This window comes from Demequina aurantiaca, assembly GCF_000975135.1.
Classification (GTDB): Bacteria; Actinomycetota; Actinomycetes; order Actinomycetales; family Demequinaceae; genus Demequina; species Demequina aurantiaca.
In genome coordinates this window covers 1,152,457-1,266,205 of sequence record NZ_BBRF01000001.1, presented here as the reverse complement: position 1 = coordinate 1,266,205, position 113,749 = coordinate 1,152,457, and the positions used below count along the sequence as shown (strand labels likewise).

Sequence of the window (113,749 nt, the reverse complement as noted above, 5' to 3'; positions counted from 1 at the left end):
TGCGCAGCGCCTCGCGGAACGTCGATGCGCCCACGGGGGCGATCATGAATTCCTGGATGTCAACGTTGGAGTCGGCGTGCGAGCCACCGTTGAGGATGTTCATCATGGGAACGGGCAGCACGTGCGCGTTCGGTCCGCCAACGTAGCGGAACAGCGGGAGGTCGGCGCTCTCAGCGGCGGCCTTCGCGACAGCGAGCGAGACACCCAGGATCGCGTTGGCGCCCAGCTTGCCCTTGTTGTCCGTGCCGTCCAGGTCGATCATGGTCTTGTCGACCAGGCGCTGCTCCGACGCATCGAGACCGATGACCTCGGGGGCGATGAGGTCGATGACTGCGTCAACGGCCTGCTCGACGCCCTTGCCCTGGTAACGAGCGTCGTCGCCATCGCGACGCTCCACTGCTTCGAACGCTCCGGTCGATGCGCCGGAGGGAACAGCCGCACGTGCGAACGTGCCATCCTCAAGTGCTACCTCGACCTCAACGGTGGGGTTTCCGCGCGAGTCAAGAATCTCGCGGGCTCCAACGGCCTCAATGCTGGCCATGATGCTCCTTATATAGTGCTGGTTGATTTCTCTTGTGAGTCTATCGGCGCAGACTGCTCCCCGCGCAACGACCTAGGTCCCGGTTAAGGGCTCCTCAGGTGAATCTTGAGTGACGGCCGCCTCAGCCTCGCGGGCCGCTGCCTCGAAGGCGCGGGTCGCGTCGCGTAGTTCGGTCTCCGCGTCCACGCCTTCGGCCTGGGCACGTGCCACGAGCGCGAACAGTTGTTGCCCGATGCCGACTCCCGCCGGGTCGCGCACGTCCAGTTTGGCCCGGGTAGCGCGGCCGAGCACCTTTTGCGCACGGGCGAGAGCGGGCAACGCCGCAGGAACGCCGTCCATGACGGAATCGCGACCCTGAGTACGGGCCTTGATGTCGTCCCAGCGCTCGCGCACCGCCGATGCAGTGGTGGGCTGCGCGACACCGTCACCGGATGCCTGCCCCACCGTGACATCGTCCGCCTCGAAGACGTGCGGGTGTCGCTGGATCAACTTGTCGGCGCAGGTGTTGGCCACGTCGTCCAGGTCGAACGGTTCGTCGGAGTGCTCCTGCGCGATGCGAGCGTGGAAGACCACCTGCAGTAGGACGTCGCCCAGTTCCTCGCGCATCTCGTCGCGCGAGCCAGACTCCACCGCATCGGCGAATTCGTAGGTCTCTTCTAAGGCGTACCGCACGAGCGACTCGTGAGTCTGCTCGGCGTCCCATGGGCATCCGCCCGGTGAACGCAGGCGGTCCATGACCTCTGTCAGTCGGTCGACTCCGTTAGCCACGTGCTACCCAGGACGAGTCCGCGTCGACGAACGCGTTCACGTGCTGGAAAGGGATGTAGGACTGGGCGCCGAGTTGTTGCTGCTCTGCGGTGCCCTTGGCGTCCGCGACCGAGGCCAGGAAGGCATCTACGCTGATCTCGCCGTTGCGCGGGCTGACCTTAGCGTTGGCGGCCGCGTTCTCGATAATGGTTTTCAGTTCCGCATCCCCACCGTCGATGGCGAGCACCGCGATGGCGAACTGCGACTCAAACGCGTAAACAAAGTCGTCACTCGGCTCTGCAGCGATACCGAGTCCCTCGAACCACTGCTGCGCGAGTCGCTTGGAGTCCGCGGAGTGGATGGGGGTGCCCCGCTCGGCGCACGCCGCCAGGAGATCGTCGTGAAGCAGTTCCATAGTCAACACCTCGTCGCGCGACGAGATCAGCGCACCCTGCGTCTCCTGCGCCCACGCGGTAAACGTGGCGTCCACGTCAGCATTGGTGATGGTGGCGCCTTGGTACTCGGTCGCCGTACCGGCGGGGGCGCCCTGTCCGGGGACCGCGCACCCAGCGAGCGCGAGGGCCGCAATGGCCGCGACAACAAGGCGTGAACGAACGTGACTCATGGCTCTCATCCTAGCGCCGCTCCCGAAGTAGTCTTGATAACTTCCCGTACCCAGTCCAGTACGGCGGGCCCCTCCACTGGCTTGCCGCCGATGCGCGCCGTCGTGGGGGCGGGAACGAGGACCTGGCGCACGGCCGGCTTGATCATCGTCCCTGGGTAGAGGCGGTTGATGCGCATGGCCGCGGAGTCGGGCAACTCGAGTGGCGCGAAGCGCACCATCTTGCCCTGCGCCACCACATCCGTGATGCCGGCTTCTCGAAGCTCCAAACGCAGGCGCGCAATCGCAAACAGGTGCTGCACCGGTTCCGGCATCGTGCCGTACCGGTCGTCCAGCTCCTCCTCGACGGCGACCAGCGTGGCCTCGTCTGCAGCATCGGCGATCTTTCTGTACGCCTCCAGGCGCAGCCGCTCGTGCTCGATGTACGTGGTGGGCAGGTGCGCGTCGATCGGAAGGTCCACCGTCATTGGGGTGCGTTCTTCCTCACCCTCGCCGCGGAATCCCGCGACCGCCTCGCCCACCATGCGGATGTAGAGGTCGAAGCCCACGCCCTCGATGTGACCCGACTGCTCGCCACCCAACAAGTTGCCGGCACCGCGAATCTCGAGGTCTTTCATGGCTACCGCCATGCCGGCGCCGAGGTCCGTGTGCGCAGCGATGGTCTGCAGGCGATCGTGCGCGGTCTCGGTCAGCGTCCTATCCGGCGGGTAGAGGAAATAGGCGTACGCGCGTTCACGTGCCCGGCCCACCCGCCCACGCAACTGGTGAAGCTGACTCAGGCCAAACGTGTCCGCGCGTTCCACGATCAGGGTGTTGGCGTTGGAGATGTCCAGGCCCGTCTCGACGATCGTCGTGCAGACCAGCACGTCGTAGCGCTTCTCGTAGTAGTCCACGATCACCTGCTCGAGCGCCTTCTCCCCCATCTGTCCGTGGGCCACGGCGACGCGTGCCTCGGGTACCAGTTCGGAGATCTTGGCCGCGGCACGGTCGATGCTCTTGACCGAGTTGTGAATGTAGAAGACCTGCCCGTCGCGCAGCAGTTCGCGGCGCAGGGCGGCGATCACCTGCGCGTCCTCCTGCGGGCCCACGTAGGTGAGGATCGGGTGGCGTTCCTCGGGCGGCGTGGCCAGTGTGGACATCTCGCGGATGCCGGTAACCGCCATCTCGAGCGTGCGGGGGATGGGCGTCGCGGACATCGCAAGCACGTCGACATTGGTGCGCAGGGCCTTCAGCGTCTCCTTGTGCTCGACGCCGAACCGCTGCTCCTCGTCGATGATGATGAGTCCAAGATCCTTGAATCGCACCGAGCCAGTGATGAGGCGGTGGGTGCCGATGACCAGGTCAACCGTGCCGTCGGCCAGGCCCTGGATGACCTCCTTGGCCTCCTTGTCCGTCTGAAAGCGCGACAGCGATGCCACCTTGACGGGGAACTGCCCAAAGCGCTCGGTGAAGGTGTCGACGTGCTGCTTGACCAGCAATGTGGTGGGGCACAGCACCGCGACCTGAGCGCCGTTTTGAATCGCCTTGAAGGCGGCGCGGACGGCGATCTCGGTCTTGCCGAAGCCCACGTCTCCGCAGATCAGACGGTCCATGGGGACGGCCTTCTCCATGTCGTCCTTCACCTCGTCGATCACGCTGAGCTGGTCGGGGGTCTCGACGAACTCGAACGCCTCCTCGAGCTCGCGCTGCCACGGGGTGTCCGCGCCGAACTCGCGCCCCTTGGTCGCCATGCGGGCGCTGTAGAGACGGATCAGTTCTGCCGCGATCTCCTTGACGGCCTTGCGCGCTTTGCCCTTGGTCTTGGCCCAGTCCGCGCCGCCCATCTTGGACACCGCGGGAGCCTCGCCACCCACGTACTTGGTGATCTGGTCCAACTGGTCGGTAGGAACCGAGAGCCGGTCGCCAGGGTGCCCCCGCTTGGAGGGCGCGTACTCGATGACCAGGTACTCGCGCTCGGTGCCGCGCACCGTGCGCTTGGTCAACTCGACGAACTTGCCCACGCCATGCTGCTCGTGGACCACAAAGTCGCCGGTGCGCAACTGCAGCGGATCCACGGCGTTGCGCCGGCGCGACGGCACCTTGACCTTGGGTCCGGCGGTGGTGGTGCGCCGGCCGGTCAGGTCCGATTCGTGCAGGACCAGCAGCTTCGCCTCGGCCACCTGGAATCCCGCGCCGGTGATCTGCGGGATCACGGAGACCACGCCGTCGACGGGCTCGAACTCGCCCTGATAGCGCGCGGGAATCTCCGCGTCGGCGCACTGTTCGACTATGCGGTGCGCACTGCCGGTACCCGCCGCGGTAATCACGACTCGCCATCCGTCCGCGAGGCGGGCACGGACGGCGTCGAGCACCACGGACAGGCGACCGCGGTAATCCTCGATCTCAGAGATGCCGGTAGCCACGGCATCGGCTGCTCCGAACGGGCCGATGCCCCACCAGCTGATACCGCGCTCGGATGCTCCCTCGCGGACCTCGTCGAGCGAGAGGAACGAACCCTCACTGGCCTCGATCGGGGCGTCTGCGCCGGCGGTGGCCGCGACCCAGGCGGCGGACAGAAATTCCTCGGCGGTGCGGTGCAGGTCCTCGGCGCGGCGGGCGATGCGCTCGGGCTCGATCACCACCATTTTCGCGTTGACGGGCAGCACATCGGTGAGGGGCACCAGGCGGTCCACGAGCGCGGGGATCAGCGACTCCATACCCTCAGCGGGGACGCCGGACGCGATGCGGCCAAGCATGTCCGCGGCGGCCGGAATGCGGTCGCGCAACTCGGAGGCGCGGCTACGGATCGCGTCGGTCAGCAGGAGCTCGCGGCACGGAGGCGCCCACAGCCGGTCCACGTCCGCGAGGGAGCGCTGGTCGGCCACGGAGAACGAGCGGATTGAGTCCACCTCATCACCAAAAAACTCGATTCGCACCGGGTGCGGGTCGGTGGGTGCGAATACATCCACGATTCCGCCGCGCACCGCAAATTCGCCACGCCGCTCCACCATGTCGACGCGCGTGTAGGCGGCGTCGCCCAGCGCGGTGGTGAATTCGGTCAGGTCGATGACCTGGCCTTTGGCCGCCTGAACTGGAGCCAAGTCGGCAAGCCCGGGGACCATCGGCTGCAAGAGGGCACGTACGGGGGCGACCACCACGCGCACGGGCGGCAGACCAGTCTCGGCGTGCACTTCAACGGGGTGAACCACACGACGCAGTGTCGCGAGGCGGCGCGCCACCGTGTCCGAGCGTGGGCTGAGGCGCTCGTGCGGGAGGGTCTCCCAACTAGGGAAGATCGCGATCGTGTCCGGGTCGAGATAGGAGTTGAGCGCGTGCTGGAACGTCTCGGCGTCGCCCCCCGTCGCGGTGACCACCACGAGCGGGGAGGAATCCCCCGCGCGGTCGCGGTCGCGAACGGCCAGCGCGACCACGGCGGGTGCCGCGGAAGTGGCCGCCTGAATCAGCGCCTCGGGCGGCACCGACTCCAGCGCGGGCAACACGGCGGCATCGGTCAGCGAATCGAGCAACTGCTCAAGCACGGGGGTGGTCACGAAGGTCCTCCAGGGCACGCCGAAAAACCGGCGAATGCCGGCACCCACCATCGTAAGTCCCCTGCAGGGACTGTCCTACCTGCGTCCTGGCAGTCACTGAGTGCGGGTTTCACGCCCGTGTCGGCACTGAGCGACTGCCGGGAAGCACCAATTCTCGGAGCATATGAGCCACCAGCACGGAGGATTCCACCCAACTGCGCGACCGTAGACTTGAGCCATGACCGATCCCGCGCACGCTTCCGCCTTCGACGAGGCCTCGCGCATCATCCGTCGGTTCGCGCACGAGACAAACCTGCTGGTGGCGGGCCGTCCCGTCCGCATCATCGGCGCCGATGCCGTGGCCGAGTCCCTGCGTACCATCGCCTCGGCATTGGGCGCCCAGGCAGTGCCCGATGGCGACGAATCCGTGAGCGCAGACGTCGTCGAGATCGATACTCACTACGCCCCCGCACTGATATCGCTGGGAGGCGAGCCCCTCACCTCGCGCGGCACCGCCGCGGGCCGCGTGGATTTTGCCGGCGCCCACATGCCCGTCACTCGCGCTCTCGCCGCGGAACTGGCAGCCGCGGAAATCGTGTCCGGCCTCAGCGTCGGCGTGTGCCTGACGCTGGAACCCAAGACCGCCCAACTCGCCCTGCACCTGGCCGCGGCTGGTGCCGAGGTCGCCGTCTACGCTCACCCCGATGAGATCGACCCCGAGGTCGCCAGCGTCCTGCGCGAACGCGGCATCCCCGTGGACGGCGATGTGTCGCTCAGCGGTGAGGAGGAACGGGAAGCGGCACTGGGCTTCCTCAGGCGTGGCTTCGATGTGCTGGTGGATGACGGCTCGCACCTGGTACGCCTCGCACACCAGGACGCGCCGGACGAGGTCGCGCGATGGATCGGCGTCAGTGAGGAGACCACGAGCGGCCTGACTCCGCTGCGGGAGATGTCCGCGGCCGGCATCCTCCAGACTCCTGTGATCGCGGTCAACGACGCCGCCACCAAGACCGGCTTCGACAACCGCTACGGCACCGGGCAGTCCTGCGTGTTCGCGATCGCGGACCTCCTCGATGCGGCTCAGGTCAACATCCGCGAGCGGCCGGCACTGGTGATCGGCTACGGCCCCGTGGGCGTGGGTGTCGCAGCTCACCTGCGGGCACTCGGCGTCGACGTCCGTGTCGCGGAGGCGGACCCCGTGCGCGCCCTGCTCGCCCAGCACGACGGCTATCGCGTGGGCCGCGCCGCAGATCTGGGCGCGGGAGCGCTGGTCGTGTCCGCAACCGGAGTTGCCGGAACCATTCCCGCCCCGCTGCTGCGGGACGCGTTCGCCGTCGCGGTCGCCGGCGGTGTGCCGGGCGAGATCGCACTAGACGAGACCCTTCACACTGACCAGCTGGAGCCGGTGTCGCGCGACATCGAGCGGCTCACTACCGCCACCACGTTGGTGCTCGATCGCGGCGGCTGTATCAATGTCACCGCCGCCGAGGGCAATCCCATCGAGATCATGGACCTGTCCTTCGCCACCCAGCTCGCAGCGATTTCCGAACTCGTCAGCACCCGCCCAGAAACGGGCGTCCACGCACTGTCCGATGCCGCCGTTGCCCACGTCGGTGCGGTAGCCGCCCGCGAGCGCGGGCTTGAACTCGACACCCCACAGGCCACCGACGTCACCACCGGTGACCTCACTCCCGGCAGCGCCGATGCTGCGGCGGCGCCATCCCTTGGCGACGCCTGGCACTCTCGCCGCTTCAGCATCGGCCGGTCGGCCGTGCCGCCCTCGTCTCAGGAGACCCCATGACTGCTTTCCCCGTCACGCTGTATTCGGCGGACATGGTGCTGCCCGTCACAGCACCCCCCATTCTTGACGGCGCCATCGCTGTGCGGGGCGAACGCATCCTGCATGTGGGCGAACGGGTGTGGGTCGAACGCGCGCTTGCCGAGCGCGGGATCGAGGTCACGCACGTGCGTTGGCCCGGCGTGCTCATGCCCGGACTCGTCAACGCCCACACCCACCTGCAGTACACCGGCATGGGGGTCGTGGGCCAGGGTCGGTACGACGGCTTCGAGGACTGGGTCAAGGGCTTCAATCCGGTGTACGCGCTCGGTCACGACTGGTCGGCGGACTCCGCCCGCGGTGCACGCCTGATGATCGAGGCTGGCACCACTGCCGCCGCCGACGTGGTTACTGACCCCTCGGCCGCGCATGCACTGCACGACGCGGGCATGCACGGCATCGCGTATTGGGAGGTCCTGGACTGGACCAACGAGCAGTGGCTTGACGGCGGCCGCACCGCTGTCGAGGCTGCGCTCGACTCGCTGCCGTCGCGGCCGGGCACTGGCCTGTCGCCGCACGCCCCCTACTCCCTCGAAATCGTTCCTCTGCTGGAGATCCCGGATATCGTCCGCGAGCGCGGCAGTCGCATTCACATTCACTTGGGCGAGTCCGGCATCGAGCGCGAGTTTGCGCACGAGCACGCCGAGCCGTGGCACACCGCCGGGCTGGGCAGCCTGCGAGAGCTGCGCCAGGCGGGCTTCGGCACTTCCGCCACCGACTACGTCGACCACCTGGGTGTGCTCGGGCCGGACTGCCATGTGGCACACGGGGTCTACATGTCGGACCGCGACCGCGCAATCTTGCGGGCGCGCGGCACCACGGTCGCACTGTGCCCTCGCTCCAACGCCGTGATCGGCCTCGACGCCCCGCCCGTGGCCGCCTACCTCCGCGAGGGCAGCCCCATCGCGGTAGGCACTGATTCGCTCTCCTCGTCCCCCTCGCTCGACCCAATGGCGGACGTGGCCGAACTGATGCGCATTGCGCGGTCGCAGGGATACAGCAACGACGACCTCGCCGAGCGCCTGCTGCGCGCGGCCACCCTGGGTGGCGCGCACGCCATGGGACTCGACGACGGCCCGGAGCGTTCCGGCTACCTCGCCGTAGGAGCGATCGCCAACCTCGCCTTTTTCGACACCCCCGTGACAGGCATCACCGAGACGCTCACCACGCTCGCCGAGTCGGGCGAGGGACGGGCGGCGGCGACTGTCATCGACGGCCGAGTCCGCGCAGCCACCGCAGGTTTCACGGCACAGACCGGGGTGGCGGCATCATGACATCCCGACCGCGTACCGCAGAGACCTTCGACCTCGCTCCCCACCCCGAGGGCGGCTGGTTCCGGCGCATGTGGACGTCCGATCGCCCCGTCGACACCGCCGGGGGCGTGCGCCCGGCCGCCACCTGCATCCACTACCTGCTGACGCCCGGCGAGCACAGTGCCTGGCACGTCGTCACCAGCGACGAGATCTGGCTATGGCACGGTCCCGGCCCGCTCACCCTTTCACTAGGCGGATCCGGCGATGCGCCGGGCGAGGCCACCGACTTTGTCCTGGGACCCCATCATCACGACGGAGACCTCGCGCAGCTCGTGGTCCCCGCCGGCGTGTGGCAGTCAGCACGACTCGCGTCCGATGTCGAGGCCCTCGTGAGTTGCGTCGTCTCCCCCGGTTTCGACTTCGCGGATTGGTCGCTGGCGAGCCCACCGGTAAACTAACTGACGCGTAGGCAATGGCGCCACAACGTTTTCACGCTTTTTCATCACATACACAGGAGAACCCATGCCAGTCACGCCTGCCTTCCGCAGCACCATTGTCGCTACCACCGCGATCGCCGCGATCGCCCTCGCCGGGTGCTCCTCGTCCTCCGACGACGACGCTTCGGCCACGCCGGCCGCATCGACCCCGGCCACCTCCGCCACCGCATCGGCTCCCGCCGCGGCGACCCTCGAGACGGTCACCGCCGACAAGCTGACCATCGCCACGGGGCAGCCGGCCTACGAGCCCTGGATGGTCGATGACGACCCCACCAACGGCAAGGGCTTCGAAGCCGCGATCGCCTACGCGGTCGCTGAGCAGCTCGGCTACGCCCACGACGACGTCGAGTGGGTTCGCGCCTCCTTCGAGTCCTCGATCGCTCCCGGCCCCAAGGACTGGGACCTCAACATCCAGCAGTTCTCCATCACGCCCGAGCGCGAAAACGCCGTCGACTTCTCGAGCCCGTACTACACGACCTCGCAGGCAATCCTCACGACCGAGGGCTCGCCCGCCGCGACCGTCACCACCCTCGACGACCTGTCACACGTCAAGGTGGGTGTCGCCAGTGGCACCACCAGCTACACCGTGGCTGCCGAGGCACTCGGTGCCGACAACCTTGCGGTATTCAACTCCACCGAGGACACGGCGCTCGCGCTCACCTCAGGCCAGATTGACGCGTTCGTGACGGACCTGCCCACCGCCTTCTACCTCGCCTCCGTCGAGCTCGACAACGGCGTCATCGTGGGCCAGTTCGACTCCACCGAGGGAGGCGACGAGTTCGGCTTCGTCCTTCCCAAGGGTTCGCCCAACACCACGACTGTCGCTGCGGCCGTCGACGCATTGCGTGAGGATGGAACCCTGGACGCCATCAAGACCGAATGGCTCAGCACCGCGGTCGACATCCCCGTCCTCAACTAACCCGCGCACCACACCAACAGAAGCGAGTCACACGTGACGGACGGAGTGCCCCGGGTTTCCTGGGCCCCCAGCGACCTCGAGATCGCCCGGCAGCACCATCGCCGCAAGGCATCCGGGCGCTCCGTCCTCATCGCGCTCGTCTCCACCCTGGTCTTCACCGCCGTCGTGGTGGTGGTGTTGATCAACTCGCCCGGCTGGGAGAGCGTGAAGACCACGTTCTTCGACTTCGAGGTCGCCAAGGACAGTTTCCCTGCGGTGCTCGAGGGCCTCTGGCTGAACATCCGGGTGCTCTTCTTTGCCACCATCGGCGTCGCCATTGTGGGCACCCTGCTCGCCGTGATGCGCTCGCTGCGCGGTCCCGTATTCTTCCCGCTACGCGCGCTCGCCACCATCTACACGGACCTCTTCCGCGGCGTGCCTGTGCTGATTGTGCTGTTCCTGGTGGGTTTCGGTGTCCCCGCGCTCGACATCGTTCCGCGCGTCCCCGCCGCCGTGTGGGGCACCGTGGCCATCACCCTGTGCTACTCGGCATACATCGCCGAGGTGCTGCGGGCCGGCATGGAGGCCGTTCACCCCTCGCAGCGCATTGCCGCGCGGTCACTGGGCCTGAGCCACGCCGAGACGCTGCGCGTCGTCGTCATCCCGCAGGGCCTGCGCAAGGTGATTCCGGCCCTCATGAACGACTTTGTCTCCATGCAGAAGGACGTGGGGCTCATTTCGGTGCTCGGCGCCGTGGACGCCGTCCGCGCCGCACAGATCGAGGTGGCCGTGTCCTACAACTTCACTCCCTACGTGGTTGCCGCCCTGCTGTTTGTCGCGATGTCCTTCCCTGTCATCAGACTCACGGACCACGTGTCCGCGCGTATGGCCCGCCGCGAGCAGTCCGGAGGCACCGTATGAGCGTGCTCACCCTTAGCAATGTCTGGAAGCGGTTTGGTGACGTCGAGGTGCTCAAGGGCGTCGACCTCACGCTCGAGGAGCACGACGTCGTGGTGCTGATTGGCGCGTCGGGCTCCGGCAAGTCCACCCTGCTGCGCACTATCAACCTCATCGAACAGGTCGACGATGGCCAGGTTATCCTCAGCGGGGACGACATCACGGATCCGCGCGTCAATGTGGACAAAGCCCGCGCGCGCATCGGCGTCGTATTTCAGCAGTTCAACCTGTTCCCCCACATGAAGGTCATCGACAACGTGACCCTCGCTGCCCGCCGGGTTCACAAGTGGCCCGCTGACAAGGCGCGAGACAAGGGCGTGGCGCTGCTCGAGAAGTTTGGGCTAGGGGACAAGGTCGACGAATACTCGGACCGTCTTTCCGGCGGTCAGCAACAGCGCGTCGCGATCGTGCGAGCCATCATGACGGACCCCGAACTGCTCCTGCTCGACGAGATTACGTCCGCGCTGGACCCGATGCTCGTGGGCGAAGTCCTCGACTTGGTCCGCGACCTCAAGGAGGGCGGCTCGACCATGCTGATCGCCACCCACGAGATGTCGTTTGCCAGCACCGTGGCCGACCGCATCGTCTTCATGCACGGCGGCCGGATCCTCGAGACGGGCACTCCTGAGAAGATCTTCAGCGCACCCGAGCGTCCGGAGACGCAGGAGTTCCTCGCGCGCATCATGCACCGCTAGGGCGCACGCCTTCAGAGTGCACGCGCGAGTGGATTTGCCCGCTGTTAGTCTGGCCGGATGGTGCACCTTCGTCTCTCCGCCGCGATCCTAGCGATCGCCTCCGTTGCCCTGGTCGGATGCTCGTCCAACGACTCGTCCACGCCGTCGCCGAGCGCTCCATCACCCGCCGCTCCGTCCTCCTCGGTCGCGGCGCCAAGTCCCGCTGCCAGTGCACCCACGTCACCCAGCACCACCACAGCATCTCCCACGCCCAGCCCGTCCGCCTCTGCCAGCGAGGACGGCGCAGAGACAGAACCCACCACTGTTGACTACGGCGACCCCGCGAGCTGGACCATCACCACCACCGGCGTCGGCCCGCTTACCATCGACATGACCGCCACGGAGATCAGCACCGTGACGGGCGTGGATTACTCGGCGGACATCGATGAGTCGCGACAAGCCTTCGGTGGATCCTGCGGGGTGTGGCTGCTCGGGCCACACCAGCCCCTGTCATCCATGTCGGTGCTGGTCGCGAGCGAAGGTCTCGATGGCCCGATGGATGTCTACATGGTCGACCCGTTCGAAAGGACTGACGCGGCGTTCCCCACCACGGCCGAGGGCCTGGGGGTGGGTTCGAGCAAGGCCGACGTCGAGTCGGTTTACGGGAGCGACCTACAGCGGGAGGACTCGCTCTATGTCCCCCGTGGCGAACGACTGTGGATTGAAGAGGCTGGCGCGGGGATCCTTTTTGAGACGGACGGCAATGGCGTCGTCACCTCGGTCAGGTCCGGGCGCCTGCCTCAATTGCGTCACGCCGAGGGCTGCGCCTAGGCCGCTGCCGCTACTTGGTGTGGAAGCGCATCTGCGCGGCCTCCAGGCCGTCGATCACCACAGCCTCCACGGCATCGGCGCCGTCACTGATCAGCATCGGCAATTCCTTGCGCTCGGCAGCCCCGAATGTTTTGAGGACGTAGGTCGCCGCGTCCATACGACCCGGCGGGCGGCCGATGCCGACACGCACGCGCACATAGTCGGGCGTGCCCAGCGCCTTGGTGATGTCCTTGAGCCCATTGTGGCCGCCGGACCCGCCGCCACGCTTGAGCTTGATGGTGCCAAAGGGGATGTCGAGTTCATCGTGAACGACCACCACCGCGGTGGGCTCCACGGATAGATACTTCGCGAGCGCACTCACCGGACCTCCAGAGACGTTCATGTAGGAGGAGGGCGTGGCCACCGTCGCCGAGACTCCCGCAGGGCCGATGCCGCCGATGCGCACCTGCGCGACGCGTGCGTTCACCTTGCGGTTAGCCGACAGCGACGCTCCGCCAGCACGGGCGAGTTCGGCGATGACCATCTGCCCGATGTTGTGACGGGTTTCCGCGTATTCGGGGCCGGGATTGCCCAGACCGATGACTAGCGCGCTCATGTGACACATCCTTGACCATTGCGACGGGAAAGCGCAACGCCCGCCACCTGGGGTGACGGGCGTTGCGGCACTCATGGATGAGCCTAGCGGCTCTGGCAGTGGCCCCGGTGAGCTAGAGGCCCAGGCCGTGCCCAAAGCGGAACAGTGGGTTCTCGGTGTCGAACGGTGCGTCCTCGCGGCTGGCTTCGATGGCCGCCATGGACCGCGGAAGGTCGAACGGCAGCTTGCCGATCGGCTGCTTCTTGCCGGTCAGGGCCTCGAGTAGCGAGGTATCCGAACAGCCGTAGTTAGCGACCACCGCAGCGGGTGCATCCACGATGGCAGTCAGCACTGCCGCGCGGTCAAGGTAGACATCCACGACGGTGGGAACCGCAGCCGACACCTCAGCAATGTGCGCGGCTTCCTCTGCGGAAAACTCGAGGTTGCCCTGGTGGAACATCTGCTCCATACCCTCTCCACGAATCTCGAACGGAGCCTTGACCCGCAGCAGCGCAACGTCGGCCTCCGCGGGAGATTCCACCACCGTGCCGTACTGGCCGGCGACCTCAGCGTCCACGCCCTCCACGTAGATCTTCTTCCCTGCCGCGAGCGGGAGGACGGACTCGTTCTTCAGCACCGTGACGGATGCGCTCTGCGCATCGAGTCCGGCCTGGACGAACTCGGCGTTGCCGACGATGCCGTCGCATGCATCGACGTCGGCGAACGGGTTCTCGAAGAGTCCCAGTTCGAACTTCTCGACGAGCAGGCGACGCACGGACTGGTCGATGCGCTCCTCACTGACCTTGCCATCGCGCACGAGCTCGACGAGCAACTCAGGGCGGTGTTCTCCGCCAAACTGGTCGACGCCTGCGTCGATGATCTTCTGCATGCGCTCAGCGTCGGACAGGTGCTCGGCACCCCACGCCCGCGCGGGCATGTCAGCCTCACCAAACTTCACGTCGGTGACCAGGCCCCAGTCAGTGCAGACGATGCCGTCAAAGCCCAGGCGCTCGCGCAGCAGACCCGTGATGACCTGCTTGTTAAACGAGAAACCGACTTCTTCGTACTCGGTACCCACAGGCATGCCGTAGTACGGCATCATCTGACGCGTACCAGCGGCGATCGCACGCTTGAACGGCGCCATGTGGTGCTCGAACATGCCGGCCGGGTATACCTGCTCGCGACCGGTCTGGAAGTGGGGGTCAGTGCCATCCTTCTGTGCGCCGCCTCCAGGGAAGTGCTTGGTCATGGTCGACACGGAGTCGGCGCCGAATTCAGTGCCCTGGAAGCCGTAAATATAGGCCTCGACCAGGTCCGACGTGAGTTCCGCATCCTCCCCAAACGTACCGGCGACTCGCGACCAGCGCGGCTCCGTCGCAAGGTCAATCTGTGGGTGAAGTGCGACGCGGATCCCCACGGCCAGGTATTCGCGACGGGCAATGTCTCCGAACCGCTGCATCGTCTCCGTGGAGGCGATGGCCGCTAGGCCGAGCGTCTCCGGCCACTGCGAGAACGGACCCGCCATGAGGCTCATCAGGGGGTTATCCGTGAAGTGGTGGCGAGGGTCGGTCGAGAACGTGATGGGGATGCCCCAGCGCTGTGACAACGCGATCTCCTGGCATGCGTTTTGCCACGCGGCCAGCTCGGCGCCACTCGGGGCGCCGCCCAGGATGTTGAAGTGCGTCATACGGCGCTCGACGATGTGCGACTGGATGGACGGCAGGGGGAACATCTGCATGGGCTTGGTGGGGTCGCCAGGGCCAGTCATGGTGTGGAACATGAGGCCGGCCTTGTCCTCGATGTCGAGGCGCGCGAGAAGATCCTCAACGCGCTCGCTCACGGGAAGGGTGGCGTCCTGGTATGGGTAGGTGGTGCTGTCAGTCATGCGCTCTGAGACTCCTTTGTCTGACGCCGGCCACCGTGGCCGGCGCTGAAGAACACTGCCTCCGGACGTGCCGGGGATCGCGATAAACCTGACGCTACCACAAAAACCTAGCGCTTCCTAGATTTTGGCACGTGAGCTGTGCTGAGGAGCAGATGCGCTTGCCCCACACGCAACGAAGCCCGCCACCAAGGTGACGGGCTTCGTAAAAAGCGGGAATCGCTAGCTGACGACTACGCGCCCTCTTCTTCGGACTCAAGGGCCTGAGCTGCGGCCTCTGCAGCCACTTCCTCTTCAACCTGCTCGTCCTCAGCGGACACGCGAGGAACGGTGATAGCGACAATGAGCTGCTCGGGGTCGCCGGCAAGTTCGCTTCCCTTGGGGAGCTCGACCTCGCCAGCGGTGACCTTGGCGCCCTCTTCGAGACCCTCAATCGACACGGTGACCGAGTCGGGGAGGTTCGTGGCCTCTGCGAGGATCGACAGCGAAGAGTTCTCGAGCACGTGAATGGTGCCCGGAGCCGACTCGCCCTCGAGGTGAACCTGCACGTCGACGGTGATCTTCTCACCCTTGCGGACCAGCAGCAGGTCAATGTGCTCGATGATCTGCAGAACTGGGTCGCGCTGGACGTCCTTGGCGATGGCCAGCTGCGGCTCTTCGCCCTCGATGGTGATGGTGAACAGTGCATTCTGGTGCTTGAGCGCCATCATGGTCTGGTGACCGGGGAGCAGGACGTGCGCGGGCTCTCCACCGTGACCGTAAAGGACTGCGGGGATCTTCCCGGCGGCGCGTGCGCGACGGGCGAAACCCTTACCGAACTGGGTGCGGACTTCCGCGGCAAGCTTCAGCTTGTCAGACATATTGATTCTCCTGGTGACGTCAGATGGTGGCCGGGGCGAGACAGGGGCCACTTAAGCATCTGCCGCGTCGATAACGCCAAGCCGCTTGGGCCCAGCCTCGCCGAGGAACTGAGCAAGTCTACCTGCTCTCCGGCGCGTAGTCGAACCTGGGAAGAAACTCGCGTTGCGGGATGTTTGCACATGCATGACAACCTCACATACGTCAGAAGCACGTTCCGGTTCGAGTGGTGACGCCTGGGAGATCGCAGCGCGCGGCGGCTACTTTGTCTCCGGCGTCCTGCACATCTTTCTCGGTTTCATTGTCGCGAAGATTGGGTTTGGCTCCGGTGGCGAGGCCGACCAGAGCACGGCGCTCAGCAGCATCGGCGACGCGCCTCTAGGCAACGTGATCCTATGGATCTCCGCCGTGGCGTTCATCGCACTCGGCGCGTGGCAGCTCGCGGACGTGTTCCACAGCGGTCAGGAAGCGAAAGACCGTGCCAAGGCGGCCGGGAAGGCGGTGCTGTACGGAGCGCTGGCCTACACGACGATCTCCATCGCGATGGGCTCCGGCGGTTCCGACGGGGACGAGCAGAGTGAAGGATTCGCCAGTAGCCTGATGTCTGCTCCGGCCGGACGCTTCCTCGTGGGTGCCGTGGGACTCGGCATCATTGGGGGCGCGGTGTATCACGTCTACAAGGGGTGGACAAAGAAATTCCTCGAGGACCTGAGGGGCACGGGCGGCCGCGAGTTGTCGAAAGCCGTCCGCACCCTCGGCACGATTGGATACATCGCCAAGGGCGCGGCGCTTGGCGTGGTGGGCGTCCTCTTCACCTATGCGGCCATCACCGCGGACCCCGACAAGGCCAAGGGCCTGGACGGCGCGGTGGAGACGCTACTGGGCGCTCCCGGCGGCCAGATCCTGGTGGTCTTGGTCGGAATCGGGTTCGCGGCGTACGGCCTGTACTCGTTTGCCCGCGCACGTTACGCAAGGATGTAGCCGATGCTAGGACCGGGACCGGGGACGATTGCGCCCTCTGGCGCCGAGGTAGGCCGAGGCCTGCTCAAGCGCGTACTTCTGCCCAGCATCGTGCTGTGGGTGACGGTTGCTGGAGTTGGCTTCCTCATCGTTGACGTCTTTCAGTTGGACGAGCATGCGCTCAGTGAGTCGTTCGTCGACGCAAGATCCGACCAGTGGGACACCATCACTCACTATGTCTCTTCGATGGGCAATACCCCCATTTTGATGGGGACCTGCGCCGTCATTGTGCTGTTCATCTGGTGGCAGTCCCGGATGTGGTGGTTCGCGATCGTGCCTGCTATCTCGCTGACGGTGCAGGTGAGCATCTTCCTCACGACCTCGCTGCTGATTGGGCGCGAGCGCCCGGACGTGGAGCAGTTGGACCAGGCGGCGCCGACGTCGAGTTTTCCGAGTGGTCACACGGGGGCGACGACCAGCGTGTATCTGGCCGTTGCCCTATGTGCGACGCGGATTCAGAACGTGTGGCTACGCGTCACCGTGCAGATCATCTGCGTGCTGGTGCCCGTCGGCGTCGCCCTGTCGCGCGTGTATCGCGGCATGCATCACCCCACCGATGTGGTCGTGGGGTTGGGCATCGGCGCGACGTGCGCGATCATCGCCTGGAACTGGCTCCCCGCACGGACCAAGGAGGAGACGCCGGCGGTGGGCGGGACGACGTTGCCCGCCACGGCATCGGCTCCCTAAGAGGTGCCGCGCGGACCCCACCGTGCCCGCGCCTCACACGAAGAAAGCCCCCAGTCGCCACATGGCAGCTGGGGGCTTTCTCGTGATGTTTTAGACGTTGCCCTGAAAGAGGCTGGTGACCGAGCCATCGTCGAAGACCTCGCGCACTGCGCGGGCAATGAGAGGGGCGATGGACAGCACAGTGAGCTTGTCGAATTGCTTGTCGTCACTGATGGGCAAGGTGTCGGTGACGACGACCTCGGAGATTCCCGAGTCGCGCAGGCGATCAACGGCGGGGCCAGACAGTAGGCCGTGCGTGGAGGTGACGATGACGTCTTTGGCGCCGTTCTCGAATAGTGCCTCTGCGGCCTGAACGATGGTCCCGCCGGTGTCGATCATGTCGTCGACCAGAACGCAGGTACGGCCCTTCACCTCACCCACCAGCTCGTGAACCTTGACCTGGTTGGGCACGGACGGGTCGCGGCGCTTGTGGATGATCGCGAGCGGGGCGCCCAGGTAGTCCGACCACTGGTCAGCCAGGCGCACGCGGCCAGCGTCGGGAGAGACGATCGTGAGGTTGTCCGAGGCGACGCGGGTACGCACATACTGCGCGAGCAGGGGCATGGCCCACAGGTGGTCCACGGGGCCGTCGAAGAATCCCTGAATCTGCGACGTGTGCAGGTCCACGGACATAATGCGGTCCGCACCAGCGGTCTTGAAGAGGTCGGCCATGAGGCGGGCCGAGATGGGCTCACGGCCCTTGTGCTTCTTGTCCTGACGCGCGTAGCCGTAGCAGGGCATGATCACGGTGATGGCCTTGGCGGAGGCTCGCTTCATGGCGTCAACCATGATGAGTTGCTCCATGATCGACTCGTTGATCGGAGCCGCGTGCGACTGCAGAACAAAGCAGTCAGCGCCACGGACACTCTCGCCAAAACGCACGTAGAGCTCGCCGTTGGCAAAGGTGTAGGCGGTGGTGGGAAGAAGCTCAATGTCCATCTGCTCGGCAACGGCGGTCGCGAGGTCCGGGTGAGCCCGACCCCCAGCCAGCACCAGGCGTCGCTCGCTCGAGTTCGAGATAACGGCGGTCATTCTTCTCCCTTAGTGTCGGCGGCCGCGGAGGCACGCTCCTCCTGTGCTCCCGACGATAACCCGTCGCGAGTGCCATTCGCCTCCGCAGCGCGTGCGGCGGCATCGGCCGATGGTGTGCCAGGCCTGCGTCGTTGGACCCAACCCTCCACGTTTTGCTGCGGTGAACTGTTGATCGCGAGTGCTCCGGCGGGGACGTCGTGACGAATGGTGGTGCCTGCGCCCGAGTACGCACCGTCACCGATAGTCAGCGGCGCGATGAGCGTGTTGTCGGAGCCGATGCGCACGTGGCTACCCACGTTAGTGTGGTGCTTATCGACGCCGTCGTAATTGACAAAGATGGTCGCGGCGCCGATGTTGGTGCCCTCGCCCACGGTCGCGTCGCCCACATAACTGAGGTGCGGAACCTTAGAACCGGGGCCGATCTTTGCGTTCTTCGTCTCAACGAAGGCGCCGATCTTGCCGTCCGCTCCCAGCTGCGTACCGGGACGCAGGAACGAGAATGGCCCCACCGTGGCACCCGCCTCGATCACGGCGAGCGTGCCGTGGCTGCGGACCACGGTCGCTCCCTCGCCCACCTCGACGTCAGTCAGCGTGGTGTCCGGGCCAATGACCGCGCCGGTCGCGATGGTCGTCGCGCCCTTGAGCTGCGTGCCCGGCAAAAGCGTGGAGTCGGGCGCGAGAGTGACGTCCGAGTCGATCCAGGTGGTCGCGGGGTCCTGGACTGTCACACCCTCGCGCATCCAACCCTCAACGATGCGACGATTCATGGCCGTGGCAGCCTGCGCCAGGTGAACCCGGTCGTTGACGCCTTCGACCGCGGCAGCATCGGGCGCAATCATGGCACCCACACGACCGCCCGCCTCGCGAGCCAGGGCAAGCACGTCGGTGAGGTAGACCTCGCCCTGGGCGTTGTCCTGACCCACCTTGGCGAGGCTGTCGCGCAGGGTTGCTGCGTCGAAGACATAGATGCCGGCGTTGATCTCAGCAATCGCGCGCTGGGCGTCGGAGGCGTCCTTCTCCTCCACGATTCCCAACACGGCGCCGTCGTCACCACGGACGATGCGGCCGTAGCCCTTGGGGACGGCAACCTCGGCGGTCAACACGGTCGCGGCATTACCGGCGGCCTGGTGGGCCTCCACGAGGGCCTGGAGGAGCGCTCCATCGACCAGCGGAACGTCGCCAGAGGTGACGACGATGGCGCCATCAGCCTGGGCGTCGAGCACGGCGTGGTCGCCGACTGCGCCGCCCGCGACTGCTGCCGCGATGGCGGTGGTGTCCAGGGCGCTGAGGCCACAGAAGACTGCCCTGCCAGTGCCCGGGACGTCATCCTGGTCGGCGATCAATGCATCGGGCGCGATGTCTTGGATGTGAGCAGCGACGCGGTCGCGGTCATGGCGAACCACCACGACCGTGCGCTGCGGCTCGAGTGCCGCGGACGCTACGAGCGCGTGATGCACGAGCGAACGGCCACCGATTTCGTGAAGAACCTTGGGTGTCGATGACTTCATGCGTGTGCCGGCACCGGCCGCAAGAATCATGACGGCTACGGGTCGGGTGTCGCTCACCGGCCCCCCTCGTCTCGCCCCCAGTGGGGCGGTTGCGATTGATGTTCCTAGCCTACCTGCCACACACGGTTGCTCGCGTCGCTCGGGACGTGAACCAAGCCATGCGGCGAGTGTTCCGCCCACAGGATTCGAACCTGTACCGCAAGGCTCCAAAGGCCTGCATGCTGCCGTTACACTAGGGCGGACCGAGGGACTCACGCCCCCACGGCGTACAGTCTGCCAGGATTCACGGCACACTATGTACGTGAGCACCGAACCCAAGAAGGCCCCCCGCGCCCGGATGACCGCGCGTGATCGCCGCGAGCAACTGGTGAACGTGGCCCGGTCGCTCTTCGCCGAAAAGGGCTTTGACGGCACGTCCGTCGAGGAGATCGCCCTCCGCGCCGATGTCTCAAAGCCAGTGGTGTACGAGCACTTTGGCGGCAAGGAGGGCATCTATGCCGTGATCGTGGACCGCGAAGTGGGGGACCTCACCGGCGCGCTCACCCAGGCACTCGCGCAGCGCGGGCACCCCAAGCAACACGTCGAGCGCGCGGCTATGGCGCTGCTGACGTACATCGAGGACAGCCCCGACGGATTCCGCATACTGGTGCGCGACTCCCCCGTCGCGCAAACCACCGGCACCTTCTCCTCACTGATCGGTGACGTGGCGACCCAAGTGGAGGGACTGCTCGCGGGCCAGTTCATCAAACGCGGCCTGGATCCAGCAGTCGCGCCAATCTACTCGCAGATGCTCGTGGGCATGGTCGCGCTTACCGGCCAGCACTGGGCCGAGGTGCGCGAGCCCTCCAAGCAGGTCGTGGCTGCGCACATTGTGAACTTGGCCTGGAATGGACTGTCTGACTTTGACCAGCAGCCGCAGTTGCCGTCGAGCCAGGGCGAATTTGACGACCGTGAGCCAAACCCCTCAACCGTCGCCCCCTAGGACGCGAAGTTACTCGCGGACCCTCGCCACAGTGCGCAGAATTCGCTAGCGTGTGAGGCAGGACCTTCTCACCTCACTACCCAAGGAGAACGACACCATGGTCAAGGGCTTCAAGGAATTTATCTCTCGCGGCAATGTGGTCGACCTCGCGGTCGCGGTCGTCATCGGCGGAGCGTTCGCCTTAGTCATCCAATCCATTGTCGAGGGTTTGATCAATCCGCTCATCGCCGCGATCTTCGGGCAACCAAATCTCGCCAGTGTCGGTAATTTCGTCATCAATGACGCCCAATTTAGCTTCGGCGTTGTCCTTCAAGCACTCTTCAACTTCCTTGCGGTGGCTGCCGCGATCTACTTCGTGGTGGTCGTGCCGCTGAACAAGCTTGCGGAACGCCGCGCAGCCAAGGAAGAGCCCGTCGTGGACGATGGGCCCACTGAGATCGAGCTTCTCATTGAGATCCGCGACGCCCTCAACAAGCAGTCCTAACCACCGGCCGCCCTCCCCGTATTGGTCCGATTTGGCACGAATCCTGGGACTGCTGCGCCCTGTTGGTCCCTTCTGACCCGGAACTCTGCATAGCGGCGTCAAGCACCCATGGTCGGTGGGCCCGAGTTCAGCAGGCCCAGAGTTGTCGTCGACTGCTTGCTTGCCAGGCGCCCTGAGCCAAAGAGGACCAACAGGGCGCCGAAGCACGCCAGAACGTGCGAAATCGGACCAATAGAGTGGCGGCCGGGATTTTCCCCTAGCGACACGCGCACGTGAGGGATCGCGCGCAGCCGGGCGACCGGGGTGCAGTTAGCTAATCACCATCGCGCCCGGGGCCGGGCCGCTCACCGTCAGCACCGCGTCAGAGTCCCCGACAGCGGAAATATGCGCGGCGATAGCCAAGGCATGCTGACGAGACCGGGCGAGGGCGGCCACCGTGGGTCCGGAACCGGAAATCATCACACCCAGCGCCTCGGCGTCACGCGCAAGCGCCATCGTCCTTTTCAGATGCGGCGCCAAGGCCAGTGCCGGGCCCTGGAGGTCATTCACCAACGCGGAGCCGAGGGCCCGCGGATCTCCGGCCATCAGTGCGCTCATCACGGCATCGGACAGACGTGGTGCGCGTGCCACACGCTCCCCCGCCGCTACCTGGCGGTCGAACTCCGCATAGACCGCCGGCGTGCTGAGCCCATGCCCCTGCGTGGCAAATACCCAGTGAAACTCGCCGTGAGTCATGGCGGGCGACAGCTCGTCCCCTCGTCCAAGCCCCACAGCGGTGTGGCCGTGCAGGGCGAAGGGCACATCCGCGCCCAACCCTGCAGCCAATTCGTCCAGCTCGTCGCGCGTGGCGCCCACGTCCCAGGCCTCTGCACAGGCCAGCAAAGCCGCGGCCGCATCGGCGCTCCCGCCGGCCATACCGCCTGCCACCGGCACTCCCTTGACAATGCGCAAGTTCACGCCGTCGGTGATGCCGTACTTCGTGGCTACTGCCCGCGCGGCCCTCATCACCAGATTGGTCTCGTCCAACGGCACCGCGCCGGGGTCCGCCTTCACCGTGGGTAGCATCGTCATCTCAAGAACGTATTGGTCGTCCTCGCGGGCAGACGCGGTGACGGTCTCAAAGAGATCCACTGCCTGGAACACCGTCGCGAGTGGGTGGTAGCCATCGGCCTGCTGAGGCCCCACGGACAGCTGCAAATTCAGCTTTCCGGGAGCGCGGACGGTCACCTCACGCGTCATGCTTCACCGGCGTTGTCGTACTGGAATGTCATTGCTCAAGAGTGGCAGAGCCTGCGGCCTCACGCCGGGCAAGCTCCTCGGCGATGCGCACAAAGTCTGCGATCCCCAGTGCCTCGCCGCGGGTGAGCGGCTCGATGCCGAGCGCGACCAGCGCTTCCTCGGCCTTGGCATTGGTACCAGCGAGCTCGGCCAGTGAGCCACGGAGCCCTTTGCGCCGATGCGCGAAGGAAGCGTCGATCACGGCCCACACCTGCTCGCGGCTCACGGTGGTCTCAGGAATGTCGCGGCGTTGCATGAGCACCAGCGCACTGTCGACGCGCGGCACGGGCCAGAACACGGCGCGGCCCACGTCTCCGGCCCGACGCACTGAGCAGTACCAGGCGGCCTTGGCGGAGGGAATGCCGTACGTGCGCGACCCGGGAGGCGCAGCGAGGCGATCGGCCACCTCGGACTGCACCATCACCAGAATGCGTTCGAGCGACTCGAAGGTCTCTAGGAAGTGCAGGATCACCGGCACGGACACGTTGTACGGCAGGTTCGCGACCAGTGCGGTGGGAGGCTCCGGCAACGAGTCGACCTTCATGGCGTCCGCACCAATCACCGTCAGGTTGCCAGCAAACTCCGGAGCTCGCTCGGCGACAGTCTGCGCCAGCGCGGCAGCCAGGATCGGGTCAATCTCCACCGCGGTCACCCGCGCACCCGTCTCAAGGAGCGCGAGCGTGAGCGACCCTAGCCCGGGGCCGACCTCGACGACGTGGTCGCCGGCAGTCACCCCAGCAATGCGGACGATGCGCCGGACGGTTCCGGCGTCAACCACGAAGTTTTGTCCCCACTTCTTGGTGGGGGCGGTGTTCAGTCCCTCAGCAAGGTTGCGGACATCGTTCGGGCCGAGTAATTCGGCCACCCGCTAGTACCAGCCGACGTTCACCGAGTGCGCCCAGCCACCACAGGGGGTGCCGTAGCGTCCCTTGATGTAGCCAAGACCCCACTTGATCTGCGTCGCGGGGTTGGTCCTCCAGTCGGAACCGGCGGACGACATCTTGGATCCAGGGAGTGCCTGCGGGATGCCATACGCGCTCGAGGAGGGGTTGGCCGCTCCGGTACGCCAGTTCGACTCCTTGGTGAAGAGAGCGTTGAGGCACTCCCACTGCTCACCCGTCCAGCCATACATACTGGCGGCCATCGACTTGCCGAGAGCACGGTTGGAGCCGGAGTTGGACGTCACGGGGACGTAAGCCACCTTGGGCTCGGTCTTGGTGCCGATCGCGATGACCTCGTCCGTGGGCTCGTCGACGAGGACGCGCAATGACTCCTCGCGCTCGACCTCGACGCCATCCACCTTCTTGACGGTGTAGCTGACGAGTTCGGAGCCATCCTTGCCCGGGGTCACGACCTTCTTGGTTCCCTTTTCGATGGAGGAGTCGTCCTTTTCCACCGAGTCAAACTCGAGTTCGTTCTCCACGGTCTCCGTGGTGACCTCGACGTCGGATTCATCGGCAGCCACGGGGTTGACCACGGCGGCCAGATCTTGGGCGGCGAGATTCTTGTCTGCCGACGAGTCGAGCGTGTTGGCGCCCGCGGAAGCGAAGGAACCGACGGCGAAAGCGACGATCGCGGTCGTCACTCCTACCTGGCGAAGGGTGCGAGTGCGCGAGGTGGTGCGCTGGCGGCGATCACGGCGACCCCCAGACACAGGGTGCGTACGGCGGTAGCTCAAGTGAGTCCTCTCGTCGCGTTCGGATGAACGCTTGGCCGGCAAGCGCGGCAACAAACCGCGCATACGTCAGCGTCTTTTATCTCATATTCATAACGGTCGGCGCCAGCCGAGATTCTTGGAGGTGACCAATCGCACACCGATTATCGGCGTATTACCAGGGCCCATAGAGCGTATTGGAGGTATCTGACACAGTTTCGCAGGCAGTCTCCAGCGTCACACCTGTCACATCAGCAATGGTGCGCATGGTGAGCGGCACCAAGTAGGGCGAGTTTGGTGCGCCCCGGTGCGGATGGGGTGTAAGGAACGGCGCATCGGTCTCGACCAGCACCTGGCTCAGGGGTGTGACCGACAGCGCCGCACGCAGTCCGTGCGAGTTCTTGAAGGTGACGGTGCCCGCGAAGCTGAGGAAGTAGCCACGGTCCACACACAGCCGCGCCATGCCCGCGTCACCACTGAAGCAGTGAAATACCGTTTGGTCCGGGGCACCGTCGCGCTCAAGCACGTCGATGACGTCCCCGTGCGCATCGCGGTCGTGAATTTGCAGCGGCTTGCCAAGCTCCTTGGCCAGCGCGATGTGGTCGCGGAACGAGCGAATTTGCGCGTCGCGCCCCTCGGGACCCGTGCGGAAGTAGTCGAGACCGGTCTCCCCGACCACACGGATCCGCTCCCCGCGCGCGAGCTCCGCGATCTCGGCGAAAGCCTCGTCGTAGCTCAGGCCGCTCTCATGCGTGCCCTCCGCGTGCTGTGGCGCGTCATTCGGGTGCAGAGCGACGCCGCCGAGCATTCCGGGATACTCCTGGACGGCCGATGCTGTCCACCGAGCCGATTCCACGTCGCACCCAATCTGTACGACGCGATCAACCCCCACGGCCGATGCATCGGCGAGTTGCCGCTCGACGGACCTGGGTTCGTCGCCGGCTGGCCACTCAAGGTGGCAGTGGTTGTCCGCCACCGGGAACGGCAACGCATCGGGAACCGGGGGCCACTGGCCCTGACGGCTCACGACGTCACCGCGTCATCGTCGCGAGGACCAAGCCACGCATAGCGATCAGTTGTCCCCGTTCATGCGCTCGAGCTCGGCCTCGACGATGTCGTCGTCGAGCTTGGTGAAGATGGGGCTCGGTGCAGGTACCGGGGTGCCGGCAATGATGGGGTTGCGCGACCAGAGTCCCGCCTGACCCGAATAGTCGCCCTGAATAACCGGGTAGTGACGGTCTGGCAGGTCGAGGTCCTGGACCTCGTTCATCTGCGGCATGGGTGAGAACACTCCCGTGCCGCCGAAGGCCTCGTGTACCTTCTGCGAGCTGTGAGGCATGAAGGGCGAGAGCATGGTGTTGGCATCGGCGATCAGCTGCGTGGCTACGCCGAGGACCGTCTTCATGCGCTCGGGGTCTTCGTTCTTGAGCTTCCAGGGGGCGGTGTCCGCGAGGTACTTGTTCGCGTCACCGACCACTCGCATGGCCTCGTTGATGCCGGCGCGCTGACGGTGAGTGCTCACCAGGTCGCCCACGGTGCCGAAAGCGGCCTGCGACGCGTCAAGCGCGGCACGGTCCACATCCTTCAGGTCGTTGAGCGCGGGAATCTCGCCTACGTTCTTGTTGACCAGCGACGCGGTGCGGTTGACCAGGTTGCCCCAGCCTGCCACGAGCTCGTCGTTGGTGCGTCGCTTAAATTCGGACCAGGTGAAGTCGGCGTCCGACGTCTCGGGGCCGGCCGTCGCGATGAAGTAGCGCAGTGCATCTGGCTGGTAGCGCGCCAGCATGTCGCGCACGTAGATGACGTGACCGCGCGAGGAAGAGAACTTGGCGGATTCCATGGTGAGGAACTCGCTCGACACCACCTCGGTGGGCAGCTGCAGGTCGCCAAATTCGCTGACCTTGCCGCCCTTGGTGCCACGACCGTTGGCCGCGATGAGCTCGCCGGGCCAAATCTGGGAGTGGAACGTGATGTTGTCCTTGCCCATGAAGTAGTAGGACAGGGTCTCGGGGTCGTTCCACCACTTGCGCCAGGCCTCGGGCTCGCCCTCGCGGCGTGCCCATTCGATGGATGCGGATAGGTAGCCGATCACGGCATCGAACCATACGTACAGACGCTTGTTGGGGTTGTCCTCCCAGCCGGCAAGCGGCACGGGGATTCCCCAGTCAATGTCGCGCGTCATGGCGCGGGGGCGCATGTCGGACAGCAGGTTGCGCGAGAAGTTCATGACGTTGGGGCGCCAGCCCTCGCGTGCGCCAAGCCATTCGGACAGGGGCTCTGCCAGCGCGGGTAGGTCCAGGAAGAAGTGCTCGGTCTCCACGAACTTGGGGGTCTCGCCATTGATCTTGCTGTGCGGGTTCTTGAGGTCGATCGCGTCGAGCTGGTTGCCGCAGTTGTCGCACTGGTCGCCGCGGGCACCATCGTCGCCACAAATGGGGCACGTGCCCTCGATGTATCGGTCGGGAAGTGTACGACCGGTCGACGGCGAGATCGCGCCGCGCGTCGTCTGCTCGATCATGTAGCCATTCGCGTTGACGGCCTTGAACAGCGCCTGCGCGACGGCGTAGTGATTACCGGTAGTGGTACGAGTGAAGAGGTCGTAGCTGAGCCCCAGCGACGTGAGGTCCTCGACGATGACACGGTTATAGCGGTCGGCGAGCTCCTGGGGAGACACCCCCTCCTGGTCGGCCTGCACCAGGATGGGTGTTCCGTGCTCGTCGGTGCCAGACACCATCAGTACATCGTTGCCCGCCATGCGCATGTAGCGGCTAAAGACGTCGGAGGGAACACCAAAACCGGCCACGTGGCCGATGTGTCGGGGCCCATTGGCATACGGCCAGGCAACAGCGGAGAGGATGTGTGACATGGCGTTTATCTTACTGACCCCGTAGGCAGAGGGTTAGCGCCGTGGGGCTCAGTCCCACGGCGCCGAGCGCCACTACAGCGCTTCCTCACCGGCGGAATTACTTATCAGAGCCCTTGGCTCAGGCGGTAGTACGCAGCATTCCACTTCATTTCACGCTCAAACTCAACGAGCGTGGTGCTTGAGTCTATCGTGAGCATCTCCACACCCGTCATGTGAGCGAAGTCCTGGAACACAGCGACATCGAGCTGGTTCGACATCACGGTGTGGTGCGCTGCCCCCGCCGCAAGCCACGCTGAGGTCGCGGTACGGAAGTCGGGGGAGGCCTTCCACACCGCGTGTCCCACAGGGAGGTTTGGCATGGGCGAGGGCAGCGGCACGTTCTCGACGACGTTGGCCACCAGGCGAAAGCGCTCGCGCATGTCGCTCAGGGCCACTACGACCGCCGGCCCGGGATCTGCAGTGAAGACCAGCCTGACTGGATCTTCCTTACCGCCAATGCCGAGCGGGTGCACCTCGAGTCGAGGCACGGACGAGGTGAGGCTAGGACTCACCTCGAGCATATGGGCGCCCAGGCTCAGTTCCTGGCCGGGCACCAAGTGGTAGGTGTAGTCCTCCATGAGGCTCGCGCCACCAGGAAGTCCTGCGCCCATAACGGCCGACAAGCGCACCAGGATCGCAGTCTTCCAGTCGCCCTCGGCACCAAAGCCGTAGCCATCAGCCATGAGGCGCTGAACCGCGAGGCCAGGCAGCTGGCGCAGCTCGCCAAGATCCTCGAAGCTCGTGGTAAACCCGTGGAAGCCACCCTCCTCAAGGAACGACCGCAGGCCGATCTCGACGGCCGCGCCGTAGCGGAGCGAGTCCGCGCGCTCGGCTCCGGGAAGCAGCTCCTCCGCCACGTCGTAGAGCTCGACGTACTCGGCAACCAGGGCGTCGATGTCGGCCTCGGATGCGGCGTGGACCGCCTCCGCGAGCTCGTTGACGCCCCACGTGTTGATCTGAGCGCCGAAGACGATCTCGGCTTCGGTCTTGTCGCCCTCGGTGACCGCGACGTAGCGCATGTTGTCGCCAAAGCGGGCGAGCTTGAGGTTTTTGGAGGCAGCCCGGCCCGACGCGGCGCGGGTCCAGGTGCCGATGCGCTTGGTGACCTCGGGATCGGACACGTGGCCCACCACAGTGGTGCGCGCGATTCCCATCCGCGCCTCGATGTAGCCAAACTCACGGTCGCCGTGCGCGGCCTGATTCAGGTTCATGAAGTCGAAGTCGATGCTGTCCCACGGGAGTTCGACGTTGGCCTGCGTGTGGAAGTGCAGTAGCGGCTTCTGGAGCGCGTTCAGGCCGGTGATCCACATCTTGGCGGGGCTGAAGGTGTGCATCCAGGTGATGACGCCAATGACGTTCTTGGCCGCGTTGGCCTCCAGCATGATGTCGTGAATCGCGTCGCGTCCGGTCAGGACGGGCTTCCACACCACGGTCACCGGAATGTCCGAGGACTCCTGGAGCTGACGCGCGACGTCCTGTGACTGCTCCGCCACCTGACGCAAGGTCTCCTCGCCGTAGAGGGTCTGGCTACCGGTCAGCAGCCACACTTCATACGTGGCGAGGTCGGGGACGATGCTGGTGCTCACTTGTTTTCTCCTTGCGGGGTTTGCCCGTAGACATTCTGATAGCGGTCGAAGAGGGAGTCGATCGCCTCTTGAGGAATGGGGATCAGGTCACCGGCCTGGCGCGCGATGTGGACGGTGCGCGCCACGTCCTCACACATGACGGCCGCCTTGACGGCGTCCTTCGCGTCCTTGCCGATGGTGAACGGGCCGTGGTTCTGCATGAGCACGGCGCGCGACCGATGTCCGTCCAGGGTTTCCACGATGCCACGACCAATCGAGTCGTCTCCGATGATGGCAAACGGGCCGAGCGGGATGGGCCCGCCGAACTCGTCGGCCATTGCGGTGATCACGCAGGGGATCTCTTCGCCACGGGCGGCCCAGGCGACCGCGTAGGTGGAGTGCGTGTGCACGACTCCGCCGACGTGAGCCATGTGGCGGTACACGTACGCGTGAGCCGCAGTATCACTCGACGGGCTACGTTCCGAGCCGTCGGAGCCCTCGATGACATTGCCGTCGAGGTCACACAGGATCATGTTCTCCGGGCTCAGCTGGTCGTAGACCACGCCGCTGGGCTTAATCACAAACAGGTCGTAACCGGGCACGCGGCCGCTGACGTTGCCGCCGGTCCAGACGATCAGCTGGTTCTTCACGAGCTCGTCGTGCAACTCGGCCACCTGGGTGCGCACGGTCGCAATGGCCTCGATGGCCTCCGCAGGCGCGGCACCATTGGTGGTGGTCGGGTTCGCGCTGGTCATGACAGGACTTCCCTTCGGCGCTGCTTGAGTCTGCGCATGACGTCGTTCGCGCCGCGCCCAAAGTAGTCATGCAACTGGCTATATTCGGCAAAGAGCGCGTCGTACGCATCGGCCGCCTCGTCGTTGGGCGTGTACGCCGCCTTGATGACCTTGCCCATGACATCGGCTGCGGCCCGAACGTCGGGGTACGCGCCGGCCGCGACGGCGGCGTGAATTGCCGAACCGAGCGCGGGGCCCTGATCCGAGTCGATGATCGAGATGGGCATGCGCAGCACATCGCAGTACGTCTGCATCAGCAGCGGGTTCTTGAGGAGGCCACCCGCGACCACGAACTCGGTGACCGGGACTCCGGCCGTATTGAACGTCTCGACGATGGTGCGGGCACCAAAGGCGGTCGCCTCCAGCAGCGCGCGGTACACCTGCTCGGGTCGCGTCGCGAGCGTGAGCCCCACGATGGTGCCGCTGAGCTCGGTGTTGACCAGCACGGAACGGTTGCCGTTGTGCCAGTCCAATGCAACTAGACCGTGGGCGCCAACGGGCTCCTCGTACGCAAGGTCAGTCAGGTATTGGTGAACCGACTTGCCCGCGGCCGCCGCGGCATCGTGCGATGCCTGGGGGACCTGGTTGTTGACGTACCAGGCGAAGATGTCGCCCACGCCAGACTGGCCCGCCTCGTAGCCAAAGAGGCCGTCGACAATTCCGCCATCAACGACGCCGCACATGCCGGGCACCTCCGCGAGGTGATCGCCATTCATCACGTGGCAGGTGCTGGTGCCCATGATCGCGAGCATCTGGCCTGGCTCGACGGCCTTGGCAGCGGGGGCCGTGACGTGAGCGTCCACGTTACCGACCGCTACTTGAATTCCCTCGGGCAGCCCGGTCCACAGCGCGGCCTGAGCGGTCAGGGTTCCGGCCGATGCGCCTAGGGCGCCGATGTTGTGGGCCACCTTGGTGGTGGCAAAGTCGGCAAATTCTGGATTGAGAGCCGCGAGGAACTCGCTGGAAGGCATCTCGCCGTCCTGCAGGATTCCCTTGTAGCCGGCGGTGCAGGCGTTGCGGACGTACTCGCCGCACAACTGCCACACGATCCAGTCGGCCGCCTCGACCCAGTGGTCCATGCGGTGGTAGATCTCGGGGTCTTCCTCGAGCAACTGCAGGCCCTTGGCGAACTCCCACTCGCTGGAGATGAATCCGCCGTAGCGCGCGAGCCACTTCTCGCCACGCTCGGCCGCGAGCTCGTTGATGCGATTGGCCTGGCCCTGCGCCGCGTGGTGCTTCCACAGCTTGATGTACGCGTGGGGACGGTCCGCGTACTCGGTGAGCTCGTTCAGCGGCGTACCGTCAGCGAGTACCGGCATGGGAGTGGAGGCAGTGAAGTCAGTAGCGATGCCGATCACATCTGCCGGGTCGATGCCCGCTGCTTTGACGGCCTCCGGCACTGCCTTCTGCAGCACCTCGCGGTAGTCCTGGGGCACCTGTAGCGCCCATTCGGGCGGTAGCGATGCGCCGGTCGCGGCGAGCGTCGTGTCCATCACCGCGTGGGGGTATTCATGAACCGCGCTGGCGAGCTCGGAGCCGTCGCTCACGCGGACGACTAGTGCACGCCCAGAGAGCGTCCCGTAGTCCACTCCGATGACGTACTTGTGGTCCTCGTGTGCCACTGAAGGCCTCCTTGCCTATTGGTCATTCACGCTTAGATTAACGTTAACATACCGCTCGCCACGCGGCATTGCAATGTTCGTATGGGGTATGGCCACCTCATGCGCGGCGACCGACGCACTTAGATTCGGGCGACCGACTGACGCTCGACCAGCCAAGGGGTGAGGGGGCCGCCCTCGGGCGCCGGCTCATCGTCCAACTGCGCGAGAATAAGCTCGACCGCGCGGTGGCCCACGCCCTCAAAGTCCTGGTGGATCGTTGTCAGCGGCGGCAGGCTGTGCGCGGACTCGGGGATGTCGTCAAAACCCACCACCGACACGTCGCCCGGCACGCTGCGGCCCGCATCGCTCAGCGCGTGAATCAACCCCAACGCCATCTGGTCGTTCGAACAGAACACCGCCGTCGCGTCGGGGTCAACACGGGTGCCACAGGCGTAGCCCGAATCGGCGCGCCAGTCCCCCTCGAGGGTCTCGAACTCCGCCAATCCGTGCGCCGTCACGGCCTCGTCGAACGCCGAGCGACGCAACTGCGCCTCAAAGTAGTCCGAGGGGCCTGAGAGGTGCTGGATACGGGTGTGACCCATGGACCTCAGGTAGTCGATGGCGACGCGAACGCCGTGGGCCTGGTCGATCGCCACCGCGTGGCCCGCGTCGTAGCCACCGGTCTGCAGGGTAATCACCGGAAGGTCAGCCTTCATGCCCTCCAACTGCGTCAGCACCATGTCGTGCGGCGCGACCACTACGAGCGCCTCGATCGAGCGGTTATTCAGGAACTCAAGCGCCTCGGCAATCGACTCGGACTCCGAGGCGGAACTCGTCACGAGCGGGAAGTAGCCCGCCTCGCGCATGGCGTGCTCAACAGCCTGAACGGAGGACATCTTGCCGAAGTTTGGCTCCCCGGGCGTGAGAACCCCGATCGAGTGCGTACGGCCGGTGACGAGCGCGCGGGCCGCCATGTTGCGGCGATATCCCAGCTCCTCGATAGCGGCGAGGACTCGCTCGCGGGTGGCTGGACGCAAGTTGGCGGAGCCGTTGATCACGCGGGAGACAGTCTGGTGAGAAACGCCCGCGAGCGCGGCGACGTCATGCATGCTCGGACCTCGACTAGTTCCGTTCACGATGCCTCCTTTGGCTTCCGGCTACCGGTGCGCGCCGCGATGGACACCCTATCGTCTATGTGAACGCTCACTCTGCAACATGCCGTCACACTGCACAACCCGTCGTGCGTCACCGCAACCGTCCCGTGGAGGTGTGGCGTTGCGTGACTGGAATGCCTGCCGGTGGGGCGGTGGATGCGCGCCGAATCAGCGCCGGCATGCGACGCGTAGGGTCGGCAGCGTCCTCATCTTGCAGCACCGACAGGAGCAGCGAGAACGCGTCCCGACCAAGCGTCGCGAAGTCGAGCCGCACCGTGCTGAGGGGAGGGGTGACGTACGCCGCCAACGGAATGTCGTCAAAGCCCATGACTGATACATCCTCAGGGACGCGCCGCCCTTGCGACTGCAGCCCGTGCATCACACCCAAGGCCATCTCATCGCTCGCCACAAACACCGCAGTCATGGTCGAGTCGCCGGCAAGTGACAGCCCATGCTCGTAGCCCGATGCTGGGGACCAGTCCCCCGCGAGCGCCGGGACGATGGGAAGCTTCGCATCGGCAAGGGCTGCCCGCCAGCCACGCTCGCGCTCGCCCGCGTTCATCGAGCCGACGGCGCCCGAGACGTGGCGGATCTCGCGGTGGCCCAATTCGATGAGGTGCTCGACCGCCAGCGACGCTCCCTGGAACTGGTCGAAGGCGACCTGATGAGTGTCCTCGCGAACCGCCGCCAACTCCGACGCGACGGCAACGAGCGGAACACCAAGCTCGATGTTCTGGATGACCTCGAGGGCCTCACGCTCGTCGGAGATGACCACGATCGCCTCGACCTTCTGGCCCAGCAGCAGCTCGATCGCTGCGCGCAAGGACGTCGCGTCACCGCTGACCATGCTGGACGCGCTCACGGCGTAGCGGGCCTCGCGGGCCGCCGTCGTGAAGTGGACCGCGGTGGTGGACACACTGAACGAGGGCACGCCAGTCGACACCAACCCCAGCACGCGCGAGCGCTTGGTGACGAGGGCACGTGCCGCGGGGGACGGCACATAGCGCAACTGTGCAATCGCCTTCACGACGCGGTCGCGAGTCGCCGGACGCACGTTGGGCAGGTCATTGATGACCCGCGACACCGTCTGATGGGACACGCCCGCGAGGCGGGCCACATCGAAGATGTTGGCCGCCTTTGCTTGCTTGTCGTGTTGCGTCACAGTTCCCTCGGTTTGTCAGGGCTTTGGCTGCCCCCACGCTGACTAAGTATGCCGTGTGGGGGCAAGGGACTGGGTCAATTTCGCCTTCGCGTCAGCACCTTCTGAAGCACGATGAACACCAGCAGCAGTCCGCCGATGAAGATCCTGGTCCACCACGAGCTGAGCGTGCCCTCGTAGCTGATCATGGTCTGGATCAGGCCCAGCACCAGGACACCGAGGGCGGAGCCCAGGACGAACCCGTAGCCGCCGGTCAGCAGCGTGCCGCCAATCACGACGGCCGCGATGGCATCGAGCTCGGTCCCCACCGCAGTCAGCGAGTAGCCCGACAGCGTATAGAAGGAGTAGAGCACCCCGGAGATTCCTGAGCACAGGCCGCTCACGACATACACGAGCACCTTAGTGCGGCCCACGGGAAGACCCATGAGTGTGCCGGACTGCTCCGACCCACCAAGTGCGTAAACCGTGCGGCCAAAGCGGCTGTAGTGAAGGACGTAGAACGCAATCGCCACCACGAGAAGCGCGATGATCACGCTGATGGTGATCGAGGCGCTGCCACCGAGTGGAATGCGCGTAGACGCCATGCTGACAAAAAACGGGTCGTTAATCGAGATCGACGCCTCGCTGATGACATAGCAGAGGCCGCGGGCAAGGAACATGCCCGCCAGCGTGGCGATGAACGGTTGGACCTTAAAGACATGGATCATCAGGCCCATCCCCAGCCCAAGCAATGACGTTGCCACCAGCGTGACCGCGATCACTCCCGCTGCGGGGACCCCTGCCTCAAGCAGCTTGGCGCAGATCATGGCGGAGAGCGCGATGACCGATCCTACGGACAGGTCAATGCCGCCCGTCAGGATGACGAACGTCATTCCCACGGCGAGCACTATCAGGTAGGCGTTGTCCACGAACAGGTTCAGCAGCACCTGCGGCGACCAGAAGTTGTCGTATCGCACGCCGCCGGAGACGAACATCGCGATGAACAGCCCGAGCGTCACGAGTACTGGTGCGTACTTGGGGCTCGTGATGATACGGCGTCCGGCGCTCAGGGTGCCGCGGGTCGCGGCATTTGCGGGCAGTCTTTCCATCACAGTGTTGCTCATGCGGAGACCTTCTCTCGCTTCGGTTCGATTGCCTTGGTGGGCGTGGGCCTTCTTCGGTCCTTACGCCAGTTCGCAAACTTCTCATTGGTGGTGGGCGACTGCAGCAGCGAGACCGCGATGACCACCACAGCCTTGAACACCATGGTCGCGACGGGTGGAATGCCCACGATGTACACGGTCGTCACCAGGGTCTGGATTACGAGGACTCCCACCAAGGTGCCGATGAGCGAGAAGCGGCCACCCATCAGTGAGGTGCCGCCGATGACTACGGCGAGGATCGCATCGAGCTCAATGAACAGCCCCGTGTTGTTCGCGTCCGCCGCGGTCTGGTCGGAGGTGATGATCAGACCCGCGAGGGCCGCGAGCAAAGCGCAGAAGGCATAGATGCCCAGCAACAGGCCCCGCGATCGGATACCCGCCTGGCGGCTGGCCTCGGGGTTGATGCCCACGGACTCGATGAACATGCCGAGCGCGGACCGGCGAACTACGAGCATCGTCAGGATGAGCACCACCGCTGCGATCACGACCGCGACGGGGAAGCCTACGATGAAGCCCGAACCGAACCACTCAAAGGGCTTTGAGTGAAGCGTCAGGATCTGCCCCTCGGTGATGAGCATCGCCACGCCACGACCGGCGGTCATGAGGATCAGCGTCGCGATAATCGGCTGGATCTTGAGGTATGCGACCAGCGTGCCATTCCAGACACCCAGGATGAAGCCCAGGATCAGCGCGATGCCAACGGCCTGAACAACGGTCCAGGGGTTGTCGGGTGTGGGCGAGTTTAGTAGTAGGGCGGAAACGACTGCGCCAGATATTGCCGCGATCGACCCGACGGACAGGTCGATGCCGCGGGTGGCGATGACGAGCGTCATTCCCACCCCGATCAGCAATGTGGGTGCACCGTTGCGCAGGATGTCGATGGGAGCACCGAAGAGGTGTCCCTCCTTGACTGTGATGTCGAGGAATCCGGGGAAGGCGATCACGTCAACGATGACGAGCCCTACGAGGATGACCACCGGCCAGAAGATGCGGCTGCCGGTGAAGTTTCTCAGTTGCGCGCTCATGCGACGACGTCCTTTTCATCCTCGTCTTCGGATCCCTCGGCGATGAGCGCGAGCAGATCCTCGACAGACAAGCTGTCATTTTCAACCATGGAAACCATGTGCCGGTCCCGCATGACGCCCACCCGGTGACTCAGGCGCAGCACCTCCTCGAGCTCGGCCGAGATGTAGAGCACGCTCATGCCGTTCTCCGCGAGGTTGAAGACCAACTTTTGAATCTCGGCCTTCGCGCCGATGTCGATACCGCGCGTGGGCTCATCCAGAATGAGTAGCCTGGGCGCCACCGCGAGCCAGCGGGCGAGCAGTACCTTCTGCTGATTTCCACCGGACAGGTTCCGCACCAGTGCGTGCGGGTCGGCGGGCCGAATGTTCAGCGCGTCGATGTAGTGCTGGGCAAGTTCCGTGACGCGCTTGGGTGCGATGGGACGGTACCAGCCTCGTTCGATCTGCAGCGCGAGCGCGATGTTGTCACGCACCGACAGGTCGCCGACGATGCCCTCGCCGCGGCGGTCCTCGCTCGCAAAGGCGATGCGCTTGGACAGTGCCTTGCGTGGCGAGGTGAGCTTGACCGCCTTGCCGTTGACCTCACTCGTGCCGGAGTCTGCGCGGTCGATGCCGCCCAGGAGGCGGGCAATCTCAGTACGTCCGGAACCGAGCAGGCCGGCTAGTCCCACGACCTCGCCTTCGTCGATGCTGAAGTCGACCGGGCGGATTGCACCACGACGGCCGAGCCCCTTGGCCTCGAGAAACGGGATCCCGGTACCGGCGATTTCCTCCTCGGATTCGCGGTGGCGCTGCTCGAGCTCCGAGAAGCTCGCCATCTCCTTGCCGATCATCTTCTGGACAAGGTCGATCTTGAGGATCTCCTCGGTGCGGTACTCACCCACAAGCCTTCCATTGCGGAGAATCGTGAGGCGGTCGGCGATCTCGTAGACCTGGTCGAGGAAGTGCGACACAAAGAGAATGGCGCAGCCCTGTTCCTTCAGTGTGCGGATGACGCGGAAGAGTTCCGCGACCTCATCGGTGTCGAGGGAAGACGTGGGCTCATCAAGGATCAGGACAGTCGCGTTGACGTCAACTGCGCGTGCGATCGCCACCAGCTGCTGGATGGCGATCGAGTGCGAGCCGAGCAGGCTCCCCGGGTCGATGTCCAGGTTCAGGCCCTCGAGGAGTTCGGCGGCACGTCGGCGCATTGCGCGCCAGTCCAGCGAGCCAAAGCGTCGGGGTTCGCGGCCAAGCATGATGTTCTCGGCCACGGAAAGATTGGGAAGGAGGTTAACCTCCTGGTAAACCGTGCTGATGCCGGCGTCCTGCGCCTGTGCGGGCGTGCTGAAGGAAACCTTGCTGCCAGCCAGGTGCATGTCACCTGCGGTCGCCGAGTAGACGCCCGTCAGGACCTTAATGAGCGTGGACTTGCCGGCACCGTTTTCTCCCATCAGCGAGTGGACCTCGCCTGGATACATCCGGAAGTCGACGCAGTCGAGGGCCATCACCCCGGGGAACTCCATCGTCACGCCCACAATGTCGACCACTGCGTCAACGGGGCTTAGAACCTGTGTCATGAGTTGCTCTCTCCTTTGAGGGCCAAGCTGAGACGCGGTGTGGGTGCGCGGCTGGAGCCACGCACCCACACCCTACTGAGAAGGGGTAAGTCTTCTTAGTAAGCGCGTTCGGGCAATGCTGCGATTGCCTCGTCCTGGGTGAACGTGGTTTCCTCGGTCACGATGCGCTTGTCAACCGTCTCGCCGTTGTAGACCGCGGTGGCGATCTCCACGAGCTGGTCACCGAGCAGCGGTGAGCACTCGACGATGAAGTTGATCTTGCCGTCAGCGAGGGCCTGCATGCCGTCGTGCACCGCATCAACGGTGACAATCTTGATGTCGACGCCAGGCTCGAGACCAGCGGCCTCGATTGCCTCGATGGCCCCCAGACCCATGTCGTCGTTGTGTGCGTAAATCAGGTCGACGTCGGGGTTGGACTTGAGCAGCGCCTCGGTCACTTCCTTGCCGCCTGCGCGAGTGAAGTCACCTGTTTGTGACGCCACGATCTCGAACTTGGGGTCCGCGCCGATGATGTCGATGAAGCCCTCGGCGCGGTCAATCGCGGGAGCGGCACCGGTGGTGCCCTCGAGCTGAATGATCTTGACGGAGTCTGCGTCGGCGTACTCGTTGACGACCCACTCGCCCGCCTTGTTTCCCTCGAGCACAAAGTCGGATCCAAGGAAGCTCTCGTACAGCGAGTCGTCCGTGGAGTCGACCGAGCGGTCGGTGAGGATGACCGGGATGCCCGCGGCCTTCGCCTCGTTGAGCACTGCGTCCCAACCTGTCTCAACGACCGGCGAGAAGGAAATGATGTCGACGCCCTGCTGGATGTAGGAGCGGATCGCCTTGATTTGGTTTTCCTGCTTCTGCTGTGCGTCCGAGAACTTCAGCTCAATGCCCGCGTCCGAGAATGCGCGCTGAATGTCGTTCGTGTTGGCGGTGCGCCATCCACTCTCCGCGCCAACCTGTGCAAAGCCCACCACCATGTCGCCGGCGTCACCCGCAGCGGCGGCCTCGGTCTCGCCGGCGGCTGCCGTCGCTCCCTCGGTGGCCTCATCCGTTCCACCATCGCTGGAGCAACCAGCGAGGGTGAGTGCTGCGGCGCCAAATGCCGCGATTGCTGCGTACTTCTTCATAGTCGAACCTCCTTGTTCGGTGCCGCCGCTTACTGCATCGTTGCCAGGCGTCGGCGACCCAGTGACTCTGGGCTTGGAAACGACACTAGGGCAAAATGTTAACCCTCACAACCGGAAATGTGAACCTTAACAATATCGTTACATTTCGTTCTTTTTGCCAGTATAGGCAAAATTACCAGGTCTTTTACCTCGCGCTGACGATATCGCGCTCCGGTTCTCCGAGAGTTTCAATGTGATGAAGGCGGATGTGACTACAACAGAACGTGGGTCAGGAGGCATACGACGGCGCATCGGAAAGCCCAAAGAACTCCTCGAGCGTGTCCACCCCACGGTCGCGCATCTCCATCGCAAGATCCACGCCCACGTAGCGCACGTGCCACGGCTCGTAGATGTACCCGGTGATGTCCTGATCGCCCTCGGGGTACCGGACGATGAAGCCGTACTCGGCGCCGTGGTCAGCGATGAAACGGCCTACCTCAGTGTCTCCAAAACATGCCAGGAGCCGGCACGCGGCGGTGTCGTAGAGGTCCGCGGACCAGCCCGTCTGATGCTCGGAGTAACCGGGTCGGGCGGAAAAGGTGTCCGCCTTGGCGGTACCAGACCGGTTCACATAGGTGCTGTAGAGGCCGGTCTGACGCGTAAAGCTTCGGTAGGCACTCGAGACTCGGAAACTGAGCCCCTCCGCCTGGGCGCCCTCTTGCATCTTGGCGAGGGCGTCCCCGGCCTCCGCGCGGATGCTTCCGCCGTCCGTGAAGCTCACTCCCTGGACGCCGCCCAGGTCGTTCGGCACGTACGTCTTGGGCTCGAGCGGTCGGAGCTTGTTCACCACCACCCATGGCGAGTCGGGCTCGTCGATCGAATACCTATCCATATCGAAGACGGTGGACGGTGCCACCACCGGCTCCGCGGTTCCAGAAGCCGATGCGGTCACGCGCGGGATAGCCGATTCGGAGGGAGCCGCCGTGTGAGCCGGCGCCGTCGACGCGTCCCCGCTGGCGGCAGTCGAGGGTCCCGCGGCGTTGCCGTGGCCCACGCCCCACGCGACCACCAAGCCGAGCGCAAACCCGGCCACGGCCGTCACTGCCGCCGGGAGAAACCGGGCGACGCCAGCATCGGCGTGCTTGGCGCGTCCCACTACTTCTCCTTGCGCGCGGAGAGCACCGCCGCGTACAGCTCGCGCCGCGGCACTCCCGCCACACCCGCGAGGTCGGCCACCGCGTCCTTTGCCCGCTCCCCCGACTCGACGCGTCGCAGCGCCTCGTCGACCAATTCGGACATCGACGGTTGCTCGGCAGGACGCCCGGCCACGGTAATGACGATTTCGCCGCGTGGCTCATCGTCGCTCGCCCACTGGGCCAACTCAGCGAGCCCGCCCCGCATAGTCTGCTCGTAGGTCTTGGTGAGTTCGCGCGACACGGATGCCCGACGCTCCGGCCCGAACGCCTCCGCCATCGCCGTCAACGTGGCCGACAGCCGGTGTGGCGCCTCGAAGAAGACCATCGTGCGCGCCTCCGCGGACAGCGCCGCGAGCGCGCCCGCACGTTCCCCCGCCTTCCGCGACGGGAAGCCCTCAAAGCAGAACCTGTCGGTGGGCAAGCCAGACAGCGCTAGGGCGGTCAGCACAGCGCTCGGCCCGGGGGCCACGGTGACCCCAACCCCGGCATCGGCCGCCGCCTCGACCACCCGGAACCCCGGGTCAGAGACCGTGGGCATGCCAGCGTCGGAAACCAACACCACCGTCTTGCCCGCAAGTGCCTCGGCCACCAGGGCAGCCGCCTTGTCGCGCTCGTTGTGATCATGCACGGCGATAACCGGCGCGGTGATCGTGAGTCCCATCCTCGTCGCGAGATCACGCAGTCGACGCGTATCTTCCGCGGCGATGACATCGGCCGTCTCAAGGAGCTCGCGCAGGTGAGCGGAGGCATCGGCGATATTGCCGATCGGCGTCGCTGCAAGCACGATGCGTCCGGTCATGGGTTAAGCGTGACACACCGCGAAGTGCCGTTGCGGCAACGCGCACCAACTAGGCTTCCATCTGTGCGCCTCTTGACCGACTCGCGGTATACCGCCCTCGTGACCTTCGCGTGGCGTTGGCGAGTAGCGATCATGGCGTCCGTCGTAGGAGTGCTGGCCGCGATGCTGCGCTTCGTCGAGCTGGGGTGGCCGCACTCGCTCGTGTTCGACGAGGTGTTCTACGTCCGCGGCGCCTACTCGCTCACCGCCATCGGCTATGAAGGCAACTGGACGGGCGACAACGACCTCTTCGCTCAGGGTGATCTCTCCGGCTTCGAGACCGAGGGTGACTTTGTCGTCCACCCCATGGTCGGCAAGCTGCTGATCGCGGCGGGCATCGAGATCTTTGGCAACAACCCGTACGGCTGGCGCTTCATGGGTGCGTTACTCGGCACCGCGATGTGCGTGATGATCGCCTTCATCGCCCGCCACCTACTGAAGTCCACGCTGTGGGGACTGGTGGCCGGGGTCTTCATCGCCGTCGACGGCCAGTCGATCGTGCTGGCGCGCACCGCCCTACTGGACATCTACCTTGCAGTGTTCGCCGTCGCGGGCTTTGGCGCGATCCTGATAGACAGACACGTCACCCGTCACAAGCTAGAACGACGGGCGGCCGATGCACGGGTCGCCGCGGGCCTCGCCCCCGACGCTACCTTGCCGGGTATGGGGCCTCATCTGGGCATTCGTTGGTGGCGCTGGGCGGCCATCGCGATGTTCGCGTTGTCCGGATCGGTCAAGTGGTCCGGCTTCTACTTTGCCGCCGCGTTCCTGCTGCTCTCCGTGGCATGGGACCTGATCGATCGGCGCGCTGCCGGCGTGGAACGCTGGGCGTGGGGCGCCATGCTGCGGGCGGTTCCCGCCGGCCTGCTCACCATCGCCACGACGCTGGTCATCTACCTCTTGACGTGGATGCCCTGGTTCACCTCTACCGACTCCTATGGTCGCCACTGGGCGGAGAACAACCCCGGCGAGGGTGCCACGTGGCTGCCCGACTCGCTCAACTCGCTGGTGCACTACCACCAGCAAATGTGGACGTTCCACGAGAACCTCACCACCGAGCACACCTACATGTCGAACCCGTGGGCGTGGCTTTTCCAGTGGCGACCCACGGCATTCTTCTTCGAAGATGCGCCCGACGCGCATTGCGCCGCCGATCGCTGCGTGAGCGCAGTTCATGCGCTGGGGAACCCGCTGATCTGGTGGGCAGGGGCGCTCGCGCTCGGATTTGCCGCCTATCGGATGGTTCGCTACCGCGACATGCTCGCGCTCACGGTGTCGCTCGGGGCCTTCGCCGCGTGGATTCCGTGGCTTCCCTACGCGTACCGCACCATCTTCACGTTCTACACGGTCGCAATGGCGCCGTTCGTGATCCTTACGCTGGTGTGGGCGCTGAAACACATCGCCCAACCGGAGCGGCTCCGGGGCGGATGGTCGCGCACGGGCACCATCGTCGCGGTCGCCTTCATTGGGGCAGTGCTGATCATTGCCGGGTACTTCGCTCCACTGTGGCTCGGCACCCCCATCCCGTTCGGATACTGGCAGGCCCACATGTGGCTGCCCAGTTGGGTCTAGAAGTGCCTGCCTAGCGGCGCTCGATCAATCTCGAGAGCACTATCGCGCTACGCGTCGAGTCCACCTGCGGCGCGAGCCGCACCTTTTCCAGGGCGACTTCAAGGCTGGCGGTATCCCGCGCACGAATCCTGACCACGGCATCGGCCGCGCCCGTGACCGTCCAGGCCTCGACAACATCGGGCAGCGCCGACATGATTTTGGTGAGTTCAACCGGGGCGACGTTGCCTCGACAGAACAACTCCACGTAGGCCTCGGTACCGCGTCCGTCGATCTCGGGGTCGATGAGCACCGAGAAGCCCCTGATAACTCCCGTGTCGCGCATGCGATCCACCCGGCGCTTGACCGCCGACGCTGACAGCCCAATGCGTGCGCCCATGTCTGCGTAACTTGCGCGGCCATCCTCGCGCAGTGCCTCCAGAATGCTCCGGTCCAGATCGTCGATTGCCATGGTGCCAGCGGTCCTTTCGCTCAATTGGTGCGCGGAAGCGGCGATTTATTGCGTGATTGATTCAATACTCGCACGTTTCTAGCGTCGGATGAGCGCAAATCGCATCAATTAGCAGTCATGCTGGGGAGATGACCACCATTGACACGGCCAACACGGTGACCACCGTCAGCGCCGCACCCGCCCCGGCGCGCACCGCGACCGCCACCACAGTGTTGCTGTGCGCCCCGGAGCACTACGACGTGACCTACGCCATCAACCCCTGGATGGACCCCTCGGTCCCCACCGACACGGCGCTTGCCCTCGAGCAGTGGCGCGCCCTGCGCGACACTTACCGCAGCATCGGCTTCGTTGTTCACGAGATCGAGCCGGGCGAGGGCCTGCCGGACATGGTCTACGCCGCGAACGGCGCGACCGTGGTGGACGACGTCGCATACTCGGCGAGCTTCCGCTACCCCGAACGCCAGCCCGAGGCCGATGCGTACGCGGCCTGGTTGTCTGCTCACGGCCTGCGCGTGGTGCCGGCCACCCACATCAACGAGGGCGAGGGTGATTTTCTGGTGGTGGGTGACGTGGTGCTGGCAGGCACCGGCTTCCGCGCCTCCCTGGAGAGCCACCACGAGGGCAGCCGCGTGTTGAACCGTGAGTTTGTCACGCTCACGCTCGTGCGCCCCGAGTACTACCACCTGGACACCGCCATCGCGGTGCTCGACGCCCGCCCGGGGCACGAGCGCATCGCTTACCTGCCAAGCGCGTTTGATGCCGCAAGTCTCGCCGTCCTCCGTGAGCGCTACCCGGACGCGATCATCGTCTCTGAGCAGGACGCCGCCGTGCTGGGACTCAACGTGGTCTCCGACGGTCTGCACGTGGTCATGCCCGTCCAGGCAGGCGACTTTGCCGAGCAACTGCGCGCCGAGGGCTTTGAGCCCGTCCAGGTCAACCTCAGCGAACTACTCAAGGCCGGCGGCGGCGTGAAGTGCTGCACGATGGCCTTGCGCTTCTCTCGCCCCACCGATCTGTCTCCCGACCCTCGTTCCATCGCCGTACCTTCCGCAACAACCACCGCAACAATCCCCGAGTAAGGAGCCGATCATGGTGCAGTTTGTCGACGTCCGCCACATGCGCGACTGGATCACCGCCGAGGGCGTGGAGGCCCGCATCGCGGGAATCGCGCGCTACATCGAGCAGGACTTCCTTCGCTGGGCCAGCTTCGACAAATCCGCACGCGTCGCGGCCCACTCGCCAGTGGGCGTCATTGAACTGATGCCCACCTCCGACGGCGAGCTCTACGGCTTCAAATACGTCAATGGCCACCCCCTCAACCCGTCACGCGGATTCCAAACCGTCACCGCGTTCGGCGTGCTCTCCGAGGTCGACACCGGCTACCCCGTCCTCCTGTCAGAGATGACGTTGCTTACTGCGCTACGCACCGCCGCGACCTCCGTGGTGGCCGCGCGCGCCCTCGCCCGCCCCGACTCCTCCGTCATGGCCATCATTGGCGCGGGCTCGCAGTCGGAGTTCCAGGCGCTGGGCTTCAAGGCCGTGATGGGCATCACCCAAATTCGCGTCTGGGACACCGACCCCGCAGCCATGGACAAGTTCGAGGCGAACCTGGGATCGCTCGGATTCGATATCGTGCGCGCCACGTCCGCGGCCGATGCCGTGGCTGGCTCGGACATCGTCACCACCTGCACGGCCGACAAGGCCTACGCCACCATCCTCATCGATGACATGATCGAGCCCGGCATGCACCTCAACGCCATCGGCGGCGACTGCCCGGGTAAGACGGAACTCGATGCGGAGATCCTCCGCCGCTCAAGCATCTTCGTGGAGTACCCGCCGCAGACCCGCATCGAGGGCGAGATTCAGCAGCTGGCAGCCGACCACCCCGTGACGGAACTGTGGACGGTCCTCGCCGGCCACGGCATCGGCCGCATGAGCGGGTCCGACATCACGGTGTTCGACTCCGTTGGCTTCGCGATCGAGGACTTCTCGGCTCTGCGATACGTGCGCGACACCACCGTCGGCACCAACTTTGCCGAAGAAATCGACTTGGTGGCGGACCCCGCCAACCCCAAGGATTTGTTTTCGCAGGTAGTCCCGCAGGAGGCTCATCGCGGCTGATCCCGCCGTGTCCCGCGCCCCAACCTCACACGACTGGCAGGATGACTGTCATGACGAAGAAGCCACGCCCCAGCACCCCGTATCCACGTAGCCCCGGCCAGGGAGTGTCCTCCATGCCTAAGGACGTCCTCGAGGAGGTCGAGGCGCAGGCTGAGGCGCGCGCCAATCGTTCAGCACGGCGCGACCCCGCGATGGACCGCTTTGTATGGTCCATCCTGGGCAAGGTAGTCGCCGCCGCGGCGATGGTCACCGTGGCCTGCTTCGTGATCTATCAGACACGACACCTGCTGGGGCTCGTGGTGATCTCCACATTCTTCGCGCTCGCCATGATTCCCGGCATCAACGCGCTGGTGCGCCGCTGGCAGATGAGCCGGGGTGCCGCCGTGGGCATCATCTACCTCATCGCCGTGGTGGTCGTCGGCCTCTTGGTGGGCCTACTCATCCCCGCGGTTGTCAAATTTGCAGCGGCCGTGGGTGCGAATGTCGGTGTGTGGGTGACGAACTTCAACGCCTGGACCGCCGACACCTTCGGATCTCCGCTACTTGACGACACCAGCGGCCCCTCCGATGCCGTGTCGGTCACGATGCGTGCCGTCTCGGAATGGGGCGACAACGTGTTGGGCTTCATTAGCTCGGGCCTGGGACTTGTCTTTGATCTCTTCACCATCGCGGCGTTCACCTTCTACATCGCCGCCGACTTCCCCAAGATTGTGCGCGCCTTCATGCGCCGCATGCCCCCGGAGCGCCAGCGCCTGTTCTGGTGGATCGCGGATCAGTCCATCGAGCAGACGGGCGGGTACTTCTACTCGCGCATGCTGCTCATGGCCGTCAACGGCAGCCTCGGCTTTGTGGTGCTCATGGTGCTGGGATTGCCCCTGGTGTACTCGCTACCGCTTGCGCTCTTCATGGGATTCGTCTCCGAGTTCATCCCGTTCATCGGAACGTACATCGGGGCGGCGCTGCCCATCCTGATTCTGCTCGCCGTCCAGGGTCCTGGTGCGGCCCTCATCATGACCGTCTACATCATCGCGTACCAGCAGGCCGAGAATTATTGGCTGAGCCCCAAGTTCTCCTCCGAGACCATGGAGCTCAATGGTGCTATCGCGTTCGGCGGAGCCATGGCCGGTGGCGCGATCGCGGGCGCCATGGGTGCGTTCATGGCGCTGCCCATCGCCGCCCTCATCACCGCCATCATCAAGAACACCGGCAAGACGTACGAGGTGGTCGAGACCGAGGACGACGAGCCGCACTTGACCGACGGCGGACCCTTGACCAAGGAGGATGACGACGACGGTGACGACGAGCCCTCGAAGGTGGCCCAAGCATCGGCCGCGGTGGAGAGCAAACTGCACCTGAAGAAGAAGCCCAAGAAGTAGCCCTCACGACAAAGGGCCGTGGTGGTGCTGAGTTGATCAGCGCCACCACGGCCCTTCGCGTTGCGCCTGTTGGCGCCCAAGTGCTTACGAGGCCGACTCGATGTCGACGACGAACACCAGCGTGGCACCGCCGGGAATCGAGTCGCCGCTGCCCTGCTCTCCATAGCCCAGCTCCGAGGGGATGACCAGCAGCATCTTGCTACCGACCTTCTGTCCCGTCAGGCCGAGCTGCCAGCCCTGCACGACCTGGGTAAGGGGGAACGAAGAGGGCTCGCCGCGGTCCCAGGAGGAGTCGAACTTGTCGCCGTCCCACACCCAGCCGGTGTAGTTTGCGGTCACGGTCTGGTCAGCGCCCACCTCGGCGCCGTCGCCCTCAACGAGGACCTTGGCGACCATACCCTCCGGCAGCTTGGCCGCGGAGAAGTCGATGGACGGCACGCCGTCGTCGTCACGGGTCACCGTGGGAAGGTCGGCGGCGTCATCCGCAACCTCTGGCGGAACAGCGATGTCGGTGACGGTCACTGCGTAGAACACGGCAGGTGCAACGTCGCCGTCCTCCACCGTGGCGGTGGTGTCGACCTGAGCGAAGACCAGCGTCTGGCCTACCTTGTTGCCAACGATGGTCGAGTAGAGCTCCGGGGGCAACGAACCGTCGACCATGGGCACCGTGTCCATCACGCCGGTCTCGTACGTAGAAGCGAGCACCGTTCCGTCTGCGCCGGAGATCGCGACGACCTGGAGGTCTACGTTGTCACCATCAGCGACTACGTCGCCGTCGCCCTCGGTGGCGACGTACGAGGCTGAACCGGTGACGGTTAGCGGTGAGTCGAACTCGAGCGTCGGCACGTCGTCGGTCACGGTCCACTTGATGGTCTTGAGCACTTCGACATCCGCGTCGGTGCCGACCTGCATCTGCCCGGTGGCGGACACGGCTGCGTCAGACGTCGCCGCCGTCGTCGGCGAGGCCGTCGATGAGCTCTCGGTGGAATCGTCACTCGAGCTGCATGCCGTGAGGCTCAGCGCGGCGATGGCGCCCAGTGTGGTTGCGGTCAGCCAGTACTTCTTCACGCGGAGGTGCTCCTTAAGTCATTGGGGGATCCTGCGCCGCAGCGCAATACGAGGCGCGGGCAGCACCAAGTAAACCTACGGCACGCTCGAAAGGTTCCCAAACCACAAGGATTGTTAGCCAATTGCCTGGTTTGCGCATTTCCCGCACGAGGCGCCCACCCCCGATCCTGCCACCCCGTATTGGTCCGATTTGGCACGTTCTCAGCGGTCCGTGCGCCCTGGTGGTCCGATCCTGCACGCAAACAGAAAAGGACCGTCCCAAAGGACGGTCCTGATCTAGGGGTGGAGCTGAGGGGATTCGAACCCCTGACCTCCTCGATGCGAACGAGGCGCGCTACCAACTGCGCCACAGCCCCCAAGCAACTTTCGCTTGTGCTGAAAGATTACCACCCAGGCTGGGAGCGGAGACAACCCCTCAGAGGCACTGCCGCGGTGGTTCGTCAAAGATGCTGTAGCTAAAAGTGGCACCATAGTCGCGCCCATCTGCCTGCCCTCTCAACTCTCCACTATCAACCTGAACTGGGAGACAGCCCTACCTGAGTAGCATTGGTGTGGCGTCAACGGCGACGCCACCAATGTCATTCAACTGAGGAGTACCGCACCATGAGCAACGCGCCCACCGACAACACCATGTACGACCACCTCGTCATCGAGGCGAAGAACCTGACCGGTGCAGGCGTGAGTGCAGTCCGCACCACGTTCGGCATTCTGGGATTCATCGGCATCGGCCTGGGAATCGCCCTGCTCGTATGGCCCGGTAAGTCACTCATGGTGGTAGCTGCCATCTCGGCGATCTTCTTCGTTATCGGCGGCATCGCCCGCACCGCGTTCGGCATCTTCGGCCACGGGCTGTCCGGCGGCACGCGCACGCTCAACTTGATCCTCGGCCTGCTGGTCCTCGTGGGTGGCGTCGTGGTCCTCAAGAATCTCGAATCCTCCACCGAGGTACTCACCATCATCGTGGTCATCTTCATCGGCATCGGCTGGATCATCGAAGGTGCCCTCACGCTGGCTACCGCGTCGCGCACCGAGGCTAAGGGGCTCGCGTACTTCGCCGGCATCGTCGGCATCATCGCCGGCGTAGTCGTCATCGCCGTTCCCACCTGGTCCGCCCTCTGGCTCGTGGTCTTCACGGGCGCGGTCTTCGTGATCCTCGGCATTGTGTCGCTGGTTCGCGCCTTCAGCTTTGGCAAGGACTCCAAGGTCATCGACGCCTAGCCTGCACCACGCAAGCAAGAAGGAGGGGTGCCGTCCGTGAGGGTGGCACCCCTCCTTTTGTGTGTACCCCGCTAGGGCGCTACGGGGTAATCCACCACGAATTGTGGCGTACCCGTGTTGTCCATGGTCGCGGAGGTGCCCACGCCATTCACCACATGTTCGATGCTGCCGGCGGACAGGTTCACCGTCATGATGTGATGCAGCTTCACGCCCGAGGTGTCGGGGACCTCGAAGCCGTTCGTCGTCACGATGCTGGGGTTGTTCTGGTTGAACACATACACCCCAGCTCCGTACAGGTGGTGTTGCTTGACATCGTCCCCCACCTTGTAGCCGGCCCAACCCAGCGTGCCGTTGGGCTGGATCCAGTCCGCCTGCGTGGGCGGGTCATACGGCAGCTCGTTCTGGTACAGAATCGTGGTGCCGTTCTCGCCGTTCCAGATGGTGTTGTACTCCTGGAAGTGCTCCACAAAGAGGCCGGTCGCCGTCACGTTGTCACCGTTGATAACGGCGCCGTTGCGGCCGATGTTGGTGTTCCAGCGCTCCGTGTCGCCGTTAACCCCCTCGGTGAAGCCCTCGACGCCATGGTCCCCGCGCCACACCCAGGTGTGGTCGATCAGGGTGTTGTCGGCATTGACCTGCAGCGCCACGTCGGCCTTGCCGATGTGCGGCCCGCCCACCCGGAAGTAGACGTCACTCAGGGTGATGGGGTTGCTCGAGTCGGCCTTCTTGGCATGGCCCTTCTTCTTGCCGTGGCCGTTGCTCTTGTCCTCTTTGCCCACCTGAAGCAGCACCGGGGACTCCTTGGCTCCGGCATCGATGGAGACTCCGGCGATTACCACGCCGGGCACGTCCGACACCCTGATCGGGGTCGCGCCATCCTCCGCAGTGAGGGTCGCGTGGCCCATGCCGAGCACCACTGTGTTCTTGCGCTTCACGTCGATGCTGGAGCCGATGCCGTAGACACCGGGCGTCAGCAGGAGGTTCTTGCCGCGGGCAAGTTCCTTATTGATCTGCTTGACGGAGTCGCCCGGCTTGGCGATGTAGAAGTCACGGATGGACAGCGTGCGGCCCGACGTCATGTCCTCGTCCCAGGACACTCCGCTGGTGTTGGTGTGGGCCGAGGGGACGCGCACGTGGAACTCACCCGCCGAGTCAACGAACAGATATGGCTTCTCGCGGCTCACGGGAGTCTCGTCAATGGTGGTGTACGTCGGGTCGGGGAAGCCGGAATCGTCGGGAGCACCCACGACGCCCGAGAACACCTGGTTCCAGACACCATTGGTCCAGTTGCCGACGTCACTATTGCGTGTCAGCCACTGCTGCTGCGAGCCGTTCACCAGGTCGCCGGCGACGCGGGTGTCCGCGATGAATCCGCCCGACGCGTATTGAGGACCCGCGGTGCAGTAGTCCATGAGCGACAGGGTGCCGCCAGAGACATCAACGCGACGCATGGACACCGCCTGAGATACGGCCCAGAAGTTTGCCGAGGCGCGGCAACCATCCTGACCCGTACCGTTGACCTGCAATGACAGGTTCGACAACGTGCGCCAGAAGTTCACCAGCGCGATGCAGTTGGGTGCCTCGTCATCACCCAAGCATCGGTTATAGACCTCGATCTTGCCGTTCACATTGACGTCCCCGGGTGCCGCTCCCAAGCCAGCCACCTCGGTGTAGTACCCCACCTCAAACTGCAGGGGAGCATGGTCCGTGCCATAGTCGCCCGGCATGAAATAGACGGCGTGGCGCTCGGAACTCATTTCCGCGTCGCGGGTCTCGTCAGCGAGAGCGTCCACGGTCGCCTGAATTTCTGCGAGTGGAGTGTCGGGAGTGAAGATGGTGACGTTTGGACCGAAGTCCGGGTTGGCCGGGTCCGGGTTCGATGCCCCTTGAGCCGATGCCGGGGACGCCAAGGCGACTCCGGCGACCAAGGCGGCGCTGGCCGCGACCGCGGCGGCCCTCCCCCGATGATGTGTGATGGTGCTGCGTACCTTCATGCGCGTTCCTCTCCGTTGAGGTTTCCGAGACAACGCCGTCTCGGCAGGGTTGCCATCGCGGCGCCCCCTTACTGACCAGACAGTAACGAATCGTTACGAAACGCGCAAAAGGTACAAAGGGACGAGCGCGCAGGGGCGAGCGCGCCCGTTGTCCGGGAACGCTATCGAGACGCCGTCCTACAACTTGGCGATGGGGGCGAAGCGCAGCACCAAGCGCTTCACGCCGTCAGCTCCAAAGTCCACCTTGGCGGCGGCATTCTTGCCAGACCCCTCGAGGCCGATGACCTTGCCCATACCGTACTTGTCGTGCGTGACACGGTCTCCCACCTCGAATCCAAGGTCGGCCCCGTTGGCCACCCCTGGGGGGCTGGGGGGAACCTTGCGCGACAGCACCGCACCCGCACGCGAGTACGCGTTGCCATCCGGGCGGTCCTGCGAGCCGCCGTAGTTCGACGACCAGGCGTTGTCGCGCGAGGTGCCCCGATCCGAGCGCGCGCGCAGCGACGCCATCGACGTCTCCGAGCGCTTCCACTCGACGAGTTCGGACGGAATCTCGTCGGCAAAGCGCGAGGCGGCGAAGTACTGAGGCGCGCCCCAACTCGCTCGCACCTCGGCGCGCGTCAGGTAGAGCCGCTCGCGCGCGCGGGTCAGCCCCACGTAAGCGAGTCGGCGCTCCTCTTCCATGTCCTTGGCGCTTCCGGATTCGATCGAGCGCACGTGGGGGAACGTCCCGTCTTCCATCCCGGTGAGGAACACGGTGGGGAACTCGAGACCCTTGGCCGTGTGAAGGGTCATCAGGGTGACCACGCCGCCGGTGCCATCGGCATCGGGAATCTGGTCAGCATCGGCAACGAGCGCGACCTTCTCAAGGAAGTCCGCAAGCGTGCCCTCGGGGTTCTCCTCCGTGAATTCGCGCCCCACGGCGACGAGCTCCATCACGTTCTCGATGCGACTCGCGTCCTGCGGGTCGTCGGAGTTGCGCAGCGTAGACAGCAGTCCGGAGCGGTCGGCGATGGCGTCGAGCACGCCCGCCGGGCCGTTGTCCTCGGCAAGCGAGCGGATGTCGTCCATGAGGCGAACGAACCCGTCGATAGCCGCGCGCGAACGCGCGGCCAAGCCAGCATCGTCCAGGTGTCGCAGTGCCGCGCCAAAACTGACGGACTCGCCGGGGGCGGCCGTGGCGTTCAGCGTGCGGCGCACATTCTCGACGGAGTCCACAGCCGTGTCGCCGATGCCGCGCTTGGGTACGTTGATGATGCGCCGGGTGGCCACATCGTCGTCCTCGTTTACCGCGGCGGCGAGATACGCGAGCATGTCCTTGACTTCCTTGCGATCGTAGAAGCGCGTGCCGCCCACGATCTTGTACGGGATGTCGGCGGCCCCCAGGCGACCTTCAATTGAGCGGGACTGGGCGTTCGCGCGGTACATGATGGCGACATCGGACGGCTGCACGTCGTCCTCGCGAATCAGGCGGCGGATCTCGCCGGCGATGAACAGCGCCTCTTCCTGCTCCGTGTCGCCCGCGTAGCCCACGATCTTGGAGCCGGCTCCGGCATCGGTCCACAGGTTCTTGGGGCGGCGGCCGGTGTTGTTGGAGATCACGGCGTTGGCCGCGGTCAGGATGTTCTGGGTGGAGCGGTAGTTCTGCTCAAGGTGCACGGTGTGCGCGTTCGGATAGTCCTTCTCGAACTCCATGATGTTGCGGATGGTTGCGCCACGGAAGGCGTAGATGGACTGGTCGGCGTCACCCACCACCGTGAGCTCCGCGGGGGGTAGCGAGGCGTCGTCCTCGGGACCGACTAGTTCGCGTACCAGGGTGTACTGCGCGTGGTTGGTGTCCTGGTACTCGTCCACCAGGATGTGACGGAACTGCTCGCGATACTGGCGCGCAACCTCGGGGTGACGCTGCAGCAGGTACACGGACTTGGTGATGATGTCGTCGAAGTCCACGGCGTTGGCAGCCTCGAGGCGGCGCTGATAGAGACCGTAGGCCTTGCCCGCCGCATGCTCCACTGAGTGACGCGACGCCGCCTCGGAGGCCGCGAGCGCGACCTCGGGGTCGATCAACTCGTCCTTGAACGTGCCGATGCGGTTGAGGATGGATTTGGGTGTGAACTTCTTAGGGTCGAGGTCGAGTTCCTTCATGACGAGCTTCATGAGGTTGACCGAGTCCGAGGTGTCATAGATGGAAAACGTGGACTTCAGCCCGGCCTTCTCGTAGTCGCGGCGCAGGATGCGCACACATGCCGAGTGGAACGTGCTGACCCACATGCGCTTGGCGTCCGGCCCCACCAAGGCTGCGACGCGCTCGCGCATCTCCCCCGCGGCCTTGTTGGTAAACGTGATCGCAAGGATCTCGTGCGGGCGTGCGCGCCCCGTCTCCAGCAGGTAGGCGATGCGGTGCGTGAGCACACGGGTCTTGCCCGATCCTGCGCCGGCGATGATCAGCAGCGCGCTGCCGTGATGCACCACCGCCTCCGCCTGTGGTGGGTTGAGGCCCTCCGTCAATGCGGAAGGTGCGGGCTCGGTGATATCGAAAAGTGCATCCATGACCCGACGAGTCTAGGCGCTCCGCGCCTCACCAGGCTCCGATTTTCCACACCGACGGCTAGTACGAGCCGAGCTCCTTGTGGATGGCCAGTTCGATATCCAGGACGCGCTGGTTAGTGAGCTCCGGCAGTACCTGCTCGGGGTCGTCGAGCACAATGGGGGTGATTCGCACGCTCGTGTCGCCGAACACGACGCTGACACCGGTGTGCCCCACTACAGCATCGGGATCCAGGGCGTCGTCGTAGACGACAAATCCGCCTGCCTCAACTGCGGCGGCGTCTACGTCAAAGTCTCCGAAGGCATCCCCGTCAATGGGTGTCAGTGGATCGGAGTCCACGACGACCACTAGCGTGAGGTCGCCCGCTTGGAGCGCGGCCATGTATTCGTCAGTGGGCGGCGACAGTGGAGTGGTCCACCCGCAGCCGATCCCGTAGCCAGTCTCGTCGTCGTAGGACTGCGTTGTTCCTTCGGGATGCTCGCCCAGCTTTGCCGCAGTATCGCCAAAGAATCCACGCAGCGTGTCGCACGACGGCAACGTAGCGACGTTCGCACCTACAGCGTCCGTGGCTTCTATCGAGGGCTGCGCCGATGCGGTTGGGGCCGCGGGAGCGCTTGTCTCCGGGCTTGGGTCGACCGGGAGCGTCCAGGAGACTCGGGGACCCGAGTCTGCCGGCGCACAGCCGGTCAGTGCCACCGCTGCGATCGCCGTGACCGCTGTGACCGCTGTGACCGCCAGGCTCATTCTGGCGTGAGGAGAGACGCGCACGAGAATCGCTCCTTTCTCCATAATTCAGGACTATACACAGGCGATCACGAACGGATTCTCTGAATCACACAACACCACAAGTCGCCAACGTCAGTGCTGAACCTGGACTGCCTCGATAGTGGAGTCATCCGCGAGAACCACACGGTTCCGCCCCGTGTGCTTGGCCGTGTACAACGCGAGGTCCGCGGCGCGAATCACCTCGCGCGAGTTGTCCTCCGCGCCAGCGATCGCCGCCCCGGCGGAAAGCGTGACCGCAATCGGGTCGGCCCCCAAGGAGAAGGGGGACGTCGCGACGGACATGCGCAGCCGGTCCAGGACCGAGAACAACTCCTCGCGAGTGATGTTTGGGAGCACAACCAGGAACTCGTCCCCACCCCATCGACTCACCAGGTCTGTCTGGCGGAAGTGGGCACGCAATCGGCGAGCGATCGCGGAGATGAGCGCGTCACCCTCTTCGTGACCCAGGCGATCGTTGATGGCCTTGAAGCCGTCGATGTCGATGATGGCGACGGCGTAGCGCGAGACCTTTTCATCGTCGAACTCGTGCAGTTGCGCCAGAACCGGGCGGCGGTTCGCAATGCCGGTCATGACATCGGTGCTCGCCAAGTATTCGCCCAGTTCGGCGGCGCCGCTCAGGTCGCGCTGGCGGCGTGTGGAGCGATACAAGACGATCCCCATCCCCATGGCGACCACCACCACCGTCCACAGTCGATTCGCGGCGGCAAGGATGCTGTCTCGTCCGACCTCCACAAGGTGCTCGACCGCTGGTTCAGCGAAGAGAAACTCGCACGCGACGACCAGCGTGATCATGGCGCCTGCGTATACGATCCGCAATCGCCACAAGGGCTCCGGGAATAGCGCGAGCATCGCGAAGCCAGCCGCCAAATAGAGCATGTGCACGGAGGAATCCGTAGAGAGAACCGCGGTGTAGACCAACAAAATGAAAGCGGCGAACGTCACGATGCCGATGGCCAGAGGAGTGGCGAACCTGGTGCGGGCAAACGCCACACCGGAGGAAAAGACCAGCACCGTCAGCACTGAGACTGCGACCATCAGCCACCGGGGCGTGGGGTAGGCCACCAGGAACCACACGACGTAGAACAGGCCGAAGGCAAGGCCCGCGAGGGAGAAGGCGACCATGGCACGAGGACTCGTGGATTCCTGCGGAACGGGAATCTCGCCCGTGATCGCGGGCGCGTCAAACTCGTACGCGTCGCCGCGGCCCCCATTGGCCCCTTGTGGCTCTCCCACAGACCCTCCTGCATATACGTCGTAACGAGCCCCCCTCAGAGCATCGGTGCTACGCCGTCTTCACCCATGGTAGAGCGGAATTTGCCGACGCGCGCACGGAAATTGGACTATAGGTTCCACTTAAGCGTTGATGACGTGTTTTAGCGGGCTCCTACGCGGTACAGCAGACGGACCGTTCCCCCAGAGAATCGTTGCTCCTCAACCAAGTCGAGTGCAGCTCGATACCCGTGAGGAAGCGCGGCCAGCCCACCACCCAAGACGTGAGGCAGGACCAGCAGGTTGACGTAGTCAACGATTCCGGCACGCAAGGCGGTGGCGGCGATGGTCGGTCCCCCGATGCTGACATCCCTGGGTTCCGCCCGCACCATGTCATGCACCGCTTCCGGGTCAAAGACTCGTTCGAGCGAGGTGCGCTCGGAGGCGATGTCCTCAAGGGTCGCCGAATAGACGATCTTGTGCTGAGACCGCCATACCTCCGCAAACTCCTGCGCGATGGGCGACTGATCCTCCGGCCCCGGATTGGTCTCCCAATAGACCATCGTCTCGTACATGGCGCGGCCGTAGAGTGCCGTATCGAACGCCCGCTCGAAGTCGTTGAAGTACTGATGCACCTCGGCGTCCGGCTCAGAAAAGTCAAAGTTGCCCTGCGCATCGGTCGTATAGCCGTCGAGGGACATGTTCGCCGTGTAGTAGAGATCACCCATCTCGCGCTCCTTATTGGTGCCTCGCTGCACATCTCAGCATGCCACCGTTCGCGCCTTCAGGGGCAAGAAAAAGCCCGGCGCAGTCACTGCCCTTGCGGACGATGCTGCGCCGGGCTCTCCCGGAAAAATCAGTGGGGCGTCACGCCCCGCGGGCGACTAGCGCGAGCGACGGCCGCCGCTGGAGTTCGAGGAGAACGCCGCGGCGCCACCGTTTGAACCACCCGAGCGCTGCGAGCCGCTGCCACGCTGACCGTGGCCGTTGCTCTCTCCCTTGACACGAGTCGCGCCCGAGCGACCCGAACCATTGGAGCGGCCCGTGTTGTTCGAGCGTCCGGAGCCGTTGGAGCGCTCCGAGCCGGCGGGACGGTGCTGACCGTGCTCGCCTTCCGGACGGCCACGTGAGCCGGAGCTTGCGCCTCGGCTGCTTCCACCCTGGCCACGCTGGTCACGGTTGGCGCGCTTGCGCTGGGCGTTGGCACCCTGCGAGCGGCCACCCTGTGAGCGTCCGCGCTGCGGCTGCTCCGTGATGGGCGACGGCTTCACATAGGGAGCAACCTCACCGACAAGCGCGACAACCTGAGCGGACTCGGAGTTGACGGCCTCGGGGCGTACGTTGATCTTGGCCTGGCGAAGCAACTGCTCGGTCTCGCGACGCTGCTCGGGTAGGACCACGGTGACGACGTCACCCTCGGAGCCCGCACGTGCCGTGCGGCCGGAGCGGTGCAGGTACGCCTTGTGCTCGGCGGGGGGGTCGACGTGGACCACGAGCTCGACGCCGTCAACGTGGACTCCACGCGCGGCGACATCGGTCGCGACCAGCACGCGGTGCTTATCGCCGGCAAAGAGCGCGAGGTTCTGGTCGCGCTTGTTCTGCGACAGGTTGCCGTGCAGGTCGACCGCAGGGATACCTGCGGCGGTGAGCTGCTTGGCAAGCTTCTTGGCCTGGTGCTTGGTGCGCATGAACAGGATGCGGCGGCCCGTGCCGGAGGCGAGGGTGTGAACCAGGTCGCGCTTGGCATCGGCGCCGGTGACGGTGAAGACGTGGTGCGTCATGGCGGCCACGGGGCTGTTGGCCTCGTCAACCGAGTGCATGATCTGGTTGTGCAGGAAGCGCTTGACGAGCTTGTCCACGCCATTGTCCAGCGTCGCGCTGAAGAGCATGCGCTGACCGTTCTGCGGGGTGGCATTCATGATGCGCGTGACGCCGGGCAGGAAGCCCAGGTCAGCCATGTGGTCGGCCTCGTCGAGGACGGTGATGTCGACCATGTCGAGCTTCACGTGGCCCTGCTTCATGAGGTCCTCGAGGCGGCCGGGGCACGCCACGACGATGTCGGCGCCGGCGCGGAGCGCCTGCTCCTGCCGGTGCTGCTTGACGCCACCAAAGATGGTGGTCGTCTTGAGGCCGTAAGCCTTGGCGAGCGGCGCGATGACGGCGTCGATCTGCGTGGCGAGTTCACGGGTGGGCGCAAGGATCAGGCCGCGAGGGTGACCGGGACGCGCTCGGCCACCCTTGGTGCCCAGGCGCACCGCCATGGGGATGGAGAAGGCCAGCGTCTTGCCGGAGCCGGTCTTGCCGCGTCCGAGGACGTCGCGACCGGAAAGGGTATCGGGGAGGGTGTCGATCTGAATGGGGAAGGCGTTGGTCTTGCCCTCCGCGTCCAGGACGTCGGTGATGGGGGTGGGCACGCCGAGCGCGCCAAAAGTCTTGTCAGACAATGCGTTGCCTTTCGGGGCAATGAGCCGATGCGAGTGCACGGATGTGCGGTTGCGTCGCTGTCAGGTGACAGCGTGAGATTGCACCGGCGATGGTGGCGAAGGCGGAGGTGTCCGCAATCGTTCGCCGAAGAGAATTTCTACGAGCCTCATCGGTCTACCGATGGGCGAGAAGTGGAAAGCAATCTGCGACGCAGGGAGTCAAACGTCAACTCACAAGTGGAATCAGTCTAGCAGGCAAAACATTCCGCGCCTAGACAATGCGTCGCTGCGCGGCCCAGTGAGCGAGTTCGTGGCGGTTGGACAGTTGAAGTTTGTGGAGCACCTTGCCCACGTGCGTCTCCACCGTCTTGATGGAGATGAACAGTTTCTCTCCTACCTCGCGGTAGGTGTAGCCACGCGCGATCAGACGCATGACTTCCTGCTCGCGTGCGGTGAGCTTGTCCAGGTCCTCGTCGACTGCCGCCACCTCGCCACCGGCCGCACCAAAGGCGTCGAGTACAAAGCCCGCGAGCCGCGGCGAGAACACTGCGTCGCCACCACCAACCCTGCGCACGGCATCGGACAGGTCCGGGCCCGAGATTGACTTGGTCACGTACCCACGAGCGCCCGCCCGCACCGTCGCCACCACGTCCTCCGCCGCATCGGAAACGGACAGTGCCAGGACGCGGGGCGCATCGGCTCCTCCCAAGATTTCGGCGAGCACGTCCAGCGCTCCGCCTCCTGTGCCCCCGGGAAGGTGAACATCGAGGATGACCACCTGCGGCCGCGTCTCTTGAACGACCTCGATCGCGCTTTCCACGTCGCGGGCCTCACCGATCACCTCAATGTCGTCGGCGAGCGACTCGCGCACGCCGACTCTAATGACGTCGTGATCGTCGACAATGACTACTGAGACGCTCATGGCTAGTGACTCACTTCTCTAGTTCGCGCGGGATGGAGATGCTGACCTCGGTGCGGCCACCGGGGGTGGAATGAATGGACGCCACGCCGCCCTGGCGTTCGACTCGACCGATGATCGACTGCTTGATGCCCAGCCGGTCGGCCGGCACGGCGGAGGGGTCGAACCCCGGGCCCGAGTCCCTGACGAAAATCTCGTAGGTGTCCGCCGTCAGCTCCGCGTACACCGACACCGGCCCGATGCCGTGGCGGGCGGCATTCGAGGTCGCCTCGCGCGCCGCCTTCACCGCGGCCCAGAGGCGATCGTCTGTGGGAGCGTCCCCCACCGAGACCAGGTCGACGACCGCGCCCTGTGCATCCTCGACGGCGTTGACCGCGAGTTCGAGGGCGGTGGCAACGGACTCCTCCTCGGAGCGTCGGTCCTGGTAAAGATAGGCGCGCAGGTCACGCTCCTGGGCACGCGCCAGTCGCGTGACCGCATCGGGGTCGTCGGCCTTGGCGCGGATCAGCGTGAGGGTCTGCAGGACCGAGTCGTGCAGGTGCGCCGCGATCTCCGCGCGCTCGAACTCCCGGATGCGTTCCTGGCGCTCCACCCCCACCTGGCGGATCAATCGCAGCCACCACGGCGCCAGCACCAGCGCCAGGGCACCGAGGACCACGAGCGGCACCACGATGGACCGGCGTACCGGGTCATCGGTGAAGTCCCACGTCGCGAACCACCACAGCGCGCCGATGGTCATGGCCAGTCCCAACACCAGGCGCACCATCGCGTCGCGCCGGAACAGGCCCGCGAGGTTGGGGCGCCGCGCGTCGTCGGTGGTCGCGCGATCGAGGGGGCTCCACACCAGCACGAGCCCGACGACAAACACGATGGACGGGATGACCCAGGGCTCGATTCCCTCCGCTCCCGAGCGGTTGGCAATCAGCACACCAGCGATGACCAGCAACGCGACGCCCACCAGCCCACGCCACCACTGGCTAGGGGCGCGGTCACGCTCGAGGGGACGCGCGATACGGCGCCGACTGGTCTCTGTCACGGCTCAATCGTCACACAGCAGCAGCCGCCGTACGGGCTGTTGGGGCGAATATCAGGGTCAAGATCAGGGTGTCACCTCATAGCGATCCGCGGTACGCCCCGGCGAGACTGAGGTCATCATCAGTTCAGTGTGACAAGGCCCCGGCCCAGTCACTCATCGCTAGGAGCAACCGTGACCGACTCTGCACCACAGCCGCAACGCGAGGCGGCATTCTTCAGCGCCATTCGCAGCTGGGGAATCACGCGCAGTTCCCAGGGCGTGTTCGGTGGCGTCGCCTCCGGAGTGGGCGAGCGCATCGGCCTTGCCCGCGTTCCCGCCCGAATCATCCTCGTCATTGCGGCGATCATCCTGACGGGCCTCGTGTTGCTCGCCTACGCCGCTGCCTGGGCGCTGCTGCCCGACCGTGACGGCAACATCGTCATCCAGAACTTTGGACGGGGCATCACCAATGTGGGCGCGCTCGTCGGCATCGGCATCATCGCGCTCATTGGCATCATGAACCTCGACGGCCACTGGTGGAACGGCGGATTCAACATTGGCTGGGACTCCGCCGACGTGTCGGGATTCGGACGGTTCGACACTGTCTTGATGGTGTTCTTCACCATCATCTCGATTGGTTTCAGCCTGCTCGTCCTGGCAGGGATTGCCTTCGGCATCGTGTATCTGGTGCGACGCGGCGGGCGCGACTCGGGGCAGGGTTCGGGAGGCACCTCCAGTGGTCACGCGGGCACCGATGCCACCTCGGTCGACGCGAACGATCCCCCGGCCGCCGCCGCGGGCCCCCCAGCGGCGGCCGACCCCACCCGGCCCCAACCCTGGGAAGCGGCCCTCACTCCTCGCGATGTGGCCCTCGGCGCGGCCTCAACCGGAGCTGCCGCGGCATCGGCCGGAGACGGTCCGGAATCGGCGGACGCTGCCGCAACATCGTCCGGCGAGGGTTCCGCCGCATCCGTGCCGCCGGTGCCCCCCGTACCTCCCAGGCCCGCCTTGCCGCCGCGTCCACCCAAGCGACGCGTGCCGGGCCCGGGCAAGATGTTCTACCTCATCACGCTCGCGTGGGTATTGATTTCAGGAGCCGCGATTCTGATCGCGGAGTCACAGTACCTGCTGGCCGCGTCAGCATCGCTGATCTGGCTGGCGACGTTCACCATCGGCTTTGGGGTCATCCTCGCCGGCATCTCTCTCACCGGCCGCAAGCCTGGATTCCTCGGCTTCCTGTCAGTGCCGCTATTGGCGGTGGGATTGTTGGCAGCGGTCAATACCGGAGAGATTCGCGACGCCTTCGATATGGTCAGCGTGGAAATCTCGGCCGGCGGGTCCTCCGACTACTGGATTGATGGCAGGCACTACGACTCGGACGGCAATCTCATCGAGGAGGTCCCCTATGACGACCCCTCCGTCGCGGATCCCACGTTGGCCTTCACCGACGACTACCAGCAAATCTTTGTCGCGCAGCAATGCTGGGACTACGAGGCGTACCGGCAAGAAATGGAGTTCGACCCCGAGACTGGAGAGTCCTACGAGGACGGTCGACAGTACGCGACGCAGGCGCGCATGACCTACGGCGCTCTCGATCAGGACGCGGTAGTCGATGTGACGGCGGAGCGGACCCTGCTCACCATCCCCCAGGGAACCAATCTGATTCTTCGCGGCGACGCCTTCGCCCAAGCCACGGTGGATTGGCAGTCGCGGGGACTGCATTGCGAGTTCTACGACGACGGCAGCTTTGGCGACGGCTCGCAACGAAACACGGGAACCGAGTATCTGTCGGCGATCAATGCCGGCGCCCCAACCCTCACGCTGGTGGTGCATGACGACAAGTTCGCCAACACCATCGTGATCGAGGAAACCCCGGCAGTCACCCCCGACGCCACGGCAACTCCCGCACCCACGGGCTCGCCTGAACCGACCTCCGCTCCCGAAGGGAATCAGTCATGACTGAACTACGACGCACCACGTCCGGACGATTCTCCGGTGCACTGTGGGGCATCCTGGTCGCCGCCTGTGGCGGGCTGATGGTGGCCTCGATCAACGGCTTTCGGGTGGATTTCCAACTGGTGGCCATCCTGGGGCTGCTCGGGGTGGGCTTGTGGCTTCTCCTCACGGCGCTCGTGACCAGTGGTGCCAAGTCGCGTGGCGCGCGGACCGGCGCCCCGACTCCGGTGATCGAGGATGAATCGGAGGACGATGCCACCCTCGCCGATTCCGACTCGTCCAGCGACCCACGCCATTAGTTGCCGTGGCGGTACATGAGCTCGGATTCCCGCTCGATTTCAGCACTCATGTACCGCTAGCGCGCGGTAATGAATTGGGGTTGATCTGCGTTGACGCGAGGGAACGCATTGTCCATCGCCATACGTCGAACTCATGGAGGCACCATGAAGAAGTCGTTCTGGACCATTCCCCTAGCAGCGAGCCTGGCGCTCACCGCATGCTCAGGTAGCGACGGTGACCCATCCCCAACGCCCACAGTCACTGCCACCGAGTCTGCGTCGGGCGTGTCGTCGACTCCCGGCGATTCGCCCACCTCGCAATCCGAGGCATCAATCGATGTTGATTCTGACGGGAACCCCAGCGCCGATGCGCAGGACGCCTCAGGCGAGGCATCCCTGGGCACGGCCGTCGCCACCGTCAGCATCCAGTTGCCGGACGAATGGCAGTACGAGGGCACCCATGGCGACGGGGTCTTGCCGTACGCGGTACTCGTCGACGCGGGCGAGCCTTTCGACCTCTCAGCACCAGGCTCGGACGCCTACAAGAACTCGGTTTGGGTGCAGGTCGAGACGTACCGCGTGGGTGGCGAGTCGCCGTACGGGGACAAGGTTCCCGACGACGCGGACGACCTTGCCCACCAGATCGCCGATGCGACAGGCGGTGACGGCGAGACGTTCACCTCCGGCGACATTCCGATCGTTCACGTCAGCTACACCAACGACGACGGGTTGGCGACGGATGACTTGCTCGCGCGCCATGGCGACGTCTGGATTCTCGCCCGCCCGACCAACGTGGACGTGGATGACTACCTCGACGCCGTGCGTGGGGGCGACACGAACGACGGCATCCTCCACGCGGTGCTGGAGTCATCCTCAATCAAGTAGCTAGGCTCACCGCCTCCTGCGCCTACATTCAGACGCATTTGAGGCCCATTTTGCGCCCAGATGTAAGCGCAGGAGCATCAGCCGAGAAGCGCTACTCCCACTCGATGGTCCCCGGCGGCTTGGACGTCACGTCCAGCGTCACGCGATTGATCTCCTCGACCTCGTTGGTGATCCGGTTGGAGATGTGAGCGAGGACCTCGTAGGGCACGCGCGTCCAGTCGGCGGTCATGGCGTCCTCGGAGGACACCGGACGCAACACCACGGGGTGGCCGTATGTGCGGCCGTCACCCTGGACGCCCACCGAACGGACATCGGCGAGCAGCACCACGGGGCACTGCCAGATCTCGCGATCCAGTCCGGCCTTGGTGAGCTCCTCGCGAGCGATCGCGTCGGCCTCTTGCAGGATGTCGATGCGCTCCTGAGTAACCGCGCCGATGATTCGGATGCCCAGGCCGGGGCCGGGGAACGGCTGACGCCACACCATCTCGTCGGGAAGTCCCAGTTCCGCACCGACGGCGCGCACCTCGTCCTTAAACAGCGCGCGCAACGGCTCCACCAGGCCAAACTCAAGGTCCTCGGGCAGCCCTCCCACGTTGTGGTGGCTCTTGATATTGGCCGCGCCCTCGCCGCCGCCGGACTCGACAACATCGGGGTACAGCGTCCCCTGCACCAGGAACTTCACGGGCTCACCGTCGGGTGCCGCCGCCACGATCTGACGCTCGGCGGCCTCGAAGGCGCGGATAAATTCGCGGCCGATGATCTTGCGCTTGGTCTCGGGATCCGTCACGCCATCCAGTGCCTCGAGGAAGCGTTGCTTCTCGTCCGCAACCACAAGCTTTACGCCGGTGATCGCGACATAGTCTCGCTCTACCTGCTCGGCCTCGCCCTTGCGCAACAGCCCGTGGTCCACGAACACGCACGTGAGCTGGTCGCCGATGGCCTTCTGCACAATGGCGGCCGCTACGGCGGAGTCGACTCCACCGGAAAGCCCGCAGATCACACGCGCAGAACCGACCTGCTCGCGGATCAACGCGACCTGCTCGTCGATCACGTTGGCCGCGGTCCAGTCGGCACGAATGCCAGCGACGTTGTAGAGGAAGTTCTCGATGGCGGCCTGGCCGAGCGGCGAGTGCTTGACCTCAGGGTGCCACTGCACGCCGCACATCTGGCGCTCCAGGTTCTCGAACGCCGCGACGGGTGCACCGTCGGTGGTGGCGAGCACCGTGAAGCCCTCGGGTGCCTCCTGCACGGAGTCGCCGTGGCTCATCCATACTTCCTGCTCGCTCGGCGATCCAGCCAGAGCCGTGCCAGCATCGGCGACGCGTGCGGTGGTGCGGCCGTACTCGCGCAGGCCCGTCTTTGCCACTGTTCCGCCAAGCGCGGCCGCCATCGCCTGAAAGCCGTAGCAGATGCCCATCACGGGCACGCCAGCGTCAAACAGCGCAGGGTCAATCTGAGGAGCGCCGTCGGCGTAAACCGAGGACGGGCCTCCCGACAGGATCACTGCGGCGGGATTCTTGGCGAGCATGTCCGCGGCACTCATGGAATGAGGGACGACTTCGGAGTACACGCTGGCCTCACGCACGCGGCGGGCGATGAGCTGCGCGTACTGCGCGCCGCAGTCGACGACGAGGACGGGGCGCTGCTGAAGGGTGTCGGTCATGATTCGAGTCCGTTCTTGACGTCGCGGGCGAGTTTGGCCTCGACAAAGAAGCCGAGCACGGGGATCACTCCGCCGAGTGCCATATACACGAGACGGCCGAAGGACCACTTCATCTTGGTCCACAGGTCCAGGCAGGTGAGGAGGTACACGACGTAGATCCAGCCGTGGACGATTCCAATGGTCAATGCTACGGAGAGGAAGCCCTCGTTGACCCAGTCAAACGCCCAGTCGCCGATGTACTTCACGAGCGTCACGATGGTGAGGAGCAGCAGGAAACTGCTGGTGATGATCGCCATCACTTGGTAGCGCTTGAGCGCACCCCGGATCTTGCCTGCTCGCGCCTGCGTTGCGTCGCTCAACTCTGGTCCTTTCGGGCATCGGTGTCGCCGACCGCCACGGTCTCATCAGTGGTCGCCAGGTCATCGGACGCATCGGCACCCTGGGGCGCAGCATCGTCTTCACTGGAGTCGAAACCATTGTCGCGTATCCAGCGTGCGCCAATAAACACAGCGAATGCACCAAAAATCCACCACTCGAAGGAGTAGGCCAGGTACTGCAGGTTGAGGTGGCTCTCCTCGGGCAGCGGGGGCAACGGCTGCCAGGACGGCGAGCCTGCGTAAGAGACCATGACGGCTGAGTACAACGGCCCCGGCCATTCCTGTGCGAGCTCCGCGACCGACATGGCCGCGCTCCACGTCGCACCCTCCACCTCGGTTTCCGGCAGATCCGCGCCCGGCATGGACTGCTCGGCGGAGCGGACGTAGCCGTCGAAAGCCACGGTTCCGGGGTCCGCATCGGGGCCTACTGTGTCGCCCTCCGGGCGCCAGCCCACCACGACCGCAAGGGTGGCAGGCTCGCCCGTGCCGGTGAGGTCTGCATCAACAATGAGCGGTCGAACCAAGAACTCTGCCGGGGTGCCCTCGACCTCGCGGCCAGGAATGATCACGGCGTCCTCGTCGGCCCAGATTCCGGCGACGGAAACTTGGCGGCTAATGGCACCGCCGGGAGACGATGCTGGGGCGAGGACGTCGGCTAGCGGCACCGTCGCCTCGGGAGCCACAGTGACGGCCTGTTCGTGAGACCGGTTCCACTGCCACCACCCCAGCGCGCCGGTGACTGTCATAGCCGCGGCCATCACCGCGAGCGCGGCAGTGATCGATACCCACCGCGCCTTGCGACGCGGCTTGGAATACGAACTCATTGCTTAACCAAGCCTCCCGGATGCGCCCGGGGCACCCTTGTCAGCCTCATCGTCAGCCTCAGCCATCACGGACATCTGTACACCGGCTCCCCGATGCACCCTGACGCAGTCGCGGCCATCCAGTTTGGCCTCATACAAGGCGTCGTCCGCGTCCTTGATGACCAGGTGGGGACGCGCTGCGGCCGATGCTCCAGCCACCCCGATAGATACCGTCACGTGGTGCTCGTGGTCGCTGCATGGCACCGGGGTTCCGCTCACGGCGTTCCGCGTGCGGTCCATCGTGCGCACGGCGGCGTCGAGGCTTGTGTCCGTCATCACGAAGATGAACTCCTCACCGCCCCAGCGACCCAGGGCATCCGTCGTGCGAATGTCGGCACGTAACCTATCGCCGACGACGGCAAGGACGGCATCGCCACACGAGTGGCCGTACGTGTCGTTGAGATCCTTGAACCGGTCGAGGTCCGCAATGGCTACACAGTATTTTCCCACGCTTCTGGAGGACACTCGTTCAAGTACCTCGAGGATGGGTCGGCGGTTGGATAGCCCGGTCAAGGCATCGGTGTTGGCGAGATACTCGGCACGTTCCGCGCTCTCCGCTGCCTGCGCGCGCGACTCCCTCGCCCGGAAATGGGCAAGCGCCGCTAACGTGAAGAGAAGCGTCATGGCGAGCACCGCGTTAATCGAGAACATCCACGTCAGCGTCGAGCCGTCAATAACATAGCGACCACCCGTGGCGGGAAGGGCGACCTGGCACACCACGAACGCCGTCGCGGCCACCCCCAAGTACGCCCACCTCAGCAGGCGCTGTCTCTCCGTAAAGACCATGTAGACGAGCTGGCCACCGACGATGAGGTACATATGCGCGCCAGACTCCCAGCCGACGGAGCTCACAATGAAGACCACCTGCGACGTCGCGACGGTGAGCCCGATGATGGAGGCGGCCAACTGGTAGCCGATGCGCACCGTCACGACGCCGACCACGTACGCGATGGCGCACACGACGGAGTACGCCGCCAGGGGCCTCAGGTCGCTGTCGGGATACGACAGGTAGAAGGCCGCATATCCCAGTGACAGCGCGGCCGAGAACATCATGAAGGTCTGAGCGGCAGCGGCTGCACGTCCACGCTCTCCCGTCAGCCCGCCGACGGCCCTGTCGAGAAGACGGCCCATCGCGGCGACAAAACCGCTCGTCGAGTCGTCCTCTCCCCCAGCATCGTGCGTGCTCACGGTTTCCCCTCACGCGAAATCGCTCATGGACCCTCAGTCGTGCGTCAAGACTATTATTCCGCGCGTCTTGCTGCCGGGTGGGAAGACTATGCGAGGGCGCCTGCAACGACCATGTTTCGGCCCGATGCTTTGGCCTCGTAGAGTTTGGCGTCGACCTGGCGCAACACCTCGTCGCGCGCGGCGTCCTGGGGCGCGGCAATCACGCCGACGGACATCGTGACGCTACTGCCCTCGAGATCCTCACGGAACCGCTCTTCCAAATCGATGCGTGCACGTTCCAACGCAGCCTCGCCGTCCGCCAGCGACAGACCGGGCATGACGATGAGGAATTCCTCACCACCCCAACGGGCAACGGACCCCAGTCCGCCGATGGAGTCCTCGAGCGTCGCTGCGACACTCGCGAGCACCACATCACCCGCGCCATGTCCCAAGACATCGTTCACACGTTTGAAGCGATCGAGGTCCGCGAGAGCCACACAAAATTGCCCGGCCTCCGTTGCCTCGTCGAGGCAGGGTGAGATGCCCCGGCGATTGAGGAGATGGGTGAGGGCATCCGTGTGAGCCGCGATGCGGGCCTCGGCCAAGAGCGCACTATTGCGCTTACGCTCTCGATTGAAGTAGTAGTCCGCGAAGGCTGCCTGGGACATCAGCAGGATCATCACTGAGACCACCATCATCGCCGCCGACCAATGGAGCCACGTGTCACTCACCGGCACCCAGGGGTTCGCAAAAGCACCGTCGAGGTAAACCCAAACTGCCAGGATCGTTGCGAGAAGAATCATCGCTGCCCTGAATCGCCCGTGGCGACGGACGAACATCGCGAAAGCCAACGCGGGCATCCCGAATAGTGCGAACTGAAAGCCGGCACTTCGCGAGAACACGTCCGTGAGGAAGGTGTACTGAGCAATCGCGGCGACGATCGAGAGCGCAGACATCCATGGCGTGTACCCGCGCTTGTTCACCACCAGCGCGGTCACCCACACGGCGATCATCGCGAGGTGCGTCACTCCAGGAAGGACAAAGGTCCAGCTGTTGTGCGCCATGATCACTATCGCCCACGGAAGGTTCGCGAGCGCGGTGAGAATGTAAAAGTTATTGGCGCCCATGACGGCACGGGACTCGGTGCGGTCACTCGCGTCGAGGCCACGCATGCTGAGCGAGGACCAGGCTCGGCGAAGTCTGCTGAGCACACTCACGCTCCCCATCCCGCCCCCTGCACCAGAATCGGCGCCCTCACGCCGCTCTCGCCATTCCCCGACACACGTACCGGAGACATCGCGACTCTTACCAGGAGAGTCTATGGGACGGGACCCACAACGCAGCGATTCGCATCGTTGCGAGTGACGCACGCCACTTCTGGAGTCCACTACCGGCGCGATTGCTGCCGCACCCGGGACGTTGGTCAGGCGCATGAGCGGGCAGAACGTGGAATGCTGGCCATGTGGCTAAAAGCATCTATGTAGCGTCCGCCGAAGGAAACTCCGGGAAGTCTGCCGTCGCTCTCGGGATTACTGACCTGCTCGCGCGGTCTGTGGGCCGGGTGGGAATCTTCCGCCCCGTCGCGCGTGTGGCAGACGGCTCGGACTATGTCCTGGAGCTCCTGCTCGGTCATGAGGGTGTCTCCCAGACCTACGACGAGTCAATCGGAGTCACCTACGAGGACGTGCACGCAAACCCGGACGTCGCGCTCGCCACCATCGTCTCTCGATTCCACGAAATTGATGGCGCGTGTGATGCCATGGTCATTGTCGGCACCGACTACACGGACGTGTCCGGCCCCGCCGAGTTTGAATTCAATGCCCGCATCGCCGCCAACCTTGGCGCGCCGGTTGCCTTAGTGGTCCACGGCATCGGCCGTACGCCTGCGGAAATCGCGCAGGTTGTCGAGCAGTCCCGAGCCGAGATGACGGACTCGCATGCGCATGTGGCTGCCGTCTTCGCGAACCGCTGTGATTCGGGTCAACTCGACGCCGTGATGGCCGCTCTCCCTGCAGACATTGCGGTGGGCGCCCTGCCCGAGGACCCGGTCCTCATCGCGCCGCTGCTGAGCGCGCTCGTCGAAGCCGTGGACGGTCAGGTGGTCTCCGGAGATCCCGAGTTGCTGACGCGCGAAGTACGGGCCATGACCGTTGGCGCAATGAATGCGGAGCACCTGCTCGAACGCCTCGAAGAGGGCGGCATCGTGATCACCCCCGGCGACCGTGCAGACACTCTCCTCGCGCTCATCGGCGCCCACAGTGCCGAGGGGTTCCCCACGCTGTCCGGGGTCATCCTCAATGGCGGCTTTGCTACCCCACCGTCAGTCCAGCGGCTCATCGCAGGCATGGGCTCCGCGCTGCCAATCATCCGTACCGAACTCGGCACGTTTGAGGCGGCGACACGATGCTCGCAGACTCGCGGGCGCCTCTCCCGCGAAAGTGCCGTCAAGGTCGACACCGCGCTGTCCATGTTCGAGCGGCTTGTCGACACGGACACCTTGCTGGAGCTTCTGGACGTAGCGCGCACGGACGTCGTGACGCCGCTCATGTTCGAATACGACCTCCTCAGCCGGGCGCGTTCCGGCAAGCGCCACATCGTCCTTCCCGAGGGCAATGACGACCGCATCCTGCGCGCAGCCTCGACCCTCCTGACCCGCGACGTCGTCGACCTCACCATCCTCGGCAACGAGTCCGCCATCAGGACTCGGGCCGGCGAACTGGGCGTGGACATCGACGATGCCCGCATCGTCGCGACCGATGATCCCGCCTACGTCGAGCCGTTTGCGGCAACCGTCGCAGAGTTGCGCGCGGCGAAGGGAATGACCCTCGAACAGGCCCGCGACGTGGTCCAAGATGTCAGCTTCTTCGGCACGATGATGGTGCGGGAGGGCCTCGCGGACGGCATGGTCTCCGGTGCGGCCCACACCACCGCTCACACCATCAGCCCCGCTTTCCAGGTCATCAAGACCCCACCGGGCGTGTCCATCGTGTCGTCGGTCTTCTTCATGTGCCTCGATGACCGGGTGCTGGTCTACGGCGACTGCGCCGTCAATCCGGACCCGACTGCGGAGCAACTCGCCGACATCGCGATCTCCTCTGCTGAGACGGCTCGTCAGTTCACCATCGAGCCGCGTATCGCCATGTTGTCCTATTCGACCGGGGCGTCGGGCTCTGGCGACGACGTCGACAAGGTTCGTCGCGCCACTGAGTTGGTTCGCGAGCGCCGGCCCGACCTGCTGGTCGACGGGCCGATGCAGTACGACGCGGCCGTCGAGCCGAGTGTCGCAGCATCCAAGGCGCCGAACTCTCCCGTCGCGGGCCGCGCCACCGTGCTGGTGTTCCCCGATCTCAACACCGGCAACAACACCTACAAGGCCGTGCAGCGCTCCGCGGGCGCCGTTGCCATCGGCCCGGTCTTGCAGGGACTGCGCAAGCCCGTCAACGACCTCTCGCGTGGCGCCCTGGTGCAGGACATCGTCAACACCGTCGCGATCACGGCCATCCAGGCTCAACAACTCGACGCCCCCGCAACGGGCGACCACACCACGGAGGCAACCGCGTGAGCGTCAACTACCTTGGGCTCGCGCTAGTCCTTAACTGCGGCTCCAGTTCCGTCAAGTACCAGGTGGTCGATACCACGCTGGATGAGCCGCTCGTCTCTGGGCTCATCGAACGCGTGACGGATCACTCGGCCGCGATTGGCGACATCATTGCGCGACTCGGCGAGCCCGACTCGGGCGTCGACCTCGAGGCATTGACTGTGGTGGGCCACCGCGTGGTGCAGGGAGGGGCCGAGTTCTCCGCGCCCACCATCATCACCGATGAAGTCGAGCACAAGATTGCCCTACTGTCCACGCTCGCGCCCCTGCACAACCCTCCCAACCTGGCAGGCATCACCGCCGCGCGAGCAGCCTTCCCCACGCTCCCTCATGTCGCCGTCTTTGACACCGCGTTTCACTCGACGATCCCTGAGGCTGCGTATACCTACGCGATCGACCGCAACGTGGCGCGCGAGCACGGGGTGCGGCGCTACGGCTTCCACGGCACCTCTCACGCGTACGTCTCGCGGGAAACCGCCCGACTCATGGGACGCAGTGAGCGCGACATCAATACGATCGTGCTTCACCTAGGCAACGGAGCCTCGGCGTGTGCCGTTCAAGGTGGGGTGTCCATCGACACGTCGATGGGCCTGACGCCCCTCGAAGGTCTCGTCATGGGCACGCGCTCCGGCGACATCGACCCCGCCGTCACGCTTCACCTTGCGCGGACTGCCGGCATGACGGTCGACGAGATCGACGCGCTGCTCAACAGGCAATCCGGAATGCTCGGCCTGACCGGCTATTCCGACATGCGTGACGCACACAAGGCGGCCGCGGAGGGTAGTCGGGACGCCATCCTGGGGCTTGAGGTCTACGCGCGTCGCATCCGCGGCTACGTGGGCCAGTACTTCGCTCAGCTCGGGACGCTCGACGCCATCGCGTTCACCGCTGGGGTGGGAGAGAACGACGGATGGGTGCGCGCGCACTCGCTCGCGGGTCTGGCCGCGCTCGGCATCGAGATTGACGACGACCGCAACGCCGGACGCATGAAGGAGGCCCAGCTCATCAGTACCGATGCGTCGTCGGTCCAAGTCTGGGTTGTCCCAACCAACGAGGAGCGCGAGATCGCTCTACAGTCGATTGCAGCGGTGAGTTAGCAGGCAGCCGCCTTGGGGCTCCAGCTCCTTGCTCCATCAGTTTGTTCCGTTTCTTGACAATCGACACTCACAACACTGGAGGTAGAGATGGCAACCGGACCATGGGTGGCGCGTCAGCGCGACTCCGTCACCGACGAACAGATCGCCGGAATCGATCGTTGGTGGCGCGCCACCAACTACCTGTCGGTGGGGCAGATCTATCTGCTTGGCAACCCCCTTCTCCGTGAGCCCCTGCACCGGGATCACGTCAAGCCGCGCCTGGTAGGTCACTGGGGCACGACGCCGGGCCTGAACTTCCTCTACGCGCACCTGAACCGCATGATTCAGGAACGTAGTCAGCCGACTCTCTATGTCACTGGTCCTGGCCATGGTGGACCCGGCCTGGTCGCCTCCAGCTACCTGGATGGCACCTACACGGACACGTACCCAGACGCGAGCCTCGATGAGCGCGGCGTCCAACACCTGTTCAAGCAGTTCTCGTTCCCCGGGGGCATCCCGTCTCACGTGGCACCTGAGACTCCGGGATCCATTCACGAGGGCGGCGAGCTCGGCTACTCCCTGTCGCACGCCTACGGTGCGGCCTTTGATAATCCCGACCTCCTGGTAGCGACCATCGTTGGTGACGGCGAAGCCGAAACCGGGCCGCTCGCCACCTCCTGGCACTCGAACAAGTTCGTCCACCCAGCTTCGGACGGCGTCGTACTGCCGATCCTGCACCTGAACGGCTACAAGATCGCCAACCCCACGGTGCTGGCACGCATCGACGAGGACGAACTCGACGCGCTCATGCGCGGCTACGGCCACAAGCCGCACGTGTTCGTTGCGGGCTTCGACGACGAGTCGCACGCCTCCATCCACCGCCGCTTCGCGGACCTGCTGGACGATGTCATGGACGAGATCGCCGCCATCAAGGCCGAGGCAGCGACGGACGACGACATGGAGCGCCCCCGCTGGCCCATGATCGTGTTCCGCACCCCCAAGGGCTGGACGTGCCCTCCCGTCATCGACGGCAAGAAGGTCGAGGGTTCGTACCGCTCGCACCAGGTGCCTCTGTCCAATGCCCGCGACACCGACGAGCACCTCGCGGTGCTCGAGGGCTGGCTCAAGTCGTACAAGCCAGACGAGTTGTTCGACGAGGCCGGCAAGATCAAGGACGAAGTGACGTCGCTCGCTCCCGAGGGTGACCTACGCATGAGTGCCACCCCGCACGCCAACGGCGGCCGGCTGATGAAGGACCTGCGCCTGCCCAACTTCCAGGACTTCGCAATCGACGTGCCACACCCCGGCTATGGCGCCGCGGAGGCGACCCGCGTACTCGGCACCTGGCTCAACGCCGTGATGGCTGCCAATCCGGATAACTTCCGGATCTTCGCTCCAGACGAACTTGCCTCCAACCGAATCGCCGCCGTCCTTGAGACCACCGACCGAGTCTGGGACGCGCACATCGACGAGGACGACGACAACCTTGCACCCCAGGGACGCGTCGTAGAAATGCTCTCCGAGCACCAGTGTCAGGGATGGCTCGAGGGCTACCTGCTCACCGGCCGCCACGGGCTATTCACCTCGTACGAGGCGTTCATCCACCTCGTGGACTCGATGTTCAACCAGCACGCCAAGTGGCTCAAGGTGACGCGAGAGATTCCCTGGCGCCAGCCGGTGCCGTCGCTGAACTATCTGCTCTCCAGCCACGTGTGGCGCCAGGACCACAACGGCTTCTCTCACCAGGATCCGGGGTTCATCGACCACGTCATCAACAAAAAGGCCGAAGTGGTCAGGGTGTACCTGCCGCCGGACGCCAACACGCTGCTGTCGACCTACGACCACTGCCTGCGCTCGCGCGATTACGTCAACGTGGTCGTCGCCGGCAAGCAGCCTCAGGCGTCCTGGCTGACCATGGACGAGGCCGTCGACCACTGCACGCGAGGACTGGGCATCTGGAATTTCGCGTCCAACGTCCCGTTGGGCGAGGAACCCGACGTGGTGCTCGCCGCCGCGGGCGACGTGCCCACGCTCGAGGTCTTGGCCGCCGTGGACCTGCTCCGCGAGCATTTGCCGGAGCTCAAGGTGCGGATGGTTAATGTCGTCGATCTCATGCGACTGCAGCCGGAGAAGGAACACCCGCACGGCATGCCGGACCGCGAATTCGACCAGCTGTTCACCACGGACAAGCCGATCATTTTCAACTACCACGGCTACCCGTGGCTCATCCACCGCCTGACCTACCGCCGCACCGGTCACTCCAACCTGCACGTGCGCGGCTACAAGGAGGAGGGCACCACGACCACGCCGTTCGACATGGCGATGTTGAACGACATCGACAGGTATCACCTGGTGATGGACGTGATCGACCATGTGCCGTCGCTCGGCACGCGCGCGGCGTCACTGCGCCAGGCGATGTTCGACAAGCGCCTCGAGGCACGCCGCTACGCCCTCGACACTGGGTCCGATCTGCCTGAGGTCAATGACTGGGTCTGGCCGGATGCTCGCGGCGACAACGCGGGCATCGCGGTCGATGCAGTGGCCGCCACCGGCGGCGACAACGAGTAGCGATGGGTGCTCGGCGTAGGCGGCAGGCATAGGGTAAAAGCATGCTCGCCGCCTACGCCACCCAATTCAGCTCCGACGATCCGGCTTCCGGCCTGACCGTTGGCGACCGGCCCGAGCCGGAGGCCCGCGAACACTGGTCGACGGTTGACGTGCGCGCCGCCAGCGTGAACCATCATGACCTTTGGTCACTGCGGGGGGTGGGGTTGCCGAAGTCCAGCCTGCCCATGATTCTCGGCACCGACGGGGCGGGAATTGCGCCCGATGGTTCTGAGGTGGTGCTCCACGGCGTGATTGGTGCAGACGGCCACGGCGTGGGGCCCGGCGAGCCGCGCAGCTTGCTGTCGGAGCGCTACCAAGGGACCTTCGCTGAAAGGGTCGCTGTTCCTACCGCGAACCTCCTGCCGAAGCCCACGGAACTGTCGTTCGAGGAGGTCGCCTGCCTCCCGACGGCGTGGCTCACCGCGTACCGAATGCTGTTCGTCGCTGCGGACCTCAAGCCCGGCCACAGCGTGCTGATCCAGGGAGCGGGAGGGGGCCTCGCATCGGCCGCCATCGCTCTGGGGAGTGCGGCGGGTCTTGAAGTGATGGTCACCTCGCGGTCCGAGGCCAAGCGGGAGCGGGCCCGCGCCCTTGGCGCAGCAGAGGCGTTCGAACCAGGGGCTCGCCTGCCCCGTCGCGCCGATGCCGTGGTCGAGTCCGTGGGCAAGGCCACCTGGGCCCATTCGGTCGCCTCGGTCAAGGCCGGCGGCACCATTGCGGTAGCGGGGCTCACCACGGGGGACCCCGAGCCCGCGCAGTTGACCCGCGTCTTTTTCCAAGAGATCCGCGTTCAGGGCGTGACGATGGGCTCGCGCGACGACCTCGCCGCACTGCTGTCGTTCATGGCGCGCACAGGGCTGCGCCCGGTCATCGATGCCGTCATGCCCCTCGAGAATGCGCGTGAAGCCGTCGGCCGCGTGGCCTCGGGCGACCACTTCGGCAAGGTGGTGCTGACCGTCGGCGCCTAACCTCACTGCTGCCAAGCGTACGGCGGTGAAGCCGAGGCAAGGGGGCAACTACCCTTGAGGCATGGCTCACCTCCTCGGCGCGGAAGCGCTTCACCTCGACTTCGGCACGGGCACCGTGCTGGACTCGGTCTCGCTCGGCCTCGACGACGGCAACCGCATCGGCATCGTCGGCAACAACGGCGCTGGCAAGTCCTCGCTCATGAAGCTGCTCGCGGGACGCCTCGAGCCGCACGAGGGACGCGTGACCATCTCACGCGGCGCGCGCATCGGCGTGCTCGACCAGTCCGACCACGTGGACATCAACCTGTCCGTGCTCGAAGCGATCGTGGGCGACGGCGCCGAAACGTACGAGTGGGCCTCCGACCCCCGCATCCGCGACATCATGGCCGGCCTGGTCCCTGACCTCCCCGGCGAGGCGATCGTGGGCGACCTCTCCGGTGGCCAGCAACGCCGAGTCGCCCTCGCGCACGTACTCGTGGGCGACCACGACGTGATCTTCCTCGACGAGCCCACCAACCACCTGGACGTCGAGGGCGTGGTGTGGCTCGCCGAGCACCTCAAGCGTCGCTGGGCATCCTCCAAGGGTGCCCTGGTGGTCGTCACCCACGACCGCTGGTTCCTGGACGAAATCAGCACCGACACGTGGGAGGTCCACGATGGCGTTGTCGACCAGTACGAGGGCGGGTATGCCGCCTACGTGCTGCAGCGCGTGGAGCGCGACCGCATTGCCAACGCCACCGAATCCAAGCGTCAGAACCTGATGCGCAAGGAGCTCGCGTGGCTGCGCCGCGGCGCCCCGGCCCGCACCTCCAAGCCCAAATTCCGCATCGACGCCGCGAACGAACTCATCGCAGATGTGCCTCCCATTCGCGACAAGGTCGCGGTGGCCCGCATGGCCGCCTCGCGCCTGGGCAAAGACGTCGTCAATCTCATCAAATGCGGGGTCACCTACGGCTCGGGCGACGATGCCAAGGAGGTTCTCCGCGACGTCAACTGGAACATCGGGCCGGGCGAGCGCACCGGAATCCTGGGTGAGAACGGCGCCGGCAAGTCCACGCTGCTGAAGCTCATCACCGGCGCCATGGAACCCACCAGCGGCCGGGTCAAGACCGGCATTACCGTGCGCGTCCAAGCCCTGTCGCAGCAACTCGCCGAGCTGGAGGAGTTCGAGGACGAGCGCGTCAGCGCCGTCGTCAAGCGCTACTCCGCGGTTCAACTGGCAGATGGCCAGGAGATGACGCCCAAGCAACTGCTCGAGCGTCTGGGCTTCACCGCCGTGCAGCTCAAGACTCGCGTCGGCAAGCTCTCGGGCGGCCAGCGCCGGCGCCTCCAGCTGTTGATGGTGCTGCTCGACGCACCCAACGTGCTGGTGCTCGACGAGCCCACCAACGACCTGGACACGGACATGCTCGCCGCGATGGAGGACCTGCTGGACTCGTGGCCCGGCACGCTCATTGTGGTCAGTCACGACCGCTACCTGATGGAGCGCGTCACCGACCAGCAGTACGCGGTTGTCGATGGCGGCCTGCGCCACCTGCCCGGTGGCATCGACGAGTACGTGCGGCTGTCACGCGAGCGCCGGACCAAAACCGAAGGCGTCGGCTCGTTCGGCGGTCAGGCGGGCACCACCCACGTGCCCGATGCGGCGGCGGCATCTGCGGCTACCCCCGCTCAGGCATCGGCCGGCAGCGGTTCCGAACGCCAGCGCACCCGCACCCGCTCCGGCGACGCGTCCTCCACGGAGTCACGCGCATCGTTCGCCCCCTCCAAGCCCTCCGCATCGGCACTCAGCGGCGCCGAGCACCGCGTCGCGACTAAGGAGCTCGCGAGTGTGGAGCGGCGCATGGCCAAGGTGGCCGGCCTCATGGCAGCGGTCCACACTGACATGGCAACGCACGATCAGACCGACTACGAGGGGCTTGCCGCACTCACCAAGCAGTTGCGCGACTACGAGGCGGAGACCAGCAAACTCGAGGAGTCCTGGTTGGAACTCTCGGAGTTGCTGGCCTGACGACGTAGCGCTAGAGGCCGCGGAGGTAGTCGCGGATGAACCGGATGCCCGCCATTGACGCCCCATCGGCAGCCGCGGCGGTCTGCGCGCGGAACTCCTCGATGCTGATCCCAAATCCACGCAGCTCGACCACGTTGCCGATCAGCCAGCGCTCGAACGACTCCGGATCCACCTCAGGGTGGAATTGAATCCCGAACCCGCTGCCCACGGAGAACGCCTGGCAGGCCGTCACGTCGGTCGAGGCGAGCAGCTCCACGTCCGCGGGTGCGGCAATCGAGTCGCCGTGCCACTGCAGAATGGGCACGCCGGCAAGGTGGCGCAGCGGCGTCTCCATCCCGGCGGGGGCGACGTCAATGACACCCCACCCCAACTCGAGTGGCCCCGGAGCTACGGTCCACCCCAGCGCGTGCGCGATCAGCTGCGCACCCAGGCACACCCCTAACACGGGGCGCCCGGCGTCGAGGCGCTCGCGGATCAGCGCGGTCTCCACCTCGATGGTGGGGAAGATCGCCGCATCCAGCACACCGATGGGCCCGCCGAGCACGATGACCAGGTCCGCGTCGCGCACGGGAGACAGATCGTCAACGCCGGCGTCGACGTACGTCACGGTGTACCCGTGAGCACGGATCTCGGGCTCCCAATGGCCGAGGTCCTCAAAGGCGACATGGCGCAGCGCAACACAGTTCATGCGCTGAGTCTAGGTCCGCGCGATGTCGACCTTGTTTCGCGGTCGCACCACGAAAAATGGCGACCGATGCCACCCCAAGCCGAGCGGCTTAGTGAGCCTGGTACGGACTCACCACGACGTCGACGCGCTGAAACTCCTTGAGGTCCGAGTAGCCGGTCGTCGCCATCGATCGGCGCAGTGCGCCCATCATGTTGGTGGTGCCGTCGGCGCGGGTTCCGGGGCCGAACAGCAGTTCCTCGAGCGAGCCGACCGTACCCACGTGCACGCGCTCGCCGCGCGGTAGCTCGGGGTGGTGAGCCTCGGGGCCCCAGTGGTAGCCACCTCCGGGCGCCTCGGACGCACGGGCGAGCGCGGCGCCCACCATGATGGCGTCCGCACCGCACGCAAAGGCCTTGACCATGTCGCCGGACTGACCCAGGCCGCCATCGGCGATGACGTGCACGTAGCGCCCGCCGGACTCGTCCAGGTAGTCCCGTCGCGCAGCCGCAACATCCGCCACCGCGGTCGCCAGCGGAGCGTGGATACCCATCGAGGTGCGCGTGGTGTGTGCCGCGCCACCGCCAAAGCCCACCAGCACGCCCGCGGCTCCGGTACGCATGAGGTGAAGGCCCGCCTGGTACGTGGATGCGCCACCCACGATGACCGGCACGTCGAGGTCGTAGATAAACTTCTTGAGGTTCAGGGGCTCCGCGTCGGAGGACACGTGCTCGGCGCTGACCGTGGTGCCGCGGATCACGAACAGGTCCACGCCGGCCTTCAGAACGGTCTCGTAGTGCTCCTGCGTGCGCTGCGGGCTGAGCGCCCCGGCTACGGTCACCCCTGCGGCGCGGATCTCCTGCAGGCGAGCGGTGATGAGTTCACCCTTGACGGGCTCTGAGTAGATCTCCTGCATGCGCGCGGTCGCGGCGGACTCCTCGAGTTCCGCGATCTCCGCGAGCAGCGAGGTGGGGTCCTCATAGCGAGTCCACAGGCCTTCGAGGTCCAGGACCCCCAGTCCCCCGTGCTTGCCCAGCGCGATCGCGGAAGCGGGAGACATCACCGAGTCCATGGGCGCAGCGATCACCGGAATGGTGAATTGGAACGCGTCGATGCGCCAGTCCAGGCTGACGTCCTTGGGGTCACGTGTGCGTCGAGACGGCACGATCGCCACGTCGTCGAACGAGTACGCGCGCCGTCCGCGCTTGCCACGGCCAATTTCAATTTCGTTGCTCACCCGGACAGCCTACCGGCACCTGCGGACACCAGGGCAGGGCTGACGTCCCACCCCACCCACCGGCGGCCGATGCTGGGGCACCTCGGTCGCCGCGCCTGGCCTTTGCTGTCGGCGGTGAGTGGCAGAGTGGTGGCATGACTTGGCTTGAGCAGACCATGGTGGGATTCGACACCGAGACCACTGGCGTATCCACCGCGAATGACCGCATCGTGACCGCGGCCGTGATCACTCGCACGGGTTCGGGGCCAGATGCCTCCGTCACGACCCGCACGTGGCTGATCAATCCAGGGATTCCCATTCCTCCCGGCGCCACAGCGGTCCACGGCATCTCCGATGCCATGGTCCAGAAAGACGGGCAGGCGCCGGCCGATGCTCTGGAAGAGATCGCGACCGTCCTCGCGGGTGCACTCAGCTCGGGCTTTCCCGTGGTCGCCTTCAACGCGCAGTTCGACATCTCGATTCTTGAGGCCGAGCTCGCTCGCACGGGTCTGCCCTCTCTGGCGTCTCGGTTGGCCACCGACGACATCAGACCCGTGGTCGACCCCCTCGTGCTCGACCGCCACCTGGACAGGTGGCGCAAGGGCAAGCGCAAGCTCGTGAACATGTGTGAGACCTACGGAGTGGAGGTCGTCGCCGAGGATCTCCACGCGGCAGATGCCGACGTGTTGGCCACGCTCGACGTCACCCAGGCCATGGCCTCTAAGTACCCGGCAATGGCGTCCGTCGCGCTGAACGACCTGCACGATCAGCAGGTTGAGGCACACCGCAAGTGGGCCACCGAGTTTTCCGCCTGGTTGACGTCCAAGGGCAAGGTAGACGACCTTCCGAGCCCGCAGTGGCCCCTTGGGGTGGCGCTGGCCAATCACGGCGACTAACAACGCAGGTGGCGGCGCAACAGCGGAAGAAACAACATTCGGGATAGTGTCGGAGAGTACGGATTCTCAACCGCAAAGCGACACAACGAGGTGCTGATGAACGCGCAGGAACAACCCGTAGAATCCACTAGCCCGCTGACCGATGCGCTCGCGCAGCTGGCCAGCGCGGTCAAGCACCTGGGCATCTCCCCAGGCGTCCACCAGATGCTCGCGCAGCCGCGTCGCGAATTGATGGTGAGCGTGCCGCTGCGTCGCGATGACGGCTCCATCGCCGTCTACTCCGGCTACCGCGTGCAACACAACTTTTCTCGTGGCCCCGCAAAGGGAGGACTGAGGTACAGCCCCTCGGTCGACATTGACGAGGTGCGCGCCCTCGCCATGTGGATGACCTGGAAGTGCGCCCTGGTCGACGTGCCCTATGGGGGCGCGAAGGGCGGCGTCGCCTTCGACCCCCGCGACCACAGTGACTCAGAACTCGAGCGCGTGACGCGGCGATACACCGCGGAGATTCTGCCCATCATCGGCCCAGACGTGGACATCCCCGCCCCCGACATGGGCACCAACGAGCAGACCATGGCGTGGATCATGGATACCTACTCGTCCTCACAGGGCCACACCGTTCCCGGTGTCGTCACCGGCAAGCCCATCAGCCTGGGCGGCTCCCTCGGGCGAGCGAGCGCCACGTCTCGTGGCGTCTCCCACATCGCGCTGATGGCGCTGGCAAGCAGAGGAATTGACCCCACCAACGCATCGGCGGCCGTGCAGGGCTTTGGAAAGGTGGGACGCGACGCGGCCCGCTTCCTCGCCGAGGCAGGCGTGGCGGTGAAGGCAATTAGCGACGTCGACGGCGCGATCTATGCCGCAGGCGGCATCAGCATCACGGCGCTGTCCGCACACGTCGACGCCACGGGCAGCGTGGTGGGATTTGACGGCGCCGAGGAGCTCGAACCCGCTGACCTGCTCACGGCCGACGTCGATGTCTTGGTTCCCGCCGCCACCGAGGGTGTGATCACCGGCGACAACGCGCATGACATCCGCGCGAGCATCGTGGTCGAGGGTGCCAACGGTCCCACGACCAACGAAGCGGACATGATCCTGCACGAGCGCGGCGTGCTCGTGGTGCCGGATATTCTGGCGAACGCCGGCGGTGTGGTCGTGTCCTACTTTGAATGGGTGCAGGCCAACCAGGCCTACCAGTGGCGCGAGTCGGAGGTCAACGAGCGGCTCGAGGAGCGCATGACGCGCGCGTGGCACTCGGTGATCGAGTACGCCGGCGCGCACAAGCTCACGTATCGTCAGGCGGCCACTGCGTTGTCCGTCAAACGCGTGGTCGAGGCACACGAACTGCGGGGGTTGTATCCCTGATGGTTGCCTCCACCTGGAGCGAGTTCACCGCCGGGTTGAATGACGAGGACCTCGCCCTGATCACCACCTACCGGGACTTCTGCCGCGAGTTGGAGGGGGTCGAGGAGCGCGTGCACAGGTCCGAGGTGCAGTACGCGGTCAAGCGCATCTTCACATCGGCATACGTGAAGAGTCACTACCTGGAGATCGGGCTCGAGCTGGTGCGCGAGGCGGAGCACCCCAAACTGCGCACGGCATTCGCGACGTCCAAACGCGTGACCATGCACCGGATCACCCTGCGCGAGGAGCGCGAATTCGACGATGCGCTTCGCGAGTTGATCGACGAGGCTCGCCAGACGGTCGGTCCGGGGTTCACCTAGCCCCGGCCTAGTCGAGGAGTACGCGGATCAGCATGCCCAGCGACATGACCACGATCAGTACGCGCAGCACCAGTGGGTTCACCCGGAAGAGCATGTGTGAGCCGGCGTAGGCACCAATGAGCTGGCCCGCGATCATCACCGCCCCCACGGTCCACAGCATGTGGCCCGCAAAGGCGAAGACCAGCAGCGCGGCAAAGTTGGTCGCAAAGTTCAGTGTCTTGGCGATTGCGGTGGACTGCACCAACGTCTTGGCGCGCAATGCCACTCCGCTGAGCGCGTAGAGCGACCCGGTGCCGGGGCCGAATGCGCCGTCATACGCGCCGATGATGGGGACGAGTGTGGCCTCGTAGGCGGGATCCGACATGCGAGGTTCCGGCGGGGGCAGGTGCGACTTGGGAACGAACAGAAAGTACGCCGCCACCAGGGCCAAGACAACAGGGATGATGATGAGCAGCGCATCGGTGTCGATGAACTGCACGGCGACAGCACCGGCGGCCGAGCCGAGGAACGCCCAAACCATCGGCCATCGAACGTCACGCCAATGCACTCGCTTCTTGCGAATCACCTGGTACGTAGCCATGCCCGTGCCGAACGAGCTTTGCAACTTGTTCGTCCCCAGGGCCTGCAGTGGGGGGATGCCCGTGAGCAGCAGCGCGGGCACGGTGAGCAGGCCTCCGCCACCTGCGAGCGTGTCCAGGAATCCGGCCAGGAGCGCGACGATAAAGAGAATGAGCAGCGCATGCCAGGTGAGATCCACAGTGCCTACTCTGCCAGTTCACGGGGCCCCTGCCTGCACCCGGGTACCCGTGGGGACGCAGCAACGCCCGTCGCGCACTACCGACGAGGGTAGAGCGCGACGGGCGTGTCAGAACTAGAAAGTCAGGATCTGGTAGCCCTCGACCATGAGCTTGCGGTTGCTTGCCTCTCCCCCGGCATCGCTGAGGAGCGTCCAGCCTGCCTCCTCGATCGCGTCCGCCACCTTGTGCGACGTGGCGCAGTAGCCGCACGCACCCGTGATGTTGTCGGCAAGCGCGGTGGCTAGGCCATTCATCGGGTGGTCTGCGTTCGAGATCGCGGCGAGGGTGTCGACTCCGGAGCCATCGAACTGCACCAGGACGTCGTCTCCGGCCTGCTTGAACTCGAGGGCGGTCTTGAGGCCGCGGTAGGCCCGTGCCATGTCCCCATCGATCGGTTCGTAAATGACTACTGCAACTTTGAACTCAGACATGTCTTCTCCTTTTCTGTCCGCCTTCAGTACTAGACGGAACCGTCTAGTAAGATTAGACAGGTTCGTCTACTATTGTCAACATGAGCACTTCTCCCACCTCGAGCCCCCTGAAATCTCGGGACCGCCTGGTCGCGACAGCGACCAAGCTCTTCTACGCCAACGGCATCAACGCAACTGGAATTGACACCGTCATCGCGGAGTCCGGAGCGACCAAAGGCAGCATGTACCACCACTTTCACAACAAGGACGGCCTTGTCGCGGCGTACCTTCGCGGGGAGGCGGACGGGTGGCACGAGGCAGCCACGGGCGTGGACGACTCATCGAAGGGCGCGGTCGAGCGGGTGGCGCTGATGTTCACCATTCCCGCGACGGCGATTGCAACGGATAGCTTTCACGGCTGCCCCTTCACCAACGCGATGGTCGAGCGCCCGGCCGACCCAGCGATTGCCGAGATCGTGAGCGACTACCGACGCGTGATGGCGGCGCACGTCGCGGAACTCATTGGCGCGGACCCCGAGGACACCGTGGTCGCTCAGGTAGTGGTGCTCTACGACGGCGGCGTCACGGGCGCCAAGCAGACGCGCAGCGCAGCACCGGTGTTAACCGCTAGCGCGATGGCGCAGGAACTCGTGCGGGCGTGGATAGAAGGCAGGCGCGGCTAGCGCACCTCGTCACAGCACCCGGCTGAGCACCGATGCCGTCTCAGGGAGAGCGTGGACCCGCTACTTCTTCCCAGCGTAGTTGGGCGCCTCGACCGTGATCTGTACGTCATGCGGGTGGCTCTCCTTGAGGCCTGCCGGCGTGATGCGCACGAACTTGCCCCGCTCGCGAAGTTCGGGAATGGTGCGGGCGCCCACATAGAACATCGACTGGCCAAGCCCGCCCACGAGCTGGCGGCCCACGTTCTCGACCGAGCCCTTGAACGGCACTCGCCCCTCGATGCCCTCGGGGATGATGTCGTCATCGCTGAGCGCATCGGACTGGAAGTAGCGGTCCTTGGAGTAGCTCACGCGCCCACGCGACGCCATGGCTCCCATGGAGCCCATGCCGCGGTAGCTCTTGAACTGCTTGCCATTGACCAGCACCAGGTCGCCTGGAGCCTCGGCGCAGCCAGCGAAGAGCGAGCCGAGCATCACAGACTCTGCCCCGGCGACCAATGCCTTGGCGATGTCGCCGGAGAACTGAAGCCCACCATCGGCGATGACTGGAACGCCCGCCGGACCGGCGGCCTTAGACGCCTCGTACACCGCGGTGATCTGGGGAACGCCCACACCAGCAACCACGCGTGTGGTGCAGATGGAGCCGGGGCCCACACCCACCTTGACGGCGTCCACGCCGGCATCGACGAGCGCCTGGGCGCCCTCGCGAGTCGCGACGTTGCCGCCGATGACCTGCACGTGGCTCGTCGCCGGGTCGGACTTGAGGCGGCGAATCATGTCGATCATGGCCTGCGCGTGACCGTGCGCGGTGTCCACGACGAGCGCGTCGACGCCCGCGTCGACCAGTGCCTTGGCCCGCTCCCACGCATCACCGAAGAATCCGACACCTGCCGCGACTCGCAGCCGGCCCTCGGAGTCCTTGGTGGCCTTGGGATACTTCTCCGTCTTAACAAAGTCCTTGACGGTAATGAGACCGGTCAGTCGGCCGTCGCCATCGACCAGCGGCAACTTCTCAATCTTGTGCTTGGCCAGCAGTTCAGCGGCCTGCGCGTTTCCGATGCCCTCCGGCCCGGTGACGAGCGGCATGGGCGTCATGATCTCCCGCACGCGCAACGTGGCGAAGTCGGCATGGTTCACGAATCGCAGGTCGCGGTTGGTAATGATGCCGACCAGCGTGTTCGACTCATCCACCACGGGAAGGCCGGAGACGCGGTACTTGCCGCACAGTTCATCGAGTTCCGCGAGCGTGACATCCGGGCTCACCGTGACTGGGTCGGTGATCATGCCGGACTCGGAGCGCTTGACGATCTCGACCTGGTGGGCCTGATCCTCAATCGACAGGTTGCGGTGCAGGACGCCGATGCCTCCCAGGCGCGCCATGGCGATGGCCATGCGCGACTCGGTGACGGTATCCATCGCGGCACTCAGGAGAGGGATGCGGATGGAGATTTCACGCGTGAGGCGCGTGGTGGTGTCCACCTCAGATGGGATGACATCGCTCTGCCCAGGAAGCAGCAAGACATCGTCGTAGGTCAGTCCGGTGAGGGCAAAGGGGTCATGTTCTGCTGGCGCCATCAGTCAAGTCTACGGGTCGCCGGCTCACTTGCCGTACGGCTCAGTGAGCGCCAGCGCTCACACGTGCATCACTCCTGGATGCCCCCCAAAATGGGGGCTAGCCAAGCCGCCCGCGGAGGAGTAGACATAGAAGTAGCAATCGAGGCAGCCGGCACTCAAGAAGTCGGGGGTTGACTGTCTGGTTTGTCGGAATTAGGTTGAAAGTACCAATGCGGTACTCGGGTCAAGGGTGACTCGGGGCCGGCCCGATACGACGCCACAGGGGGCACTTGATGGACACGGTCGCAAAGTTACCCGCACCGACGCAGGATCAATGGGAATGGCAGTATGACGGCGCATGTCGGGATGCTGACACCGACCTCTTCTTCCACCCCGAGGGCGAGCGTGGCGCCGCCCGACGGCGTCGGGCGGAGGCCGCAAAGCGCTACTGCGAGCGCTGCCCCGTCCTCGACCTCTGCCGCGAGCGCTCACTCGATGCTCGGGAGCCCTTTGGCGTGTGGGGCGGCCTCAGCGAGGACGAGCGTCACGCGATCCTGTCCGGTCGGCTCAAGAAGGCGAGCTAGCCCTCGCCGCGCGCTCCTGTCCATCGGTGGTACTGCGGCGAACACCAACTGATGTCTCACAACACGAAGGCCCCGGGACGAGTGTCCCGGGGCCTTCGTGTTGCCTCGCGCTGAGGACCGACCTAGGTCAGACCCCTGCGCAGGCGATATTTAGTTCACGACTGCGAGCAGGTCGCGCGCCGAGAGGATCAGGTAGTCCTCACCCGCGTACTTGACCTCGGTGCCGCCGTACTTGCTGTAAATCACCTTGTCGCCAACGTTGACATCCACGGGAACGCGGTTGCCATTGTCGTCAAAGCGACCCGGTCCCACTGCCACGACCTCGCCCTCCTGGGGCTTCTCCTTGGCGGTGTCCGGGATGACGAGTCCAGAAGCAGTGGTCTGCTCGGCAGCTGCCGACTTCACCACGACCTTGTCCTCAAGAGGCTTGATAGAGACCGACATTGCGGACCTCACCTTCCATCGATTATGTGTACCGAACGATTGAAACGCTTCCGTGGTTGGTGGCCCGCCGTCGCGGGGGTCAGGCCATCAGCACACTTCACGTGCCCCTTGCGAGGCGTTCTCAATTTAGCACTCTCATACGGCGAGTGCTAACTCGCCGCGTGACATTCGCTGACCGTGAAACGATGAACCCATGGACCCCTCAACCGCGCGCCTCATCACGGGCGCCGACGGCCTCTCGCTGATCGATTCGCTTCCGCCGTATTCGGACTCCGACGCCCTCACGCTGGGCGGTCAGTTGCGCAAGGCGGGAGCCGATGCCGCCACCGTCTCGGCGGCCATGACCCAGTCCCGTCTGCGTGCCGCAGCGCGTCCCAAGTTTGGCGAATTCGCCGCCGGCATGCTCTTCACCCAGGACGGCCTCGAGCAAGCCACGCGACTCTCGGTGGCTGGCCTCCACGCCGCGCGCTTTCGCGACGCCGGTTGTGCCCGCATCGCCGACCTCACCGCCGGCATCGGCGCCGATGCCATGGCCGCCTCCGCGCTCGGCCTCGCCGTAGTCGCGTTCGAGCTGGACGAGGCGACGGCGCTGATTGCCGACCACAATTTGCGCCACTGGCCCACGACCGACGTGGTGCACGCCGACTCTCTCGCGACACTTCGGGCGCCCGATACCGTGGCTAGGTTGGGCATCGACGGCATCTTTGCGGACCCCGCCCGCCGCAACGCGCGCGGCCGCCGCCACGACCCCAAGGACTACTCGCCTGCGCTCGACGAGGTGCTGGCCTTGCGCGACATCGTCCCCGAGCTCGGAGTGAAGGTCGGGCCCGCCATCGAACACGACGCCATCCCCCGCGACCTTGAGGCACAGTGGGTCAGCGTGGACGGGTCGGTGGTCGAGGCGGCACTCTGGGGCGGGAGGTTGGCCCCATCGGTCGGACACACGGCGCTCGTCATCGCCGACGGTGAGGCGCACCACCTCTCGGGCAGCACCGACCGCGCCCCCGACGGGCCACTCGGCGAGTACATCTACGAGCCAGACGGCGCCGTGATCCGCTCGGGTCTGGTGGGCGAGGTGGCGACCGAACTCGACGCCCACCTGGTGGACCCGAGCATCGCGTACCTCACCTGCGATGCGCCGGCTTCAACACCGTTCGCACGTGGCTATCGCGTGCTCGACGCACTGCCGTATTCGGTCAAGCGCCTCGCCGCGGCGCTCCACGAGCGCAACGTCGGCATCGTCGACATCAAGAAGCGCGGCATCGACATCACACCAGAGAAGCTGCGTCCACAACTCAAACTCCGCGGCGACGAGCGTGCCACTGTGATTCTGACGCGCATCGGCGGCCGTCATCAGGCGCTCCTCGTGGAACCGCTGCACCGCTAATTCAGCAAGGGCGGCGTCAGCAGGGCTCGTACGGCATGTTCTTGAGCGGCACCGGCCATGCAGATTCAGACTTCACGTCACCCATGAGGATGTCCGCTAGTCCCTCCATCACGTCGTCGGAGCCACCGTACGTCGCGATATAGCTGGTGGCCTCGGACTTGTCGAGGATCCAGGGGCCCGAGATCGCCACGACGACGTCTCCCTTGACGTCCTCACTGGAGTTGACCGCGAGTCGCACCCGAGTTCCGGGATGGTCCGCAGTCCCGATGGTGACGCCGCGTTCCTCGAGCGCCGCCGCGAGGCTGGCCCGCGCCTGGTCCCACCCGCCGGCAATGGTCACCGTGTCGGACACCAGTCGCTCGCCACACGTGGGCGTGACCACCGTCGCGGACTTCGCGGCAAACTCTTGTGCAAAGCCGTCCGAGTCGGCCGGCACCGGCTTGGGCTCGAGGCCGGCCTGCCACCGCATCAGCAGGATAGATCTCGCAGCCGCCTCGTCCAGCCGCTCGCGAGGTAGGTCACCGGACTTCACCGCGGCCGCCACCGCAGCCATGGCCTTCGCGGTGTCCGCAGGCATGAGCGCAATGTCCGCGCCCGCCTTGAGCGCCAAGACGGTCGCCTCACCCGGCTCGTGGTGGTCAACAATCGCACCCATGTTGAGCGCATCTGTCATCGCCACACCAGTGAAACCCAGCCCCTCCCGCAGGTACGCGTAGGCGTCCGGCGACAGGGAGGCCGCGTCGCCTCCCCACTCTGCGAGCGCAATGTGGGCCACCATGATGGCGGGCGCCCCCGCATCGACCGCGCTGGCGAACGGCACCAAGTCCCGCGCCTCGAGCTCCGCTACCGTCGCGCTTTGCGTCGGGAGCCCCTCGTGAGAGTCGGTCTCGACCGCTCCATGACCCGGAAAGTGCTTGACGGTGGTGATGAGTCCGGCGTCCGTGTATCCCTTGAGCGCCGCGTTCGCTGTGGCCGCGACATTGAGCGGATCCGAGCCGGGCGAACGGGTGCGGATCACTGGGTCGCTCAGGCCCGCGGTGACGTCCGCATCGGGCGCGAAGTTGGTGTTGAAACCCAGCCCCAAGGTGCGGGCGCCCTGGTTCGCGTAGACCTCGCGCACGTAGTCCTTGTCCGTCGCGGCGCCAGCGGCCATGAAGCCAGGCAGATCGGGCATCATTCCTCGCAGACGAGCGACAACGCCGCCCTCCTGGTCAACGGCGATCATCACCGGCCAGTCGCGCTCGCCGCCAGCCTCCGCAGCAGCGGCGGTCAGCGCCTGAGTGACCTTTGTCGACGATGTTGCGTCGCCCTGCAGCATGACACCGCCCAGGCCATATTTCTCGATCATCGCTTTGAGCTCCGTGGGGGACGTCCCCCCATACGACCCAACGATCACCTGACCTGCTGCGCGTTCAACGGATAAGTCCTGAGCCGTCGCGAGCGCGGAATCCCAGTCGGCCTGCGTCGGCCCCCATGCCAAGGAGTCGTTTGGCGTGGATGACGGCGATGGGGACGTGGTGGCCGATGGCGTGGCGGAGGGCGTAGCCGACGGAGCGCGCGTGCTCGAAACTGACGGCGACGGCGAAGCTGGTGCACCCTGCCGGCTAGAGATGGCGGAGGTGGCCCAGACTCCCGCGCCGATCGCCGCGATGGCAACAATCGCGACTGTCGCGGGCATACCCCAGGAACGCGCCATCAACTCACTCCACTCGGTTAGCCACCGGACTCACGCCGGCGAGGCCGTCACACCAACACTGTAGTGAGAGGCATAGACGAGTCAACGCCGATGCTCAGCTCACTCGGCGTCAGGCCGCGCCTGGCGACGGCACTGCCGAGCGCCGCGATCATCGCGCCATTGTCCGTGCAGAAACGAATGGGCGGGATGCGCACCTCGATTCCGGCCTCGGCGCACCTCGCCGTCGCCATGTCACGAAGCTGGCTATTCGCACTGAAGCCACCGCCGATGACCAGGGTCGTCACCCCGTGTTCCTGGCAGGCCTGGATCGTCTTGGCGACCAGAACATCGGCAACAGCGGCGGCAAAGCTCGCCGCAACATCGGCCGTCGGCACTTCCCTGCCGTCCGCCTCACAGGCCTCGACCCAGCGCGCGACCGCGGTCTTGAGGCCCGAGAAGGAGAAGTCATACGCGTGCTTGGCCTGGTCCTTGGGTTTGGTCAGTGCGCGCGGGAACGGGATCGCGGACGGGTTGCCCTCGCGTGCGAGGCGGTCGACGTGCGGGCCACCCGGATAGGGCAGCCCGAGCAGTCGGCCCACCTTGTCGAAGGCCTCGCCGGCGGCATCGTCGAGCGTGTGACCGAGTTCGGTGATGTCCGTGGCAATATCGTTCACGAGCAACAGTGACGTGTGCCCGCCCGAGACGACCAGGGCCATGATGCGCTCGGGAAATTCGCCGTGCACCAGTTCGTCGACTGCCACGTGCCCGATGACGTGGTTGACGCCGTACAGCGGCTTTCCCAGTCCCAGCGCGAGCGCCTTGGCTGCGGAAACTCCCACCGTGAGCGACCCGACCAGCCCAGGGCCCGATGCGACGGCCACCGCGTCGACGTCGGCCAGCGAGTGCCCGGCACGACTCAGCGCCTCCTCGATGGTGGGGATCATGGCCTCGAGGTGGGCGCGCGACGCGACCTCGGGGACGATCCCGCCAAAGCGCGCGTGCTCGTCCATTGACGACGCGACGACGTCCGCGAGCAGCTCGGTTCCGCGCACGAGCGCGACGCCGGTCTCGTCGCAGGTGCTCTCAATTCCAAGTACGAGTGGGTCCACGAGGATAAGCCTATGCGCGGGAATAGATGAGCACGAACTAGTGTCTACGGGATATGACCAATTCCGAGCACGCCCACGACTTTGCCCCTCCGATCGATGGCCTGGCAATCGACGACGCCACGCAGCGTCGCCTGTTCCTGGAAGCGCGCTCGAACACTGAATTTGCCGAGGGAGACGTACCGGACAGTGTCATTCGCAACGTGTTTGACCTGATCAAGTGGGGCCCCACCGCAAACAACACCACTCCGATGCGCGTGGCCATTGCCCGCTCGGAGGCCGCTCGCAGCGCGGTGATCGACAACGCCCTCGAGGGCAACCGCGCCAAGCTGTCCAATGCCCCGGTGTTGCTGGTGGTCGCCCGCGACGACCGGTTCCACGACCACTTCTCAGTCACGTCGCCCGGGTCGGAGGGAAGCGCCGAGCGGCTCGAGGCGGCCCCCGAACGCCGCACCACCATGGCGACCACCGGCTCCTGGCTGCAGGCGGGCTATCTGATCGTGGGACTGCGCGCGGCCGGCCTCGCGGTTCGCCCGTACGGCGGCTTCGACAAGGAAGGGCTGGACAACGCGCTCTTCTCCGACACGAGTTGGGGATCCATCGCGCTGCTCGGGGTGGGATATCCGTCGGACAGCGAGCACGGCGCGGGCCCTCGCAAGGGTCGCGTCTCGAACGACGTAGGAGTGGCCTCACTCTAACCCTGGCCGCCCCCGCCTCCACCCATCAACGCCTATTGCTCCCCACCTCCTATTGGTCCGATTTCGCACGCCTCAGCGCCTTGTCGCACCCTATTGGTCCTTTTAGGCCCAGTGCCCCTAGGAACTCAAGGCCGTTATGGTGTCCGCCCGCCTCCATCACGCGACTGCGCGGCGGCGTCCACCACTAATCCTCTGCAGGAGCAGCACAAACATCTGCGGCAGGTGCATGAACCAAATCGGACCAACAGGGCGCAGAGGCGGCCGAAAGCGTGCCAAATCGGACCAATATCGGGGGCGGGCGGTGGGGTGGTGGGCGGTAGTTCGCTAACCAGCGTGCGCCGGCGGCACGACGGCACGCATCACGATCGCATCCACATCTTCCGGCTGGTAGTACCGGGGTCGCACCCGCACGTCCTCAAATCCGTATGAGCGGTACAGGGCGAGCGCCGACGTATTCGTCACCGCCACCTCAAGCCACACCTCCCGTGCCCGCTCGGCACGCGCCTCAGTGAGGAAGTCCTCCATCAGAACCTTCCCGTGGCGGGCTCCGCGCGCGTCGGGATCGACCGCGATGTTCATGAGGTGAAAGGCATCTCCGTCGTACCCATACACCGCGTACGCGACCGGCTCGCCGTCTACCTCGACGACGCGATAGCGCTTGCCGCCGTAGCGATAGTCCTCCTGGATCAGCTTGAGCGACCATGCCGCGGCGCCAAAGATCTCACTCTCGCGCTCGGCCATCCAGGCGAGCTGACTCTCGCTCATGTCACGCAAGCATCGCCGATGCTCGGGAGCGGCCTCTGATCGGCCCTCGTCACTCACGCGCCCGGCACTCCATGCACGTCGGGGCGGCGCATATACATGGGCTCAGTGGGAAACTCGGTTTCTCCTGCCTCAAGCCTGCGCGCGGCTACTCGCGCAAGCCAGGCCGGATCGGGATCCGCCGCTGTCGCGTGGGGGAAGACGTCTGGATACAGCAATGCCCCGCGGCCCACCACGTCACCCCGCGGCTCCACGTCGATCGGCGCGCTCACCTGCGGCGCACCATCCGCGACTCCGTCGGTATACGTGGCCCAATACACTTCCCTGCGGCGGGCATCGGCGACCACAGTGACCTGGCGGCGACCGACATCGGCTGCCTGGGCTCCGACCGCGTCGAGTGAGCACACTCCGCGCACGGGGATGCCCCACACCATGCCGAGCGTGCGGGCGGTCACCAGCCCAACGCGCAGGCCGGTGAACGGGGCGGGGCCGGTGCCGACCACGATCGAGTCGATGTCCGTCCCGGCAACGCCTGCCTCGGAGAGCGCGGCCTCGACCATGCCGGACAACAACTCGGCGTGCCCGCGAGGCGAAAATTCGGTGCGCGAGGCGACGGCCTGTTCACCGTCGACCACGGCGACGGAGATGGCGGACGAGGTGTCGATTGCGAGTATCACGGCACTAGCCTAGGTCGCCGCTGGGATCAGATGCACCCACAGTGAAGTCGATTCCCGCCCACCGCTGGCCGTGCGCGACAATCGTCACCTCCCGGCGCCCACCTTCGGGGTTCGTCATGTCCAACTCGCCACCTCGCTCGCGGGCGATGCGCACGTGCAGCCGGTCCGCCGCGAGCGCCTCGGCCTTGCCCTCCCCCCATTCGACCACCGTGACGCTGTCGTCCAGGGTGGTGTCGAGGTCCAAATCATCCAATTCCGCGAGCGACGTGAGCCGGTACGCGTCCACGTGAATCAGCGCGGGTCCTCCCACCTCGCTGGGATGGGTCCTGGCGATGATGAAGGTTGGGCTCGCGATGGGGCCACGCACGCCGAGAGCGTCACCCAACCCCTGCGTGAACGTGGTCTTGCCCGCGCCCAGGTCGCCGGACAGAATCAGCAGGTCTCCCGCACGCAGGTGCGGTGCGATCACATCGGTCGCGATAGCGCGCATCTGCTCCGCACTGTCGGCGTCGAGGTGCAGTTCGGTGGAGCCACTCACGTCAGTCATTTCGTTCACTCCGCGGTCTTGGGCCGCAACCCGCCAAAGCGGCACACAATCTCGTAATCAATGGTGCCAATGGCTGTTGCCCAATCACGCGCCGTCGGCCCGCCGGGTCCTATCAGTGTGACGATATCCCCAGCATCGGCTTCCGTCTCCGGGCCCAGGTCGAGCACAAACTGGTCCATGCACACGCGCCCCGCGATCGGGTATCGCACCCCGCGTACGGAGACCTCGGCTACCCCGCCCGCGGCACGAAAAACTCCATCGGCATAGCCGGCACTCACCAGGCCCACGTGCGTGCGCTGGGGGGTGACGTACTCGTGACCGTAACTGACACCGTGACCGCCCGGCAGCTCCTTGACGAGTGCGAGGGTGCTGGATACCGACATAGCCGCGGTGAGCCCAAAGTTGTCGCCTTCGGGGTCCTCGACGGGCGGCAAACCATAGATGGCGATCCCCGGACGCACCATGTCGAAGTGCAGGTCGGGCCGAGTAAGCGTGCACGCGGAGTTGCCCAAGTGAGCGAGCTCGATGTCGAGCCCCCGGGCCTCGGCCGTCGCCAGCGCAGTGTGGAAGTTCTCCGCCTGCGCGTCGACCGTGGGATGCCCGGGCTGGTCCGCCCACGCGAGGTGCGACCACATTCCGACGACCTTGATCAGGCCCTCATCCTGTGCGGCCGATGCTGCGGTCAGGAGCGCGTCGAGGTTCGCCATAGGTACGCCCTCGCGCCCCAGGCCGGTGTCGACGCAGAGGTGAACCGTTGCTGTGCCGTGGCCCGCACGCGCGGCCTTGACTATCGCGCTCAGCACCTCAAGGGACCCGGCGGACACATCGATGTCGCGGCTCAGGAGGTCTGCGGCGTGCACCTCCGGCCCGTAGAGCCAGGTGAGGACGCGGCCCTCGTCACCGCCGTCACGCAGGGCGATGGCCTCGGACGGCTGCGCGACACCCAAGAATTCGGCGCCGCCGCGACGGGCGGCCCGCGCTGACGGCAACAACCCGTGGCCGTAGGCGTCGGCCTTGACGACGGCCATGAGCTTCGCGGTGGGCGCGAGCGCCCTCAATGTCGCGACATTGCCCGCAATCGCGTCGTAGTCGACGGAGACCTTCAGCATGCTCATGACAAGGCCTCCCCAATGACGACGGCCGATGCGATGCCGGCATCGTGCGACAGTGATAGGTGGAACGACGTGATGCCGAGCTCCCCGGCACGCGCCGCGACTGAACCCTTGATGGCCAGGCGCGGGCGCCCCGAATCCTCGCGCACCACCTCGGCGTCCTGCCAACTCAGGCCTCCGGGGGCTCCAAGCGCCTTTGCGAGGGCCTCCTTCGCGGCCCAACGTGCGGCAAGCGAGTGGGTTCCCAACTCGCGTTCGGCGGGCGTGAAGACGCGTTCAAGGAACCCCGGGGATCGCTCAAGCGCCGCCTCGAACCGCTCGATGGCGACGACGTCGATTCCCAGCCCCACGATGGCCACTGCTGGCTACTCGACCGTGACCGACTTGGCGAGGTTGCGCGGCTGGTCCACGTCGAGTCCCTTGGCGGTCGCAAGTTCAAGTGCGAACAGCTGCAGCGGAATGACGCTCAGCAACGGGGACATCAGCACGGGTGAGGCGGGTACGTAAAAGACCTGCTCGGCGTAATTGGCCGCGTCCGTGTCCCCCTCCTCCGCGATCACGAACGTGCGGGCGCCGCGGGCGCGGACCTCCTGCACGTTGGAGACCACCTTGGCGTGCAACGACTCGCGGCCGCGGGGACTCGGCAGCACGATGAAGATGGGCTGCCCCTCCTCGACCAGTGCGATGGGGCCGTGCTTGAGCTCACCGGCGGCGAAGCCCTCGGCGTGAATGTAGGCCAGTTCCTTGAGCTTGAGCGCCCCCTCGAGAGCGACGGGGAAGCCCACGTGGCGTCCCAGGAACAGCACGGTGCGCTCGTCCGCGAGCGCGGCTCCCAGTTCGCGGATCGGCCCGGAGGTGTCCAGCACCCGCTGGATCTTCGCGGGGGTCTCGTCGAGCTGCGCGAGCAGGGTCGCGATCTCGTCGGGAAACTTATTGCCGCGCAATTCCGACAGGTAGATGCCCAATAGGAATGACGCCGTGATCTGCGCCAGGAACGCCTTGGTGGAGGCCACCGCAATCTCTGGTCCCGCACGGGTATAGAGCACCGCATCGGCCTCGCGGGCAATGGTGGAGCCCTGGGTGTTGACGATCGCGATCACGTTGGCGCCCTGCTGTTGAGCGTGGCGCACCGCCATGATGGTGTCCATGGTCTCGCCCGACTGCGAGATGGCCACGACGAGAGTCTTGACGTTCACCACCGGGTCGCGGTAGCGGAACTCGTGCGCGAGTTCGACCTCGACCGGGATGCGACACCAGTGCTCGATCGCGTAGCGTGCGACGAGGCCCGCATATGAGGCGGTGCCACACGCGATGATCACGATCTTGTCCACGGAGTTCAGTACCGACTCGGCGATGATGCCACCGTCGAGCTTGAGTCGCCCGTGGTCGTCGACGCGCCCGCGCAGGGTGTCCGCGACGGCCTGGGGCTGGTCGTGGATCTCCTTGTCCATGAACGTCGCGAAGCCGCCCTTCTCGGCAGCCTCGGCGTCCCAGTCCACGTGGTACGGCTCGCGCTCCACGACGTTGCCGTCGGCGCCGGTGACCACCACGGCATCGGGCGTGATGACGACCACCTCGTCTTGACCGAGTTCGAGCGCCGTCCGGGTGTGCTCGATGAAGGCCACCACGTCGGAGCCCAGGAAGTTCTCGCCCTCGCCGATTCCGACGACGAGTGGGGAGTTGCGGCGGGCTCCCACCACCGTGGTGGGCTCGAGTGCGTCGACCGCGAGCAGCGTGAACGCACCCTCGAGTTGCTGCGCGACGGAACGCATGGCGTCGGGCAAGGAGAGTCCGCGCTCAATCTCGCGCGCCAACAGGTGGCCTGCTACTTCCGTGTCGGTGTCCGACAGGAAGTCGACGCCCTCGCCGGCGAGCTCCTTGCGAAGCGCGGAGAAGTTCTCGATGATGCCGTTGTGAATGATGGCGACTCGTCCGCCGGCTGCCAGGTGCGGGTGGGCGTTCGCGTCAGTTGGTGCCCCGTGTGTCGCCCAGCGCGTGTGGCCAATGGCGGCGGTGCCCGTGGGCAGCGGGTTGGTCGCGAGCAACGCCTCGAGGTTCTTGAGCTTGCCGGCCTTCTTGGCCATTGCGACGCGGTCACGGTCGTCGGTGACTACCGCGAGACCCGCGGAGTCATACCCGCGGTACTCAAGCCGCGCGAGGCCGCCCATGACGACCTGCTGGGGACGAGTATCGGCCGCCCCTGAACCCACATATCCGACGATTCCACACATGGGCATGAGTCTACTGGGAGAGGCGCCCCTGGCAGGGACGTGTGAACCGTGCCCCACCACGCCGGCCGATGCCGCGGTTCAGGTGCTTTTTTGACCTCGGTTACGCGCGTGGTTGGGCGTGCGACACAATGGACGCGTGACCGATAGCGCTGCCAGTCCGTTCATCACCCTTCCCCGGGACGAATGGGCTGCTTTGGCCCGCTCCACGCCGCTGCCGCTGACGGAGCGTGACATCGCCAGGGTGCGTGGCTTGGGAGACCCCATCGACCTCGCGGAGGTCGACCAGATCTACCGGCCGTTGTCGCGCCTCTTAGACCTCTATTCGGAGGCGGTGGGCCACCTGCACGACGCCTCCAGTAGCTTCCTGGGCGAGCGCGCATCGCGCACGCCATATGTCATTGGCGTCGCGGGGTCCGTGGCGGTGGGCAAGTCTACGACCGCGCGCGTATTGCGGGAACTGATGGCCCGTTGGCCCCACTCACCCCACGTTGAACTCGTCACCACGGATGGCTTCCTTCTCCCCAATGAGACGCTCCGCAAGCGTGGGCTCTTGGAGCGCAAGGGCTTCCCCGAGTCGTACGACCGCCGTGCCCTCCACCGGTTCGTCGCGGCAGTGAAGTCGGGCGAGCCCGTCGTCGAGGCGCCGGTGTACTCGCACCTGACCTACGACATCGTTCCCGGCAAGGTCGTGAGTGTCAGGCAGCCCGAAGTGCTGATCGTCGAGGGCCTGAACGTGCTGCAGCCCGCTATCCCCCGCACCCCCGGTGCCGCATCCTTCGCGGTGAGCGACTTCTTTGACGTGTCGATCTACGTTGATGCCAAGCAGTCCGACGTGCGGCGCTGGTACATCGACCGCTTCCTCACGCTGCGTGAGACTGCGTTCTCGCAGCCCGACTCCTACTTCCACTCGTACTCGACGTTGAGCGACGAGGAGGCTCGCGAGCGCGCAGGCCAGATCTGGGACTCCATCAACGCACCCAATCTTGAGAAGAACATCGCCCCCACGCGTTCACGCGCCACGATCATCCTGGACAAGGGCGCCGACCACCAGGTCGAGTCCGTCCAACTGCGCAAGCTCTAGCCGAGCGCCCCGACAAGGGCCGTGCCGCACGCCCGGACCAGCGTTGCTGGCCCACCCTCGTGTCTTGCCACCACTCCACTCCGTGCATATACTCGGCGTGGAATAATCAGGATGGAGCACGTCTGAATGGGAAAGCCCGCCTCTGCCCTCGGCCCCTTGGGCGTCGTGACTCTCGCGCTCCTCGTCGAGCGGCCCATGCACCCGTACGAGATGTACCAACTGCTGATAGCCCGCGGCGAGCAGCGCATTGTCAAGGTCCGCCCCGGCAGCCTCTATCACACGATCGATCGACTGGTCGATAGCGGCCTGGCCGAGTCCGTCGGCACCGAACGCGCAGGAAACCGTCCCGAACGTACTGTCTACGCGATCACGGACCTGGGGCGCGAAAAGCTTGATACGCGAGTAGCGGAGTTGCTGCGGGCGCCGGTCAACGAATATGCCCTCTTTCCCGTCGCCATCGGCGAGGCACACAACTTGTCCGGCGGCACATTCCGTGGACTTCTCGCGCAGCGGCTCGAGCGACTCGAGGCCGAACGGTCCGACGTCGCCTCCGAGGTCGCCGCGGCGCGGTCCCGAGGAGTGCCGCGCCGCTGGAAACTCGACAGCGAGTTCCTCGTCGCGCAACTCGATGCCGAGATCACCTGGGTCGAATCCGTGATCGGCGAACTCGACGCCGGCACACTCGACTGGGAAGAGCCGCGGCCCGACTCCCTCCGCGGTACACCCACCAGCGGCGACCCCCTCAACGACTGACAACCCTCCCCCGCGTGCTCGCACGCTGGCAACCTAAGGAAGATACACGTGACTGAAACTCGAAGCCCGTGGCCAGCGCTGTGGGCGCTTGTCGTTGGGTTCTTTATGATCCTGATCGACACCACCATCGTGGCCGTCGCCAACCCCTCAATTCAGCAGGGTCTGGACACGACGACCACCGGCGTCATCTGGGTCACGAGTGCCTATCTGCTGACCTATGCGGTGCCGCTTCTCGTGACTGGGCGGCTCGGCGACATGTTCGGGCCCAAGCGGATCTACCTCGTCGGGCTCACCATCTTCACGATGGCCTCGTTGTGGTGCGGGTTTGCGGACACCCTCCCTGGCTCCGGCATCGGCAACCTGATCGCGGCGCGCGCCGTTCAGGGACTCGGAGCCGCGCTGATGACCCCGCAGACCATGGCGGTCATCACGCGCACCTTTGCCCCGAACAAGCGCGGCACCGCCATGGCGCTGTGGGGTGCAACCGCTGGCGTCGCCACACTCATCGGTCCACTGCTCGGCGGCGTGCTCGTCGACGGCCCTGGCTGGGAGTGGATCTTCTTCGTCAACGTGCCCATCGGCATCATCGCCTTCGTGCTCGCGTGGCGCCTGGTCCCCAACCTCGAGACCCACGTCCACAAGATGGACTGGCTCGGCATCGCGTTGTCCTCCGTCGGTATGTTCCTGCTCGTCTTTGGCCTTCAAGAGGGCACCGACAACGACTGGAATGGGTGGGTCTGGGCGTCCATCATCGGCGGCCTGGTCGTCATCGCGCTGTTCATTTGGTGGCAGAAGATCAACAAGAACGAGCCGCTCCTCCCGCTCAAACTCTTCAGGGATCGCAATTTCTCCCTCGCCAACGGGACGATCAGCACCGTAGGTTTCGCCATCACGTCCATGTTCATCCCCATGGTGTACTTCTACCAGGTGGTACGTGGGCTCAGTCCCACCCAAACGGCGCTCATGACGGTTCCCACCGCGCTGATGACGCTCGTGCTCGCACGTCTGGCTGGAAAGCTCACCGACACGGTTCACCCGCGCTACCTGGTGGTGCCCGGCATGCTGGTCACCGCCTTCTCGCTGTGGCTGACCGCAGTGATGTTCACCCCCACCATGTCAATCGGACTGCTGCTCATCCCGCCGACGATCCTGGGAATCGGCAGCGCGTTCATGTGGGGCCCCATCTCCTCGACGGCCACCCGCAACCTGCCAATGAATGCCGCGGGTGCGGGGTCGGGCGTCTACAACACCACGCGCCAGGTGGGGGCCGTGCTCGGCTCGGCAGCTATCGCGACCCTGTTGGCTAACCGGATCGCAGCGAACCTTCCGGCCGCCTCCGGCGGTGCGGAAGGCGGTGGCGCGGCACTCGGGGAACTTCCCGACGCTCTCAAGGACGGGTTCAGCACGGCCATGGGCCAGACGCTCTACCTGCCGGCCATCGTTCTGGTCCTGGGCGCCGTCCTGGCGTACTTCTTCGTCAAGCCCGCGCACATGCTCAAGAACGGGGACGCTGTGCCTCAGGTCGACGCGGCCCCGAGGGGCGCATCGGCGAGTTCATCAGCCGAGGTGAAGCAGGGCGCCTAGTCCGCTAGGAGTTGTCGCGTCCGTCGCTGGCGGCGTCATTCTTGTCGCCGTCGTCGGCGGGCGCATCAACTTCCTTTGAGAGGTCGGGGACGTCCGGAGGGCTGAAGCCGATCTTCTGCATGACCCGGTCAATGACGAAGCCCATCAGCACTCCGGCGACCACTCCAACCACGATCGACAGCACCAGGTTGTCGCTAAAGAGCGACCCGGTGAAGATGCCGAGAACCACCGAGTACGTGGCCCAGATCAATGCGCCAATCGCGTCCACGCCCATGAAACGACGGTGGGGGTAGCGCAGGGCTCCGGCGGAGATGTTTGCGATGACCCGGCCCATGGGGATGAACCGGGCCGCAATGATGAAGGTCGATCCACGCTTCTCAAGCGCGGAATCGGCCCACGCGAGGGAGGCCTTGCCCTTCTCGCTGTTGAACATCTTCCATTTCGTGACGTCAAACAGGCGGCCAATACCGTAGGCGATCTGGTCACCGCACCATGCACCCGCAGCAGCCGCGAGCCAGATTCCCGGAAGCCAAGGTAGGTCCGTCTGCGCCCACGCAGTGGCCGATGCGATGATGACTGACTCCGACGGCACGACCGGAAAGAACCCGTCGATAACCGAGAGGATGTACATCCAGGGGTAGATCCAGAGCGAATCAGTGAGCTGAAGAATCCACTCTTCGAGCTGGCCGGAGAATCCGGTGATGGTATCCCAGAAGTTGTTCACGAACACAGTCTGTCAGCAACAACCGCCGCGAGGGCGTCCGCGTGACGCTTTGCGTCCTCTTTTGTGCTCGCCTCGACCATGACGCGCACCAAGGGCTCGGTGCCCGATGAGCGCAACAGCACCCGACCGTCGTCGCCAAGCTCCTTGCGGGCAGCGGCGACCGCATTCTGAAGTGGGACGTCGGTGTTGACCTTGGAGCGATCCGCGCCGGGCACGTTGATGAGCACCTGCGGGAGGACGTGGATGGTGGCGCACTGGTCACGCAGCGAACCGGCCGCCTTGACCTGCGCCCCAAGCAGGAGTGCCGTCAGGACGCCGTCGCCGGTCGTCGAATAGTCCGACACAATGATGTGGCCGGACTGCTCTCCGCCCAGGGTGAAGCCACCCTCTCGCATTGCCTCGAGCACGTAGCGGTCACCCACCGCGCTCTCGACGATGTCAATACCTGCGTCGCGCATCGCGCGGTGGAGGCCGAGGTTGCTCATCACGGTGGCCACCAGCGTGCTGTGATAGAGCGAACCCTTGGAGTTCATGGCAAGTGCGAGCAAGCCCATGATGGCGTCGCCATTCACGATCTCGCCCTCGTGGTCGACGGCAAGGCAGCGGTCCGCATCGCCGTCAAAGGCAACGCCCATGTCCGCGCCATGCTCCTTCACCGCGGCCTGGAGCGGTCCGAGATGCGTGGAGCCCACGCCGTCGTTGATGTTGTGACCATCGGGAGAGGCGTTAATGAGGTGCACCACCGCGCCGGCGGCCGTCAGTGCCGCGGCTCCGACCACGCTCGCCGCGCCGTGCGCCGCATCCACCACCATTGAGACCCCGGTGAGCGGGTGTGCTTCGCCTGCGAAGGTCGCCACGGCACCCACGAGGTGGTTGACGTAGCGCTCGCTCATGGCCGAGGCGTCTGAGATGGTGCCGACGTCAGCGCCGAGAGGACGTTCCCAACTCTCGCCCAATTGGGCTTCGATGGTCTCCTCGACGGCGTCGTCGAGCTTGTGCCCGCCGCGCGCAAAAAACTTGATGCCGTTGTCGGGCATCGGGTTGTGGGAGGCGGAGATGACGACGCCGATATCGGCGTCCATCGCTGCCGTCACGTGGGCGATGCCGGGGGTGGGCAGGACGCCCACGTCCAGCACGTCAATGCCGGCCGACGCGAGCCCTGCGCTTACTGCAGCGCTGAGGAACTGCCCGGACACACGCGTATCGCGGCCGACGACGGCGCGGGGACGGTGCCCGGAGAACTCGCCGCGCTGCGCCAACACGTGGGCGGCAGCGACGGCGAGGTCAACAGCAAGTTCGGCGGTGATATCGCGGTTCGCGAGCCCGCGAACACCGTCGGTTCCGAATAAGCGCGGCATGCGCTCGAGGCTAGCGCTTCGAGTACTGAGGTGCGCGACGTGCCTTCTTGAGTCCGGCCTTCTTGCGCTCGACGACGCGTGCGTCGCGAGTCAGGAAGCCAGCCTTCTTGAGGGCGGCGCGGTTCGTCTCTTCGTCGATCTCGTTGAGCGCGCGTGCGACGCCAAGGCGAAGCGCACCGGCCTGACCCGAGGGGCCACCACCGGTGATGCGTGCGTGCACGTCAAACTTGCCCTCGATGTCGAGCAGCGCGAACGGCGAGTTCGCGATCTGCTGGTGCACCTTGTTGGGGAAGTAGTTTGCGAGGTCGCGGCCGTTGATCGTCCAGTTGCCGGTTCCAGGAACCAGGCGAACACGAGCGATGGCCTGCTTGCGACGGCCAAGGCCGGCGCCAGGTGCCACGTTGGACGTGCCCTTGCCGCGCTCGGGCGCGGATTCCGAGGTGTACTCGGTAGGCGCGTCTGCCTCGGTGTCGGTCACGTTTTCGGTCTCGACGTCAGTCGTCGTCACATCTGCCACTAGTCAGTCCTTCTTCTCCGCGCTACTGCGCGACCTGGGAAATCTCGAACGCCTGCGGCTGCTGCGCGGCGTGGGGGTGGTCGGAGCCTGCGTAGACCTTGAGCTTGGTGAGCTGCTCGGCACCGAGCTTGGTGCGAGGCAGCATGCCCTTCACCGCGTTCTCGATCACGCGCTGCGGGTTCTTCTCAAGGAGCTCGCCGATCGGGACGGCGCTGAGGCCGCCCGGGAAGCCCGAGTGGCGGTACACCATCTTGTCGGTGAGCTTGGCGCCCGAGAGGGCCACCTTTGAAGCATTGATGACGATGACAAAGTCACCGGAGTCAACGTGGGGAGCAAAAGTCGCCTTGTGCTTGCCGCGGAGCAGCGAAGCGGCCTGGGAGGCCAGACGACCGAGGACCACGTCAGTAGCGTCGATGACGTACCAGTTCTTGGTGACGTCACCCGGCTTGGGAGAATACGTGCGCACTTGAAAGCCTTCTCTTATCTGATCTGAGGGGGCGGTAACGAATTACCGCAAGTTTTCGGTCGGCGGGTCCTAGGAAAAGGCGAGTGGGATTACACCATTCCACGGGGAACGCACAACGAGGATCTATCATACCGGCACAATCCCCTAAGGGTCAATCTGAGTAGATTCCGCGTCCCGACACGATGGCAACGAACTGCTATCGAGTCACCAATTCTAGGCGCTGAACGCGCACCAAAACCCCACTGCCGGCCGATGCTGTGGCTGGCTATTCAGCGGGCACGTCAGCGGCATCGTTCGCCTGGCGGCGACGGCGGGTGAGCTGGGCGCGGGCCGCCATCTCGGCAGCGTCCGGGTACTCCACGTGCTCAAGCACCAGCCCATGCGGCGGCACCACGGCGATGCCGGGAGAACGCTCACTGAAGTTGTCGTGCGATGCCAGCCACACGAGGTCGCGCCGGCCGGAACCCACGTCCTTCACCGCGCCCACCAGCGAGCGCACCATCGAGTGGCAGAAGGCATCGGCCTCGAGCGTTGCGACCACCAGACCCTCGTCGGGTCCCGAGGCGGGCCGCTCCCACGAGAAGCGGTGAAGTTCGCGGATGGTCGTCGCGAACTCACGAGGGCGGCAATAGGGAGCAAAGTCGCGTAGGCCTGTCACGGTCAGCGCACCGGCGTTGAGGGCGTCAATATCCAGTGCCTTGCGGTTCCACAGCACGTGACCGCGACGCAGGGGGTCCCGGGTCTCGAATCTGTCGCTGATGCGATACGTGTATCGCCTCGCTATCGCGGAGAAGCGAGCATCGAAGCCCGGCTGCGCGAGTGACACGCGCTTGACCACGATGTCCATCGGCAGGACACTCCACAGCTTGAAGCGCAGCGCGAGTGCCGGGTCCTTGACGCTGCGGTTGACGCAGCGCTCCCACGCCTCGCGGGGTAGGTCAAAGTGCGCGACCTGGTTGCGGGCGTGGACTCCGGCATCGGTGCGTCCGGCCACGGTGAGGCGGATCGCGCCCACACGCCGGATCACCTGGGTGAGGCCGGCTTCCATGACACCCTGGACGGTGCGAAGCTCGGGTTGGGCGGCCCAGCCCTGAAAATCGCCACCGTCGTAAGAAAAGTCAAGGCGGACCCTCACGACGTCACTGGAGTCCAGTTCGGTCATGAGAATCCGCCTTGTACGAGCATGCGGCTAACGCCACACGAATTCGCTACTACTTGTCGGCGCCCTCAGCGGGAGCTTCTGCGTGCTCCGCTGCGATGTCCTCGACGGGCGCAGCAGCATCCTCTGCACCCTCGGCGGGAGCATCGGCGTGTGCAGCCTCGGGAGCGACGTCGTCGTCCTTCTTAGCGGCCTTCTTGGGAGCAGCCTTCTTGGTGGCCTTCTCGGCCTCCTTGGAGACGGCCTTCTTGGCAGGCGTACCGAACTCAACGAGTTCGATCACTGCGAGGGGAGCGTTGTCGCCCTTGCGGTAACCAACCTTGGTGATGCGGGTGTAGCCGCCATCGCGGTCCGCGAAGCCGGGGCCAATCTCGGTGAACAGGGTGTGCACCACGGACTTGTCCGAGATGATTCCCATCACCTTGCGACGCGACGCGAGGTCGCCACGCTTAGCAAACGTCACCAGACGCTCAGCGTGAGGCTGAACGCGCTTTGCCTTGGTGAGCGTGGTCGTGATGCGACCGTGCTCAAAGAGGCTTTGCGAAAGGTTGGCCAGCATGTGACGCTGGTGGGCCGGGCTGCCGCCTAGGCGGGCGCCCTTAGTGGGGGTAGGCATGTTGGATGTTCTCCTTGATTATTCTTCGCTGCCGGAGAAGTACACACCAGCCGCGGAGGTGCCGTCGTACTCGACGCCACCATCCTTGAGAGAGAAGTTCAGCTCAGCGAGCTTCTCCTTCACCTCGGTGATCGACTTCTGACCAAAGTTACGGATGTCCATGAGGTCGGTCTCACTGCGTGCAGTGAGCTCTCCCACGGTGTGAATGCCCTCGCGCTTGAGGCAGTTGTACGAGCGCTGGGTAAGGTTCAGCTCCTCGATGGGCTGGTTGTAGTCCTCTTCGAGGGACTCGTCGGTGTCCGACGGGCCAATCTCGATGCCCTCTGCTGCCTCGTTGAGGCCGCGTGCGAGCGAGAACAGTTCAACCAACGTCGAGCCGGCCGAGGCGAGCGCGTCACGTGCCGAAATGGAGTTCTTGGTCTCCACGTCGATGATGAGCTCGTCAAAGTCGGTGCGCTGTGCAACACGAGTCGCAACCACGTTGTACGTCACCTTGAGAACAGGCGAGTAGATCGAGTCGACCGGGATCTGACCGATCTCGGCGTCGTAGCTCTTGTTGAGAGCGGCGGGCACGTAGCCACGTCCACGCTCGACGGTGAGCTCGACCTCGAACTTTGCCTTCGCGTTCAGCGTGGCGATGTGCAGCTCGGGGTTGTGAATCTCAACACCTGCCGGAGGCGCGATGTCAGCGGCAGTCACGGCGCCAGCGCCGGACTTACGCAGGTACATCACGACTGGCTCGTCGTTCTCCGAGGAGACGACCAGGTTCTTGAGGTTGAGGAGGATCTCGGTGACGTCTTCCTTCACACCTTCGATCGTGGTGAATTCGTGAAGAACACCGTCAAAACGAACCGACGTCACTGCTGCGCCCGGAATGGACGACAGCAGAGTGCGACGGAGTGAGTTTCCGAGGGTGTAGCCGAAGCCCGGCTCGAGCGGCTTGAGGGAGAACTGCGAACGGTTGTCCGAAATGACCTTTTCGGTCAGCGTAGGACGCTGTGCGATCAGCACGGTTCTTTCCTTTCCGAGCACCCGCTATTTGATGCTCGAGGTTCCTGCCGAGGATCTGTCTCGGTCAGGGTCAAAGTTCTGAAGTTGGAAGGTGAGGAAGGGGGCCGATGCTGTAGCAGCATCGGCGTCCCTACCCGACGAGTGCGCAGGGGTTGCCCCCAGCGCCGCGACTAGTTGCGGCGACGCTTGGGCGGGCGGCAACCGTTGTGTGCCTGCGGGGTGACGTCCTTGATGGAGGTCACCTCGAGGCCAGCGGCCGTCAGCGAGCGAATTGCGGTGTCGCGGCCCGAACCGGGGCCCTTGACGAAGACGTCGACCTTGCTCATGCCGGCGTCCTGTGCACGGCGAGCAGCGGCCTCGGCAGCCATCTGAGCGGCGTAAGGGGTCGACTTGCGTGAACCCTTGAAGCCAACCTGGCCCGACGATGACCATGACACCACGGCACCCGAGGGGTCCGTGATGGAGATGATCGTGTTGTTGAAGGTCGACTTGATGTGAGCCTGACCGTGGGCAACTGTCTTCTTGATCTTCTTGCGCGGCTTGCGCGTGGGAGCGGCCATGGCTTACTTCTTCTTTCCGGCGACGGTCTTCTTGCGGCCCTTACGGGTACGCGCATTGGTCTTCGTGCGCTGACCGCGCACGGGCATACCGCGACGGTGGCGGAGCCCCTGGTAGTTGCCAATCTCCACCTTGCGGCGGATGTCGGCTGCCGTCTCACGGCGGAGGTCACCCTCCACCATGAAGTTAGCTTCGATGTAGTCGCGCAGCGCAACCAGCTCGGCGTCACCAGCATCCTTCACGCGCAGGTCCCCGCTCACGCCAGTGGCGGCGAGGATCTGCAGGGCGCGGGTGCGGCCGATGCCATAAATATAAGTAAGGGCGATCTCCATGCGCTTATCGCGCGGAAGGTCGACACCAACAATACGTGCCATTCTTCTACTCCATTAGTAGTCAGAGGTCTGACGCCTGGTCGCCCCGCTGTACATGTGCGGGTCTCGGCCTCTGAGCCGAGAGTTCCGTCCGAGGACGGTGACCAAACGCGGTCTTATTTTTTTGTCTAGCCCTGACGCTGCTTGTGACGCAGGTTTTCGCAAATGACCATTACTCGGCCATTACGACGAATTACCTTGCACTTGTCGCAGATGGGCTTGACGCTGGGCTTAACCTTCATGGTTCTTTCCTTCGACGCCGGGGCGTTGACGTAACTTCACGCCAGCGACGACGATTACTTGTAGCGGTAAACGATACGGCCGCGGGACAGATCGTACGGGCTCAACTCCACCACCACGCGGTCCTCTGGGAGGATCCGAATGTAGTGCTGTCGCATCTTGCCTGAGATGTGGGCGAGGACGAGGTGGCCGTTGGTCAATTCCACTCGGAATGACGCGTTCGGCAATGCCTCGACCACGGAACCTTCGACCTCAATGACGCCGTCTTTCTTGGCCATAAACTCCGCTAACGTTGGTGGACAGTGCATCCGGGCGCGCAAAAACGCCCGACGAACAACTATACGGCATGCGGGAGCCCGACTCAACCGCAAGGCCCACGTTGCCTAAGCCGACGTGAAACTCGTTAGCGAAAACTGTTACGTAGACGCTGAACTGCCAAGTCCGCGACCCGCTGATTGCGGTGGTCTCCGAGGTTGCGGATGACCGACGACGGCGTCTTGGGGTTCGCGATGACGGCCTCGAGGACCACCATCTGATGATCGTGTCCAAGAGAAATGAGGGCGCCCGCAGGGCAGTCGCTTCGTGACGCGACAGCCGCACGCACCTGCGGCTCGCGGCTGGTGGCGAGTGCCAGCAGTTCTGGACCGACGACCAAGGGGTCGAGGGCCCGCAGGACATCCTCGGACGCGTCACGTGTGGACGTGGATCCATAAGTCATCATTGCTCACCCTCTTCGGTCGACAATTGCATACTACGACTTTGGCCGCCACAAATCCGAATTTGTGTGAAAAAGCCGACATACCAGGCGCGCGTTTGTTGCTCTTCCCGCCTACGCCGTGGATGGTGGGCGGAAACCGCGCACCGGAGCGGTGCGAGTGGGCGTCACCGTAGCGGGCTCCTCGAGCACGGACGCGGCAGCGGCCGGAACCTCCGCGACGGCACCCGTCGCCGTCCAGGCCGTATTGGGTGCCGTGGCGGAGGACAGTCCCTCGGCCTCGGGTGCGGTGGGTCGCGGCTGGACAGCTTCACCTGTGGTGATACTCACCACCTCCGCTCCTCCAGTATCCGTACGCTCTCGCGGGGAAAAGGCTCGGTCTCGTAACTCTGGTGTGTGCACGTCTTCCATCGCGGCCGATGCTTGGTCTGGCGCATTCAGGCGTGCCGCCGCCCTTTTCCTCACCGAGGACTTCTTGTGAAAGGCCAGCTCGCCCAGGAGGTCCGCCGGAAGGTTTGGATTGGTCAGCAGACCCTCGAGCACATCGGCGCTCCGGTCCGCACTCAAATACGCCATGACAGTTCTCGACGCAATCGGGTTTGCCGCAACCGCGACTCTGACCGGAACCACGTGGTCGTGGGCAAGGGTGACGAGGAGTCCGAGTGGACAATCCTCGCGGCGCCCGACTGCCTCGCGCACGACCTTGTTCGATGAGGCTCCTAGTTCGAGAAGCCGCTCGCGTGGGATGTTTTCCGACGATGCCTCGAGCACGTCGGGGCTTGCCCCCGGCGCATATGAGAATCCGCGTGCCATGATTGCCCCCCGCACATCGTGGCGCTCCGGGAATCGAAGCCCCATCGCAGTTCACAATCTAAGTGGCGTCGATTGCAAGCACGTCGCGGACGTGTAACAACTGGGTGTCGAAGCGCTACGGGATGGGAGTGGGCGTCACGCCGAACTCGGACAGGCCCGCTGCGCCACCATCGGTTGCCGTCAGCACCCAGATGCCGTTCTCGTGGATGGCGATCGAATGCTCCCAGTGGGCCGCGCGCGATCCATCTGCAGAGATGACCGTCCAGTCATCGGCGAGGATGTTTGAATCGCCGGTGCCGATCACCAGCATCGGCTCAATCGCGAGACACATGCCGGGTCGCAGCTTCACCCCGCGCGAGCGCGTGCGGTAGTTCAGGACATCAGGCGGCTGGTGCATGGCTGTACCGATGCCGTGGCCCACATAACCCTCGAGCGGGTACAGGCCCGCGGCATCGGCGATGTCTTCGATTGCCGCAGAAACCTCTCCGAGGCGCGACGCCGTGGCGAGGGCTGCGATGCCGGCGAATAGCGACCGGCGCGTCACCTCGACGAGTTCGACGTCGCGGTCAGATTTTGGCGTACCGACGATGAACGTCACCGCGCTGTCGCCGTGCCAGCCATCAATGATGGCCCCACAGTCAATCGAAATCACGTCGCCATCTTCGATGACGCGCGTGCCGGGGATGCCGTGCACCACCTCGTCGTTGATCGACACACAGCACGACGCGGGAAAGCCGTGGTACCCAAGGAAATTGGAGGTGGCCCCGCCATCGGCGATGGCCTTGGCGGCCGCGGCATCGACGTCAAAGGTCGTGGCGCCCACGACTGCCGCCGCCTTCGCCGCCGCGAGAGCCCTCTCCACGACCAGGCCGGCTTGAGCCATCACGCGCATCTGCGCGGTGGACTTGTATTCGATGGTGCCGCTCACGCGACGAATCTACTTGCCGTCGACGGCCGCGACCAGTCGGGAGGTGACGTCGTCGACGTCACCCATCCCGTCGACCTGCACCAGAAGGCCGTGACCCTCGTAGTAGGCCGTCAGCGGCGCGGTCGATGTCGAGTACACCTCGAGGCGCTTGCGAATCACCGGCTCGGTGTCATCGTCGCGACCATCGATCTCGGCACGCTTGATGAGGCGCTTGGTGACCTCGTCGAAGTCGGCCGTGATTTCGATTGCTGCGTCGAGCTTCACCTCCAGGTCGCTGAGCATCGTGTCGAGCTCAACGGCCTGGTCAGGATTGCGCGGGTAGCCATCCAGCAGGAAGCCTGCGTGAACGTCGTCCTGGGCCAGGCGGTCGCGAACCATAGCGTTCGTCACCTCGTCGGGGACGAGTGCCCCTGCGGACATGTACTCCTGTGCCTTGCGGCCAAGTTCGGTCTTGCCCTTGACGTTGGCACGGAAGATGTCGCCCGTAGAGATGGCTGGAATGCTGAGGCGATCCGCGAGGCGTGCCGCCTGCGTGCCCTTTCCAGCGCCTGGAGGACCTAGGAGAACTGCCCGCATTACTTCAAGAACCCTTCGTAGTGACGCTGCTCGAGCTGCGACTGGATGCGCTTGACGGTGTCGAGTCCGACACCTACCAGAATCAATACCGAGGCCCCGCCGAACGGGATATTGGTATTGAGTCCTAGCGCCACGAACATGATCGTGGGGATCAGCGCAACTATCGCTAGATACAGCGAGCCGGCCGCGGTGATGCGCGAGAGGACGTAGCTCAGGAACTCTGCCGTCGGCTTTCCAGGACGGATGCCCGGCACAAAGCCGCCGTACTTCTTCATGTTGTCCGCGACCTCGTCCGGGTTGAACGTGATGGCGGTGTAGAAGTACGCGAAGAAGATGATCAGCAGCGCGTAGAGCGTGATGTTGAGCGGCGACCCAGGGCTCGCCACGTGGTCGCGCAACCAGATGACCCAATCTGCGGGGTCGTCGCCGGAGAACTGCACGATCACTGTGGGCAGCGTCAGCAGGGACGAGGCGAAGATCACGGGGATCACGCCGGCCATGTTGATCTTCAGCGGGATGTACGTCGAGGATCCGCCCAGCATCTTGCGGCCCACCATACGCTTGGCGTACTGGACGGGGATGCGACGCTGCGACTGCTCCACGTAGACCACCGCAGCGATCACAATGCCCACCATGATCGCCACGATGATGGTGTTCTGCACTCCGTTCGTGGAGTTCCAGATGCTGCTCACGGCGCCGGGGAATGAAGCCGCGATCGAGGTGAAGATCAGCAGCGACATTCCGTTACCGATGCCGCGCTCAGTGATGCGTTCTCCAAGCCACATGACGAGCACCGTACCGGCGGTCATGGTCAGCACCATCATCGTGATGATCTGCCACGACTCGTTGGGGATGATCGGCAGGGCACAGCCAGGGAAGAACACGTCATTTCTCGCGAGAGTGACGTAGGAGGCAGACTGCAGTGCCGCGAAGCCAACGGTGATGTACCGCGTGTACTGCGTCAGCTTGGCCTGGCCCTCGGCGCCTTCCTTGTGAAGCGTCTCAAAGTGGGGAATGAGCACCCGCAGAAGCTGCACGATGATCGACGCGGTGATGTACGGCATGATGCCCAGCGCGAAGATTGACAGTTGTAGTAGCGCGCCGCCTGAGAACAGGTTCAGGATCGCGAATGCGCTGTTGGTGGTCGTCGAGTCGATGCACTGCTGCACATTGCCGTAGTCGACGCCGGGGGTGGGGATGGACACACCCAGCCGGTAAATCGCAAGAATGCCCAGCGTGAAGAGAATCTTCTTCCGCAGGTCAGGAGTGCGGAATGCACTCAAGAAACCACTCAGCATGAATCCTCCACAAATGTTGGGCTAGGGAATACGAAGAAAGTCGAAGCGGGCCCGCTCACATGGAGCGGGCCCAGCCTCGACTCTAGCCCTCGTTGACCGAACCGCCAGCGGCTTCGATCTTGGTCTTCGCGGACTGCGAAACCTTTTCTACGTCGACGATGTTCACCTTAACGGAGATATCGCCTTCGCCCAGCACCTTGACGGGCTGGTTCTTACGCACTGCGCCTGCCTCGACGAGGTCCGCCTTGGTGATCTTGCCACCCTTGGGGAACAGCTCGGCGATCTGGTCCACGTTCACGACCTGGTAGTAGACCTTGAACGGGCTCTTGAATCCACGCAGCTTCGGGATACGCATGTGGATGGGCGTCTGACCACCCTCAAAGCGCTCGGGCACCTGGTAACGAGCACCCGTACCCTTGGTACCGCGACCTGCAGTCTTACCGCGCTTACCGCCCTCACCGCGTCCCACGCGGATCTTGCGCTTGTGTGAACCATCTGCGGGACGCAGGTGGTGCATCTTCAGCGTGGAGACCTTCTCGGCTGCAGCCTCGGCCTTAGCGTCGGCGGCCTTCTTCGCGGCGGGCTTGTCTGCGGTCTTCGAAGCCGATGCCTTTGCGGGCGCCTTCTTCTCAGCCGCGGGCTTGTCCGCTGCCTTCTTGGCAGGTGCCTTCTTAGCGGCCGCGGGCTTGTCCGCAGCTGCCTTCGCAGGCGCCTTCTTCTCGGCAGCAGCCTTCGCAGGTGCCTTCTTCGCCGCGGGCTTGTCCGCAGCTGCCTTCTTTGCCGCAGGCTTCTTGGCAGCAGCAGTCTTCGCCGCAGGCTTCTTCGTCGCCTCAGCCTTGTCGGCTGGCTTCTTTTCGTCAGCCATTAGTCAACCTCCTCCACGGTGACCAAGTGGCGCACCGCTACGACCATGCCGCGAATTTCCGGCCGGTCTTCCTTTACGACAGTGTCGCCGATGCGCTTGAGGCCCAGCGAACGAAGCGTCTCACGGTGCTGCGGCTTGGTGCCGATTCCCGAACGCTTCTGAGTGACCTGAAGACGAGTCATGACTTAGCCCCCGCTGCCTGTGCACGCAACATTGCTGCCGGTGCGACATCCTCAACTGCCTTACCGCGACGTGCGGCGACAGCCTCGGGACGCTCGAGGCGCTTCAACGCGTCCACAGTTGCGTGAACGATGTTGATTGCGTTCGAGGAACCGAGCGACTTGGACAGAACGTCGTGGATGCCGGCGCACTCAAGTACGGCACGCACGGGTCCACCCGCGATTACACCCGTACCCGGCGATGCCGGACGGAGGAACACCACACCAGCGGCGGCCTCTCCCTGTACCTGGTGAGGAATGGTGCCCTGGATGCGGGGCACGCGGAAGAACGCGCGCTTCGCCTCTTCGACACCCTTGGAGATCGCAGCAGGCACTTCCTTGGCCTTGCCGTAACCCACGCCGACGTTACCTTCGCCGTCGCCAACGACCACAAGGGCGGTGAAGCTAAAGCGACGTCCACCCTTCACGACCTTGGAGACGCGGTTAATGGTGACGACGCGCTCAATGAACTTGTTATCCGGCTCGTTGCCGCGACGGTTGTTGTCGCGGCGGCCGCTGTTTTGTTCAGCCATCAAATTTCCTTAAATGTTGTGGTCCCGGCTACAGAGCCAGGCCACCCTCTCGGGCGCCGTCTGCAACCGCGGCAACGCGGCCGTGGTACTGGTTTCCGCCACGGTCGAACACCACAGTGTCGATGCCGGCAGCCTTGGCACGGTCAGCGACAAGCTGCCCGACCTTGGTTGCCTTAGCGGTCTTGTCGCCATCCAATGAACGGACATCGGCCTCGAGGGACGATGCCGACACCAGGGTCTTGCCGACGGTGTCGTCGACAATCTGGGCGACCATGTGGCGCGAGGAGCGCGTCACCACGAGGCGGGGACGAGCAGTCGTGCCGGAAATCTTCTTGCGCAGGCGGAAGTGGCGGCGCTTACGCTGGACCGCTTTGCCCTTGCCCTTAATTGCAATACCCATGGCTTACTTACCCGTCTTTCCGGCCTTGCGGCGAACCTGCTCGCCGGCGTAGCGGACTCCCTTGCCCTTGTACGGCTCAGGCTTGCGAATCTTGCGAATGTTGGCGGCGACCTCGCCCACCTGCTGCTTGTCAATGCCAGCCACCGAGAACTTGGTGGGGCCTTCGACCGCAAAGGTGATGCCGTCAGGTGCCGGAACGTTGACCGGGTGCGAGAAGCCGAGCGCGAACTCGAGGTCCTTGCCCTTGAGAGCAACGCGGTAACCAGTACCGACAATCTCCAGCTTCTTCTCGTAGCCCTCGGTCACACCGGTCACCATGTTGGCGATCAGCGTACGAGTCAGGCCGTGAAGCGACTTCGAGATGCGCTCGTCGTTGGGGCGGTTGACGGCGATGCCGTCGTCACCCTTCTCGACCGTGATGGGCTTCTTGACGTTCAGGTTCAGGGTTCCCTTGGGTCCCTTGACCGTCACGGCAGAGCCGTCGATGTTTACATCCACTCCGGCGGGAACCGGAACGGCGATTTTGCCAATGCGTGACATTAGTTGATTACCTTTCCAGTTACCAGACGAACGCGACGACTTCGCCGCCGACGCCCTTCTTTTCTGCCTGACGGTCAGTGAGCAGACCGGAGGACGTGGACAGGATCGCGACGCCAAGTCCGCCGAGAACCTTCGGAAGGTTCGTCGACTTCGCGTAAACGCGCAGACCGGGCTTCGACACGCGGCGCAAGCCAGCGAGCGAACGCTCGCGGTTGGGGCCGTACTTCAGCGTGAGCGTGAGCGTCTTGCCCACCTCAGCATCGGTCACCTGCGAGCCGGTGATGTAACCCTCGTCCTCAAGCATCGTGGCGATGTTCGCCTTGAGCTTGGAGTGGGGCATCGACACGGTTGCGTGGTAAGCCGAGTTTGCGTTGCGCAGACGCGTGAGCATGTCTGCGATTGGGTCAGTCATTGTCATGAGTGTTTCACTCTTCCTCGTCGTGGTTTCCGCGCCAGCGGACCTGCGGCGTAGTAGTTACCAGCTGCTCTTTGTGATTCCGGGAAGCTCACCTGCGTGAGCCATCTCGCGGAAGCAAATGCGGCAGAGGCCGAACTTACGGTAGACGGAGTGCGGGCGTCCGCACTTCTGGCATCGGGTGTAGGCGCGCACCGCAAACTTCTGCTTGCCGGCGGCCTTGTTCTTCAGCGCAGTCTTGGCCATTGTTACTTCTCCTTGAAGGGGAAGCCCAGCTGCTTCAGCAGCGAGCGGCCCTCGGCAT

At 65.1% G+C, this 113,749-nt stretch carries 114 protein-coding genes and 2 tRNA genes (2 of these 116 running past the window's edge); 35 read left to right on the top strand and 81 right to left on the bottom strand.

Going from position 1 to position 113,749, the window contains the following annotated elements:
* The 4 genes from eno to mfd form a co-directional block, all read right to left on the bottom strand.
* A protein-coding gene (gene eno, locus AOP73_RS05765; RefSeq protein WP_061963770.1) for a phosphopyruvate hydratase crosses the window boundary here: on the bottom strand, positions 1-541 show its 5' end (the start). It extends 743 nt beyond the left edge of the window; the window shows 541 of its 1,284 coding nt (coding positions 1-541); it begins with the start codon at positions 539-541; the stop codon falls past the left edge of the window.
* Between the two features lie 72 nt (positions 542-613).
* Positions 614-1,309 (bottom strand): nucleoside triphosphate pyrophosphohydrolase, encoded by a 696-nt coding sequence (locus tag AOP73_RS05760; protein ID WP_236683512.1) that lies wholly within the window; start codon positions 1,307-1,309, stop codon positions 614-616.
* Positions 1,302-1,913, bottom strand: coding sequence for a hypothetical protein (locus AOP73_RS05755; RefSeq protein WP_061963766.1), 612 nt, complete (start codon positions 1,911-1,913; stop codon positions 1,302-1,304). The genes AOP73_RS05760 and AOP73_RS05755 overlap by 8 nt, the downstream gene beginning before the upstream one ends.
* A gap of 5 nt (positions 1,914-1,918) precedes the next feature.
* Entirely contained in the window at positions 1,919-5,491 is a 3,573-nt protein-coding gene (gene mfd, locus AOP73_RS05750) for a transcription-repair coupling factor (protein ID WP_061963764.1), read from the bottom strand.
* 166 nt (positions 5,492-5,657) lie between these two features.
* On the opposite strand from mfd, the gene AOP73_RS05745 reads away from it, so the two are divergent.
* The 6 genes from AOP73_RS05745 to AOP73_RS05720 all read left to right on the top strand — a co-directional run bounded on the left by AOP73_RS05745 (position 5,658) and on the right by AOP73_RS05720 (position 11,556).
* Positions 5,658-7,220 carry an adenosylhomocysteinase gene (locus AOP73_RS05745; protein WP_061963762.1) on the top strand — a complete coding sequence of 521 codons (1,563 nt, stop codon included), beginning with the start codon at positions 5,658-5,660 and terminating at the stop codon, positions 7,218-7,220.
* Positions 7,217-8,530 carry an amidohydrolase family protein gene (locus AOP73_RS05740; RefSeq protein ID WP_061963759.1) on the top strand — a complete coding sequence of 438 codons (1,314 nt, stop codon included), beginning with the start codon at positions 7,217-7,219 and terminating at the stop codon, positions 8,528-8,530. Before AOP73_RS05745 ends, AOP73_RS05740 begins: the two co-directional genes overlap by 4 nt.
* Positions 8,527-8,967, top strand: a complete 441-nt coding sequence (locus AOP73_RS05735; protein ID WP_061963757.1) for a cupin domain-containing protein — start codon at positions 8,527-8,529, stop codon at positions 8,965-8,967. Before AOP73_RS05740 ends, AOP73_RS05735 begins: the two co-directional genes overlap by 4 nt.
* Positions 8,968-9,031: 64 nt before the next feature.
* Positions 9,032-9,925 carry an ABC transporter substrate-binding protein gene (locus tag AOP73_RS05730; RefSeq protein ID WP_061963756.1) on the top strand — a complete coding sequence of 298 codons (894 nt, stop codon included), beginning with the start codon at positions 9,032-9,034 and terminating at the stop codon, positions 9,923-9,925.
* A gap of 33 nt (positions 9,926-9,958) precedes the next feature.
* Positions 9,959-10,825, top strand: a complete 867-nt coding sequence (locus AOP73_RS05725) for an amino acid ABC transporter permease (protein ID WP_061963753.1) — start codon at positions 9,959-9,961, stop codon at positions 10,823-10,825.
* Positions 10,822-11,556, top strand: a complete 735-nt coding sequence (locus tag AOP73_RS05720) for an amino acid ABC transporter ATP-binding protein (RefSeq protein WP_061963751.1) — start codon at positions 10,822-10,824, stop codon at positions 11,554-11,556. Before AOP73_RS05725 ends, AOP73_RS05720 begins: the two co-directional genes overlap by 4 nt.
* Before the next feature lie 44 nt (positions 11,557-11,600).
* On the opposite strand, the gene AOP73_RS12180 is transcribed toward AOP73_RS05720, so the two are convergent.
* The gene (locus AOP73_RS12180; protein ID WP_236683510.1) at positions 11,601-11,855 is read right to left on the bottom strand and encodes a hypothetical protein; all 255 of its coding nucleotides are present in this window, start codon (positions 11,853-11,855) and stop codon (positions 11,601-11,603) included.
* A 70-nt stretch (positions 11,856-11,925) separates the two neighbouring features.
* Between AOP73_RS12180 and AOP73_RS12175 the strand changes: the two genes are divergently transcribed.
* On the top strand, positions 11,926-12,366 hold the full coding sequence (locus AOP73_RS12175) for a hypothetical protein (protein WP_236683509.1): 441 nt from the start codon (positions 11,926-11,928) through the stop codon (positions 12,364-12,366).
* 10 nt (positions 12,367-12,376) lie between these two features.
* On the opposite strand, the gene pth is transcribed toward AOP73_RS12175, so the two are convergent.
* The 3 genes from pth to AOP73_RS05700 form a co-directional block, all read right to left on the bottom strand.
* Entirely contained in the window at positions 12,377-12,970 is a 594-nt protein-coding gene (gene pth / locus AOP73_RS05710) for an aminoacyl-tRNA hydrolase (protein ID WP_061963747.1), read from the bottom strand.
* 103 nt (positions 12,971-13,073) lie between these two features.
* Positions 13,074-14,825, bottom strand: a complete 1,752-nt coding sequence (locus tag AOP73_RS05705; RefSeq protein ID WP_061963745.1) for a glycoside hydrolase family 3 protein — start codon at positions 14,823-14,825, stop codon at positions 13,074-13,076.
* Positions 14,826-15,055: 230 nt separating this feature from the next.
* Entirely contained in the window at positions 15,056-15,682 is a 627-nt protein-coding gene (locus AOP73_RS05700) for a 50S ribosomal protein L25/general stress protein Ctc (RefSeq protein ID WP_061963743.1), read from the bottom strand.
* A gap of 184 nt (positions 15,683-15,866) precedes the next feature.
* On the opposite strand from AOP73_RS05700, the gene AOP73_RS05695 reads away from it, so the two are divergent.
* Positions 15,867-16,661 carry a DUF1206 domain-containing protein gene (locus AOP73_RS05695; protein WP_061963741.1) on the top strand — a complete coding sequence of 265 codons (795 nt, stop codon included), beginning with the start codon at positions 15,867-15,869 and terminating at the stop codon, positions 16,659-16,661.
* A 3-nt stretch (positions 16,662-16,664) separates the two neighbouring features.
* Positions 16,665-17,387 (top strand): phosphatase PAP2 family protein, encoded by a 723-nt coding sequence (locus AOP73_RS05690; RefSeq protein ID WP_084626585.1) that lies wholly within the window; start codon positions 16,665-16,667, stop codon positions 17,385-17,387.
* 90 nt (positions 17,388-17,477) lie between these two features.
* Here the strand turns inward: AOP73_RS05690 and AOP73_RS05685 are convergent, their stop codons facing one another.
* The 3 genes from AOP73_RS05685 to AOP73_RS05675 form a co-directional block, all read right to left on the bottom strand.
* Positions 17,478-18,458 carry a ribose-phosphate diphosphokinase gene (locus tag AOP73_RS05685; protein ID WP_061963739.1) on the bottom strand — a complete coding sequence of 327 codons (981 nt, stop codon included), beginning with the start codon at positions 18,456-18,458 and terminating at the stop codon, positions 17,478-17,480.
* A complete protein-coding gene (glmU, locus tag AOP73_RS05680) occupies positions 18,455-20,023 on the bottom strand; it encodes a bifunctional UDP-N-acetylglucosamine diphosphorylase/glucosamine-1-phosphate N-acetyltransferase GlmU (protein WP_084626584.1) in 1,569 nt (522 codons plus the stop codon). The genes AOP73_RS05685 and glmU overlap by 4 nt, the downstream gene beginning before the upstream one ends.
* Positions 20,024-20,136: 113 nt before the next feature.
* Positions 20,137-20,208, bottom strand: a tRNA-Gln gene (locus tag AOP73_RS05675).
* A gap of 95 nt (positions 20,209-20,303) precedes the next feature.
* Between AOP73_RS05675 and AOP73_RS05670 the strand changes: the two genes are divergently transcribed.
* Positions 20,304-20,948 (top strand): TetR/AcrR family transcriptional regulator, encoded by a 645-nt coding sequence (locus AOP73_RS05670; protein WP_061964881.1) that lies wholly within the window; start codon positions 20,304-20,306, stop codon positions 20,946-20,948.
* Between the two features lie 52 nt (positions 20,949-21,000).
* Positions 21,001-21,432, top strand: a complete 432-nt coding sequence (gene mscL, locus AOP73_RS05665; RefSeq protein WP_369345518.1) for a large conductance mechanosensitive channel protein MscL — start codon at positions 21,001-21,003, stop codon at positions 21,430-21,432.
* Between the two features lie 309 nt (positions 21,433-21,741).
* Here mscL and AOP73_RS05660 read toward each other — a convergent pair whose 3' ends face one another.
* The 16 genes from AOP73_RS05660 to rsmI form a co-directional block, all read right to left on the bottom strand.
* Positions 21,742-22,659, bottom strand: coding sequence for a 4-(cytidine 5'-diphospho)-2-C-methyl-D-erythritol kinase (locus AOP73_RS05660; RefSeq protein ID WP_369345517.1), 918 nt, complete (start codon positions 22,657-22,659; stop codon positions 21,742-21,744).
* A 40-nt stretch (positions 22,660-22,699) separates the two neighbouring features.
* Complete coding sequence (gene rsmA, locus AOP73_RS05655) at positions 22,700-23,575, bottom strand: 16S rRNA (adenine(1518)-N(6)/adenine(1519)-N(6))-dimethyltransferase RsmA (protein WP_061963732.1); 876 nt, start codon at positions 23,573-23,575, stop codon at positions 22,700-22,702.
* Between the two features lie 3 nt (positions 23,576-23,578).
* Positions 23,579-24,295: an aggregation-promoting factor C-terminal-like domain-containing protein gene (locus tag AOP73_RS05650; RefSeq protein ID WP_152650544.1), complete on the bottom strand. Its 717-nt coding sequence runs from the start codon at positions 24,293-24,295 to the stop codon at positions 23,579-23,581.
* A gap of 244 nt (positions 24,296-24,539) precedes the next feature.
* Positions 24,540-25,391, bottom strand: a complete 852-nt coding sequence (locus AOP73_RS05645) for a TatD family hydrolase (RefSeq protein WP_061963728.1) — start codon at positions 25,389-25,391, stop codon at positions 24,540-24,542.
* Positions 25,392-25,436: 45 nt separating this feature from the next.
* Positions 25,437-27,230 carry a methionine--tRNA ligase gene (gene metG, locus AOP73_RS05640; protein WP_061963726.1) on the bottom strand — a complete coding sequence of 598 codons (1,794 nt, stop codon included), beginning with the start codon at positions 27,228-27,230 and terminating at the stop codon, positions 25,437-25,439.
* Positions 27,231-27,334: 104 nt separating this feature from the next.
* The gene (gene araA / locus AOP73_RS05635; protein WP_061963724.1) at positions 27,335-28,855 is read right to left on the bottom strand and encodes an L-arabinose isomerase; all 1,521 of its coding nucleotides are present in this window, start codon (positions 28,853-28,855) and stop codon (positions 27,335-27,337) included.
* Complete coding sequence (locus tag AOP73_RS05630; RefSeq protein WP_061963722.1) at positions 28,852-29,589, bottom strand: L-ribulose-5-phosphate 4-epimerase; 738 nt, start codon at positions 29,587-29,589, stop codon at positions 28,852-28,854. Before AOP73_RS05630 ends, araA begins: the two co-directional genes overlap by 4 nt.
* On the bottom strand, positions 29,586-31,250 hold the full coding sequence (araB, locus tag AOP73_RS05625; RefSeq protein ID WP_061963720.1) for a ribulokinase: 1,665 nt from the start codon (positions 31,248-31,250) through the stop codon (positions 29,586-29,588). Before araB ends, AOP73_RS05630 begins: the two co-directional genes overlap by 4 nt.
* Before the next feature lie 119 nt (positions 31,251-31,369).
* Positions 31,370-32,365 carry a LacI family DNA-binding transcriptional regulator gene (locus AOP73_RS05620; RefSeq protein WP_152650543.1) on the bottom strand — a complete coding sequence of 332 codons (996 nt, stop codon included), beginning with the start codon at positions 32,363-32,365 and terminating at the stop codon, positions 31,370-31,372.
* A gap of 109 nt (positions 32,366-32,474) precedes the next feature.
* Positions 32,475-33,545, bottom strand: a complete 1,071-nt coding sequence (locus AOP73_RS05615) for a LacI family DNA-binding transcriptional regulator (RefSeq protein WP_061963716.1) — start codon at positions 33,543-33,545, stop codon at positions 32,475-32,477.
* Positions 33,546-33,619: 74 nt separating this feature from the next.
* Entirely contained in the window at positions 33,620-34,645 is a 1,026-nt protein-coding gene (yjfF, locus tag AOP73_RS05610) for a galactofuranose ABC transporter, permease protein YjfF (RefSeq protein WP_061963714.1), read from the bottom strand.
* Positions 34,642-35,709, bottom strand: a complete 1,068-nt coding sequence (locus tag AOP73_RS05605) for an ABC transporter permease (protein ID WP_061963711.1) — start codon at positions 35,707-35,709, stop codon at positions 34,642-34,644. Before AOP73_RS05605 ends, yjfF begins: the two co-directional genes overlap by 4 nt.
* The gene (locus tag AOP73_RS05600) at positions 35,706-37,268 is read right to left on the bottom strand and encodes a sugar ABC transporter ATP-binding protein (RefSeq protein WP_174435864.1); all 1,563 of its coding nucleotides are present in this window, start codon (positions 37,266-37,268) and stop codon (positions 35,706-35,708) included. The genes AOP73_RS05605 and AOP73_RS05600 overlap by 4 nt, the downstream gene beginning before the upstream one ends.
* Positions 37,269-37,363: 95 nt before the next feature.
* Complete coding sequence (locus AOP73_RS05595; protein WP_061963709.1) at positions 37,364-38,383, bottom strand: ABC transporter substrate-binding protein; 1,020 nt, start codon at positions 38,381-38,383, stop codon at positions 37,364-37,366.
* Positions 38,384-38,651: 268 nt separating this feature from the next.
* Positions 38,652-39,518: a M15 family metallopeptidase gene (locus AOP73_RS05590; RefSeq protein WP_061963707.1), complete on the bottom strand. Its 867-nt coding sequence runs from the start codon at positions 39,516-39,518 to the stop codon at positions 38,652-38,654.
* A complete protein-coding gene (gene rsmI / locus AOP73_RS05585) occupies positions 39,518-40,357 on the bottom strand; it encodes a 16S rRNA (cytidine(1402)-2'-O)-methyltransferase (RefSeq protein WP_061963705.1) in 840 nt (279 codons plus the stop codon). Before rsmI ends, AOP73_RS05590 begins: the two co-directional genes overlap by 1 nt.
* A gap of 63 nt (positions 40,358-40,420) precedes the next feature.
* Here rsmI and AOP73_RS05580 point away from each other — a divergent pair, with 63 nt between their 5' ends.
* Positions 40,421-41,968: a dolichyl-phosphate-mannose--protein mannosyltransferase gene (locus tag AOP73_RS05580; protein ID WP_061963703.1), complete on the top strand. Its 1,548-nt coding sequence runs from the start codon at positions 40,421-40,423 to the stop codon at positions 41,966-41,968.
* Positions 41,969-41,978: 10 nt separating this feature from the next.
* Here AOP73_RS05580 and AOP73_RS05575 read toward each other — a convergent pair whose 3' ends face one another.
* Positions 41,979-42,416, bottom strand: a complete 438-nt coding sequence (locus AOP73_RS05575; protein WP_174435863.1) for an Lrp/AsnC family transcriptional regulator — start codon at positions 42,414-42,416, stop codon at positions 41,979-41,981.
* A gap of 128 nt (positions 42,417-42,544) precedes the next feature.
* Between AOP73_RS05575 and ddaH the strand changes: the two genes are divergently transcribed.
* The 3 genes from ddaH to AOP73_RS05560 are packed head-to-tail and all read left to right on the top strand — an operon-like array spanning position 42,545 to position 45,913.
* Positions 42,545-43,495, top strand: coding sequence for a dimethylargininase (gene ddaH / locus AOP73_RS05570; protein WP_084626583.1), 951 nt, complete (start codon positions 42,545-42,547; stop codon positions 43,493-43,495).
* 10 nt (positions 43,496-43,505) lie between these two features.
* Positions 43,506-44,537: an ornithine cyclodeaminase gene (ocd, locus tag AOP73_RS05565; RefSeq protein ID WP_061963701.1), complete on the top strand. Its 1,032-nt coding sequence runs from the start codon at positions 43,506-43,508 to the stop codon at positions 44,535-44,537.
* A 50-nt stretch (positions 44,538-44,587) separates the two neighbouring features.
* Positions 44,588-45,913, top strand: a complete 1,326-nt coding sequence (locus tag AOP73_RS05560; protein ID WP_160295437.1) for an AI-2E family transporter — start codon at positions 44,588-44,590, stop codon at positions 45,911-45,913.
* A gap of 84 nt (positions 45,914-45,997) precedes the next feature.
* Here the strand turns inward: AOP73_RS05560 and AOP73_RS05555 are convergent, their stop codons facing one another.
* Together AOP73_RS05555 and AOP73_RS05550 are read right to left on the bottom strand one after the other, a co-directional pair.
* Positions 45,998-46,981 (bottom strand): FKBP-type peptidyl-prolyl cis-trans isomerase, encoded by a 984-nt coding sequence (locus AOP73_RS05555; RefSeq protein ID WP_061963696.1) that lies wholly within the window; start codon positions 46,979-46,981, stop codon positions 45,998-46,000.
* Positions 46,982-47,264: 283 nt separating this feature from the next.
* Positions 47,265-47,337: transfer RNA gene (locus tag AOP73_RS05550), tRNA-Ala, on the bottom strand.
* A gap of 247 nt (positions 47,338-47,584) precedes the next feature.
* Here AOP73_RS05550 and AOP73_RS05545 point away from each other — a divergent pair.
* On the top strand, positions 47,585-48,199 hold the full coding sequence (locus AOP73_RS05545; protein ID WP_061963694.1) for an HdeD family acid-resistance protein: 615 nt from the start codon (positions 47,585-47,587) through the stop codon (positions 48,197-48,199).
* A 71-nt stretch (positions 48,200-48,270) separates the two neighbouring features.
* Here the strand turns inward: AOP73_RS05545 and AOP73_RS05540 are convergent, their stop codons facing one another.
* The 8 genes from AOP73_RS05540 to AOP73_RS05505 all read right to left on the bottom strand — a co-directional run bounded on the left by AOP73_RS05540 (position 48,271) and on the right by AOP73_RS05505 (position 59,114).
* On the bottom strand, positions 48,271-50,193 hold the full coding sequence (locus AOP73_RS05540; RefSeq protein WP_061963692.1) for a pectate lyase-like domain-containing protein: 1,923 nt from the start codon (positions 50,191-50,193) through the stop codon (positions 48,271-48,273).
* 177 nt (positions 50,194-50,370) lie between these two features.
* Entirely contained in the window at positions 50,371-52,743 is a 2,373-nt protein-coding gene (gene pcrA / locus AOP73_RS05535) for a DNA helicase PcrA (RefSeq protein ID WP_061963690.1), read from the bottom strand.
* Positions 52,744-52,801: 58 nt separating this feature from the next.
* Positions 52,802-53,509 (bottom strand): hypothetical protein, encoded by a 708-nt coding sequence (locus AOP73_RS05530; RefSeq protein WP_152650542.1) that lies wholly within the window; start codon positions 53,507-53,509, stop codon positions 52,802-52,804.
* Positions 53,510-53,599: 90 nt separating this feature from the next.
* Positions 53,600-54,760 (bottom strand): GGDEF domain-containing protein, encoded by a 1,161-nt coding sequence (locus AOP73_RS05525; protein ID WP_061963686.1) that lies wholly within the window; start codon positions 54,758-54,760, stop codon positions 53,600-53,602.
* 140 nt (positions 54,761-54,900) lie between these two features.
* Positions 54,901-55,464 carry a dihydrofolate reductase family protein gene (locus tag AOP73_RS05520; protein ID WP_061963684.1) on the bottom strand — a complete coding sequence of 188 codons (564 nt, stop codon included), beginning with the start codon at positions 55,462-55,464 and terminating at the stop codon, positions 54,901-54,903.
* A gap of 156 nt (positions 55,465-55,620) precedes the next feature.
* Entirely contained in the window at positions 55,621-57,180 is a 1,560-nt protein-coding gene (locus tag AOP73_RS05515; RefSeq protein ID WP_084626581.1) for a DEAD/DEAH box helicase, read from the bottom strand.
* A gap of 250 nt (positions 57,181-57,430) precedes the next feature.
* Entirely contained in the window at positions 57,431-58,081 is a 651-nt protein-coding gene (locus tag AOP73_RS05510) for a response regulator (protein WP_061963682.1), read from the bottom strand.
* 10 nt (positions 58,082-58,091) lie between these two features.
* The gene (locus tag AOP73_RS05505; RefSeq protein ID WP_152650541.1) at positions 58,092-59,114 is read right to left on the bottom strand and encodes a sensor histidine kinase; all 1,023 of its coding nucleotides are present in this window, start codon (positions 59,112-59,114) and stop codon (positions 58,092-58,094) included.
* Between the two features lie 171 nt (positions 59,115-59,285).
* On the opposite strand from AOP73_RS05505, the gene AOP73_RS05500 reads away from it, so the two are divergent.
* The 3 genes from AOP73_RS05500 to AOP73_RS05490 all read left to right on the top strand — a co-directional run bounded on the left by AOP73_RS05500 (position 59,286) and on the right by AOP73_RS05490 (position 62,212).
* Positions 59,286-61,052 carry a PspC domain-containing protein gene (locus tag AOP73_RS05500; protein WP_061963678.1) on the top strand — a complete coding sequence of 589 codons (1,767 nt, stop codon included), beginning with the start codon at positions 59,286-59,288 and terminating at the stop codon, positions 61,050-61,052.
* Positions 61,049-61,348, top strand: coding sequence for a hypothetical protein (locus AOP73_RS05495; protein ID WP_061963676.1), 300 nt, complete (start codon positions 61,049-61,051; stop codon positions 61,346-61,348). The genes AOP73_RS05500 and AOP73_RS05495 overlap by 4 nt, the downstream gene beginning before the upstream one ends.
* Positions 61,349-61,492: 144 nt before the next feature.
* On the top strand, positions 61,493-62,212 hold the full coding sequence (locus tag AOP73_RS05490; protein WP_061963674.1) for a hypothetical protein: 720 nt from the start codon (positions 61,493-61,495) through the stop codon (positions 62,210-62,212).
* Between the two features lie 91 nt (positions 62,213-62,303).
* Here AOP73_RS05490 and guaA read toward each other — a convergent pair whose 3' ends face one another.
* The 5 genes from guaA to AOP73_RS05465 all read right to left on the bottom strand — a co-directional run bounded on the left by guaA (position 62,304) and on the right by AOP73_RS05465 (position 67,493).
* Positions 62,304-63,875 carry a glutamine-hydrolyzing GMP synthase gene (gene guaA, locus AOP73_RS05485; RefSeq protein ID WP_061963672.1) on the bottom strand — a complete coding sequence of 524 codons (1,572 nt, stop codon included), beginning with the start codon at positions 63,873-63,875 and terminating at the stop codon, positions 62,304-62,306.
* Positions 63,872-64,234, bottom strand: coding sequence for a DUF3817 domain-containing protein (locus AOP73_RS05480; RefSeq protein ID WP_061963670.1), 363 nt, complete (start codon positions 64,232-64,234; stop codon positions 63,872-63,874). The genes guaA and AOP73_RS05480 overlap by 4 nt, the downstream gene beginning before the upstream one ends.
* Complete coding sequence (locus AOP73_RS05475) at positions 64,231-65,076, bottom strand: SURF1 family protein (protein ID WP_061963668.1); 846 nt, start codon at positions 65,074-65,076, stop codon at positions 64,231-64,233. Before AOP73_RS05475 ends, AOP73_RS05480 begins: the two co-directional genes overlap by 4 nt.
* Before the next feature lie 3 nt (positions 65,077-65,079).
* Positions 65,080-66,303 (bottom strand): GGDEF domain-containing protein, encoded by a 1,224-nt coding sequence (locus AOP73_RS05470; protein WP_061963666.1) that lies wholly within the window; start codon positions 66,301-66,303, stop codon positions 65,080-65,082.
* 86 nt (positions 66,304-66,389) lie between these two features.
* Positions 66,390-67,493 carry a GGDEF domain-containing protein gene (locus AOP73_RS05465; RefSeq protein ID WP_061963664.1) on the bottom strand — a complete coding sequence of 368 codons (1,104 nt, stop codon included), beginning with the start codon at positions 67,491-67,493 and terminating at the stop codon, positions 66,390-66,392.
* A gap of 251 nt (positions 67,494-67,744) precedes the next feature.
* Here AOP73_RS05465 and pta point away from each other — a divergent pair, with 251 nt between their 5' ends.
* The 5 genes from pta to AOP73_RS05440 all read left to right on the top strand — a co-directional run bounded on the left by pta (position 67,745) and on the right by AOP73_RS05440 (position 76,542).
* Positions 67,745-69,844, top strand: a complete 2,100-nt coding sequence (gene pta / locus AOP73_RS05460) for a phosphate acetyltransferase (protein ID WP_061963662.1) — start codon at positions 67,745-67,747, stop codon at positions 69,842-69,844.
* Complete coding sequence (locus AOP73_RS05455) at positions 69,841-70,977, top strand: acetate/propionate family kinase (RefSeq protein WP_061963660.1); 1,137 nt, start codon at positions 69,841-69,843, stop codon at positions 70,975-70,977. Before pta ends, AOP73_RS05455 begins: the two co-directional genes overlap by 4 nt.
* Positions 70,978-71,064: 87 nt before the next feature.
* On the top strand, positions 71,065-73,524 hold the full coding sequence (locus tag AOP73_RS05450) for a phosphoketolase family protein (RefSeq protein ID WP_061963658.1): 2,460 nt from the start codon (positions 71,065-71,067) through the stop codon (positions 73,522-73,524).
* 41 nt (positions 73,525-73,565) lie between these two features.
* On the top strand, positions 73,566-74,531 hold the full coding sequence (locus AOP73_RS05445; protein WP_061963656.1) for a zinc-binding dehydrogenase: 966 nt from the start codon (positions 73,566-73,568) through the stop codon (positions 74,529-74,531).
* A 61-nt stretch (positions 74,532-74,592) separates the two neighbouring features.
* Entirely contained in the window at positions 74,593-76,542 is a 1,950-nt protein-coding gene (locus tag AOP73_RS05440; protein ID WP_061963654.1) for an ABC-F family ATP-binding cassette domain-containing protein, read from the top strand.
* A gap of 10 nt (positions 76,543-76,552) precedes the next feature.
* Here the strand turns inward: AOP73_RS05440 and AOP73_RS05435 are convergent, their stop codons facing one another.
* Both AOP73_RS05435 and AOP73_RS05430 read right to left on the bottom strand, forming a co-directional pair.
* Positions 76,553-77,230, bottom strand: coding sequence for a glutamine amidotransferase-related protein (locus AOP73_RS05435; RefSeq protein ID WP_061963653.1), 678 nt, complete (start codon positions 77,228-77,230; stop codon positions 76,553-76,555).
* Positions 77,231-77,318: 88 nt separating this feature from the next.
* Positions 77,319-78,443: a GuaB3 family IMP dehydrogenase-related protein gene (locus tag AOP73_RS05430; RefSeq protein ID WP_061963651.1), complete on the bottom strand. Its 1,125-nt coding sequence runs from the start codon at positions 78,441-78,443 to the stop codon at positions 77,319-77,321.
* A 134-nt stretch (positions 78,444-78,577) separates the two neighbouring features.
* On the opposite strand from AOP73_RS05430, the gene AOP73_RS05425 reads away from it, so the two are divergent.
* From AOP73_RS05425 to AOP73_RS05415, 3 genes are all read left to right on the top strand, one after another.
* Positions 78,578-79,318 carry an exonuclease domain-containing protein gene (locus tag AOP73_RS05425; protein ID WP_061963649.1) on the top strand — a complete coding sequence of 247 codons (741 nt, stop codon included), beginning with the start codon at positions 78,578-78,580 and terminating at the stop codon, positions 79,316-79,318.
* Between the two features lie 96 nt (positions 79,319-79,414).
* Positions 79,415-80,683 carry a Glu/Leu/Phe/Val family dehydrogenase gene (locus AOP73_RS05420; RefSeq protein ID WP_061963647.1) on the top strand — a complete coding sequence of 423 codons (1,269 nt, stop codon included), beginning with the start codon at positions 79,415-79,417 and terminating at the stop codon, positions 80,681-80,683.
* A complete protein-coding gene (locus tag AOP73_RS05415; protein WP_061963645.1) occupies positions 80,683-81,042 on the top strand; it encodes a DUF5655 domain-containing protein in 360 nt (119 codons plus the stop codon). Before AOP73_RS05420 ends, AOP73_RS05415 begins: the two co-directional genes overlap by 1 nt.
* A gap of 7 nt (positions 81,043-81,049) precedes the next feature.
* Here AOP73_RS05415 and AOP73_RS05410 read toward each other — a convergent pair whose 3' ends face one another.
* Together AOP73_RS05410 and AOP73_RS05405 are read right to left on the bottom strand one after the other, a co-directional pair.
* Positions 81,050-81,799 (bottom strand): TSUP family transporter, encoded by a 750-nt coding sequence (locus AOP73_RS05410; protein ID WP_061963643.1) that lies wholly within the window; start codon positions 81,797-81,799, stop codon positions 81,050-81,052.
* A gap of 114 nt (positions 81,800-81,913) precedes the next feature.
* Positions 81,914-82,270, bottom strand: a complete 357-nt coding sequence (locus AOP73_RS05405) for a DsrE family protein (RefSeq protein ID WP_061963641.1) — start codon at positions 82,268-82,270, stop codon at positions 81,914-81,916.
* Positions 82,271-82,350: 80 nt separating this feature from the next.
* Here AOP73_RS05405 and AOP73_RS05400 point away from each other — a divergent pair, with 80 nt between their 5' ends.
* Positions 82,351-82,932: a TetR/AcrR family transcriptional regulator gene (locus AOP73_RS05400; protein WP_061963639.1), complete on the top strand. Its 582-nt coding sequence runs from the start codon at positions 82,351-82,353 to the stop codon at positions 82,930-82,932.
* 60 nt (positions 82,933-82,992) lie between these two features.
* Here the strand turns inward: AOP73_RS05400 and guaB are convergent, their stop codons facing one another.
* On the bottom strand, positions 82,993-84,504 hold the full coding sequence (gene guaB / locus AOP73_RS05395) for an IMP dehydrogenase (RefSeq protein WP_061963637.1): 1,512 nt from the start codon (positions 84,502-84,504) through the stop codon (positions 82,993-82,995).
* Between the two features lie 272 nt (positions 84,505-84,776).
* Between guaB and AOP73_RS05390 the strand changes: the two genes are divergently transcribed.
* Positions 84,777-85,067 carry a WhiB family transcriptional regulator gene (locus AOP73_RS05390; protein ID WP_061963635.1) on the top strand — a complete coding sequence of 97 codons (291 nt, stop codon included), beginning with the start codon at positions 84,777-84,779 and terminating at the stop codon, positions 85,065-85,067.
* A gap of 150 nt (positions 85,068-85,217) precedes the next feature.
* Here the strand turns inward: AOP73_RS05390 and groES are convergent, their stop codons facing one another.
* The gene (gene groES, locus AOP73_RS05385) at positions 85,218-85,511 is read right to left on the bottom strand and encodes a co-chaperone GroES (protein WP_061963634.1); all 294 of its coding nucleotides are present in this window, start codon (positions 85,509-85,511) and stop codon (positions 85,218-85,220) included.
* A gap of 193 nt (positions 85,512-85,704) precedes the next feature.
* Here groES and AOP73_RS05380 point away from each other — a divergent pair, with 193 nt between their 5' ends.
* Entirely contained in the window at positions 85,705-86,898 is a 1,194-nt protein-coding gene (locus AOP73_RS05380; RefSeq protein ID WP_061963632.1) for a THUMP-like domain-containing protein, read from the top strand.
* A 16-nt stretch (positions 86,899-86,914) separates the two neighbouring features.
* On the opposite strand, the gene AOP73_RS05375 is transcribed toward AOP73_RS05380, so the two are convergent.
* Positions 86,915-88,294: a glycoside hydrolase family 3 N-terminal domain-containing protein gene (locus AOP73_RS05375; RefSeq protein WP_269078516.1), complete on the bottom strand. Its 1,380-nt coding sequence runs from the start codon at positions 88,292-88,294 to the stop codon at positions 86,915-86,917.
* 97 nt (positions 88,295-88,391) lie between these two features.
* Between AOP73_RS05375 and AOP73_RS12010 the strand changes: the two genes are divergently transcribed.
* On the top strand, positions 88,392-88,658 hold the full coding sequence (locus AOP73_RS12010; protein ID WP_061963628.1) for a hypothetical protein: 267 nt from the start codon (positions 88,392-88,394) through the stop codon (positions 88,656-88,658).
* Here the strand turns inward: AOP73_RS12010 and tsaD are convergent.
* Positions 88,642-89,682, bottom strand: coding sequence for a tRNA (adenosine(37)-N6)-threonylcarbamoyltransferase complex transferase subunit TsaD (gene tsaD, locus AOP73_RS05365; protein WP_439645229.1), 1,041 nt, complete (start codon positions 89,680-89,682; stop codon positions 88,642-88,644). The two genes, AOP73_RS12010 and tsaD, sit on opposite strands and share 17 nt — an antisense overlap.
* 53 nt (positions 89,683-89,735) lie before the next feature.
* Here tsaD and AOP73_RS05360 point away from each other — a divergent pair, with 53 nt between their 5' ends.
* Positions 89,736-90,377, top strand: coding sequence for a malonic semialdehyde reductase (locus AOP73_RS05360; protein WP_084626723.1), 642 nt, complete (start codon positions 89,736-89,738; stop codon positions 90,375-90,377).
* Between the two features lie 324 nt (positions 90,378-90,701).
* On the opposite strand, the gene rimI is transcribed toward AOP73_RS05360, so the two are convergent.
* Genes rimI through glmS form a run of 6 tightly spaced genes read right to left on the bottom strand, consistent with a single transcriptional unit; the run spans position 90,702 to position 95,706 of the window.
* Positions 90,702-91,199 (bottom strand): ribosomal protein S18-alanine N-acetyltransferase, encoded by a 498-nt coding sequence (rimI, locus tag AOP73_RS05355; RefSeq protein WP_061963624.1) that lies wholly within the window; start codon positions 91,197-91,199, stop codon positions 90,702-90,704.
* Entirely contained in the window at positions 91,196-91,816 is a 621-nt protein-coding gene (gene tsaB, locus AOP73_RS05350) for a tRNA (adenosine(37)-N6)-threonylcarbamoyltransferase complex dimerization subunit type 1 TsaB (RefSeq protein WP_061963622.1), read from the bottom strand. Before tsaB ends, rimI begins: the two co-directional genes overlap by 4 nt.
* A gap of 4 nt (positions 91,817-91,820) precedes the next feature.
* Positions 91,821-92,363 carry a tRNA (adenosine(37)-N6)-threonylcarbamoyltransferase complex ATPase subunit type 1 TsaE gene (gene tsaE / locus AOP73_RS05345; protein ID WP_152650540.1) on the bottom strand — a complete coding sequence of 181 codons (543 nt, stop codon included), beginning with the start codon at positions 92,361-92,363 and terminating at the stop codon, positions 91,821-91,823.
* Between the two features lie 5 nt (positions 92,364-92,368).
* Positions 92,369-93,478, bottom strand: a complete 1,110-nt coding sequence (alr, locus tag AOP73_RS05340; protein ID WP_061963620.1) for an alanine racemase — start codon at positions 93,476-93,478, stop codon at positions 92,369-92,371.
* Positions 93,475-93,834: a holo-ACP synthase gene (locus AOP73_RS05335; protein ID WP_061963618.1), complete on the bottom strand. Its 360-nt coding sequence runs from the start codon at positions 93,832-93,834 to the stop codon at positions 93,475-93,477. The genes alr and AOP73_RS05335 overlap by 4 nt, the downstream gene beginning before the upstream one ends.
* A gap of 6 nt (positions 93,835-93,840) precedes the next feature.
* A complete protein-coding gene (gene glmS / locus AOP73_RS05330; RefSeq protein WP_061964871.1) occupies positions 93,841-95,706 on the bottom strand; it encodes a glutamine--fructose-6-phosphate transaminase (isomerizing) in 1,866 nt (621 codons plus the stop codon).
* Between the two features lie 136 nt (positions 95,707-95,842).
* On the opposite strand from glmS, the gene coaA reads away from it, so the two are divergent.
* From coaA to AOP73_RS05315, 3 genes are all read left to right on the top strand, one after another.
* Entirely contained in the window at positions 95,843-96,787 is a 945-nt protein-coding gene (gene coaA / locus AOP73_RS05325; protein WP_236683507.1) for a type I pantothenate kinase, read from the top strand.
* Positions 96,788-96,913: 126 nt separating this feature from the next.
* Positions 96,914-97,540, top strand: coding sequence for a PadR family transcriptional regulator (locus tag AOP73_RS05320; protein WP_152650539.1), 627 nt, complete (start codon positions 96,914-96,916; stop codon positions 97,538-97,540).
* A 48-nt stretch (positions 97,541-97,588) separates the two neighbouring features.
* Positions 97,589-99,124 (top strand): MFS transporter, encoded by a 1,536-nt coding sequence (locus tag AOP73_RS05315; protein ID WP_152650538.1) that lies wholly within the window; start codon positions 97,589-97,591, stop codon positions 99,122-99,124.
* Between the two features lie 4 nt (positions 99,125-99,128).
* On the opposite strand, the gene AOP73_RS05310 is transcribed toward AOP73_RS05315, so the two are convergent.
* The 24 genes from AOP73_RS05310 to rplE all read right to left on the bottom strand — a co-directional run.
* Positions 99,129-99,848: a DedA family protein gene (locus tag AOP73_RS05310; RefSeq protein WP_152650537.1), complete on the bottom strand. Its 720-nt coding sequence runs from the start codon at positions 99,846-99,848 to the stop codon at positions 99,129-99,131.
* Complete coding sequence (glmM, locus tag AOP73_RS05305) at positions 99,845-101,206, bottom strand: phosphoglucosamine mutase (protein WP_061963610.1); 1,362 nt, start codon at positions 101,204-101,206, stop codon at positions 99,845-99,847. The genes AOP73_RS05310 and glmM overlap by 4 nt, the downstream gene beginning before the upstream one ends.
* A 10-nt stretch (positions 101,207-101,216) precedes the next feature.
* On the bottom strand, positions 101,217-101,714 hold the full coding sequence (gene rpsI, locus AOP73_RS05300) for a 30S ribosomal protein S9 (RefSeq protein ID WP_439644698.1): 498 nt from the start codon (positions 101,712-101,714) through the stop codon (positions 101,217-101,219).
* 31 nt (positions 101,715-101,745) lie between these two features.
* On the bottom strand, positions 101,746-102,189 hold the full coding sequence (rplM, locus tag AOP73_RS05295; protein ID WP_061963606.1) for a 50S ribosomal protein L13: 444 nt from the start codon (positions 102,187-102,189) through the stop codon (positions 101,746-101,748).
* A gap of 265 nt (positions 102,190-102,454) precedes the next feature.
* A complete protein-coding gene (locus AOP73_RS05290) occupies positions 102,455-103,351 on the bottom strand; it encodes a tRNA pseudouridine synthase A (RefSeq protein WP_061963604.1) in 897 nt (298 codons plus the stop codon).
* Positions 103,352-103,400: 49 nt separating this feature from the next.
* Entirely contained in the window at positions 103,401-103,964 is a 564-nt protein-coding gene (rplQ, locus tag AOP73_RS05285; protein ID WP_061963602.1) for a 50S ribosomal protein L17, read from the bottom strand.
* 18 nt (positions 103,965-103,982) lie between these two features.
* Complete coding sequence (locus AOP73_RS05280) at positions 103,983-104,975, bottom strand: DNA-directed RNA polymerase subunit alpha (RefSeq protein ID WP_061963600.1); 993 nt, start codon at positions 104,973-104,975, stop codon at positions 103,983-103,985.
* Between the two features lie 170 nt (positions 104,976-105,145).
* A complete protein-coding gene (rpsK, locus tag AOP73_RS05275; protein ID WP_061963598.1) occupies positions 105,146-105,535 on the bottom strand; it encodes a 30S ribosomal protein S11 in 390 nt (129 codons plus the stop codon).
* 3 nt (positions 105,536-105,538) lie between these two features.
* The gene (rpsM, locus tag AOP73_RS05270; RefSeq protein WP_061963596.1) at positions 105,539-105,907 is read right to left on the bottom strand and encodes a 30S ribosomal protein S13; all 369 of its coding nucleotides are present in this window, start codon (positions 105,905-105,907) and stop codon (positions 105,539-105,541) included.
* Between the two features lie 125 nt (positions 105,908-106,032).
* Complete coding sequence (rpmJ, locus tag AOP73_RS11740) at positions 106,033-106,146, bottom strand: 50S ribosomal protein L36 (RefSeq protein ID WP_062069916.1); 114 nt, start codon at positions 106,144-106,146, stop codon at positions 106,033-106,035.
* Between the two features lie 54 nt (positions 106,147-106,200).
* Positions 106,201-106,422, bottom strand: a complete 222-nt coding sequence (infA, locus tag AOP73_RS05265) for a translation initiation factor IF-1 (RefSeq protein ID WP_061963594.1) — start codon at positions 106,420-106,422, stop codon at positions 106,201-106,203.
* 125 nt (positions 106,423-106,547) lie between these two features.
* A complete protein-coding gene (locus AOP73_RS05260; RefSeq protein WP_061963592.1) occupies positions 106,548-106,865 on the bottom strand; it encodes a hypothetical protein in 318 nt (105 codons plus the stop codon).
* Positions 106,866-106,973: 108 nt separating this feature from the next.
* Positions 106,974-107,672, bottom strand: a complete 699-nt coding sequence (locus tag AOP73_RS05255; protein WP_152650536.1) for a hypothetical protein — start codon at positions 107,670-107,672, stop codon at positions 106,974-106,976.
* Positions 107,673-107,787: 115 nt separating this feature from the next.
* Positions 107,788-108,600 (bottom strand): type I methionyl aminopeptidase, encoded by an 813-nt coding sequence (gene map, locus AOP73_RS05250; RefSeq protein ID WP_269078507.1) that lies wholly within the window; start codon positions 108,598-108,600, stop codon positions 107,788-107,790.
* Between the two features lie 9 nt (positions 108,601-108,609).
* Entirely contained in the window at positions 108,610-109,176 is a 567-nt protein-coding gene (locus AOP73_RS05245) for an adenylate kinase (RefSeq protein ID WP_061963588.1), read from the bottom strand.
* Entirely contained in the window at positions 109,176-110,474 is a 1,299-nt protein-coding gene (secY, locus tag AOP73_RS05240; protein WP_061963587.1) for a preprotein translocase subunit SecY, read from the bottom strand. The genes AOP73_RS05245 and secY overlap by 1 nt, the downstream gene beginning before the upstream one ends.
* A gap of 82 nt (positions 110,475-110,556) precedes the next feature.
* Positions 110,557-111,339: a 50S ribosomal protein L15 gene (rplO, locus tag AOP73_RS11735; protein ID WP_084626577.1), complete on the bottom strand. Its 783-nt coding sequence runs from the start codon at positions 111,337-111,339 to the stop codon at positions 110,557-110,559.
* A complete protein-coding gene (gene rpmD, locus AOP73_RS05230; protein WP_061963585.1) occupies positions 111,339-111,521 on the bottom strand; it encodes a 50S ribosomal protein L30 in 183 nt (60 codons plus the stop codon). Before rpmD ends, rplO begins: the two co-directional genes overlap by 1 nt.
* The gene (gene rpsE, locus AOP73_RS05225; protein WP_061963583.1) at positions 111,518-112,090 is read right to left on the bottom strand and encodes a 30S ribosomal protein S5; all 573 of its coding nucleotides are present in this window, start codon (positions 112,088-112,090) and stop codon (positions 111,518-111,520) included. The genes rpmD and rpsE overlap by 4 nt, the downstream gene beginning before the upstream one ends.
* Before the next feature lie 28 nt (positions 112,091-112,118).
* Positions 112,119-112,490, bottom strand: coding sequence for a 50S ribosomal protein L18 (gene rplR, locus AOP73_RS05220; RefSeq protein ID WP_061963581.1), 372 nt, complete (start codon positions 112,488-112,490; stop codon positions 112,119-112,121).
* 3 nt (positions 112,491-112,493) lie between these two features.
* Positions 112,494-113,030, bottom strand: a complete 537-nt coding sequence (rplF, locus tag AOP73_RS05215) for a 50S ribosomal protein L6 (protein WP_061963578.1) — start codon at positions 113,028-113,030, stop codon at positions 112,494-112,496.
* A gap of 19 nt (positions 113,031-113,049) precedes the next feature.
* Positions 113,050-113,448 carry a 30S ribosomal protein S8 gene (gene rpsH, locus AOP73_RS05210; protein WP_061963576.1) on the bottom strand — a complete coding sequence of 133 codons (399 nt, stop codon included), beginning with the start codon at positions 113,446-113,448 and terminating at the stop codon, positions 113,050-113,052.
* Positions 113,449-113,505: 57 nt separating this feature from the next.
* Complete coding sequence (locus tag AOP73_RS05205) at positions 113,506-113,691, bottom strand: type Z 30S ribosomal protein S14 (RefSeq protein ID WP_061963574.1); 186 nt, start codon at positions 113,689-113,691, stop codon at positions 113,506-113,508.
* Positions 113,692-113,693: 2 nt separating this feature from the next.
* Positions 113,694-113,749, bottom strand: the 3' portion of a protein-coding gene (rplE, locus tag AOP73_RS05200; RefSeq protein ID WP_061963572.1) for a 50S ribosomal protein L5. Its footprint extends 505 nt past the window's final position; 56 of the gene's 561 nt are visible here — the last part of the coding sequence; its start codon lies beyond the right edge, outside the window; the stop codon is at positions 113,694-113,696.

Bases quoted from the DNA above. Each gene is read 5' to 3' on its own strand.
- AOP73_RS05755 (WP_061963766.1), bottom strand. From the start codon at position 1,913: ATGAGTCACGTTCGTTCACGCCTTGTTGTCGCGGCCATTGCGGCCCTC.
- mfd (WP_061963764.1), bottom strand. From the start codon at position 5,491: ATGGTGGGTGCCGGCATTCGCCGGTTTTTCGGCGTGCCCTGGAGGACC.
- AOP73_RS05745 (WP_061963762.1), top strand. From the start codon at position 5,658: ATGACCGATCCCGCGCACGCTTCCGCCTTCGACGAGGCCTCGCGCATC.
- AOP73_RS05740 (WP_061963759.1), top strand. From the start codon at position 7,217: ATGACTGCTTTCCCCGTCACGCTGTATTCGGCGGACATGGTGCTGCCC.
- AOP73_RS05735 (WP_061963757.1), top strand. From the start codon at position 8,527: ATGACATCCCGACCGCGTACCGCAGAGACCTTCGACCTCGCTCCCCAC.
- AOP73_RS05730 (WP_061963756.1), top strand. From the start codon at position 9,032: ATGCCAGTCACGCCTGCCTTCCGCAGCACCATTGTCGCTACCACCGCG.
- AOP73_RS05720 (WP_061963751.1), top strand. From the start codon at position 10,822: ATGAGCGTGCTCACCCTTAGCAATGTCTGGAAGCGGTTTGGTGACGTC.
- AOP73_RS12175 (WP_236683509.1), top strand. From the start codon at position 11,926: ATGACCGCCACGGAGATCAGCACCGTGACGGGCGTGGATTACTCGGCG.
- pth (WP_061963747.1), bottom strand. From the start codon at position 12,970: ATGTGTCACATGAGCGCGCTAGTCATCGGTCTGGGCAATCCCGGCCCC.
- AOP73_RS05705 (WP_061963745.1), bottom strand. From the start codon at position 14,825: ATGACTGACAGCACCACCTACCCATACCAGGACGCCACCCTTCCCGTG.
- AOP73_RS05700 (WP_061963743.1), bottom strand. From the start codon at position 15,682: ATGTCTGACAAGCTGAAGCTTGCCGCGGAAGTCCGCACCCAGTTCGGT.
- AOP73_RS05695 (WP_061963741.1), top strand. From the start codon at position 15,867: ATGACAACCTCACATACGTCAGAAGCACGTTCCGGTTCGAGTGGTGAC.
- AOP73_RS05690 (WP_084626585.1), top strand. From the start codon at position 16,665: ATGCTAGGACCGGGACCGGGGACGATTGCGCCCTCTGGCGCCGAGGTA.
- AOP73_RS05685 (WP_061963739.1), bottom strand. From the start codon at position 18,458: ATGACCGCCGTTATCTCGAACTCGAGCGAGCGACGCCTGGTGCTGGCT.
- AOP73_RS05670 (WP_061964881.1), top strand. From the start codon at position 20,304: ATGACCGCGCGTGATCGCCGCGAGCAACTGGTGAACGTGGCCCGGTCG.
- metG (WP_061963726.1), bottom strand. From the start codon at position 27,230: ATGTCACACATCCTCTCCGCTGTTGCCTGGCCGTATGCCAATGGGCCC.
- AOP73_RS05630 (WP_061963722.1), bottom strand. From the start codon at position 29,589: ATGACCAGCGCGAACCCGACCACCACCAATGGTGCCGCGCCTGCGGAG.
- yjfF (WP_061963714.1), bottom strand. From the start codon at position 34,645: ATGAGCAACACTGTGATGGAAAGACTGCCCGCAAATGCCGCGACCCGC.
- AOP73_RS05605 (WP_061963711.1), bottom strand. From the start codon at position 35,709: ATGAGCGCGCAACTGAGAAACTTCACCGGCAGCCGCATCTTCTGGCCG.
- AOP73_RS05600 (WP_174435864.1), bottom strand. From the start codon at position 37,268: ATGACACAGGTTCTAAGCCCCGTTGACGCAGTGGTCGACATTGTGGGC.
- AOP73_RS05595 (WP_061963709.1), bottom strand. From the start codon at position 38,383: ATGAAGAAGTACGCAGCAATCGCGGCATTTGGCGCCGCAGCACTCACC.
- rsmI (WP_061963705.1), bottom strand. From the start codon at position 40,357: ATGACCGGACGCATCGTGCTTGCAGCGACGCCGATCGGCAATATCGCC.
- AOP73_RS05575 (WP_174435863.1), bottom strand. From the start codon at position 42,416: ATGGCAATCGACGATCTGGACCGGAGCATTCTGGAGGCACTGCGCGAG.
- ddaH (WP_084626583.1), top strand. From the start codon at position 42,545: ATGACCACCATTGACACGGCCAACACGGTGACCACCGTCAGCGCCGCA.
- ocd (WP_061963701.1), top strand. From the start codon at position 43,506: ATGGTGCAGTTTGTCGACGTCCGCCACATGCGCGACTGGATCACCGCC.
- AOP73_RS05560 (WP_160295437.1), top strand. From the start codon at position 44,588: ATGACGAAGAAGCCACGCCCCAGCACCCCGTATCCACGTAGCCCCGGC.
- AOP73_RS05545 (WP_061963694.1), top strand. From the start codon at position 47,585: ATGAGCAACGCGCCCACCGACAACACCATGTACGACCACCTCGTCATC.
- AOP73_RS05540 (WP_061963692.1), bottom strand. From the start codon at position 50,193: ATGAAGGTACGCAGCACCATCACACATCATCGGGGGAGGGCCGCCGCG.
- pcrA (WP_061963690.1), bottom strand. From the start codon at position 52,743: ATGGATGCACTTTTCGATATCACCGAGCCCGCACCTTCCGCATTGACG.
- AOP73_RS05520 (WP_061963684.1), bottom strand. From the start codon at position 55,464: ATGGGTGATCTCTACTACACGGCGAACATGTCCCTCGACGGCTATACG.
- AOP73_RS05510 (WP_061963682.1), bottom strand. From the start codon at position 58,081: ATGAGCGTCTCAGTAGTCATTGTCGACGATCACGACGTCATTAGAGTC.
- AOP73_RS05495 (WP_061963676.1), top strand. From the start codon at position 61,049: ATGACTGAACTACGACGCACCACGTCCGGACGATTCTCCGGTGCACTG.
- AOP73_RS05490 (WP_061963674.1), top strand. From the start codon at position 61,493: ATGAAGAAGTCGTTCTGGACCATTCCCCTAGCAGCGAGCCTGGCGCTC.
- guaA (WP_061963672.1), bottom strand. From the start codon at position 63,875: ATGACCGACACCCTTCAGCAGCGCCCCGTCCTCGTCGTCGACTGCGGC.
- AOP73_RS05475 (WP_061963668.1), bottom strand. From the start codon at position 65,076: ATGAGTTCGTATTCCAAGCCGCGTCGCAAGGCGCGGTGGGTATCGATC.
- AOP73_RS05450 (WP_061963658.1), top strand. From the start codon at position 71,065: ATGGCAACCGGACCATGGGTGGCGCGTCAGCGCGACTCCGTCACCGAC.
- AOP73_RS05445 (WP_061963656.1), top strand. From the start codon at position 73,566: ATGCTCGCCGCCTACGCCACCCAATTCAGCTCCGACGATCCGGCTTCC.
- AOP73_RS05440 (WP_061963654.1), top strand. From the start codon at position 74,593: ATGGCTCACCTCCTCGGCGCGGAAGCGCTTCACCTCGACTTCGGCACG.
- AOP73_RS05435 (WP_061963653.1), bottom strand. From the start codon at position 77,230: ATGAACTGTGTTGCGCTGCGCCATGTCGCCTTTGAGGACCTCGGCCAT.
- AOP73_RS05425 (WP_061963649.1), top strand. From the start codon at position 78,578: ATGACTTGGCTTGAGCAGACCATGGTGGGATTCGACACCGAGACCACT.
- AOP73_RS05420 (WP_061963647.1), top strand. From the start codon at position 79,415: ATGAACGCGCAGGAACAACCCGTAGAATCCACTAGCCCGCTGACCGAT.
- AOP73_RS05415 (WP_061963645.1), top strand. From the start codon at position 80,683: ATGGTTGCCTCCACCTGGAGCGAGTTCACCGCCGGGTTGAATGACGAG.
- AOP73_RS05405 (WP_061963641.1), bottom strand. From the start codon at position 82,270: ATGTCTGAGTTCAAAGTTGCAGTAGTCATTTACGAACCGATCGATGGG.
- AOP73_RS05400 (WP_061963639.1), top strand. From the start codon at position 82,351: ATGAGCACTTCTCCCACCTCGAGCCCCCTGAAATCTCGGGACCGCCTG.
- guaB (WP_061963637.1), bottom strand. From the start codon at position 84,504: ATGGCGCCAGCAGAACATGACCCCTTTGCCCTCACCGGACTGACCTAC.
- AOP73_RS05390 (WP_061963635.1), top strand. From the start codon at position 84,777: ATGGACACGGTCGCAAAGTTACCCGCACCGACGCAGGATCAATGGGAA.
- groES (WP_061963634.1), bottom strand. From the start codon at position 85,511: ATGTCGGTCTCTATCAAGCCTCTTGAGGACAAGGTCGTGGTGAAGTCG.
- AOP73_RS05380 (WP_061963632.1), top strand. From the start codon at position 85,705: ATGGACCCCTCAACCGCGCGCCTCATCACGGGCGCCGACGGCCTCTCG.
- AOP73_RS05360 (WP_084626723.1), top strand. From the start codon at position 89,736: ATGACCAATTCCGAGCACGCCCACGACTTTGCCCCTCCGATCGATGGC.
- tsaE (WP_152650540.1), bottom strand. From the start codon at position 92,363: ATGACTGACGTGAGTGGCTCCACCGAACTGCACCTCGACGCCGACAGT.
- alr (WP_061963620.1), bottom strand. From the start codon at position 93,478: ATGAGCATGCTGAAGGTCTCCGTCGACTACGACGCGATTGCGGGCAAT.
- glmS (WP_061964871.1), bottom strand. From the start codon at position 95,706: ATGTGTGGAATCGTCGGATATGTGGGTTCAGGGGCGGCCGATACTCGT.
- AOP73_RS05320 (WP_152650539.1), top strand. From the start codon at position 96,914: ATGGGAAAGCCCGCCTCTGCCCTCGGCCCCTTGGGCGTCGTGACTCTC.
- glmM (WP_061963610.1), bottom strand. From the start codon at position 101,206: ATGCCGCGCTTATTCGGAACCGACGGTGTTCGCGGGCTCGCGAACCGC.
- AOP73_RS05290 (WP_061963604.1), bottom strand. From the start codon at position 103,351: ATGACCGAACTGGACTCCAGTGACGTCGTGAGGGTCCGCCTTGACTTT.
- rplQ (WP_061963602.1), bottom strand. From the start codon at position 103,964: ATGCCTACCCCCACTAAGGGCGCCCGCCTAGGCGGCAGCCCGGCCCAC.
- rpsK (WP_061963598.1), bottom strand. From the start codon at position 105,535: ATGGCCGCTCCCACGCGCAAGCCGCGCAAGAAGATCAAGAAGACAGTT.
- rpsM (WP_061963596.1), bottom strand. From the start codon at position 105,907: ATGGCACGTATTGTTGGTGTCGACCTTCCGCGCGATAAGCGCATGGAG.
- rpmJ (WP_062069916.1), bottom strand. From the start codon at position 106,146: ATGAAGGTTAAGCCCAGCGTCAAGCCCATCTGCGACAAGTGCAAGGTA.
- infA (WP_061963594.1), bottom strand. From the start codon at position 106,422: ATGGCCAAGAAAGACGGCGTCATTGAGGTCGAAGGTTCCGTGGTCGAG.
- AOP73_RS05260 (WP_061963592.1), bottom strand. From the start codon at position 106,865: ATGATGACTTATGGATCCACGTCCACACGTGACGCGTCCGAGGATGTC.
- AOP73_RS05255 (WP_152650536.1), bottom strand. From the start codon at position 107,672: ATGGCACGCGGATTCTCATATGCGCCGGGGGCAAGCCCCGACGTGCTC.
- AOP73_RS05245 (WP_061963588.1), bottom strand. From the start codon at position 109,176: ATGCGGGCAGTTCTCCTAGGTCCTCCAGGCGCTGGAAAGGGCACGCAG.
- secY (WP_061963587.1), bottom strand. From the start codon at position 110,474: ATGCTGAGTGGTTTCTTGAGTGCATTCCGCACTCCTGACCTGCGGAAG.
- rplO (WP_084626577.1), bottom strand. From the start codon at position 111,339: ATGGCTGACGAAAAGAAGCCAGCCGACAAGGCTGAGGCGACGAAGAAG.
- rpmD (WP_061963585.1), bottom strand. From the start codon at position 111,521: ATGACTCGTCTTCAGGTCACTCAGAAGCGTTCGGGAATCGGCACCAAG.
- rpsE (WP_061963583.1), bottom strand. From the start codon at position 112,090: ATGGCTGAACAAAACAGCGGCCGCCGCGACAACAACCGTCGCGGCAAC.
- rplR (WP_061963581.1), bottom strand. From the start codon at position 112,490: ATGGGTATTGCAATTAAGGGCAAGGGCAAAGCGGTCCAGCGTAAGCGC.
- rplF (WP_061963578.1), bottom strand. From the start codon at position 113,030: ATGTCACGCATTGGCAAAATCGCCGTTCCGGTTCCCGCCGGAGTGGAT.
- rpsH (WP_061963576.1), bottom strand. From the start codon at position 113,448: ATGACAATGACTGACCCAATCGCAGACATGCTCACGCGTCTGCGCAAC.
- AOP73_RS05205 (WP_061963574.1), bottom strand. From the start codon at position 113,691: ATGGCCAAGACTGCGCTGAAGAACAAGGCCGCCGGCAAGCAGAAGTTT.